At 66.7% G+C, this 110695-nt stretch carries 114 protein-coding genes (2 of these 114 only partly in view); 46 read left to right on the top strand and 68 right to left on the bottom strand.

Annotation, left to right across the window (positions count from 1 at the left end; translation table 11 throughout):
* The 4 genes in view from nuoN to ACSFA8_RS21325 are tightly spaced (at most 10 nt apart) and all read left to right on the top strand, a layout consistent with a single transcriptional unit that may run on beyond the window.
* Positions 1-600: the 3' end of an NADH-quinone oxidoreductase subunit NuoN gene (gene nuoN, locus ACSFA8_RS21340; protein WP_435481475.1), read on the top strand. 888 nt of this gene lie to the left of the window's left edge; the window shows 600 of its 1488 coding nt (coding positions 889-1488); the start codon falls outside the window, past its left edge; its stop codon occupies positions 598-600.
* Positions 601-606: 6 nt separating this feature from the next.
* Complete coding sequence (locus ACSFA8_RS21335) at positions 607-924, top strand: DUF2818 family protein (RefSeq protein WP_435481474.1); 318 nt, start codon at positions 607-609, stop codon at positions 922-924.
* Complete coding sequence (locus tag ACSFA8_RS21330; protein WP_435481473.1) at positions 917-1507, top strand: NUDIX domain-containing protein; 591 nt, start codon at positions 917-919, stop codon at positions 1505-1507. Before ACSFA8_RS21335 ends, ACSFA8_RS21330 begins: the two co-directional genes overlap by 8 nt.
* Positions 1508-1517: 10 nt before the next feature.
* Complete coding sequence (locus ACSFA8_RS21325; RefSeq protein WP_435481472.1) at positions 1518-1955, top strand: DUF1178 family protein; 438 nt, start codon at positions 1518-1520, stop codon at positions 1953-1955.
* A 39-nt stretch (positions 1956-1994) separates the two neighbouring features.
* On the opposite strand, the gene ACSFA8_RS21320 is transcribed toward ACSFA8_RS21325, so the two are convergent.
* The 3 genes from ACSFA8_RS21320 to ACSFA8_RS21310 all read right to left on the bottom strand — a co-directional run bounded on the left by ACSFA8_RS21320 (position 1995) and on the right by ACSFA8_RS21310 (position 6166).
* The gene (locus tag ACSFA8_RS21320) at positions 1995-2942 is read right to left on the bottom strand and encodes a glycosyltransferase family 2 protein (protein ID WP_435481471.1); all 948 of its coding nucleotides are present in this window, start codon (positions 2940-2942) and stop codon (positions 1995-1997) included.
* Positions 2936-4129, bottom strand: coding sequence for a DegT/DnrJ/EryC1/StrS family aminotransferase (locus ACSFA8_RS21315; protein WP_435481470.1), 1194 nt, complete (start codon positions 4127-4129; stop codon positions 2936-2938). Before ACSFA8_RS21315 ends, ACSFA8_RS21320 begins: the two co-directional genes overlap by 7 nt.
* A 249-nt stretch (positions 4130-4378) precedes the next feature.
* Entirely contained in the window at positions 4379-6166 is a 1788-nt protein-coding gene (locus ACSFA8_RS21310; protein ID WP_435481469.1) for an ABC transporter transmembrane domain-containing protein, read from the bottom strand.
* Positions 6167-6246: 80 nt separating this feature from the next.
* Between ACSFA8_RS21310 and ACSFA8_RS21305 the strand changes: the two genes are divergently transcribed.
* From ACSFA8_RS21305 to ACSFA8_RS21260, 10 genes are all read left to right on the top strand, one after another.
* Positions 6247-6795, top strand: a complete 549-nt coding sequence (locus tag ACSFA8_RS21305; protein WP_435481468.1) for a MarR family winged helix-turn-helix transcriptional regulator — start codon at positions 6247-6249, stop codon at positions 6793-6795.
* Positions 6779-8269, top strand: coding sequence for an efflux transporter outer membrane subunit (locus tag ACSFA8_RS21300; RefSeq protein ID WP_435481512.1), 1491 nt, complete (start codon positions 6779-6781; stop codon positions 8267-8269). The genes ACSFA8_RS21305 and ACSFA8_RS21300 overlap by 17 nt, the downstream gene beginning before the upstream one ends.
* A 35-nt stretch (positions 8270-8304) precedes the next feature.
* Entirely contained in the window at positions 8305-9663 is a 1359-nt protein-coding gene (locus ACSFA8_RS21295; protein WP_435481467.1) for an HlyD family efflux transporter periplasmic adaptor subunit, read from the top strand.
* A gap of 20 nt (positions 9664-9683) precedes the next feature.
* Positions 9684-11246 (top strand): DHA2 family efflux MFS transporter permease subunit, encoded by a 1563-nt coding sequence (locus tag ACSFA8_RS21290; protein ID WP_435481466.1) that lies wholly within the window; start codon positions 9684-9686, stop codon positions 11244-11246.
* A gap of 148 nt (positions 11247-11394) precedes the next feature.
* Entirely contained in the window at positions 11395-12165 is a 771-nt protein-coding gene (locus tag ACSFA8_RS21285) for an ABC transporter ATP-binding protein (RefSeq protein WP_435481465.1), read from the top strand.
* Entirely contained in the window at positions 12165-12875 is a 711-nt protein-coding gene (locus ACSFA8_RS21280; protein WP_435481464.1) for an ABC transporter ATP-binding protein, read from the top strand. Before ACSFA8_RS21285 ends, ACSFA8_RS21280 begins: the two co-directional genes overlap by 1 nt.
* Before the next feature lie 53 nt (positions 12876-12928).
* Positions 12929-14125: an ABC transporter substrate-binding protein gene (locus ACSFA8_RS21275; RefSeq protein WP_435481463.1), complete on the top strand. Its 1197-nt coding sequence runs from the start codon at positions 12929-12931 to the stop codon at positions 14123-14125.
* Between the two features lie 143 nt (positions 14126-14268).
* Positions 14269-15144: a branched-chain amino acid ABC transporter permease gene (locus ACSFA8_RS21270; RefSeq protein WP_435481462.1), complete on the top strand. Its 876-nt coding sequence runs from the start codon at positions 14269-14271 to the stop codon at positions 15142-15144.
* A 109-nt stretch (positions 15145-15253) separates the two neighbouring features.
* The gene (locus ACSFA8_RS21265) at positions 15254-16240 is read left to right on the top strand and encodes a branched-chain amino acid ABC transporter permease (protein ID WP_435481461.1); all 987 of its coding nucleotides are present in this window, start codon (positions 15254-15256) and stop codon (positions 16238-16240) included.
* The gene (locus tag ACSFA8_RS21260; protein ID WP_435481460.1) at positions 16240-17175 is read left to right on the top strand and encodes an SMP-30/gluconolactonase/LRE family protein; all 936 of its coding nucleotides are present in this window, start codon (positions 16240-16242) and stop codon (positions 17173-17175) included. Before ACSFA8_RS21265 ends, ACSFA8_RS21260 begins: the two co-directional genes overlap by 1 nt.
* On the opposite strand, the gene ACSFA8_RS21255 is transcribed toward ACSFA8_RS21260, so the two are convergent.
* Together ACSFA8_RS21255 and ACSFA8_RS21250 are read right to left on the bottom strand one after the other, a co-directional pair.
* Positions 17165-18220, bottom strand: a complete 1056-nt coding sequence (locus ACSFA8_RS21255) for a lipocalin-like domain-containing protein (protein WP_435481459.1) — start codon at positions 18218-18220, stop codon at positions 17165-17167. The two genes, ACSFA8_RS21260 and ACSFA8_RS21255, sit on opposite strands and share 11 nt — an antisense overlap.
* A 238-nt stretch (positions 18221-18458) precedes the next feature.
* Entirely contained in the window at positions 18459-19094 is a 636-nt protein-coding gene (locus tag ACSFA8_RS21250) for a Crp/Fnr family transcriptional regulator (RefSeq protein WP_435481458.1), read from the bottom strand.
* A 170-nt stretch (positions 19095-19264) separates the two neighbouring features.
* Here ACSFA8_RS21250 and ACSFA8_RS21245 point away from each other — a divergent pair, with 170 nt between their 5' ends.
* From ACSFA8_RS21245 to ACSFA8_RS21235, 3 genes are all read left to right on the top strand, one after another.
* Complete coding sequence (locus tag ACSFA8_RS21245) at positions 19265-20914, top strand: phospholipase D-like domain-containing protein (RefSeq protein ID WP_435481457.1); 1650 nt, start codon at positions 19265-19267, stop codon at positions 20912-20914.
* Between the two features lie 66 nt (positions 20915-20980).
* Positions 20981-24139, top strand: a complete 3159-nt coding sequence (locus ACSFA8_RS21240; protein WP_435481456.1) for an adenylate/guanylate cyclase domain-containing protein — start codon at positions 20981-20983, stop codon at positions 24137-24139.
* Between the two features lie 24 nt (positions 24140-24163).
* On the top strand, positions 24164-24814 hold the full coding sequence (locus ACSFA8_RS21235; protein ID WP_435481455.1) for a redoxin domain-containing protein: 651 nt from the start codon (positions 24164-24166) through the stop codon (positions 24812-24814).
* A gap of 72 nt (positions 24815-24886) precedes the next feature.
* Here the strand turns inward: ACSFA8_RS21235 and ACSFA8_RS21230 are convergent, their stop codons facing one another.
* Positions 24887-27457 (bottom strand): FtsX-like permease family protein, encoded by a 2571-nt coding sequence (locus ACSFA8_RS21230; RefSeq protein WP_435481454.1) that lies wholly within the window; start codon positions 27455-27457, stop codon positions 24887-24889.
* A gap of 123 nt (positions 27458-27580) precedes the next feature.
* Positions 27581-28552 carry a helix-turn-helix transcriptional regulator gene (locus tag ACSFA8_RS21225; protein WP_435481453.1) on the bottom strand — a complete coding sequence of 324 codons (972 nt, stop codon included), beginning with the start codon at positions 28550-28552 and terminating at the stop codon, positions 27581-27583.
* A gap of 319 nt (positions 28553-28871) precedes the next feature.
* Here ACSFA8_RS21225 and ACSFA8_RS21220 point away from each other — a divergent pair, with 319 nt between their 5' ends.
* Positions 28872-29837, top strand: coding sequence for a threo-3-hydroxy-L-aspartate ammonia-lyase (locus tag ACSFA8_RS21220; RefSeq protein WP_435481452.1), 966 nt, complete (start codon positions 28872-28874; stop codon positions 29835-29837).
* Positions 29838-29842: 5 nt separating this feature from the next.
* Positions 29843-30466 carry a flavin reductase family protein gene (locus tag ACSFA8_RS21215; protein ID WP_435481511.1) on the top strand — a complete coding sequence of 208 codons (624 nt, stop codon included), beginning with the start codon at positions 29843-29845 and terminating at the stop codon, positions 30464-30466.
* 17 nt (positions 30467-30483) lie between these two features.
* Here ACSFA8_RS21215 and ACSFA8_RS21210 read toward each other — a convergent pair whose 3' ends face one another.
* The 5 genes from ACSFA8_RS21210 to mutL all read right to left on the bottom strand — a co-directional run bounded on the left by ACSFA8_RS21210 (position 30484) and on the right by mutL (position 35666).
* Positions 30484-30921 (bottom strand): hypothetical protein, encoded by a 438-nt coding sequence (locus tag ACSFA8_RS21210; protein ID WP_435481451.1) that lies wholly within the window; start codon positions 30919-30921, stop codon positions 30484-30486.
* A 191-nt stretch (positions 30922-31112) separates the two neighbouring features.
* Entirely contained in the window at positions 31113-31760 is a 648-nt protein-coding gene (locus tag ACSFA8_RS21205; protein ID WP_435481450.1) for an ABC transporter ATP-binding protein, read from the bottom strand.
* On the bottom strand, positions 31757-32692 hold the full coding sequence (gene miaA, locus ACSFA8_RS21200) for a tRNA (adenosine(37)-N6)-dimethylallyltransferase MiaA (RefSeq protein ID WP_435481449.1): 936 nt from the start codon (positions 32690-32692) through the stop codon (positions 31757-31759). The genes ACSFA8_RS21205 and miaA overlap by 4 nt, the downstream gene beginning before the upstream one ends.
* Before the next feature lie 128 nt (positions 32693-32820).
* A complete protein-coding gene (locus tag ACSFA8_RS21195; RefSeq protein ID WP_435481448.1) occupies positions 32821-33735 on the bottom strand; it encodes an alpha/beta hydrolase in 915 nt (304 codons plus the stop codon).
* 116 nt (positions 33736-33851) lie between these two features.
* Positions 33852-35666 carry a DNA mismatch repair endonuclease MutL gene (gene mutL, locus ACSFA8_RS21190; protein ID WP_435481447.1) on the bottom strand — a complete coding sequence of 605 codons (1815 nt, stop codon included), beginning with the start codon at positions 35664-35666 and terminating at the stop codon, positions 33852-33854.
* A 79-nt stretch (positions 35667-35745) separates the two neighbouring features.
* Between mutL and ACSFA8_RS21185 the strand changes: the two genes are divergently transcribed.
* Positions 35746-36405 (top strand): DedA family protein, encoded by a 660-nt coding sequence (locus tag ACSFA8_RS21185; RefSeq protein ID WP_435481446.1) that lies wholly within the window; start codon positions 35746-35748, stop codon positions 36403-36405.
* Between the two features lie 122 nt (positions 36406-36527).
* Positions 36528-36716 carry a hypothetical protein gene (locus ACSFA8_RS21180; protein ID WP_435481445.1) on the top strand — a complete coding sequence of 63 codons (189 nt, stop codon included), beginning with the start codon at positions 36528-36530 and terminating at the stop codon, positions 36714-36716.
* Positions 36717-36798: 82 nt separating this feature from the next.
* Here the strand turns inward: ACSFA8_RS21180 and ACSFA8_RS21175 are convergent, their stop codons facing one another.
* The 3 genes from ACSFA8_RS21175 to tsaE all read right to left on the bottom strand — a co-directional run bounded on the left by ACSFA8_RS21175 (position 36799) and on the right by tsaE (position 39243).
* Positions 36799-37107: a glycine zipper domain-containing protein gene (locus ACSFA8_RS21175; protein WP_435481444.1), complete on the bottom strand. Its 309-nt coding sequence runs from the start codon at positions 37105-37107 to the stop codon at positions 36799-36801.
* Positions 37108-37228: 121 nt separating this feature from the next.
* The gene (locus tag ACSFA8_RS21170) at positions 37229-38746 is read right to left on the bottom strand and encodes an N-acetylmuramoyl-L-alanine amidase (RefSeq protein WP_435481443.1); all 1518 of its coding nucleotides are present in this window, start codon (positions 38744-38746) and stop codon (positions 37229-37231) included.
* Positions 38743-39243 (bottom strand): tRNA (adenosine(37)-N6)-threonylcarbamoyltransferase complex ATPase subunit type 1 TsaE, encoded by a 501-nt coding sequence (tsaE, locus tag ACSFA8_RS21165; RefSeq protein WP_286547166.1) that lies wholly within the window; start codon positions 39241-39243, stop codon positions 38743-38745. Before tsaE ends, ACSFA8_RS21170 begins: the two co-directional genes overlap by 4 nt.
* On the opposite strand from tsaE, the gene queG reads away from it, so the two are divergent.
* Positions 39229-40311, top strand: a complete 1083-nt coding sequence (gene queG, locus ACSFA8_RS21160; RefSeq protein WP_435481442.1) for a tRNA epoxyqueuosine(34) reductase QueG — start codon at positions 39229-39231, stop codon at positions 40309-40311. The genes tsaE and queG overlap by 15 nt on opposite strands.
* A gap of 648 nt (positions 40312-40959) precedes the next feature.
* On the opposite strand, the gene ACSFA8_RS21155 is transcribed toward queG, so the two are convergent.
* A complete protein-coding gene (locus ACSFA8_RS21155; RefSeq protein ID WP_435481441.1) occupies positions 40960-41877 on the bottom strand; it encodes an AEC family transporter in 918 nt (305 codons plus the stop codon).
* Positions 41878-41981: 104 nt separating this feature from the next.
* Between ACSFA8_RS21155 and ACSFA8_RS21150 the strand changes: the two genes are divergently transcribed.
* From ACSFA8_RS21150 to ACSFA8_RS21140, 3 genes are all read left to right on the top strand, one after another.
* Positions 41982-42965, top strand: a complete 984-nt coding sequence (locus ACSFA8_RS21150) for a tripartite tricarboxylate transporter substrate binding protein BugE (RefSeq protein ID WP_435481510.1) — start codon at positions 41982-41984, stop codon at positions 42963-42965.
* Positions 42966-43031: 66 nt separating this feature from the next.
* Positions 43032-43937, top strand: coding sequence for a site-specific tyrosine recombinase XerD (gene xerD / locus ACSFA8_RS21145; RefSeq protein WP_435481440.1), 906 nt, complete (start codon positions 43032-43034; stop codon positions 43935-43937).
* 30 nt (positions 43938-43967) lie between these two features.
* Positions 43968-44432 (top strand): MaoC family dehydratase, encoded by a 465-nt coding sequence (locus ACSFA8_RS21140; RefSeq protein ID WP_435481439.1) that lies wholly within the window; start codon positions 43968-43970, stop codon positions 44430-44432.
* Here ACSFA8_RS21140 and ACSFA8_RS21135 read toward each other — a convergent pair.
* Complete coding sequence (locus ACSFA8_RS21135) at positions 44429-45235, bottom strand: ferritin-like domain-containing protein (RefSeq protein WP_435481438.1); 807 nt, start codon at positions 45233-45235, stop codon at positions 44429-44431. The genes ACSFA8_RS21140 and ACSFA8_RS21135 overlap by 4 nt on opposite strands.
* A 40-nt stretch (positions 45236-45275) precedes the next feature.
* Between ACSFA8_RS21135 and ACSFA8_RS21130 the strand changes: the two genes are divergently transcribed.
* Together ACSFA8_RS21130 and hslO are read left to right on the top strand one after the other, a co-directional pair.
* Positions 45276-45800: a gamma carbonic anhydrase family protein gene (locus ACSFA8_RS21130; protein WP_435481437.1), complete on the top strand. Its 525-nt coding sequence runs from the start codon at positions 45276-45278 to the stop codon at positions 45798-45800.
* 28 nt (positions 45801-45828) lie between these two features.
* Complete coding sequence (gene hslO, locus ACSFA8_RS21125; RefSeq protein ID WP_435481436.1) at positions 45829-46818, top strand: Hsp33 family molecular chaperone HslO; 990 nt, start codon at positions 45829-45831, stop codon at positions 46816-46818.
* A 15-nt stretch (positions 46819-46833) separates the two neighbouring features.
* On the opposite strand, the gene ACSFA8_RS21120 is transcribed toward hslO, so the two are convergent.
* From ACSFA8_RS21120 to ACSFA8_RS21090, 7 genes are read right to left on the bottom strand one after another with little or no spacing between them, the layout of a single operon-like run.
* Positions 46834-47505 carry an AAA family ATPase gene (locus tag ACSFA8_RS21120; protein ID WP_435481435.1) on the bottom strand — a complete coding sequence of 224 codons (672 nt, stop codon included), beginning with the start codon at positions 47503-47505 and terminating at the stop codon, positions 46834-46836.
* Positions 47502-48119: a nicotinamide riboside transporter PnuC gene (gene pnuC / locus ACSFA8_RS21115; RefSeq protein ID WP_435481434.1), complete on the bottom strand. Its 618-nt coding sequence runs from the start codon at positions 48117-48119 to the stop codon at positions 47502-47504. The genes ACSFA8_RS21120 and pnuC overlap by 4 nt, the downstream gene beginning before the upstream one ends.
* Positions 48120-48131: 12 nt before the next feature.
* Positions 48132-48410, bottom strand: coding sequence for a cell division protein FtsB (ftsB, locus tag ACSFA8_RS21110; RefSeq protein ID WP_435481433.1), 279 nt, complete (start codon positions 48408-48410; stop codon positions 48132-48134).
* Between the two features lie 11 nt (positions 48411-48421).
* Positions 48422-49705: a phosphopyruvate hydratase gene (eno, locus tag ACSFA8_RS21105; protein ID WP_435481432.1), complete on the bottom strand. Its 1284-nt coding sequence runs from the start codon at positions 49703-49705 to the stop codon at positions 48422-48424.
* Positions 49706-49735: 30 nt separating this feature from the next.
* Positions 49736-50026 (bottom strand): DUF1330 domain-containing protein, encoded by a 291-nt coding sequence (locus ACSFA8_RS21100; protein WP_435481431.1) that lies wholly within the window; start codon positions 50024-50026, stop codon positions 49736-49738.
* Positions 50023-50880, bottom strand: coding sequence for a 3-deoxy-8-phosphooctulonate synthase (gene kdsA / locus ACSFA8_RS21095; RefSeq protein ID WP_435481430.1), 858 nt, complete (start codon positions 50878-50880; stop codon positions 50023-50025). The genes ACSFA8_RS21100 and kdsA overlap by 4 nt, the downstream gene beginning before the upstream one ends.
* Positions 50877-52556, bottom strand: coding sequence for a CTP synthase (locus tag ACSFA8_RS21090; RefSeq protein WP_435481429.1), 1680 nt, complete (start codon positions 52554-52556; stop codon positions 50877-50879). The genes kdsA and ACSFA8_RS21090 overlap by 4 nt, the downstream gene beginning before the upstream one ends.
* A 71-nt stretch (positions 52557-52627) precedes the next feature.
* On the opposite strand from ACSFA8_RS21090, the gene coaBC reads away from it, so the two are divergent.
* The 4 genes from coaBC to ACSFA8_RS21070 all read left to right on the top strand — a co-directional run bounded on the left by coaBC (position 52628) and on the right by ACSFA8_RS21070 (position 55372).
* Entirely contained in the window at positions 52628-53854 is a 1227-nt protein-coding gene (gene coaBC / locus ACSFA8_RS21085) for a bifunctional phosphopantothenoylcysteine decarboxylase/phosphopantothenate--cysteine ligase CoaBC (protein WP_435481428.1), read from the top strand.
* The gene (locus ACSFA8_RS21080) at positions 53851-54288 is read left to right on the top strand and encodes a hypothetical protein (protein WP_435481427.1); all 438 of its coding nucleotides are present in this window, start codon (positions 53851-53853) and stop codon (positions 54286-54288) included. Before coaBC ends, ACSFA8_RS21080 begins: the two co-directional genes overlap by 4 nt.
* A complete protein-coding gene (dut, locus tag ACSFA8_RS21075; protein WP_435481426.1) occupies positions 54285-54731 on the top strand; it encodes a dUTP diphosphatase in 447 nt (148 codons plus the stop codon). The genes ACSFA8_RS21080 and dut overlap by 4 nt, the downstream gene beginning before the upstream one ends.
* Before the next feature lie 131 nt (positions 54732-54862).
* Positions 54863-55372 carry a glycine zipper 2TM domain-containing protein gene (locus ACSFA8_RS21070; RefSeq protein WP_435481425.1) on the top strand — a complete coding sequence of 170 codons (510 nt, stop codon included), beginning with the start codon at positions 54863-54865 and terminating at the stop codon, positions 55370-55372.
* A 28-nt stretch (positions 55373-55400) separates the two neighbouring features.
* Here the strand turns inward: ACSFA8_RS21070 and ACSFA8_RS21065 are convergent, their stop codons facing one another.
* The gene (locus tag ACSFA8_RS21065) at positions 55401-55925 is read right to left on the bottom strand and encodes an FKBP-type peptidyl-prolyl cis-trans isomerase (protein WP_435481424.1); all 525 of its coding nucleotides are present in this window, start codon (positions 55923-55925) and stop codon (positions 55401-55403) included.
* Positions 55926-55939: 14 nt separating this feature from the next.
* On the opposite strand from ACSFA8_RS21065, the gene ACSFA8_RS21060 reads away from it, so the two are divergent.
* The 3 genes from ACSFA8_RS21060 to ACSFA8_RS21050 all read left to right on the top strand — a co-directional run bounded on the left by ACSFA8_RS21060 (position 55940) and on the right by ACSFA8_RS21050 (position 57960).
* Positions 55940-57085, top strand: a complete 1146-nt coding sequence (locus ACSFA8_RS21060) for a JmjC domain-containing protein (protein ID WP_435481423.1) — start codon at positions 55940-55942, stop codon at positions 57083-57085.
* Entirely contained in the window at positions 57072-57581 is a 510-nt protein-coding gene (locus ACSFA8_RS21055) for a hypothetical protein (protein ID WP_435481422.1), read from the top strand. Before ACSFA8_RS21060 ends, ACSFA8_RS21055 begins: the two co-directional genes overlap by 14 nt.
* 124 nt (positions 57582-57705) lie before the next feature.
* Entirely contained in the window at positions 57706-57960 is a 255-nt protein-coding gene (locus tag ACSFA8_RS21050) for a hypothetical protein (protein ID WP_435481421.1), read from the top strand.
* A gap of 62 nt (positions 57961-58022) precedes the next feature.
* On the opposite strand, the gene ACSFA8_RS21045 is transcribed toward ACSFA8_RS21050, so the two are convergent.
* From ACSFA8_RS21045 to ACSFA8_RS21020, 6 genes are all read right to left on the bottom strand, one after another.
* Positions 58023-58799 (bottom strand): MBL fold metallo-hydrolase, encoded by a 777-nt coding sequence (locus tag ACSFA8_RS21045; RefSeq protein WP_435481420.1) that lies wholly within the window; start codon positions 58797-58799, stop codon positions 58023-58025.
* An 11-nt stretch (positions 58800-58810) separates the two neighbouring features.
* Positions 58811-59899: an outer membrane protein assembly factor BamC gene (gene bamC / locus ACSFA8_RS21040; RefSeq protein WP_435481419.1), complete on the bottom strand. Its 1089-nt coding sequence runs from the start codon at positions 59897-59899 to the stop codon at positions 58811-58813.
* Between the two features lie 115 nt (positions 59900-60014).
* Positions 60015-60905 (bottom strand): 4-hydroxy-tetrahydrodipicolinate synthase, encoded by an 891-nt coding sequence (gene dapA / locus ACSFA8_RS21035; RefSeq protein WP_286620957.1) that lies wholly within the window; start codon positions 60903-60905, stop codon positions 60015-60017.
* A gap of 33 nt (positions 60906-60938) precedes the next feature.
* Positions 60939-61490, bottom strand: a complete 552-nt coding sequence (locus tag ACSFA8_RS21030) for a class I SAM-dependent methyltransferase (RefSeq protein WP_435481509.1) — start codon at positions 61488-61490, stop codon at positions 60939-60941.
* 5 nt (positions 61491-61495) lie between these two features.
* Positions 61496-61636 (bottom strand): hypothetical protein, encoded by a 141-nt coding sequence (locus ACSFA8_RS21025; protein ID WP_435481418.1) that lies wholly within the window; start codon positions 61634-61636, stop codon positions 61496-61498.
* Positions 61633-62853, bottom strand: a complete 1221-nt coding sequence (locus ACSFA8_RS21020) for an MFS transporter (protein ID WP_435481417.1) — start codon at positions 62851-62853, stop codon at positions 61633-61635. The genes ACSFA8_RS21025 and ACSFA8_RS21020 overlap by 4 nt, the downstream gene beginning before the upstream one ends.
* 178 nt (positions 62854-63031) lie before the next feature.
* Between ACSFA8_RS21020 and ACSFA8_RS21015 the strand changes: the two genes are divergently transcribed.
* The 4 genes from ACSFA8_RS21015 to ACSFA8_RS21000 all read left to right on the top strand — a co-directional run bounded on the left by ACSFA8_RS21015 (position 63032) and on the right by ACSFA8_RS21000 (position 68529).
* Positions 63032-65038 (top strand): DNA topoisomerase IV subunit B, encoded by a 2007-nt coding sequence (locus tag ACSFA8_RS21015; protein ID WP_435481416.1) that lies wholly within the window; start codon positions 63032-63034, stop codon positions 65036-65038.
* A 96-nt stretch (positions 65039-65134) separates the two neighbouring features.
* The gene (locus tag ACSFA8_RS21010; protein ID WP_435481508.1) at positions 65135-65923 is read left to right on the top strand and encodes a lytic transglycosylase domain-containing protein; all 789 of its coding nucleotides are present in this window, start codon (positions 65135-65137) and stop codon (positions 65921-65923) included.
* 36 nt (positions 65924-65959) lie between these two features.
* A complete protein-coding gene (parC, locus tag ACSFA8_RS21005) occupies positions 65960-68350 on the top strand; it encodes a DNA topoisomerase IV subunit A (RefSeq protein WP_435481415.1) in 2391 nt (796 codons plus the stop codon).
* Positions 68350-68529 (top strand): hypothetical protein, encoded by a 180-nt coding sequence (locus ACSFA8_RS21000; protein ID WP_435481414.1) that lies wholly within the window; start codon positions 68350-68352, stop codon positions 68527-68529. The genes parC and ACSFA8_RS21000 overlap by 1 nt, the downstream gene beginning before the upstream one ends.
* 1 nt (position 68530) lies before the next feature.
* Here ACSFA8_RS21000 and ACSFA8_RS20995 read toward each other — a convergent pair whose 3' ends face one another.
* The 5 genes from ACSFA8_RS20995 to ACSFA8_RS20975 are packed head-to-tail and all read right to left on the bottom strand — an operon-like array spanning position 68531 to position 72735.
* Complete coding sequence (locus ACSFA8_RS20995; RefSeq protein ID WP_435481413.1) at positions 68531-69622, bottom strand: MBL fold metallo-hydrolase; 1092 nt, start codon at positions 69620-69622, stop codon at positions 68531-68533.
* 59 nt (positions 69623-69681) lie between these two features.
* Positions 69682-70377: a glycosyltransferase family 2 protein gene (locus ACSFA8_RS20990; protein ID WP_435481507.1), complete on the bottom strand. Its 696-nt coding sequence runs from the start codon at positions 70375-70377 to the stop codon at positions 69682-69684.
* Positions 70374-70976, bottom strand: coding sequence for a class I SAM-dependent methyltransferase (locus ACSFA8_RS20985; RefSeq protein ID WP_435481412.1), 603 nt, complete (start codon positions 70974-70976; stop codon positions 70374-70376). Before ACSFA8_RS20985 ends, ACSFA8_RS20990 begins: the two co-directional genes overlap by 4 nt.
* Positions 70973-71728, bottom strand: coding sequence for a PIG-L deacetylase family protein (locus ACSFA8_RS20980; RefSeq protein ID WP_435481411.1), 756 nt, complete (start codon positions 71726-71728; stop codon positions 70973-70975). The genes ACSFA8_RS20985 and ACSFA8_RS20980 overlap by 4 nt, the downstream gene beginning before the upstream one ends.
* Positions 71728-72735 (bottom strand): acyl-CoA dehydrogenase, encoded by a 1008-nt coding sequence (locus tag ACSFA8_RS20975; protein ID WP_435481410.1) that lies wholly within the window; start codon positions 72733-72735, stop codon positions 71728-71730. Before ACSFA8_RS20975 ends, ACSFA8_RS20980 begins: the two co-directional genes overlap by 1 nt.
* Before the next feature lie 209 nt (positions 72736-72944).
* Here ACSFA8_RS20975 and ACSFA8_RS20970 point away from each other — a divergent pair, with 209 nt between their 5' ends.
* Positions 72945-74534: an esterase/lipase family protein gene (locus ACSFA8_RS20970; protein ID WP_435481409.1), complete on the top strand. Its 1590-nt coding sequence runs from the start codon at positions 72945-72947 to the stop codon at positions 74532-74534.
* Between the two features lie 116 nt (positions 74535-74650).
* Positions 74651-78190, top strand: a complete 3540-nt coding sequence (locus ACSFA8_RS20965) for a patatin-like phospholipase family protein (RefSeq protein ID WP_435481408.1) — start codon at positions 74651-74653, stop codon at positions 78188-78190.
* 35 nt (positions 78191-78225) lie between these two features.
* Here ACSFA8_RS20965 and ACSFA8_RS20960 read toward each other — a convergent pair whose 3' ends face one another.
* The 7 genes from ACSFA8_RS20960 to ACSFA8_RS20930 all read right to left on the bottom strand — a co-directional run bounded on the left by ACSFA8_RS20960 (position 78226) and on the right by ACSFA8_RS20930 (position 85721).
* Positions 78226-79407 carry an O-antigen ligase family protein gene (locus ACSFA8_RS20960; RefSeq protein WP_435481407.1) on the bottom strand — a complete coding sequence of 394 codons (1182 nt, stop codon included), beginning with the start codon at positions 79405-79407 and terminating at the stop codon, positions 78226-78228.
* On the bottom strand, positions 79400-80296 hold the full coding sequence (locus tag ACSFA8_RS20955; RefSeq protein ID WP_435481406.1) for a ChbG/HpnK family deacetylase: 897 nt from the start codon (positions 80294-80296) through the stop codon (positions 79400-79402). The genes ACSFA8_RS20960 and ACSFA8_RS20955 overlap by 8 nt, the downstream gene beginning before the upstream one ends.
* Positions 80239-81813, bottom strand: coding sequence for an ArnT family glycosyltransferase (locus ACSFA8_RS20950; RefSeq protein ID WP_435481405.1), 1575 nt, complete (start codon positions 81811-81813; stop codon positions 80239-80241). Before ACSFA8_RS20950 ends, ACSFA8_RS20955 begins: the two co-directional genes overlap by 58 nt.
* Positions 81810-82772 carry a glycosyltransferase family 2 protein gene (locus ACSFA8_RS20945; protein WP_435481506.1) on the bottom strand — a complete coding sequence of 321 codons (963 nt, stop codon included), beginning with the start codon at positions 82770-82772 and terminating at the stop codon, positions 81810-81812. Before ACSFA8_RS20945 ends, ACSFA8_RS20950 begins: the two co-directional genes overlap by 4 nt.
* A 77-nt stretch (positions 82773-82849) precedes the next feature.
* Positions 82850-83428, bottom strand: a complete 579-nt coding sequence (locus tag ACSFA8_RS20940; protein WP_435481404.1) for a phosphatase PAP2 family protein — start codon at positions 83426-83428, stop codon at positions 82850-82852.
* Between the two features lie 140 nt (positions 83429-83568).
* Entirely contained in the window at positions 83569-84018 is a 450-nt protein-coding gene (locus ACSFA8_RS20935; protein ID WP_435481403.1) for a hypothetical protein, read from the bottom strand.
* 53 nt (positions 84019-84071) lie between these two features.
* The gene (locus ACSFA8_RS20930) at positions 84072-85721 is read right to left on the bottom strand and encodes a hypothetical protein (protein WP_435481402.1); all 1650 of its coding nucleotides are present in this window, start codon (positions 85719-85721) and stop codon (positions 84072-84074) included.
* Between the two features lie 161 nt (positions 85722-85882).
* Between ACSFA8_RS20930 and ACSFA8_RS20925 the strand changes: the two genes are divergently transcribed.
* A complete protein-coding gene (locus ACSFA8_RS20925; RefSeq protein WP_435481401.1) occupies positions 85883-86626 on the top strand; it encodes a sugar phosphate isomerase/epimerase family protein in 744 nt (247 codons plus the stop codon).
* The gene (locus ACSFA8_RS20920; protein ID WP_435481505.1) at positions 86626-87579 is read left to right on the top strand and encodes a sugar kinase; all 954 of its coding nucleotides are present in this window, start codon (positions 86626-86628) and stop codon (positions 87577-87579) included. The genes ACSFA8_RS20925 and ACSFA8_RS20920 overlap by 1 nt, the downstream gene beginning before the upstream one ends.
* A 10-nt stretch (positions 87580-87589) precedes the next feature.
* Here the strand turns inward: ACSFA8_RS20920 and ACSFA8_RS20915 are convergent, their stop codons facing one another.
* The 5 genes from ACSFA8_RS20915 to ACSFA8_RS20895 all read right to left on the bottom strand — a co-directional run bounded on the left by ACSFA8_RS20915 (position 87590) and on the right by ACSFA8_RS20895 (position 97304).
* Positions 87590-89314 (bottom strand): GMC family oxidoreductase, encoded by a 1725-nt coding sequence (locus ACSFA8_RS20915; RefSeq protein WP_435481400.1) that lies wholly within the window; start codon positions 89312-89314, stop codon positions 87590-87592.
* A 108-nt stretch (positions 89315-89422) separates the two neighbouring features.
* Positions 89423-89881 (bottom strand): RidA family protein, encoded by a 459-nt coding sequence (locus ACSFA8_RS20910; RefSeq protein ID WP_435481399.1) that lies wholly within the window; start codon positions 89879-89881, stop codon positions 89423-89425.
* Positions 89882-89899: 18 nt separating this feature from the next.
* The gene (locus ACSFA8_RS20905; RefSeq protein ID WP_435481398.1) at positions 89900-90895 is read right to left on the bottom strand and encodes a transglutaminase family protein; all 996 of its coding nucleotides are present in this window, start codon (positions 90893-90895) and stop codon (positions 89900-89902) included.
* Positions 90896-90924: 29 nt separating this feature from the next.
* Positions 90925-93633, bottom strand: a complete 2709-nt coding sequence (locus tag ACSFA8_RS20900) for a circularly permuted type 2 ATP-grasp protein (RefSeq protein WP_435481397.1) — start codon at positions 93631-93633, stop codon at positions 90925-90927.
* A gap of 140 nt (positions 93634-93773) precedes the next feature.
* Entirely contained in the window at positions 93774-97304 is a 3531-nt protein-coding gene (locus tag ACSFA8_RS20895) for a transglutaminase family protein (protein ID WP_435481396.1), read from the bottom strand.
* Positions 97305-97483: 179 nt separating this feature from the next.
* Between ACSFA8_RS20895 and ACSFA8_RS20890 the strand changes: the two genes are divergently transcribed.
* Entirely contained in the window at positions 97484-99670 is a 2187-nt protein-coding gene (locus tag ACSFA8_RS20890; RefSeq protein ID WP_435481504.1) for a DNA internalization-related competence protein ComEC/Rec2, read from the top strand.
* Between the two features lie 3 nt (positions 99671-99673).
* Here the strand turns inward: ACSFA8_RS20890 and ACSFA8_RS20885 are convergent, their stop codons facing one another.
* The 20 genes from ACSFA8_RS20885 to ACSFA8_RS20790 all read right to left on the bottom strand — a co-directional run bounded on the left by ACSFA8_RS20885 (position 99674) and on the right by ACSFA8_RS20790 (position 109982).
* Positions 99674-99883, bottom strand: coding sequence for a hypothetical protein (locus tag ACSFA8_RS20885; RefSeq protein ID WP_435481395.1), 210 nt, complete (start codon positions 99881-99883; stop codon positions 99674-99676).
* Positions 99861-100283 (bottom strand): hypothetical protein, encoded by a 423-nt coding sequence (locus ACSFA8_RS20880; RefSeq protein ID WP_435481394.1) that lies wholly within the window; start codon positions 100281-100283, stop codon positions 99861-99863. Before ACSFA8_RS20880 ends, ACSFA8_RS20885 begins: the two co-directional genes overlap by 23 nt.
* Positions 100280-100525 carry a hypothetical protein gene (locus ACSFA8_RS20875; protein WP_435481393.1) on the bottom strand — a complete coding sequence of 82 codons (246 nt, stop codon included), beginning with the start codon at positions 100523-100525 and terminating at the stop codon, positions 100280-100282. Before ACSFA8_RS20875 ends, ACSFA8_RS20880 begins: the two co-directional genes overlap by 4 nt.
* Positions 100522-101517, bottom strand: coding sequence for a DNA cytosine methyltransferase (locus tag ACSFA8_RS20870; RefSeq protein WP_435481392.1), 996 nt, complete (start codon positions 101515-101517; stop codon positions 100522-100524). Before ACSFA8_RS20870 ends, ACSFA8_RS20875 begins: the two co-directional genes overlap by 4 nt.
* Positions 101514-102902, bottom strand: coding sequence for a hypothetical protein (locus ACSFA8_RS20865; protein ID WP_435481391.1), 1389 nt, complete (start codon positions 102900-102902; stop codon positions 101514-101516). Before ACSFA8_RS20865 ends, ACSFA8_RS20870 begins: the two co-directional genes overlap by 4 nt.
* On the bottom strand, positions 102899-103264 hold the full coding sequence (locus ACSFA8_RS20860) for a hypothetical protein (RefSeq protein ID WP_435481390.1): 366 nt from the start codon (positions 103262-103264) through the stop codon (positions 102899-102901). Before ACSFA8_RS20860 ends, ACSFA8_RS20865 begins: the two co-directional genes overlap by 4 nt.
* 540 nt (positions 103265-103804) lie before the next feature.
* Positions 103805-104401 (bottom strand): phiTE_015 family protein, encoded by a 597-nt coding sequence (locus ACSFA8_RS20855; protein ID WP_435481389.1) that lies wholly within the window; start codon positions 104399-104401, stop codon positions 103805-103807.
* Between the two features lies 1 nt (position 104402).
* Complete coding sequence (locus ACSFA8_RS20850; RefSeq protein WP_435481388.1) at positions 104403-104681, bottom strand: hypothetical protein; 279 nt, start codon at positions 104679-104681, stop codon at positions 104403-104405.
* On the bottom strand, positions 104678-105034 hold the full coding sequence (locus ACSFA8_RS20845; protein WP_435481387.1) for a hypothetical protein: 357 nt from the start codon (positions 105032-105034) through the stop codon (positions 104678-104680). The genes ACSFA8_RS20850 and ACSFA8_RS20845 overlap by 4 nt, the downstream gene beginning before the upstream one ends.
* Positions 105034-105696 carry a hypothetical protein gene (locus ACSFA8_RS20840; protein WP_435481386.1) on the bottom strand — a complete coding sequence of 221 codons (663 nt, stop codon included), beginning with the start codon at positions 105694-105696 and terminating at the stop codon, positions 105034-105036. The genes ACSFA8_RS20845 and ACSFA8_RS20840 overlap by 1 nt, the downstream gene beginning before the upstream one ends.
* Positions 105693-106484 carry an ERF family protein gene (locus ACSFA8_RS20835; RefSeq protein ID WP_435481385.1) on the bottom strand — a complete coding sequence of 264 codons (792 nt, stop codon included), beginning with the start codon at positions 106482-106484 and terminating at the stop codon, positions 105693-105695. The genes ACSFA8_RS20840 and ACSFA8_RS20835 overlap by 4 nt, the downstream gene beginning before the upstream one ends.
* On the bottom strand, positions 106481-106792 hold the full coding sequence (locus tag ACSFA8_RS20830; RefSeq protein WP_435481384.1) for a hypothetical protein: 312 nt from the start codon (positions 106790-106792) through the stop codon (positions 106481-106483). Before ACSFA8_RS20830 ends, ACSFA8_RS20835 begins: the two co-directional genes overlap by 4 nt.
* 3 nt (positions 106793-106795) lie before the next feature.
* Positions 106796-107017, bottom strand: coding sequence for a hypothetical protein (locus ACSFA8_RS20825; RefSeq protein WP_435481383.1), 222 nt, complete (start codon positions 107015-107017; stop codon positions 106796-106798).
* A complete protein-coding gene (locus ACSFA8_RS20820) occupies positions 107014-107853 on the bottom strand; it encodes a hypothetical protein (RefSeq protein ID WP_435481382.1) in 840 nt (279 codons plus the stop codon). The genes ACSFA8_RS20825 and ACSFA8_RS20820 overlap by 4 nt, the downstream gene beginning before the upstream one ends.
* Entirely contained in the window at positions 107850-107996 is a 147-nt protein-coding gene (locus ACSFA8_RS20815) for a hypothetical protein (RefSeq protein WP_435481381.1), read from the bottom strand. The genes ACSFA8_RS20820 and ACSFA8_RS20815 overlap by 4 nt, the downstream gene beginning before the upstream one ends.
* On the bottom strand, positions 107993-108220 hold the full coding sequence (locus tag ACSFA8_RS20810) for a hypothetical protein (protein ID WP_435481380.1): 228 nt from the start codon (positions 108218-108220) through the stop codon (positions 107993-107995). The genes ACSFA8_RS20815 and ACSFA8_RS20810 overlap by 4 nt, the downstream gene beginning before the upstream one ends.
* A gap of 346 nt (positions 108221-108566) precedes the next feature.
* Positions 108567-108782 (bottom strand): hypothetical protein, encoded by a 216-nt coding sequence (locus ACSFA8_RS20805; RefSeq protein ID WP_435481379.1) that lies wholly within the window; start codon positions 108780-108782, stop codon positions 108567-108569.
* Positions 108783-108944: 162 nt separating this feature from the next.
* On the bottom strand, positions 108945-109295 hold the full coding sequence (locus ACSFA8_RS20800; RefSeq protein ID WP_435481378.1) for a hypothetical protein: 351 nt from the start codon (positions 109293-109295) through the stop codon (positions 108945-108947).
* A 7-nt stretch (positions 109296-109302) separates the two neighbouring features.
* Positions 109303-109554 carry a hypothetical protein gene (locus ACSFA8_RS20795; protein WP_435481377.1) on the bottom strand — a complete coding sequence of 84 codons (252 nt, stop codon included), beginning with the start codon at positions 109552-109554 and terminating at the stop codon, positions 109303-109305.
* A 2-nt stretch (positions 109555-109556) separates the two neighbouring features.
* Positions 109557-109982 carry a helix-turn-helix domain-containing protein gene (locus ACSFA8_RS20790; RefSeq protein ID WP_435481376.1) on the bottom strand — a complete coding sequence of 142 codons (426 nt, stop codon included), beginning with the start codon at positions 109980-109982 and terminating at the stop codon, positions 109557-109559.
* 83 nt (positions 109983-110065) lie between these two features.
* On the opposite strand from ACSFA8_RS20790, the gene ACSFA8_RS20785 reads away from it, so the two are divergent.
* From ACSFA8_RS20785 to ACSFA8_RS20775, 3 genes are all read left to right on the top strand, one after another.
* Positions 110066-110272, top strand: a complete 207-nt coding sequence (locus ACSFA8_RS20785; RefSeq protein WP_435481375.1) for a hypothetical protein — start codon at positions 110066-110068, stop codon at positions 110270-110272.
* A gap of 3 nt (positions 110273-110275) precedes the next feature.
* Positions 110276-110464, top strand: a complete 189-nt coding sequence (locus ACSFA8_RS20780) for a hypothetical protein (RefSeq protein ID WP_435481374.1) — start codon at positions 110276-110278, stop codon at positions 110462-110464.
* Positions 110465-110558: 94 nt separating this feature from the next.
* Positions 110559-110695: the 5' end (the start) of a phage regulatory CII family protein gene (locus ACSFA8_RS20775; protein WP_435481373.1), read on the top strand. The gene runs 217 nt beyond the window's last position; 137 of the gene's 354 nt are visible here — the first part of the coding sequence; its start codon is at positions 110559-110561; the stop codon falls past the right edge of the window.

The following is a 110695-nucleotide window of genomic DNA, read 5'->3' as shown; positions in this document are numbered from 1 at the left end:
AATCTCAAGCGCATGCTGGCCTATTCGACCATCTCGCAGATGGGCTTCATGCTGCTCGGCCTGGTTGCCGGCGTGGTCAACGGCAACACCTACAACGCCCAGTTCGCCTACAGCGCCTCGATGTTCTACATCGTGAGCTATGTGCTGACCACGCTCGCAAGCTTCGGCATCATCCTGCTGCTGGCGCGCGAGGGCTTCGAAAGCGAGGAGATCGTCGATCTCGCCGGCCTCAACCAGCGCAGCCCGCTCTATGCCGGCGTGATGGCGATCGCGATGTTTTCGCTGGCCGGGCTGCCGCCGCTGGTCGGGTTCTACGCCAAGCTGGCAGTGCTCCAGGCGCTCATTGCTTCCGGCCAGGCGCTCTACATCGGTATTGCAGTTTTCGCGGTAATGATGTCGCTGGTCGGCGCGTTCTACTACCTGCGCGTGGTGAAGGTCATGTACTTCGACGCACCGGTCACCGCCACAACGGTTTCGGCACCCCGGGACGTGCGCACCGTGCTCAGCCTCAATGGCGCGATGATCCTGATCCTCGGCATCGTGCCGGGCGGCCTCATGACGCTCTGCGCCGATGCGATCGTGGCCACGCTGGCCAATTGATCCGACGTGTCGCAAACCGCGTCAGTCTGGTTCGTGCTGCTGGTTGCGCTGATCGCGGCCAACCTGCCGTTCGTCAACGAACGCCTGCTCGCCCTGGTGCCGCTGCGCTCGCGCAGCAAGCCGCTTGCCATGCGCCTGGCGGAACTGGTGTTTCTGTATTTCGTGGCGGGCGGGGTAGGGTTGCTGTTCGAGCGGCGCGTCGGGCAGATCGCCCCGCAGGGCTGGGAGTTCTATGCGGTGACAGGAGCGCTGTTCCTGGTGCTCGCGTTCCCCGGTTTCACCTGGCGCTACTTGCTCAAACACCGGAGAGCCAGCCATGCCTGAATCACACCTGAGGGAAGAGGCCACGGCCAGCGAGTTGCTGGTCAAGGGCAACTTCCTGCATGCCAGGCGCGACACCGTTCGCCTGCCCGACGGCCACAGCGCCACGCGCGAATACGTCGTTCATCCGGGCGCGGTCGTGGTGGTGCCGCTGCTCGACGATGGGCGCGTCGTGCTCGAGCGGCAGTTCCGCTACCCGGTCGGTCACGTCATGACGGAATTTCCGGCGGGCAAGCTCGATGCCGGGGAAGACCCGTTGCTTTGCGGCCAGCGCGAACTGCTCGAAGAAACCGGCTACCGTGCGCGCGAGTGGGCCCACGCCGGCGCGATGCACCTTGCGGTGGCCTATTCGACCGAGATCATTCATGTTTACTTTGCGCGTGGCCTGGAGCTCGGCACGCGTCAGCTCGACCACGGCGAGTTTCTCGACGTCTTCACGGCAACGCCCGACGACTTGCTCGACTGGTGCCGCAACGGCACCGTCACCGATGCCAAGACCCTGACCTGCACGCTCTGGCTTCAGAACGTCCTGTCGGGCGCGTGGACACTCGACTGGCGCCCTGCCGCCCCCATAGACGCGGCCTGATAATCGGCGCATGAAGGTTCTCAACCTCCAATGCGCGCACGGCCACGGCTTTGAAGGCTGGTTTGCGTCCAACGATGCGTTCGAAACGCAGTTGGCCGGCGGTCTCGTCGCGTGCCCGGTCTGCAGCGACACCCGCGTCACCAAGCTGCTGAGCGCACCGCGCCTCAATCTTGGCAATGCCAGGCCGCCCGAGGCGGCGCCGCCCCAGCCGCCGGCGGGCACGTCGCTGGAGGCGCGATGGCTGCGTGCGGTGCGCGAGGTGATGGCTCAGACCGAAGATGTCGGCGACCGTTTTGCCGACGAGGCGCGCCGGATTCACTACGGCGAAGCGGCCGAGCGCGGCATCCGTGGCCAGGCGACGCGCGAGCAGGCCGAGGCGCTGGTCGATGAGGGTATCGCGGTGATGCCGCTGCCAGTGCCAGCCGCCCTCAAGGAAACGCTGCAGTAGCCAGGCGGATGCCGGCTGGCGGATTGGCGCCACGGTTCGTCAGTGGAAGCGCAGCGCCCATGCCCAGAAAATCCGGGGTGCCAGAAGCACCCCGATGGTCGCAAGGCCCCGCGCGGAGAAACGCTGCCGCCAGGTCCAGTTCGGCGATAGAAAGCACCGCCACGCATGGAGCCGCTCGCCGTCTCGTGCATAGCGAAGTGTCGCGACAGTCGCCATGCCCGAGAACCGTTGCCGCTTTTGTGCCACCGCATCCGCGGGCACCACGAGTTGCTCGGCAAGTTCGTAGAACCTGTGCACATCCATGCCGCGTCCGGCGGTCGTGACGGATCCTGGCTGCACGCGATAGGCCGAAACATATTCCCCCACGAAGCGCCCCCACGCCCCGCTGTTGGCGAGGCGCACCGAAAGCCCCCAATCGCCGACATTGCCGTCGCGTGGCCCCTGCATGTACCGGACATAGGTTTCCTTGGTAATCAGGAACGAATTGGGCGGCACCGATTCCGTCAGACACCATTGCCACAGGGGCTGGGCCCGCGCAGGGCCATCCTTGCCGTATTTCAAGTCATTTTCGGAGGTGCGCTTTGCATCGACCTGTCCCGTTTCGTCCATGATCAGGTTGCCCCCGAACCACAGCTTTACGCGCGAGTCGGTCTCGCCGGCACAGGCGCTCGCCAACAGGTGCAGCCCGTTCGGGCAGAGTTGATCGTCGTTGTGCAGAAACAGCAGGTGGTCGCACCTGGCCCGCGCGCCCAGAAACCACTGGTTGGGATAGGTGCCCTTCGACGGCTCGCTCGGCAGGTACTCGATCAGATCCGCCAGGCCACTGGCTCCGATGACAGCCCGATTGCGATCCCAGTATTCGCGGGGGCTGTCGTCGCCGATGACGATCTCGCCGATCAGTGTGCGATCTTGCATTGCGACGCTGGCCAGCGCCTCGGCAAGTTGCTCCGGCCGCGCATAGGCCGGGATGAGGATCGAGATCAGCACGCGGTCGACGGAATCAGTTCCGGTTGCTTTGCCAGCACCCTTCGCACTGCGTCGATGACGTCGCCCACATCCCGGTCGCTCAACTTGGCCGATATCGGCAGAGAAACGGTTCGCCGTCCGACGCGTCGCGCGTGGGGCGTGTCGTCGGGGTGCCAGCCGTAGGCTTGCTGGTAGTACGGGTGCTCGTTGAGCGCCAGGTAGTGCACCCCGACGCCGATGCCCTGCGCCGTCATGGCATCGAGAAAGTCGTCGCGCGAGATGCCGCAGGCGCACTCGTCGACTTGCACGGTGAACAGGTGATAGGCATGGCGCGTGTCGGGCGCAGGCGCAGGGGGCAGCACGAGCGGGAGATCCGCAAACTCGGCGGTGTAGCGCGCCCAGATCGCCTCGCGCCGTCGCCAGTAAACCTCGACGCGCTCCAACTGCTTCAGGCCGATCGCAGCCTGCAGATCCATCATGTTGTACTTGAACCCGGCCGCGACCACGTAGTAGTGCTTGTAGCCCTCATCGCCGAAGCGCTTCCAGGCGTCCTTGCTCATGCCGTGAAGCCCCAACACCTTGATGCGGGCCGCGTCTTCTTCCTTGCGTGCGAACACCATGCCACCTTCACCGGTAACGATGTTCTTGGTCACGTAGAAGGAGAAGCAGCCAAAGTCCCCCATGGTGCCGGCGTTGTGGCCGTGGTACTCGGTTTCAATCGCATGCGCACAATCCTCGATCACCTTGAGGTCGTGTTGTTGCGCGATCGCCAGCAGTTCATTCATTTCGCAGGGCCGCCCGCCAAAATGTACCGGGATGATCGCCCGGGTGCGATCCGAGAGCTTGGCCCGCACCTGCGCCGGATCGATGTTCAATGTATCCGGGTCGATGTCCGCCAATACTGGCCTCGCCCCGACGTGGATGATGGCGTTGGCCGTGGCGCAGAAGGTCAGTGGCGTGGTGATCACTTCGTCGCCGGGGCCGACGCCGGCAGCCAGCAAAGACAGATGGATGGCTGCGGAACACGAATTCAGCGCCACCGCGTGCTGCGCGCCGCGGTAGGCCGCAAAGTCTCGCTCGAACCGGGCCACCCGCGGGCCGGTGCCGAGCCAGCCTGATCGCATGACCGCCTCGACCTCGTCGATCACGTCTTCCTCGATCATTGGCGAGCCAAAGACAAGAAAGTCGGCTTTGCTTCGCACTGGCATCGTCACTCCTCTGCTGGTTGAAGCTTCAGCTTCCCCAATGCGCATCGAGAATGCGGCCATCCAATGACGGCCGGCGTCGGTGAACCACGAAAACACTGACCAGAATCTGACTTCGCTCGAAAGGGAAGCCGATATTAGATCGACTCGCTACCTTTGGATACGAGGGTTTGCATTTGCATCCATGGTGTGTGCATTTGTCAATTTGTAATACCAGGGACGCGGTTTAGACCGAAGGTCCTTGCAAGAGAGTCAAGCCGCGAACTGCAGCGCGGCCAGGCGGGCATACACGCCGCCCTGCGCGACCAGCGTCGCGTGCGTGCCTTGTTCGACGATGCCGCCATGGTCGAGCACGATGATCCGGTCGGCCTTTTGAACCGTGGCGAGGCGGTGCGCAATCACGAGCGTCGTGCGGCCTTCCATCGCCGACTCGAGCGCTGCCTGCACCATGCGCTCGCTCTCGGCGTCGAGTGCGCTGGTGGCTTCGTCGAGCAGCAGCAGCGGGGGGTTCTTGAGCATGGCCCGTGCGATCGCAATGCGCTGGCGTTGACCGCCGGACAAACGCACGCCGCGCTCGCCCAGAAAGGTGCCGTAGCCCTCGGGCAATGCCTTCAGGAAGTCGTCCGCAAAGGCCGCGTGCGCCGCTTCGTGCACCTCGGCATCGGTCGCCTCCGGCCGGCCGTAGCGGATGTTCTCGAGTGCACTGGTCGAAAAGATCACCGCATCCTGTGGCACCAGCCCGATGCGATCGCGCAATTGCTCGAGCGACAGGCTGGCCAATGGGGTGCCGTCCAGCAGGATGCGGCCCGACTGGGGGTCGTAGTAGCGCAGCAGCAACTGGAACACCGTGCTCTTGCCGGCGCCGCTGGAGCCGACCAGTGCCACCGTCTCGCCAGGCGCGACCTGCAGGCTGAAATCGCGCAGTGCGGGAGTCAGTGGCCGTGACGGATAGTGGAAGGTGATCGCTTCAAGGCGGATGGCGCTTCCGGCAGGCGGTACGGACGCTGCCGTCGGATTGGAGGGCGAAACAATGGCCGACTGCGCGTGCAGCAGTTCCATCAGCCGCTCGGTGGCGCCGGCCGCCCGCAGCAGATCGCCATAGACCTCGCCGAGCACGGCGGCGGCACTCGCGAGAATGATCACGTACACCACGGTCTGGCCGAGGTGACCCGCCGTGATGTCGCCCCGCAGCACCGCCTGCGTGCCCTGATACAGGCCCCAGAGCAGGGCGGCCGAAGTCGCGATGATGATGAAAGCCACGAGCACCGAGCGGGCCTTGGTTCGCCGCACTGCGGTCTGGAATGCCTGCTGCGTCGATGCATCGAAGCGCGCCGATTCACGCGCTTCGGCGGTGTAGCTTTGCACCACCGGAATCGCGTTGAGCACCTCGGCAGCGATGGCACTCGAGTCGGCCACGCGATCCTGGCTGGCGCGCGAGAGTTTGCGCACGCGGCGCCCGAACCACATGCTCGGCAGCACCACCAGCACCAGGATCAGCAGCACCTGGGTCATCACGTACGGGTTTGTCCACACCAGCATGGCCAGCGCGCCGACGCCCATCACCGCGTTGCGAAGCCCCATGCTGAGTGAAGAGCCGACCACCGTTTGCACCAGCGTGGTGTCGGCCGTCAGGCGCGACAGCACCTCGCCGGTCTGGGTGGTTTCGAAGAAGGCCGGGCTCTGCCGCAAGACGTGTGCATAGACCGCATTGCGCAGGTTGGCGGTGACGCGTTCGCCGAGCCAGCTGACTGTGTAGAAGCGCGCCGCTGAAAAAAGCCCCAGCGCCACCGCCACGCCGAACAGCGCGAGGAAATGCTCCCGCAATGCCATGGTCTGCGCGCCCTTGTCGGACGACACGAGCCCGCCGTCGATCAGGCTGCGCAACGCCAGTGGAAAGAGCAGGGTGGTGATCGCGGCCAGCACCAGGAACAGTGCGGCCAGCGCGATCTGGAGACGGTAGGGGCGCAGAAAGGGGCTCAGCCCCGAAAGCGATTGGGGCGAACCTTTCGCGGGAGAAGAAGACGCAGCGGTATCGGCCATTTGCCGCCCATTCTACTGAACGGTTGCCTTCTACAAAGGCAGCCTTGACAATTACTGCCTCGGCAATTAATATTTCAGGCATGACAGATCGCAATGCACGCCCCCGCAGCCGGCGCAGCGCCGAAGTCGCCGAATCCGTGCCTGACTTCTATCGGGCCGAGAACTACCGTGCCGAAGAGAGCGTCGGTTACATGATGCGGCGCATCCTCACTGCAGTCAGTCAGGCGGTGGAGCTGCAGATGTCCGAACCCGGCAGCCCGACCTACCCGCAGTGGATCCCCCTGCACAAACTGCAGATGGGCACGGCGACTACCGTTGCGGAACTCGCGCGCGAATGTCAGCTCGACACCGGTGCCATGACGCGACTGCTCGATCGTCTCGAAGCCAAAGGTCTTTGCCGCCGCGTGCGTTCACTGGCCGACCGGCGCGTGGTGAACATCGAGCTGACCGACGAAGGGCGGGCGGCCGCCGAACAGGTGCCCCATTTGCTCTGCCGCGTGCAGAACGAACACCTTGCGGGCTTCAGCCGGGAGGAGTGGGAGCAGTTCAAGAGCTACCTGCGCCGCATTCTCGACAACGCGCAGGCCCTGCAGGCCCGTGGAGAAAAAAATGATGCTTCCTCTTCCTGATTTTTCTGGTTTTTCCTTAGTGCGCCGTGGCACTGCCGTGGCAGTGGGCGCTCTCGCGCTGCTGCTGGCCGGTTGCGCCGACATGGGCAACATCGGCTCGCAGGCACAGATGCGCGACGCGGCTTCGCTCGGCCTCGCGGCCGACCCGGCTGCCGCGCCCGCGAGTGCGATCGACAGCCAATGGTGGCTGGCCTTCGGCGACAGCCAGCTCAACGGCCTGATCGACCAGGCGGTGCAGGGCAACCCGAACCTGCAGGTGGCGCAGGCCCGTCTTGCGCGGGCACGGGCCGCGAGTGATATCGCCGCGGCCGCCGACAAGCCGCAACTCAACGGTTCGCTCGATCTCACGCGCCAGAAGTTCAGCGAGAACTACATCTATCCCTCGCCGCTCGGAGGCTCGATTCAGGAGACCGGCACGCTGCAGCTCAACGGCAGCTGGGAGATCGATTTTTTCGGCAAGAACCGCTCGGCGCTCAATGCGGCGCTCGGCACTGCCAACGCGGCCGCCGCCGATGCGGATGCGGCGCGCGTGCTGCTTGCCAGCAACGTGGCGCGCGGCTACCTGCAGTGGGCCCGGCTTGATGACCAGCTCGCCGTGGCCCAGCGCACGCTGGCGCAGCGCGACGAAACCTTGCGCCTGGTTCGCGACCGCGTCTCGGCCGGCCTCGACACGCGGCTCGAGCTGCGCCAGAGCGAGGGCGGCTTGCCGGAAGCGCGGCAACAGATCGAAGCACTGAACGAACAGATCGCCATCGCCCGGCATGCGCTCGACGCGCTGGTCGGCCAGCCGGACGCCAGCACCAGCCTCAAGCCACCGGTGCTCGCGATGCTGCAACCGATCGCGCTGCGATCCGTCCTGCCGGCCGACCTGCTGGGTCGCCGCGCCGACATCGCGGCCGCGCGCTGGCGCGTCGAGGCGGCCACGCAGGACGTGGCCAATGCGCGAACCCAGTTCTATCCGAACATCAACCTGGTGGCCTTCGCCGGCTTCCAGGCGATCGGTTTCGACACCTTGTTGAAGTCGGGCAGCCAGCAGTGGGGCATTGGCCCCGCGATCCGGTTGCCGATCTTCGAAGGCGGCAAGCTGCGCGCCAATCTGCGCGGCAAATCGGCCGATCTCGATGCCGCGATCCAGAGCTACAACGCCAGCGTGCTCGACGCCGTGCGCGACGTGGCCGACCAGGTCGCCTCGGCCCAGTCGATCGGCCGTCAGCAGGCGCAGCAGCGTGAAGCGCAGTCCGCGGCCGAGAGCGCCTGGGATATCGCCCGCCAGCGCTACAGCGCCGGCCTCGGCAACTATCTCAACGTGCTGAGCGCCGAGACCACGGTGCTGGCGCAACGCCGCCAGGCCGTCGACCTCGCCGCACGCGCGCTCGACACCCAGGTAGGGCTCGCGCGCGCACTCGGTGGCGGCTGGCAGCCCACCCCGGGCTCGACGAGCACCGCCGCACTCGCTGCGCCCAGGCCGCATTGATCCCATCGCCCCCTCATTCCGAGAGTGAACAAACCATGACCGATACCGTCAATCCCGGCGCCCCCGCCGCGCAAGCCGAAGTTGTTGAAGCTGCACCGAACGGCAAGCGGCGCAAGGCCTTGACCGCACTCGCGGCCGTCGTGATCGTCGCCGGTGGCGGCTGGGGTCTGTACGAGTGGCTGGTTGCCAGCCACTACGAAGACACTGACAACGCCTACGTGCAGGGCAACGTGATCCAGATCACGCCGCAGATCGGCGGCACCGTGATGGCCATCGGCGCCGACGACACCGACTTCGTCAAGGCCGGCCAACCCCTGGTGCAGCTCGATCCGGCCGATGCCAGGGTCGCGTTCGAACAATCCGAGGCCGCACTCGCGCAGTCGGTGCGCCAGGTGCGCACGCTCTATGCCAACAACGGCTCGCTGGCGGCTCAGGTCACGCTGAAGCAGGCCGACATCGTGCGCGCCCAGAGTGACATCGCCCGCGCCCAAGACGACCTGAAGCGCCGCCAGGCGCTCACCGGCAACGGCGCCGTGTCGAAAGAAGAACTGAGCCATTCTGAAACCGCACTGTCCAATGCCCGCAGCCAGCTGGCCGCGGCACAGGCCGGCGTGGCGGCCGCGCGCGAGCAATTGGTGAGCAACCAGTCGTTGACCGAGGGCACCAGCATTGCCGAGCACCCGAGCGTGCAGGCCGCCGCCGCCAAGGTGCGCGAGGCTTATCTCGCGACCCAGCGCGTCGCGATGCCCGCGCCGGTGGACGGCTACGTGGCCAAGCGCACCGTCCAGCTCGGCCAGCGCGTCACGGCCGGCACGCCGATGATGTCGATCGTGCCGCTCAACCAGCTCTGGGTCGATGCCAACTTCAAGGAAGTGCAGCTGCGCAACATCCGCATCGGGCAACCGGTCAAACTCACCGCCGACCTGTACGGCAAGAAGGTGGAGTACGACGGCAAGGTCGCCGGCCTCGGTATCGGCACCGGCGCCGCTTTCGCGTTGCTGCCTGCACAGAACGCCACCGGCAACTGGATCAAGGTGGTGCAGCGCGTGCCGGTGCGCATCGCGCTGGATGCCGAGCAGCTCAAGGCCAGTCCGTTGCGCGTCGGTCTGTCGATGGACGCCGAAATCGACGTCAAGAACAAGGACGGCAAGATGCTCGCCGACGCACCGCGCGCGAGCGCGCTCACGCAGACCGCGGTCTACAGCTCGCTCGACCACGGCGCCGACGCCGTGGTGAACGGCATCATCGCTGCCAACCTAAGCGGCGCTACCCCCACGGCCAAGCGACCGGCCAGCCCCACGGCACCGGCCGCCGCCCCCGGCGCGGCAGCCACGCCCCCGCTGGCGAATGGATCGCCTTCGGCTGCTGTGGCCATGTCCGCCCACCGCAGCTGACCTGAGGCCGCAGCCTTTCCATGGCCACTGCCGCTCCCGCCCACATCGTCCACGCGCCACTCGAAGGCGCGGCGCGCGTGTGGGGCACCGTCGCGCTCTCGGCGGCGACTTTCATGAACGTGCTCGACACGTCGATCGCGAATGTGTCGCTGCCCGCGATCTCCGGTGACCTCGGCGTCAGTTCGACGCAGGGCACCTGGGTCATCACGAGTTTTGCGGTTGCGAACGCGATCGCCGTGCCGCTCACCGGCTTCATGACGCAACGCTTCGGGCAGGTGCGCCTGTTCATGGCGAGCGTGATCCTGTTCATGATCACTTCGCTGCTGTGCGGCCTCGCGCCGAACATGACGACGCTGATCCTGTTCCGCGCGCTGCAGGGCTTCGTGGCCGGGCCCATGATCCCGCTGTCGCAGACGCTGCTGCTGTCGAGCTATCCACGCGCCAAGGCCGGGCTCGCCATGGCCATGTGGTCGATGACCACGCTGGTCGCGCCCGTCATGGGGCCGCTGCTGGGCGGCTGGATCACCGACAACATCTCGTGGCCATGGATTTTCTACATCAACATCCCTGTCGGCATCGTCGCCGCCGCGATCACCTGGGCGCTCTACCGCAGGCGCGACAGCGCAAAGCACAAGGTGCCGATCGATTCCATCGGCCTCGCGCTGCTGGTGCTCTGGGTCGGCTCGCTGCAGCTCATGCTCGACAAGGGCAAGGAACTCGACTGGTTCCACTCGGCGCAGATTCTCGCGCTGGCCGTGGTGGCGGTGGTTGCCTTCGCGTTCTTCCTGATCTGGGAGCTCACCGAGAAACACCCGGTGGTGGATCTTTCTCTGTTCAAGCGCCGCAACTTCTGGTCGGGCGCATTCGCGACCGCCGTGGCCTATGGCCTGTTCTTTGGCAACGTGGTGATCCTGCCGCTGTGGCTGCAGCAATGGATGGGCTACACCGCGACACAGGCCGGCATGATCATGGCGCCGGTCGGGCTGCTGGCGATCTTCTTCTCGCCGATCGTCGGCCTCACGGTGGGCAAGATCGACCCGCGCCGCTACGCGACGTTCTCGTTCCTGGTGTTCGCGCTTGTGCTGTGGATGCGCTCCAATTTCAACACCCAGGCCGACTTCTGGACGATCATGATCCCGACCGTGATCCAGGGCGTGGCGATGGCATTCTTCTTCATCCCGCTGGTGACGATCACGCTGTCGGGCCTCACGCCCGACCGCATCCCGGCGGCCTCGGGCCTGTCGAATTTCCTGCGCATCACCGCAGGTGCCATGGGTACCTCGATCGCCACCACGCTCTGGGAGAACCGCGCGGCGCTGCACCATGCGCAGTTGGTCGAGTCGGTCAACACGGGCAGCGCGGCGGCCAACAGTGCCATCGCCGGACTCGGCAGCAGCGGGCTCAGTGCCGAACAGGTGCTGGGGCAACTCAATCGGCTGGTCGACCAGCAGGCCTTCATGCTGGCCTCCAACGATCTGTTCTATGGCTCGGCGCTGCTGTTCATCCTGTTGATACCGCTGGTCTGGCTGGCGCGGCCCGCGAAAGGTGGCGCAGGCGGCGATGCTGCAGCCGGCGCGCACTGAACGCGCCAAGGTTGCACTGCAGCATAGGCATTTGCCCCAGTAGGAAGGGCATCAGGGCGCGCCTAACATCCGTCCGCGCCCAATCAGGGCGCGCACAGACCAACTGCATGACCGACACTTCCTGCCAGAACCCCGGCGACCGCGCGAGATGAGCGACATCATTCTCGAAACACGCCAGCTCACCAAGGAATTCAAGGGCTTCACTGCGGTCAGCAAGGTCGATCTGGCGGTTCAGCGCGGTTCGATCCATGCGCTGATCGGCCCCAACGGTGCAGGCAAGACCACCTGCTTCAACCTGCTCACCAAGTTTCTCGAGCCGACCTCCGGCACGATCCTGTTCAACGGGCAGGACATCACCAGCGAGCGCCCGGCCCAGATCGCGCGGCGCGGCATCATCCGCTCGTTCCAGATCTCGGCCGTTTTTCCGCATCTCACGCTGCTCGAGAACGTGCGGCTCGGATTGCAGCGCGCACTCGGGACCTCGTACCACTTCTGGAAGAGCGAAAAGTCGCTCAAACCGCTCGATGCGCGTGCGCGCGAACTGCTGGCCGAAGTCGGCCTTGAAGACCTCGCCGACGAGCAGACCGTGAACCTGCCCTACGGCCGCAAGCGTGCGCTCGAGATCGCCACCACACTCGCGATGGCGCCCGAGCTGATGCTGCTCGACGAGCCCACGCAGGGCATGGGCCATGAAGACGTGCACCGTGTGGCCGAACTCATCAAGCGCGTTTCGGTTGGCCGCACCATCCTGATGGTGGAGCACAACATGAGCGTGGTGTCGACCATCGCCGACACCATCACGGTGCTGCAACGCGGCGCGGTGCTGGCCGAGGGGCCGTACGAGCAGGTGTCGAACAACCCGCTGGTGATGGAGGCCTACATGGGCACCACCGACGGGCAACTTCAAGGGGCACATTGATGGCCGTCCCCGCGCTCGAAATCAAAGACTTGCACGCCTGGTACGGCGAGTCGCACGTGCTGCATGGCGTCGACATGGTCGTGCAGCCCGGCGAAGTCGTCACGCTGCTGGGCCGAAACGGGGCAGGGCGCACCACTACGATGCGTGCCGTGCTCGGCCTCACCGGCAGCCGCAAGGGCAGCATCAAGGTGCACGGCACCGAAACCATCGGCATGGCGACGCACCGCATCGCGCACCTCGGCATCGGCTACTGCCCCGAAGAGCGCGGCATTTTTGCGAGCTTGTCGGCCGAAGAAAACCTGATGCTGCCGCCGGCACTCAAGGGCCCCGACAAGGGCATGTCGGTCGACGAGATCTACGCCATGTTTCCCAACCTGGCCGAGCGCCGCAACAGCCAGGGCACCCGGCTGTCGGGCGGCGAGCAGCAGATGCTCGCGGTCGCGCGCATCCTGCGCACCGGCGCCAGGCTGCTGCTGCTCGACGAGATCTCCGAAGGCCTTGCGCCCGTGATCGTGCAGGCGCTGGCCCGCATGATCCACACCTTGCGCAGCAAGGGCTACACCATCGTGATGGTCGAGCAGAACTTCCGCTTCGCAGCGCCGCTGGCCGACCGCTTCTACGTGATGGAGCACGGCCGCATGGTCGAGGCCTTCGCCGCGAAAGACCTGGAAGCCAAGATGCCCGTGCTCAGCGAACTGCTCGGCGTCTAGCGCCGCGCACCCCGTTTTCCCCGTTGAATCGTCAACCCACCCCAGGAGACATCATGCAAACACAACTCAAAGCCATCGCCCTCATGCTCGCGGCCGCAGGCCTTGCCAGCCACGCGGCGCAGGCGCAAGAAAAGGTCGTCATCGGGTACATCAGCGACCTCTCGGGCCTCTACGGCGACCTGGAAGGCAAGGGCGGCCAGACCGCCATCCAGATGGCGATCGACGACATGGGCGGCAAGGTGCTCGGCCAGCCGGTCGAGATCCTGAGCGTCGACCATCAGAACAAGCCCGACATCGCCGCTTCGAAGGCGCGCGAGTGGATCGACACCGCAGGCGCCACGATGATTTTTGCCGGCACCAACTCGGGCGTGGCGCTGGCCACGGCCAAGGTGGCGCAGGAAAAGAAGCGCGTGTTCTTCACCAACGGCGCGGCCACCTCGGCGCTGACCAACGCGCAGTGCAGCCCCTACACCGTGCACTACGCCTACGACACCGTCGCGCTGGCCAAGAGCACCGGCGGCGCGGTGGTCGACACCGGCGGCAAGACCTGGTTCTTCCTGACGGCCGACTACGCCTTCGGCCACGCGCTCGAAGCCGACACCGCCAAGGTGGTAAAGGCCAAGGGCGGCACCGTGGTGGGCGGCGTCAAGGCGCCGCTCAATGCGTCGGACTTCTCGTCCTTCCTGCTGCAGGCGCAGAACTCCAAGGCGCAGGTGCTGGGCCTGGCCAATGCCGGCGGCGACTTCATCAACTCGATGAAGGCCTCCAAGGAATTCGGCATCGACAAGACCATGAAGATCGCCGGCCTGCTGGTGTTCCTGACCGACGTGAAGAGCCTGGGCCTGCAAGCCACCCAGGGCCTGCTGCACACCACCAGCTGGTATTGGGACACCGACGACGAATCGCGCAAGTGGGCCGCCCGCTACGAGGCCAAGACCAAGAACAAGCCGACCGACATCCAGGCCGCCGACTACTCGGCAACCATGGCCTACCTGAAGGCGGTCGAGGCCGTGAAGTCGACCGACGCCGACAAGGTGATGGCGCAACTCAAGAAAACGCCGATCAACGACTTCTATGCCAAGGGCGTGATCCGTGCCGATGGCCGCATGGTGCACGACATGCTGCTGGCCGAAGTGAAGAAGCCGTCGGAATCCAAAGGCCCGTGGGATCTGCTGAAGATCATCAAGAAGGTGCCGGGCGATCAGGTCTACACCTCCAAAGAAGAGAGCACCTGCGCTCTCTGGAAGTAACTGTTGCTCGCCCCCCAGTCTTTGCGCACTGCGTGTCGCTTCGCCAACCCCCCTGACCGGGGGGCGGGCCGGCCGCTTCGGGCGGCCGTGCGCGGCGGCCCCTGCGCGAAGTCATTGCCGCTTTTCTGAACCTCGTTTCCACGATGAACATTTCAATGCCTGCCCTGTTGAGCCAGCTCCTGCTGGGGCTGGTCAACGGGTCGTTCTACGCGATCCTGAGCCTCGGGCTGGCGGTGATCTTCGGCTTGCTCAACGTCATCAACTTCGCGCACGGCGCGCTGTTCATGATGGGGGCGATCCTGTCGTGGATGGCGATGAACTACTTCAACGTCAACTACTGGGTGATGCTGGCGGTGGCGCCGCTGATCGTGGGCGTGTTCGGCGTCCTGATCGAGCGGCTGCTGCTGCGCTGGATCTACAAGCTCGACCATCTCTATGGCCTGTTGCTCACGCTCGGCCTGACGCTGTTGATCGAGGGCGGCTTCCGTTCCGTCTATGGTGTCTCGGGCCTGGCCTACAGCGCGCCCGAAGCACTCAGCGGCGGCACCAATCTGGGTTTCATGTTCCTGCCGAACTACCGCGCCTGGGTGGTGGTGGCCTCGCTGGTCGTCTGCTTCGCCACCTGGTATGCGATCGAGAAAACGCGTTTGGGTGCCTATCTGCGCGCCGGCACCGAGAACCCGCGGCTGGTCGAGGCCTTCGGCATCAACGTGCCGCTGATGGTGACGCTGACCTACGGCTTCGGCGTTGCGCTGGCCGCGTTCGCCGGTGTGCTCGCCGCGCCGGTGATCCAGATTTCGCCGCTGATGGGGCAGAACCTCATCATCATCGTCTTCGCGGTGGTCGTGATCGGCGGCATGGGCTCGATCATGGGCGCCATCCTGACCGGCCTCGGCCTCGGCGTGATCGAGGGTCTGACCAAGGTGTTCTATCCCGAGGCTTCGTCCACTGTGGTCTTCGCAATCATGGTGGTGGTGCTCCTCCTCCGCCCCGCCGGTCTGTTCGGCAGCGAAAAATGATGCTCGCCCCCAGTCTTCGCGCACTTCGTGTCGCTACGCCAACCCCCTGCCGGGGGCGGATCGGCCGCTTCGGGCGGCCGTGCGCGGCGGTCCTCTGGAATTGAAGTCAATGAAGAAAATATCGCTGGTCGTTTATGGGGCGTTGCTGCTGGCGCTGGTCGCCGCGCCGTTCATGGGTTTTTATCCCGTGTTCGTGATGAAGGTGATGTGCTTCGCGCTGTTCGCCTGTGCCTTCAACTTGCTGCTGGGCTACACCGGCATGCTGTCGTTCGGCCATGCCGCCTTTCTGGGCGGCTCGGCTTACGTAACCGGCCATGTCATCAAGATCTGGGGCCTGACGCCTGAAATCGGCCTGCTCGCCGGCACGCTGTTCGGCGCGGCGCTGGGGCTGGTGTTCGGCTGGCTCGCGATCCGCCGCCAGGGCATCTACTTTTCGATGATCACGCTGGCGCTCGCGCAGATGATGTATTTCGTCGCGCTGCAGGCGCCGTTCACGGGCGGTGAAGACGGCCTGCAGAGCGTGCCGCGCGGCAAACTGTTCGGCCTGATCGACCTGCGCAATGACCTCACCATGTACTACGTGGCGCTGGTGGTCGTGGTCGCGGCCTTCCTGCTGATCGCACGCACTGTGCATTCGCCGTTCGGGCAGGTGCTCAAGGGCATCAAGGAGAACGAGCCGCGTGCGATCTCGCTGGGCTACGACGTCAACCGCTTCAAGCTGCTGGCCTTCGTGATCTCGGCCGCGCTGTCGGGCCTGGCCGGCTCGCTCAAGACACTGGTGCTCGGCTTTGCGTCGCTGTCAGACGTGCACTGGACCGCGTCGGGCCAGGTCATCCTGATGACGCTGGTCGGCGGCCTGGGTACGCTCTCGGGGCCGCTGGTCGGTTCGGCCATGGTCGTGCTTCTCGAGAACAAGATCGGCGACCTCGGCAACTTCCTGGCGCGCGTCACGTCGATCGACTGGTTCAACACGCTGGGCGAGTCGGTCACCATGGTCACGGGGCTGATCTTCGTGATCTGCGTGCTGGCATTCCGCAAGGGCATCATGGGCGAAATCATCGCCTTCATCGACCGACGGCGCGGTAAGGAAGCCTGATGTGGCAGCCCGCATCGCGCTACCCTGATCCGGCCTTCGAGGTGCTCGATCCGCGCTTTGCGCCGTACCTCATGTTCAATGCCGCGGTCGAGCGGCTGGCCACCGGCTTTCGCTGGGCCGAGGGGCCGGTCTGGTTCGGGGACCAGCGCGGCCTGCTGTGGAGCGACATTCCCAACGACCGCGTGTTGCGCTGGGATGAGGCCAGCGGCGCGGTCAGCACGTTCCGCCAGTCCTCCAACTTCGCCAACGGCCACACGCGCGACCGCCAGGGCCGGTTGCTGAGCTGCGAGCACGGCACGCGGCGCGTGACGCGCACCGAGTATGACGGCCGCATCACGGTGATCTGCGACGGCTTCGACGGCAAGCGCCTCAATTCGCCGAACGACATCGTGGTGAAGTCCGACGACTCGATCTGGTTCACCGACCCGCCGTTCGGCATCCTCGGCCATTACGAAGGCTTCGCGGCCGAGCAGGAGCTGCCGACCAACATCTACCGCGTCGACGGCAGGACGGGCAAGGCGACCGTCGCCAGCAGTGCGGTGAACCGGCCCAACGGGCTGTGCTTCTCGCCCGACGAACGCCGTCTCTATGTGGTCGAGTCGGGTGCGGAGCCGCGCCGCATCCGCGTGTTCGATCTGGCCGACGATGGCGAACGGCTCGTCAACGACCGCGTGTTCTTCGAGGCGGTCGACGGCGGCCAGCCCGATGGATTTCGCTGCGACATGGACGGCAATCTCTGGGCCGGCTGGGGCACCGGCGAGGGCCACGACGGCGTGAGCGTGTTCGCGCCCGACGCCACGCCGATCGGCCGCATCGCCTTGCCCGAGCGCTGCGCCAACCTGTGCTTCGGCGGCCGCGCGCGCAACCGGCTGTTCATGGCGGCGAGCCAGTCGCTCTACGCGCTGTACGTGAACACGCAGGGCGCTACAGCCTGAGCGGCTGCGCGTAGCCCGTCATCTCGAGATAGCCGCGGCCGACCGGCTTGCCGCTGGCATCGAGCAGTTCGCTCAAGCCCTCCCAGTAGATCGCGCCGGTCGAGCCGCGGCTGTCGAGTTCCTGGTCGTCGAGCAACGCCTTCACCGTGAAGCGGCCGGCCGGCGTCTGCAGCCGCCATTCGACCGGGTAGGCGGCCTGGCTGGTGGGACTCTTCCACACACGCCCCGGCTCGAACACGACTTCGCCCGGCGCGAACGCGCGAAGCGTGCCATCGGCCGTGCGGAACGAGCCGCCGCCCCAGAGCGCGCCGCCGCTCTTGCGGCGCAGGTGAAAGGCGGTGAGCGCGCTGCCGTCGGCGAGGTTCATGCCGATCCAGTCCCAGCCGACCGCTTCGGGGTGCAGCAACGCGTCGCTCCATTCATGGTCGAGCCAGGCGGTGCCGCGCACCTCGAAGGCCTGGCCGCGCAGCGTGAGCCGGCCGCTGGCGGCAAGCTGCGGCTCGCTGTAGTAGTAGCTGGCCTGCGCTTCGTCCGGCCCCTTGCGCGAGAGGCCGGCGCTGCCCTGCAGCAGCACCGGCTGCGTCGGCGCAAAGTGCAGGTCGAGCGTGAACTCGCCGGCCGGTATGCGCGCGTGGTAGCCGTCGGCCCGGCGGTCGAGCGACCAGTCGCGCAGCAGCACACGGGTGTCGGTTTCAGAGGCCTCGGCGACGCCCATGCCGGCGCGCGCAATGCGCTGGTCATGCAGCAGCTTGCCGCCAGCCAGGTCGGTCACGGCGGCGTGCGCAAAGACGAGCTGCTTCGCCGCAAAGGCCGAGCGCATGCCCTGTGTCTCGTCGACGCGCGAGCGGAAGAATGTCACCTGGAAGCCGAAGCTGCGCGTGCCCGTGGCCGCATGGCCGGTGATGTACCACCACTCGGTGCGCAGTTCGGGGTGGCTGCCGAAGTCGCGCGGGAATGCGAGCGTGCGCGGCGGCAACGCCCAGGCCGCGGGGGCCGCCAGCGCGGCCAACAAGACATATCGGCGTGAGAGGCCGGGGGGCGTCATTGCAGCAGCGCATCGATGCGCCGCTGCGCATCGCCGATGTCGCTGAAGGCCGTGCGCACCCAGTCGGCGTCGTGGGTCTGCGGATCAAAGAATGGGTTTCGCATCAGCGTGGTGATCCTCGATTGAAGAGAGGTGCTTCAAGAAATCGAATCCGGAAAGCTCTTGCCAGGCGGCGATTATTCTCTTTCGAGCGTGCGGAGATGACAGCGGGTCGCCCGCCCGCCGCGGCCACGCCGGCCTACCAGGCCGCCGGCAGCTTGCGCAGGATCACCAGCCGGCCATCCCGCTGCCCGATGTAGTCGCCGGCGCTCAGCTCCTTCATCACCCGGTTGACCATTTCGCGCGAGGAGCCGACGCGGTCGGCGATGTCTTGTTGCGTCAGCTTGTGGCGCAGCACGCGCTCGGGGCCCTCCGGCTCGGACAGCTCCATCAGCACGCGCACCATGCGGCCATAGACGTCCTGCAGCGCCAGGCTGCGCACCTGTTCGGTCAGGCGCCGCACGGTGCGGATCAGCTTGTGGGTCAGGTGCATGGCGAAGTCGGGATGATCCGACAGGAACTGGCGCAACTCCGAACCCTGGATCACGCGGCAGGTGCAGGCCTGCAGCACCTTGATGGAGGCCGAGCGCGGCGCGCCGTCGATCGAGAGCTCGCCGAAATACTCGCCCGGCCCGTGTTCGGCGAGCACCAGCTCCCGGCCCTCGTCCGAGCTGGCATAGATCTTCACCCGGCCGCGGAGAAGGATGTAGAGCGAGTCGGTGTTGTCGCCCTCGTTGATCAGGATCGCGTTGGAGGGAAACGCGCGCGTCAGGCCGCGTGGCGCGATGGCGTCGAGCAGGTGCTGGGGCAGGCGGTCTTCGGCGTCGGCATTCATGAGGCCCTCCGTTGCGACGAACGATTATCGGCCGCGCCCGCGCCGGTGTGACGCAGTTCACATCGGCGCTGCGCACTGCTTCATCGAGAAAAAAGAGGGCTCTGTCTAGATTTGAGTCATGGCCTGCGCGAGTCGATTTCGCCGGCCCCCCAAGCCAGATGGAGCCCGCCATGACCGCCTCTTTCACCCGCAGCCCTCTGCTGATCGCCCACTGCCTCGGCCTGCGGCTGATCGCGCTGGGCCAGGCCCGGGTCGATCTGCGGCTGGCGGCGGCGGCCTTCGTGCTTGTCCTGGCCGGGATGCTGGTGGGCTGCGCCAGCCTGCCGGACGCCGGGCAGCGGCCTGTCTCGCAAGCCCGCACCGACGTGGCCGACACCCGCCTGGCGGCCGTGGCCGCCGCCTCCATGCCCGCCGATGGCGAACAACAGTCCGGCTTGCGCCTGCTTCCGGCCGGCGACCAGGCCTTCGAGGCCCGCATCGCCCTGGCCCGCGCCGCCCAGAAGAGCATCGATGCGCAGTACTACCAGATCGCCGATGACGCATCCGGCCGCCAGTTCCTGCGCGAGCTGGCCGCGGCCGCCGCGCGCGGCGTGCGCGTGCGCCTGCTGGTGGACGACCTGCATGCCGCCGGCGAGGACGCGCTGCTGGCCGGCCTGGCCGCCCGCCCCAACGTCGAGCTGCGCATGTTCAACCCGCTGCCGGTGCGCGATGGCGGCGTTGCCGCGCGTGTGCTGTTCTCGGCGCACCAGTTCTCGCGCATCAACCGGCGCATGCACAACAAGCTGTTGGTGGCCGACAACGCGATCGCCGTCACCGGTGGCCGCAACATCGCCAACGAATACTTCGACCGCAGCGGCCCCGCCAACTTCATCGACATGGACATGCTGGTGGCCGGCCCCGCGGTGCAGGCCCTGTCGGCCGTGTTCGACGGCTACTGGAACAGCGAGCAGGCCTACCCGATCCAGCGCCTGGTCGACCCTTCGCTCACGCCCGAGGCGGCCCGCCATCAGTTCGACGCTGCCGTGCAGCAGGCCGACGCCGCCGAGCTGCCGGTGGCGACGCGCGACCCGCTCGGCCAGAGCAGCGTCGGCACCCAGCTGGCGAGCGGCCGCCTCGCGCTGCACATGGCCGGCGTTCGCGTGATTGCCGACGCACCCGCCAAGGCGAACGGTGGTGATGCCTCCCTGACCGACGGCGCCGTGATGAACGGTAAGCTCGAGTTGCTGCAATCCGCCCGCTCCGAAGTGCTGCTGGCCTCGCCCTATTTCGTGCCCGGCCGCCGGACGATGGCCGTCTTGAAGCAGGCCACCGACGGCCGGGTGCGCGTCTCGGTCATGACCAACTCGCTCGCCACCACCGACGAGCCGCTGGTGCACGTCGGCTATGCCCGCTATCGCACCGCCCTGCTGGACATGGGCGTTTCGCTGTACGAGCTGATGCTCGGCGCCGAGGACACGCGTGCCGCCGCCGGCGAACTGCGCGGTTCGCTCGGCCGCCTGCATGCCAAGGTGGCGGTGGTGGACGCGCGCTGGCTCTACATCGGCTCCATGAACATGGATCGCCGCTCGGCCCACTGCAACACCGAGATGGGCCTGATCGTCGACAGCCCCGAGCTCGCCGGCCAGGTGGCCAGCCTGCTGCGCGGCGAGCGCCAGCCCCGCAGCTACGAAGTCCGCAGCAACGGCGGCGGCCAGAGTCTGCGGTGGATCGCCCAGGGCGGTGCCGAGCCGGTCGTGTTCGCGCAGGAGCCGAACCTGAGCTGGACCACCCAGCTGCGCCTGTCGGTGGTCTCCGTCTTCGTCAACGAGGAACTGCTCTGAATCCGCGCCGGGGGCAGGCCGCGCCCCCTGCCACGCGCCGGGGCCCCGCAGTACCATGGCCTGGCCATGGCCTGCTCCGCCTGCGGATTCGATGTCGACCGCACATTCGCCTTCTGCCCGAGGTGCGGCACCCGGCTGGCCGCAGCCCCGCCTCTCGCCCCCGAGCCCGAGCCCGAGCCTGAACCCGAACCCGAATCGGATCGCCGCATGGTCACCGTGCTGTTCGCCGACCTGTCGGGCTTCACCGCGCTGGCCGAAACGGTGGACGCCGAGGAGTTGCGCGCGCTGCAGACCGAGCTCTTCGCGCTGATGGCCGACACGATCCGGCGCTTCGACGGCTTCGTCGAGAAATTCGTCGGCGACGCGGTGATGGCCGTGTTCGGCGCGCCCGTGGCGCACGAGGAGGACCCGGAGCGCGCGCTGAACGCGGCGCTGCTGCTGCACCGCCAGGCCGGCGCGCTGAGCGGGCGCTGGGCGGCGCGCCTCGGCCGGCCGCTGGCCCTGCACATCGGCGTGCACACCGGGCCGGTGGTGGCGGGCCAGCTCGGATCGAAGGATGACGGCGCCTACGCCGTCACCGGCGACACGGTGAACGCTGCCGCGCGTTTGCAGGGCGCGGCCGACGCCGGCCAGACCCTGGTCAGCCGCGCGACCTGGCTGCTGACCCAGCATGCCTTCGGTTTCGAGCCGGTGGGCGAACTGGCGCTCAAGGGCATGGCGCAGCCGATGGCGGCATGGCGCCTCGGGGAAGCGCTGCCGGCCCCTCGGCCGACGCGCGGCCTGCAGGCGCACGGGCTGGCCAGCACGCTGATCGGGCGCGGCGCCGAGCTGCAACTGCTGCACGAGCGCTTCGACCAGGTGCGTGCCGGCCACAGCAACCTGCTGCGCATCGTGGCCGAGGCGGGCACCGGCAAGACCCGGCTGCTGTCGGAGTTCCTCGCGCAGCTCGCGGCCCAGGGCCGGCTGGAGGGCGTCGCCGTGCGCCGCGCCGCCTGTTCCTCGCTCGGCGAGCGCGCCTACGGCGTGCCGGCAGCGCTGCTGCGCGACGCCTACGGCCTGAGTGCGCAGGACGCGCCCGGCGTGGCGCGGCAGAAAGTCGCAGCGGGTCTGGCCGCCCTGGGTGCGCAGGCGGCCGAGACGCAGCAGCTCTCGGCCTTCCTCGGCTACGTGCTGGGCCTCGAGGGCGAGGATGTGCACACCCGCTACCTGGACCCGGAGCAGCTCAAGCAGCAGATCTTTGCCGCCGTGTATGCGGTGGTGGAACGCCGGCTACAGCAGGGCGCGGTGATGATGATCGTCGAGGACCTGCACTGGACCGATGCTGCCTCCCTCGAGCTGTTGCACTTCCTGCTGGAGCGGCTGCGCGAGCGGCCCTTCATGCTGCTGGTGACGCAGCGCCCGGCACCCGCGCTCGAAGCCTGGGCCGAGGCCGCGGCTGCGCAGACCGTGCTGCGGCTCGAGCCCCTGTCCGCGCGCTGCAGCGAGGCCATGCTTGATGCGCTGTTCGGCAGCTCCCAACGCGCGCTGCCCGCGGCGCTGCGCCAGCGCATCGTCGAACATGCCGGCGGCAACCCGCTCTTCCTCGAGGAGATGGCACGCGCGCTGATCGCCGACGGCCTGCTGTCGCGTCAGGCGGAGGGCTGGACCTTCAGCCCGCGTGCGACGGCAGTGCAGGTGCCCTCGACCATCCACGGGCTGCTGCTGGGCCGCATCGACCGGCTGCCCGCCCCGGCGCGCCGGGCCCTGCGCGAGGCCGCGGTGATCGGGCCCTGCTTCGCCGAGGCGCTGTTGCGTACCGTCGCGAGCGCTGCCCCGGCGCTGTCGGAAGCGCTGGACGGACTGGTCGATGCCGGCCTGCTCGCCGTCGTGCCGGCATCGGACGGCCGCCAGTTCCGCTTTCGCCACGGCCTGTTCCAGGAGGTGGCCTACCAGAGCCTGCTGCTGCGCCGGCGCACCGAGCTGCACACCCGCATCGGCCAGGCGCTGGAGGCGCAGTGCGGAGGCGCGCCCCGGCAGCTGGAGGCGCTGCAGGCCCTGGCCCACCACTTCCGCCTGGGCGCGGACAAGGCGCGCGGCGCGCACTACCTGGTCGCCGCCGGTGACTGGGCGCGCGGCGCCTACGCCAATGCCGACGCCATCCGCGACTATCAGCTTGCGCTGGACACCCTGGAGGCCTGCGACGGCACGCAGGACCAGCGCCTGGATGTGCGCGAGCGCCTGGGCGACGTGCTCGCGCCCGCCGGCCGGATCGCCGAGGCCACCCGGCACCTGGGCGCCGCGCGTGAAGGCCGGTCGCACAGCGGCGACCGCGTGGCCGAGGCCCGCCTGCTGCGCAAGCTCTCGGCCCTGCGCTGGGAGTCCGGCGAACGCGCCGAGGCCCAGCAATGCCTCGCGACGGGCCTCGCGCTCATGGACGTCGCCGCCCCGCATATCGAGCGCGCCTGGCTCTACCAGAAGATGGGCGAGCTGCACTTCCGCAACGCCGACAACCACGGCGCGCTGGACTGGACCCGGCGCGCGCTCGCCCACCTGGAGGCGCTCGAAGCGCAGCAGCCTGCCGACGAGGAGGAGCGCCGCAACCTGCGTGCCGCGGTCGCGCTCTCGCTCAACATCCAGGGCGTCGCCCTGGCCCGGCTGGACCGGCTCGACGAGGCCGTCGACCGGCTTGAGCGGAGCGTCGCAGTAGCTCGCGCGGTGGATCTGCCCCAGGCCGAATGCCGAGCCCTGTCGAACCTGGGCGTGCTCTACAGTTCCAGCGACCCTCAGCGCGCCATCGAGGCCTGCGAGCGCGGCCTGCAGACGGCCAGGCGCATCGGCGACCTCGGCCTGGAGTCGCGCCTGTCGGCGAACCTGGCGGTGGCGTACTGCACCCTCACCAACCGCTGCGACGAGCGCGGCGTGGACGCGGCCAACACCGCCATCCGCATCGACCGCAGCACCGGCCAGCTGGACCACCTGGCCGTCTCACTGGTGGTGCTGGCCCAGATCTACCAGTGCCACGGCGAATCGGCGCGTGCGCTGCGCCATTACCAGGAGGCGCTGGCCCTGGCCGAGACGAGCGCCGAGCCTCAGTTACTTTTTCCCTGCTATGAAGGGCTTGCAACCTTGTACCTCGACGTTGATGATGGCGTGCAAGCCGAGCGCTACATGGCGCTGGCCCAGGACACCTGCGAGCGGGCGGGCCTCGATCCCGACGCGCTGGTTGTGCTTCCGTTCCTATGCTGAACTGCAGGAAGGAGTCGCTCCATCATGGCCATCACAACGCAACCCGTGGCGCCCGGCGAGCTGGCGCCGGGCTTTGCCCTGCCGGCGATCGCCGGCAGCGGCCTCATCTCGCTCGACGACTACCGTGGACGCAGCCCGCTCTTCCTGTCGCTGCTGCTGGGCCTGTGGTGCCCCTTCTGCCGCAGGCAGCTGGTGCAGCTCGGCGCCTTCGAGGGCCGGCTCAAGGCCATGGGCGTCGAGAGCCTGGCGGTGGTGGCCACTGCGCCGGAGAACGCGCGCCTCTATTTCAAGTTCAGGCCCACGCGCCTGCACCTGGCCGCTGACCCCGCGCTCTCAACCCATCGTGCCTATGGCATCCCGAAGCCGGAGGTCACGCCGGCCTTGCTGGAAGCGATGGAGACGGTGCGCATCAACCCCACCGGCGAGCTGCCCGAGCCGCTGCCGATCGCGCAGGCGGGCAAGGTGCTGCAGGAGCGGGACGGCTACGCGTTTACACCCGCCGACCAGGGCGACGTCGAGCGGCAATGGCCGCAGCTGAAGGGGCTGTTCATGATCGACCGCACGGGCATCGTGCGATGGGCGTACGTGGAGTGCGCGGCCGAGGGATTGGCGGGGATTGGGAAGTTTCCGTCTGAAGAGGAAATCCTGGGAGCCGGCGAAGCCTGTGCAGCATGAGCACCCAGCGCGCCAAACTGCCCAGCTCGCTGATGGCGAAGAACCCGAACGCCTACTGAGCGAGAGCAGCGCTCACCAATCTTCCTTGACCGCCATCACGGCATCGCGCCCGGCGGCCGCGCGCCCCGCCAGCCAGGCCGTGATGGTCCCGGCCGCAACCACTGCGGCGCACAGCGCGAGCAGGCGCCCCCAGGGCACCAGCATGTCCATCGTCCAGTGAAAGCTCTGCGGGTTGACCACCTTCACCAGCACCACCGATACGGCGAGTCCGAGTGCCAGCCCGGCGAAGGCACCGATCACCGTCCACGCCGCGCCTTCGCCGGCCACCACCGCCAGCACCTGGCGCCGCGTGAAGCCCAGGTGCGCGAGCAGGCCGAACTCCTTGCGCCGCGCCAGCACCTGCGCGCTGAAGCTCGCGGCCACGCCGAACAGGCCGATCGCGATGGCCACGGCCTGCAGCCAGTAGGTGACGGCAAAGCTGCGGTCGAAGATGCGCAACGAGGTGGCGCGCAACTGGCCGACCGATGCGAACTCGACAGCGCCGCCGGCCGGCTGCTGCTGCGCGATCAGCGCGCGGATGGCCTGCTGCACCTGTGCTTCGGTTGCGCCGGCTGCGAGCCAGAGCGACACGTCGTTGACGCTGCGGTCGCCGGTCAGCCGTTCGAAATCGCGCGCGTCGAGCACGATGGAGCCGAACTGCCGCACGTAGTCGCGCCAGACGCCGGCAACAAAAAAGACGGTGGGCTGCGTCATGCCCGCCGCTGGGGTGCCGAACGCTTTGGAGAGGGGCGCGAACACCGTGCCCGGCCTTGCGCCGTACAGGTCGACCATCGCCTCGCTCACGTAGATGCCGATCTGCCCTGCAGGCACCGGCAGCGCATCGCCCATCAACGGCAGCGACTGCGACGCTTCCCCATCGAAGCTGCGCGCCAGCAGCATCACCGGCGGCTGTGTCGACATTAGCGACACCGGCCGTGCGCGCACCGTGCCGACGCGCGCCACGCCGGGCACCTGCGCGATGGCCTGCACCAGGGCGGGTGCGAAGGCCCCGGTGTCGCTGGGCCCGCTGGATGCGCCGACGTTGGCCGCGCGCAGGTAGAGGTCGGCCGGTAGCACGACGTCGAGCCAGCGCGTCACCGAGTCGCGAAAACTCGCGACCATCACGGTGAGCGCCACCGCCAGGCTCAGGCTCGCCACCACCCCGCTCACGGCCACGGCGGCAGTGCCGCGCATGCGCCGCGCGCGCTCCACGGCCAGGAGCGGCAGCAGGCGCCGCGCCACCCTCGGTGCCAGCCGGTCGTAGACAAGCGCGATCAAACCCGGCAGCCCGGTGATGCCACCCACCAGCAGCAGTCCCACCGAAAGGTAGGCCGCGATCGGCATGCCGAAAACGGCCGGAGCAGCAGCCAGCAGGGTGCCGAAAGCGATCAACAGGATCGCGATCCAGTGCCGTCCCGATGCGGCCGGTGCAGCGCCCAGCCCCTTAAGCGTCTGGGCCTCGGGCAAGGCCTGCGCCGCGCGCGCCGGATACCAGCCACCGACCATCGCAGCGAGCATGCCGAGCGTGCCGTAGACCACTGCGGCCGTGGTGCTCCATTGCAGCGACGGCGCCGCACCGGCGAAGTAGCCGCCTCCCAGATCCCCGCCCAGCACGCGCAGCGCAAACGCGGCCAGTGCAGTGCCGAGTGCGATCCCCGCGAGGCTGCCGACCAGGCCGAGCACCAGCGACTCCACCAGTACCAGCCGCAGCCGCTGCTTCGGCGTGAGCCCCAACACGCCGAGCAACGCGAACTGTTGTGCGCGCTTGGTCACGCTGAGCGCCAGCACCGAGAACACGAGGAATGCGCCGGTGAACAGCGCCACCAGTGCCAGCACGGTGAGATTGACGCGGTAGGCGCGCGACAGGTTGCTCACGCGCTGTGCCGCATCGCCGGGCTCGGCGATCTGAACCGCTGCCGGCCAGCCGGGCGACTGCTGCAGCGACTGCACGAACGCGCCGCGATCGGTGCCGGCGGTGAGCCGCAGGTCAATGCGCGTGAGCCGACCGCCGCGCTGGAACAGATCCTGCGCGGCGCCGATGTCCATCACCGCCAGAGCGGCGCCGCCGGCCGCCACGCTGCCGGCGATCTGCACGCGGTGTTGCGTCGCGCCGTCCTTGAGTTCGATCGTGGCCACATCGCCCAGCGCGGTGCGCGCAGCGGCATTGAGGAACACCCGGCCCGGCGCGAACAGCGCGAAGCGCGGCGCGCCCGCCGCCGGCCGCGGCATCAGTGCCGGCGCAATCGCCGGCAGCGCGAGGGCGTCGACGCCGATCACGCGGATCGGCAGCGGCGCCGCCAGGGCCGGCGCCAACGCGAGCGTGTTGATTTCGACCACGGGGCTGGCGAGCGCCACGCGCGGATCACGTACCACGCGCGCGAACAGCGCCTCGTCGAAGCTGCCCTGCGAGGCGCGCAGTTCAAGATCAGGCTGGCCGTTGACCGAGCGCACCGCGCTTGAGAACTCGTCGAGCGCAGAGGCGTTGATCAGGTGCACCGAAAAAGCCAGCGCCACGCCCAGCATCACCGCCACCACGGCCGCCGCATTGCGCCATGGGTGATGGCGCAGCTCCTGCCAGGAGAAGGTGGAGAGCAGGGCGCGCATGGCCCGATTGTGCCGGGCGCCTCAGGCTGCTGCAGCCGCCATGCGCGCCAGGTGCGCACGCACCTGCGGCTGCGCCGCGAGGCCGATCGCGCGCTGGTGCGACAGGATCGACAGCAGTCGCGCTCAGTCTGCCAGCCGCAGCTCTTCGATCAGCCCCGCGATATTGCTGACGGCGAGCTTCTCGTAGATCGCCCGGATGTGGTTGCGCACGGTGGCCGGCGAGCGGTCGAGGATCCGCGCGATCTCCTTGTAGGTGTCGCCCTTTGAGACAAGTTGCGCGATGGTGTGTTCGCGCGGTGTGAGCCCGTCGGCGCGGCAGCGGGGCCGTGACTTGAGAAACAGCAGACCTTGTTCGATGCGGTGCGTCACGACCACGGAGCCGCCGCGAAAGCATTCGTGTCCGTGCAGAAGGTGCTGCAGCAGCGTGGGCGGCAGCGTGCCGCCCGACCAGTCGTCCCATTCGACTTGCAGCATCGCCTCGAAGTCCGGGTCGGCGTGGTAAATCACGCCGCGCGGGTCGGCAATGGCGCTGCCGCGTGGGGGCGCTCCGGCATCCGCGGGGTTCAGCAGCTCCAGGTGCACCTTCCGGTTGATGGCCAGCGCCTCCATGACGTGCGGGGCCAACTGTTCGAGCCGCGCGATTTCTTCGGCGGTGTAGATGGCGTTTCGGTCGGCCCGATAGAGCAGGATCCAGTGCGCGAACTTCGTGCGCGGGTCGTTGACGACGGTGGCGAGCATATTCTCGATCTCGAAGCGCCGCATGACATCGCGAATCTCGCGTTGCCCAGGCGCGGGAAACCACGTCTCGAGATGGTTGAAGCCACGCGTCGCCTTCGGCTGGGCAAACAGCGGAGCCACGGCGGTGTCCTGGTGCTTCACCGGCTCATAGGCCACCAGCATCTCGGGCGACTTGTTGTGCAGGTGCACCGTGTGGATGTCGACGCCGTCGGCCGTGCCCGTCGCGGTTCCCCACAGGGAGGAGTCGAAAGGCAGCACCGGCTTGACGAGGTCGAGTGCTGCATCCTGAAACTTGGAAATCGGCAGATCCTGTGCCATGCGATAGAGCCGCAAGAGCAGGTGGCTGAACTCGGTCAAGGCTGGATTGTTCATTCTGTGCGGTTGATCACGAGTTGGTTCGGGTTGCGCGCCACAGATGGTGCATATGCACTATGTGTGCCGCCGGAAGGGCGTTCGAAACTCGGCTCTGAAACATTTTGTAGTCATTGTCCATGAGCCGCCGAACCATCACTTGCCACTCTTTCATGGGAGCACTGCTCCACTACGCCCTTGTCTTGGCAGCGGTTGCAGCCGCCGCGCACTGGATATTCGTGATGGAAGGCGCGGCGCCATGAGGCTGTAGGGCCGGGGCGCGCCGGGCGATAAAGTGGAGGGCGTCCCACTCGCTCCACCCGACATGCTCCAGCTCCCAACCTACGACGATGTTGTCGCCGCCGCCGTGCGGCTCGAAGGCCATGCCCATCGCACACCTGTTCTGCGTTCGGCCACGGCCGATGCGCGGCAGGGTGCTCAGTTCTTCTTCAAGTGCGAGAACTTCCAGCGCATGGGCGCCTTCAAGTTCCGTGGCGCGTTCAACGCGTTGTCGAAGTTCGATGCCGGCCAGCGCAAGGCCGGCGCCATCGCCTTCTCGTCGGGCAACCACGCGCAGGCTGTGGCGCTGTCGGCGCGGCTGCTCGGCATGCCGGCCCTGATCGTGATGCCGCTCGACGCGCCCGCGGCCAAGCTCGCAGCCACGCGCGGCTACGGTGCCGAAGTGGTGATGTACGACCGCTTCTCCGAAGACCGCGAGGCGCTCACACAGCGGCTTGCCGGCGAGCGCGGCATGACGCTGATTCCGCCCTACGACCATCCGGACGTGATTGCTGGGCAGGGCACGGCAGCAAAGGAACTGATCGAGGAGGCCGGCCCGCTCGACGCGCTCTATGTGTGCCTGGGCGGCGGCGGCCTCACGAGCGGCAGTGCACTGGCCGCGCGGGCGCTGGTGCCGCACTGCGCGGTGTACGGCGTTGAGCCCGAAGCCGGCAACGATGGCCAGCAGTCATTGCGAAAGGGCGAGATCGTGCACATCGAGACCCCGAAAACCATCGCCGACGGTGCCCAGACGCAGCACCTCGGCCACTACACCTTCGGCATCATCCGGCGCGACATCACCGACATCCTGACAGTCAGCGATGCACAGCTGGTCGATGCGATGCGCTTCTTCGCCGAGCGCATGAAGATGGTGGTCGAGCCGACCGGCTGCCTGGCGTTTGCCGCGGCCCGTGCGGCAGGCGATGCGATCCGGGGAGCCCGCGTCGGCGTCATCGTGAGCGGCGGCAACGTCGACCTGGCTCGCTACGCGGCGCTGCTGGGCGAGGCATGAACGAGATGCTGCAAGCCGACATGCATTTCTACGAACCGCGGCTGGGCCATGGCCTGCCGCACGACCCGTTCAACGCCATCGTCGGCCCGCGTCCGATCGGCTGGATCTCGTCGCGCAGCGCCGATGGCGGCGTGAACCTCGCGCCCTACAGCTTCTTCAACGGCTTCAACTACACGCCGCCGATCGTCGGTTTCGCGAGCATCGGCTACAAGGACACGGTGCGCAACGTGCAGCAGACGCGCGAATTCGTGTGGAACCTCGCCACCCGCCCGCTGGCCGAGCAGATGAACGCGAGTTGTGCGGCGGTGCCGCCCGAGGTCAACGAGTTCGAATTGTCCGGTTTGACCCAGGCACCCTCGCGGCTGGTCGCGCCGCCGCGCGTGGCCGAAAGCCCGGTGGCGTTCGAATGCCGGCTCACGCAGTCGTTTCAATTGCAGAGCGCCGATGGCACGCCGGTCGACACGTGGATGGTGCTCGGCGAAGTGGTGGCGGTGCACATCGACCGCGCATTGCTGAAAGACGGCGTTTATGACACCGCTGCCGCGCGGCCGATCCTGCGCGGCGGCGGGCCGGCGGATTATTTCGAGATCGGGCCGGAACAGCGGTTCCGGATGTGGCGCCCACGCTGAGTGGGGCCGGGCACCAATCAGTGCGCCTGTGCGACCGGCCGGGCCGCTGTTGCCGTGGCTGCTGCCGCAGCGGGCAGCTCGCCGCCGACCTGCGGCATGCGCAGGTAGTCGGCCAAGTGCAGTTCGTCGGGCACGGTGTCGACGATCTGTTCCATGTAGGCGGGGTAGTTGGCGGTGCGCTGGTGCAACGCGCTGGTGGCACGGCCGAGGTGGTGGCGAATCAGTTCGCAGCGCGCGCGCAGCATCTTGATCACGCGCTGTTCGGCTTCCAGCAGTGCCAGCCGCGCCATGAACCAGTTTTTGAATTCCGGCGCGGTCGGCCACGATTGCGGCGGCTGCAGCGCCCAGAAATCCTTGCTGCGGCGCGGCAGCATTTCGTAGGCAGCCTTGTCCGCCAGATACGCCTGTTCAAGGGCGTCTGTTACTTCGCGGTATTCCTCACGCAAGCTGGGCATATAGATTTCCTGCTGTCTAGGCCCAAGTATGAATGTCACAAGGCGTTTCCGCGCGACTATGGGATAACTTTTGAAAATATTTCTTGACTTTTTCGGACGACCGTAATTCGTTCGACTTACTTTTGCGTCCCGCCCATGGCTGGGGCGTCTGCTGCGGGTCATGGCGACCGGCATCGGTGCCAAAAAAATGGTCAGGGCGCGATGCCTTCGGCACTCAAATGCAGCACCCGGTCGGCCCTGGCTGCGGCCGCCTCGGAATGCGTCACCAGCACCAGCGATGTGTTGTGCTCGCGCACCTGCGCGGCCAGCACATCCATCACGCGTGCGGCAGTGGTCGGGTCGAGGTTGCCGGTGGGTTCATCGGCCAGCAGCAGGCCGGGTCGATGCACCAGCGCCCGCGCGATCGCCACGCGCTGCAACTGGCCGCCTGACAATTGTTGGGGCAGCCGCCCGCCGAGCCCCTCGAGGCCCACGATGGCCAGCATGCGCTGCACGCGCGCCTCGTCGTGCTGGCCCAGCAGCATCAAGGGCAGCGCCACGTTCTGCGCCACGTCGAGGTGCGGCAGCACATGGAAGGCCTGGAACACGAAGCCCACATGGCGCCGGCGCCAGAGCGCGCGAGCCTCGTCGTCCAGCGTGCCGAGGTCGATGCCGTCGTGCCGCACCGTGCCGACATCCCAACTGTCGAGGCCGGCCATGCAGTTGAGCAGCGTCGATTTGCCGACTCCCGACTCGCCGACGATCGCGACGAACTCGCCCGCCGCGACTTCGAGCGACACGTGTTCGAACACGGCGGCCTCGCCGTAGTGCTTGCCAAGGTTGCGAAGTTGAAGACTCATTCGATGCCCAGCGCGGCCTGCACGAGTTGCGCGACCGCATCGGGTGCGTCGGCCGCGATCACGCGGCGAGCCGGCATGCTGCGCAGCCAGGTGATCTGGCGCTTGGCCAGCTGGCGCGTGGCCGCAATGCCGCGCTCGCGCAGTTCGGCCATCGAACCATGGCCCTCCAGAAACTCCAGTGCCTGGCGGTAGCCGACGCAGCGCCTCGAGGGCATGTCGGGTTGCAGGTCGCCACGCGCCCGCAGCGCGCGCACCTCGTCGAGGAAACCGGCTGCGAGCATCGCGTCGAAGCGTTGCGCGATGCGCGAGTGCAACCACGCGCGATCCGTGGGCTCGAGGGAAAGAATGGCTGCACCGCCTGCCGAACGGGCGTCGGTTGCAATCGATCTTGCCGCGTGAAAGTGCGAGATCGGCTGGCCGCTCGCATGCCACACCTCGAGCGCACGCTGGATGCGCTGGCTGTCATTGGGCGCGAGCCGGGCCGCGGTCACGGGGTCGACCTCGGCCAGCCTGGCGTGCATTGCCGGCCAGCCGTGCGCGGCGCCTTCGGCATCGAGCCGCGCGCGCACGGTGGGGTCGGCCGCGGGCATCGGGTCGATGCCGTCGATCAACGCCTTGAAGTACAGCATGGTGCCGCCCACCAGCAGCGGTAGCCGGCCGCGCGCGCGGATCTCGCCGATCAGCCGCGTCGCATCGGTCACGAAGGCGGCGGCGTTGTAGCTCTCGCGCGGGTCCCGGATGTCGATCAGGTGGTGCGGCACTTCGGACAGCTCGGCCGCGCTCGGCTTGGCAGTGCCGATGTCCATGCCGCGATAGACCAACGCCGAATCGACGCTGACGATTTCGACCGGACGCACGCGTGCCAGGGCCAGTGCAGCCGCCGTCTTGCCGCAGGCGGTCGGGCCTGCAATGCCGAGCCAGGAGGCGTTCACGGCTGGGCGCAGACGTCGCCGAAGCGTGCGCGGCGCAGGGAGGGGGCGGCCGGTGCGGCAGTGGAGAGCATCCACGCGAGCGTAACAAAGGCGGCGCGTAGGCGGGCAGCGCCCGTCGGCGCCAGGGTTCAGCCCGCGGGGAGGCGTGTGCGCAAGAGGCGCTGGCGGGCCGTAAGGGTTGGCGGGTCGAGGGCCGGTGGCTTCAGGCGGAAGAACTGCTCCAGTGCGGCCTTGTACTGCAGCTCGCCCACCGTGTTGGTGCTGTGGTGCGAGCCACCCTTCACCAGCACGAACAGCTTGGGCACGGTGGCCGCGTCGTAGAGCTTGCGGCCGAGCTCGGGCCGGATCAGGTTGTCGAGCGCACCATGCACCACCAGCAGCGGCGCGCCGATGTCCTTGACCTTGTTCAGCGACTCGAAGCGCTGTGTGATGAACGGGCCGAACGGCAACCAGCCCCATTTGAAACTGCTGACCACGTCGGAGATGGAGGTGAAAGTGCCTTCGACGATGGTGCCGCTTTCGTCCTTCACATGGGCTGCGAGGTCGATGCCGATGGCGCCGCCGAGCGAATGTCCGAAGATGTAACGGCGTTGCTCGGGGTGCCGCGCGGCGAGCCATTTCCAGGCCGCCCGGGCGTCTTCGCGGGCCGATTCCTCGGACGGCAGTTCCTTGGTGCTCTTGCCGAAACCGCGGTAATCGACCGCCAGCACCGAGAAACCGAGCTCGTGCATGCGCCGGATGCGGGGGGCCGAGCCGGCCACGTTGTAGCGTGCGCCGTGCAGGTAGAGCAGCACGGGGGTGTCGGCCGATTCCGGGGCGCCGCCGAGCCAGAGGCCGTGCAGGCGGGCCCGTTCGCCGGTCAGGGAGGACTTGAAGTCGATCCAGACGTCTTCCATCCCGGCCGTCTGGTCGGCGCTGTTGCCCCAGCTCATGTCGCTCGGCTGGAAAATCCACTCGCGCTGACGCTCATCGAGGGTGGAGCAACCTCCCGCGAGCAAAGCGAGGGCAGCGGTGGCCGAAGCGAACAGGGACCAACGTTTCATGGGTGCCAGAAAGAGAGCAGGCTGGCTCGGAAGTTCCTGCGGCCAGCCAGCAAAAGCCGCAAACGAAGCCATGCAACGCCCGTGCCTGACCTTTCGCTGACAAGGGTTTCCCGGTGTTACCGGCCGCGCAGGAACAAGGTGTCGAGGTCGCGGATCGACACTTGCCGCCAGGTCGGACGGCCGTGGTTGCACTGGTCGGAGCGCTCGGTGGCCTCCATCTGGCGCAACAGGGCATTCATTTCGTCGAGCGTGAGCCGGCGATTGGCGCGCACGGCGCCGTGGCAGGCCATGGTCGACAGCAGTTCGTTCTGGGCGCGCTGCACCACTGTGCTGGCGTCGTGCTGGGCCAGTTCGGCCAGCACGCTGCGCGCCAGCTCGACCGGGTCGTTGTCCGCCAGCGTGCCGGGCACCGCGCGCACCGCCAAGGTGCGCGGCGAAAACGGCGTGATTTCCAGCCCCAATGTGGACAGCACTGCGGCGCATGCCTCCGCCGTGGCCACTTCCTGTGGCGTGGCAGCGAAGGTGGCCGGAATCAGCAAGGGCTGGCTGGTGATGGCCGCGCCGTCGAGCTGGGTCTTGAGCCGTTCGTAGACGATGCGCTCGTGCGCCGCATGCATGTCGACGATCACCAGCCCCTGGTTGTTCTCGGCCAGCACGTAGATGCCCTGCAGCTGGGCGATGGCGCGGCCAAGCGGCCAGGCGTCGTCATGGGTGGGCAATGGCGCAGGCGCCGCTGGCTGAAGCGCCACCGGCGCAGCCCCGTCGACACGGCGTTCCGGCCACATCGCGGCCGCATCGCCCAGGCCGCGCTCCGATGCGAAATGGATGGCGGGCTGTGCCCACGGCATGGGCAATGCAGTCGTATCCGGCTTGACGAAGGGCGTGGCAGCAGGGGTGACCGCGTCGCCGGCGCGCGGCGCGGCCAGCGCGTTCTCGATTGCATGGCGCACGGCCTGGTGTATCTCGCGTCCATCGCGAAAGCGGACTTCGATCTTGGTCGGGTGCACGTTGACGTCCACCCGCGCCGGGTCGATTTCCAGGTACAGCGCGTAAACCGGCTGGCGGTGCCCGTGCAGCACGTCTTCGTAGGCGCTGCGCACTGCATGAGCCAGCACCTTGTCGCGCACGAAGCGGCCATTGACGTAGAAAAACTGCTGGTCGGCGCGCGACCGGGCGGCATCGGGAATGCCGGCGCGCCCGAGCACGCGCACAGCGCCGCCCTGGTGTTCGATCGCCACGCTCTGCGCCACGAACTCGTCGCCCAGCACGTCGGCCAGCCGCTGCAGCCGCACGTCGGCGCCAGCGGCGGCACGCCACTGCTCGACCAGTCTGCCTTCGTGCCAGATCGCAAAGCCCACGTCGGGCCGCGCGAGCGCATGGCGGCGCACCGCTTCGACGCAGTGCGCGAGTTCGGTCGCATCGGTTTTCAGGAACTTGCGGCGCGCTGGCGTCGCGTAGAACAGCTCGCGCACTTCGAGCGTGCTGCCGACGGCGCGCGCCACCGGGCGCAGTTCGCCGGTGCGGCCGTCGAGCGCCCAGGCCGCCTCGGCACCGGCTGCGCGCGAAAGCAGCGACAGGTCGGCAATCGCATTGATGGCGGCCAGGGCCTCGCCGCGAAAGCCCATCGTGCCGACCGTCTCGAGTTCGCCGAGGCTCGCGATCTTGCTGGTGGCATGGCGGCGCAGGGCCACCGTGAGCTCGTCGCGCGGAATGCCCTGGCCGTCGTCTTCCACCGAAATCAGCCGCACGCCACCGGCCGAGAGCCGCACCGTGATCTCGCGCGCGCCGGCATCGAGCGCGTTGTCGAGCAGTTCGCGCACCACCGAGGCCGGCCGCTCGACCACTTCGCCGGCCGCGATCTGGCTGATCAGGTCGTCGGGCAGTTCGCGGATCGGGCGGCGCGCGGAGGCGAGGGGCAGGGGGGCGTTCACGGCGCGATTTTAGGAGCGGCCGGGCAGCGGGCACGCCGCCGGGCGATCGGCGTCGTGCGGGCAAGGATAATCGGCGCCCATGGAACTCATCAGCTTTCTCTTCGACTTCATCCTGCATGTCGACAAACACCTCGAAGCCTTCGTGACCGCCTATGGCCCCTGGGTGTATGCGCTGCTGTTCCTTATCGTGTTCGTCGAAACCGGTGTGGTGGTGATGCCATTCCTGCCGGGCGACTCGCTGCTCTTCATCGTCGGTGCTTTGTGCGGCGTGGGACTGATGAGTTTTCCGATTGCGTGCGCGGTGCTGATCGCCGCGGCGATTCTCGGGGACCAGTGCAACTTCAGCATCGGCCGCTACATCGGGCCCAAGGTGTTCCAGTGGGAGAACTCGCGCTTCTTCAACCGCAAGGCATTCGACCAGGCTCACGCGTTCTACGAGCGGTACGGCGGCGTCACGGTGATTCTTGCGCGCTTCATGCCGTTCATTCGCACCTTTGCGCCGTTCGTGGCGGGCGTGGCCGACATGAGCCGGCCCAGGTTCACTGCATACAACGTGATCGGCGCACTGATCTGGGTGCTGGGCATCGCGACCGCCGGCTATTTCTTCGGCAATCTGCCTTTTGTACGTGAGCACCTGGACAAGATCATCTGGGCGCTGATCATCGTGCCGGGGCTGATCGCGCTGTTCGGCGCCTGGCGCGCGGGGCGGGCCGAGCGCAGCGCGGGAGCGTCATCCTGAATCCCGAATCGTGCATCCGTGTGCGCTGATCGCACTTGAATCGGTGACTTACTGCCGCGGACGCGACTTCCTATGCCGTGCGGCCAGTTGCGCGCCGGCTTCCATTGCGTAGCATTAACACCATGCAATCACCCCATACCGACAGCGCCGAATACGCCGATCTGCTTGAGCACGTCGGCTCTGCCATTCGCCTACCCCAGCCGGTGCCGGAAGACGACCATCCGGCCAACCACGGGTGGTCGACGCGCGCTATGGCGATGACGCAAACCTTTCTGGTCATGGCTGCTGCGGCGGCGCGGCCCTCTGCCTGAGCTGCAAGCGTTCTCTTCCATAGAAAAAGGCGTGTCAATGACACGCCTTTTTTTTGTAGGAGCCGGAACGGCTCCCGAAAGCTCAATAACGCGGGCCGTTGTTCGGGTAGTAACCGTTGTTCGGGTAGTAACCGCTGTTCGGGTAGTAGCCGCGGCGACTGTTTTCATAGTTGCGTTGGTCGGCGCTCCGACCGACTTCGTTGCCGATCAGCCCGCCGATGGCAGCGCCACCCACCGTCGCTGCGGTGTTGCCGCCAATGGCATTGCCGACCAGTGCACCGCCCACCGCGCCGGCGCCGATACCGAGTTGTTGATTCGGGCCAGCTGCGCAGCCTGCCAGCGCAATGACCGATGTAGCGGCGGCTGTCGTGATCCAGAGACGTGTCTTCATGGGATCCACCTTTCGTTTTGAATGGATGTAACCATGATGCGAAGGCGGTGGCGCGCGCTTGTAGGCATTTGCCGCGGGTCGCTGCGCGACACGGCGCGGGCCGTTTGCGGGCTGGTGGGGCCTACAGCTGTCGGCTGCGTGCCAGCGGCGGATTCTGCGCAAAGTAGCGATGAATGCCGCGCATCAGCGCATCGGCGAGATTGTCCTGGTAGCTGGTGCTGCGCAGGTTGGCTTCTTCCTCAGGATTGCTGATGAATGCGGTTTCGACCAGCACGCTCGGAATGTCGGGCGCCTTCAGCACTGCGAAGCCGGCCTGCTCGACCTGGGCCTTATGGAGCCGTCCGACGCTGCGAATCTCGCCGAGCATCGCGCTGCCGAGCTTCAGGCTGTCATTGATCTGCGCCGTGGTGCTCATGTCGAGCAGCGCACGCTGGACCTGCACCTCGTGGCTGCCCACATTGATGCCGCCGACCTTGTCGGCTTCGTTTTCCTTGTTGGCCAGCCAGCGTGCGGCGCTGCTCGAGGCGCCGCCCTGGCTCAGAGCAAACACGCTGGCACCACGCGCGGCCGGCGTGGTGAACGCGTCGGCATGAATGCTCACGAACAGGTCGGCCTGCACGCGGCGCGCCTTCTGCACGCGCACGCCCAGCGGCACGAAGAAGTCGGCGTCGCGCGTGAGAAAGGCACGCATCGGGCTGCCGCCGATGCTGCTTGCGTTGATGCGATCGCGCAGCTTGTACGCCACCTGCAGCACGATGTCTTTTTCGCGCGTGCCGGCGGGGCCGATGGCGCCCGGGTCTTCACCGCCGTGGCCGGGGTCGAGCGCCACGATGATGAGGCGGTCGGTGCGGCTGGCGGTGGCCACGCTCGGGGCCGCGGGCGTGGCCGGCGGTGCCTGCGGCCGCATCGGCGTGTTGCCCACGACAGGGGGTAGCGCCGGTGGCGCGATCAGCGTCGGCGATGGGTTGTTGCGGCCCGGCGCTGCGCTGGGCGGGGGGAGTGCGGGGCCGGGCCGTATCGACTGCTGCGCCATCAAATCGCCGAGCGGATCGACCGCGGACGGCGCCGCACGTGTTGCGTTCTGGGCCTCGCCGGGGCGCGACAGCTCGCGCGGTGCAATGCCGGCGACCCCGGTGTCGGCATTGCCTTTCGCGGTGGAGGCGGGTGCATCGCGCAGGCGCTCGGCGATGAGCGCTTCCATCGGATCGACCGCCTGCTGCGGATACAGGTCGAGCACCAGCCGGTGCCGATAAGCCGCAACCGGCGCCAGCGAGAACACTTGCGGCACCACGGCCTGCTTCAGGTCGAACACGATGCGAACCACGTTCGGCGCGTTCTGACCGACGCGCAGGCCATTGATGTATGGGTCGCCGGGCTTGATCTTACCGACCAGCTCGCGCAGCGCGGGGTTGAGTTCGATGCCTTCGATGTCGACCGCGAGCCGGGGCGGACTGCCGACAACAAGCTGCTGCGATTGCAGGCGCCCATCGGATTCGATCGTGACGCGCGTGTAGTCGGCCGCCGGCCAGACGCGCACCGCCACGATGGTGGCGCCACGCGCGATTTCCTGGACGCCGAGAAGCAGTACCAGGCTGCCGGCTTTCAGCAGCCGGCGGCGTGCGGGGTGCTCGAGCCTCATGCGTCGAGCGCGGCCAGCATGAGGCGGCCGCGCGCTGTGTTCGCACGAAGATGAACGGTGCGGGACTGATCGGTCATTGCTTCAATTTTAATAGCAAGGTCGGCAAGTGGAGTGCGGCCCGCAGCGTTATCTGGCCATTCGGCCAGCTTGAGGCCCGGGCCCGCGAAAATGTCACGGAAGCCTGCATCTTCCCATTCCTGCGGATCGCTGAACCGGTAGAAGTCGAAGTGGAAGATCGCCAGGCCGTCGGGCGTCTCATGCGGCTCGACCACGGCGTAGGTCGGGCTTTTGATGCGCCCCGCGATGCCGAGCGCGCGCAGCAGGTGGCGCACGAATGTAGTCTTGCCCGCACCCAGGTCGCCATGCAGTTCGACAAACGCATCGCGCAGCGCGGGCACTTGCGCGAGCGCCCCGGCAAAGGCCGCGGTGTCTTGTTCGCTGTGCCAGACACGAGGCAGGTCTTGCGTTTCTACAATCGGCAGGTGATCGGCAGCCATCCACTCGTCATTCGTATTCAGGCACTGGCCCGGGAACTCGGATTCTCCCAAATCGGCGTGACGGGCATCGATCTGTCGAGCGCCGAGCCGGGCTTGATGGCGTGGCTCGCCCAGGGTTTCCACGGCGAGATGCACTACATGGCCGCGCACGGCGCACGCCGCGCGCGTCCGGCTGAACTGGTGCCGGGCACGGTGAGCGTGATCACCGCGCGCATGAACTACCTGCCGCGCGACACGCCGGACGATTGGCAGGCGGTCGAGTTCGACCGGCTCGCCCGGCCGGGCGAAGCCATCGTGTCGCTCTATGCGCGAGGCAGGGACTATCACAAGGTGCTGCGCTCGCGGCTGCAGAAGCTGGCCGACCGCATCGCCGTGGAAGTGGGGCCGTTCGGCCATCGCGTGTTCACCGATTCGGCCCCGGTGCTCGAGGCGGAACTGGCCTCGCGCAGCGGACAGGGCTGGCGCGGCAAGCACACGCTGGTGCTCGACCGCGATGCGGGCTCGATGTTTTTTCTGGGCGAGATCTATGTCGACATGGCGCTGCCCGCGAGCGAGCCGGTGACGCCGCATTGCGGCAGTTGCAGCGCCTGCATCGACGTGTGCCCGACGCAGGCGATCCTGAGCCCGCACCGGCTCGACGCGCGGCGCTGTATTTCGTACCTGACGATCGAGCATGCGGGGCCGATTCCGGTCGAGTTGCGCGCGCTGATCGGCAATCGCATCTATGGTTGCGACGATTGCCAATTGATCTGCCCCTGGAACAAGTTCGCGCAACGCAGCGCCTTGCCCGATTTCGATCCGCGCGAAGGCCTGACGGGCCGGCATCTGACGGAACTGTTCGCGTGGAGCGAAGAAGAGTTCCTGCGGCTCACGGAAGGCAGTCCGATCCGGCGCATCGGGCATGAGCGGTGGCTGCGGAACGTGGCGGTCGGGCTGGGCAATGCGCTGCGCACGGCGCCGGATGACGTCGGGCTTCTTGCCGCTCTGGATGGGCGACGTTCACATGCCAGTCCATTGGTTCGGGAGCACGTGGAATGGGCGCTGGCACAGGCTTCGCTGCCGGGTTGACAGCTGCTTGCGTCTGACCGTGGGGGCTCTCATGTTCCTGCCCTGTGGTGGGAGCGCCCGGTGAGCGGTACGGGCTGGCCGACCCTGCTGCGCCGGCCGCTTCGCGGCTGCCCTGCGGTGCTCGCGTTTTGCGGGGTCTCGCAGAACTCGCCTGCGGCTCAAACAGCTGCGAGCCCTGATCCGCAAAACGCTGCGCTCCTCGGCGGCGCAGAAGGGATCGGCCAGCCCGTACCGCACACCGGGCTTGGGGGTGGTTCGACGGTCTGGCCTTCTGGATGCAACCCCCAAATGTCCACGTCGGTGGGTGGTATGCGCTGGGGCGGCCGTTGAGGCACCGCCGAGCAGCACAGCGGCAGGCGGATCAGGGCCGCGTGCTGTTTGAGCGAAGCGAGTTCACGCGGACCCCGCCTGACGCGAGCAGCGCAGGGCAGCCCGAAGGGCCGGTGACGTCGGCCGGCCCAGCGCATACCGCCCGCCGACGCAAACGCGAGCATCAGCCGACGCACCCCCGAGCATCAGCCGACGCACCCCCGAGCATCAGCCGACGCACCCCCGAGCATCAGCCGACGCACCCCCGAGCATCAGCCGACGCGCCCCGAACATCAGCTGTCGCGCCCCAGACCATCAGCTATCGCGCATCACAGGGATCTACCTCAACACCCCCAGCGCAAACGGCAAGCTCAGCATCCCAAGCAACGTCGACAAGGTCACCAGCCCCGCCACGAACGGCCCGTTGTAGCCCATGCGCGCGGCCAGCACGTAGGCGCTCGACGCGGTCGGCACCGCCGAGAAGGCCATCAACACAGTCGCCTGCGTGGGCTCCAGCCGCAGCAAACGCACCAGGCCGAATGCCACCAAGGGCAGGATCAGATGCCGGATGGTCAGCACCGCCACAGCGAGCACCTTGCCGCGCGCCAGCGACGCAAACTGCATACCGGCGCCGGCTGCCATGAGGCCAAGCGCGAGCGATGCGGCGCCGATGCGCGTCAGGCTGGGTTCGAGCCAGGGCGGCACGGTGAAGCCGAGCACGTTGGCGAGCAGCCCCGAGGCGGTGGCGATGATGAGCGGGTTGCGCACGAGCTGGCGCACGAAGCCGGACTGCGCATGGCGCGCCATCGGCCAGACGGCGGCGACGTTCAGCAGCGGCACGCAAACACCGATCAGCACGGCGATCAGCAGCAGGCCCTGCGCACCGGCAAGCCGGTCGGCCAGCGCCAGGCATATGAACGAGTTGAAGCGAAACGCAACCTGCGCGCTGGCTGCATGGTCGCTGCGGTCGATGTGCGTGCGCAGCCACGGCAGGTGCGGCAACGCATAGGCCAGCGCAATGCCGCAGAGGCTCATCCCCACGCCGGCGCTGAGCATGCCCGACGTGGCGCCGAAGTCGAGCGGGCTGCGCACGATCGAGTGGAACAGCAGCACCGGAAACAAGAAATAGTAGACCAGGCTTTCGACCTGATCCCACACGCGGCGGTCGAGCGCCGAGTAGCGGCAGAGCAGCCAGCCGCAGGCAATCAGGGAAAAATCGGGGAAGAGCAGTTGCGCATAGTTCACCGCTTCGAGCATAAACCGGGCCTTTCCGTGGGTATTCCAGAGCACGGCGGCGGGGCTCGACCCGCTAGCATGCGGGCTTTTGTTTCTTGACTTACTAAACAAGGAGTTGGCTGATGATGCAACGTCGTCGATGGAGTGCGGTCGCAGGTGCCGCCGCGTTGGTCGCACTGACCGGGGTCGCTGGCTCGAGCTGGGCACAGGGCTATCCCAACAAGCCGATCGAGCTGAGCGTCCCGTTCGCGGCGGGCGGCACGACCGACATCGTGGCGCGCGTGATCGCCGATCCGCTCGGCAAGGTGTTGGGCCAGAGCGTGGTGGTGCTCAACAAGGCGGGTGGCGGCGGCACGGTCGGCGCGGCCGAAACGGCACGCGCCACCCCCGACGGCTACAAGCTCGGCGTCGCGACGGTGTCGACCACGGCGGCCAATCCGGCCATCAACCCGAAGACACCGTACGACCCGCTGACCGACTTCACGCCGATCATCAACATTGCGGCGACGCCCAACGTGATTGCGGTGCACCCGAGCTTTCCGGCCAAGAATTACGCGGAGTTCGTCGCCGAGATCAAGAAGAACCCCGGCAAGTATTCGTTCGCATCGTCCGGCACCGGCGGCATCGGCCACCTGCAGATGGAGCTGTACAAGAGCCTGACCAACACCTTCATCACGCACATCCCGTATCGCGGCGCCGGTCCGGCGCTGGTTGACACGGTGGCCGGCCAGGTGCCCATGATCTTCGACAACTTGCCGTCTGCGTTGCCGTACATCAAGAACGGCCGGTTGGTCGCGATTGTCGTGTCCGCGCCGGCGCGCCTGAAGGATCTGCCGGATGTGCCGACATTCAAGGAATTGGGCCTCGAACCCGTCAACCGGCTGGCCTACTACGGCATCGTCGGCCCCAAGGGCCTGCCCAAGGACGTGGTCACCACTATCAGCAACGGCGTCAAGAAGGCGCTCGAAGATCCGGCTGTCAAGAAGCGGATCGAAGACACCGGCTCGATCATCATCGCCAACACGCCCGAACAGTTTGCCGCGCAGATCAAGGCCGAGTTCGCGGTCTACAAGGATGTGGTTGCCAAGCAGAAGCTCAAGCTGGATTGAGCCCGCCCTTGCGCTCCGAAAAGCCGCCGCAAGGCGGCTTTTCTTTTTTGGGTATGGTTGGGCCCAATGACCGCCGCCCCCATTTCTGGATCCACCGCGATCGACGAGTTCGTCGATGCGCTCTGGCTCGAGCACGGGTTGTCGAACAACACGCTGGCGGCCTACCGGCGCGACCTCGAGCTGTTCGAGCGATGGCTCGTCGCGCGCGGCATCGCGCTCGACGCCGCGCAGGAGCACGACTTGCACGCCTACATGGGCGCGCGGGTAGCCGACAAGGGCAAGGCCACGTCGGCGAACCGCAGGCTCACGGTGTTCAAACGCTACTTTCGCTGGGCCGTGCGCGAGCGCCGCATCGCAGGCGACCCCACCTTGCGGCTGAGCCCCGCGCGGCAGGCCATGCGGGTGCCCAAGACACTGTCCGAACAGCAGGTGGAAGACCTGCTCGCCGCGCCCGAGGTCGACACGCCGCTCGGCCTGCGCGACCGCGCGATGCTCGAGCTGATGTACGCCAGCGGGTTGCGCGTGAGCGAGCTGGTCACGCTCAAGGTGTTCGACATGAGCCTGAATGACGGCGTGCTGCGCATCCTCGGCAAGGGCAACAAGGAACGCCTGGTGCCGTTCGGCGGCGAGGCGCGGCGCTGGATCGAGCGCTACCTGAAAGACGCGCGGCCCGAGATCCTCGACGCACAGCAAACGCCCGACCTGTTCGTGACTGCGCGCGGCGCCGGCATGACGCGCGTGATGTTCTGGATCATCGTGAAGAAGCATGCGCTGCGCGCCGGCATCCATGTGCCTCTGTCGCCGCACACCCTGCGGCACGCGTTCGCGACCCATCTGCTGAACCACGGCGCCGACCTGCGCGCGGTGCAGTTGCTGCTCGGCCACGCCGACATCTCCACCACGACGATCTACACCCATGTGGCGCGGGAGCGCCTCAAGCAGTTGCATGCACAGCACCACCCGCGCGGCTGAACGAACATCCAAGCCGACCAAGGAGCATCCATGACACACCCCGCGAGTGAAAAACGCGCCTTGTACCTCGAAGACCTGAACGTTGGCGACCGCTTCATGAGCGAGGGCCACGAGCTCGATGCCGAGCAGATCAAGGCCTTTGCAGTGTTGTTCGACCCGCAGCCCTTTCACACCGACGAAGAGGCAGCCAAGGCCACCTTTTTCGGCGGCCTCGCCGCGAGCGGCTGGCACACGGCCGCGATCACGATGCGGCTAATGGTGAACAGCGGCCTTCCGCTGGCCGACGGCATCATCGGTTCCGGCGGCCAGATCAGCTGGCCGCAGCCGACCCGGCCCGGCGATGTGCTGCGCGTCGAAAGCGAGGTGGTCGAGATCACACCGTCGCGCTCCAAGCCCGATCGCGGCACGGTGCAGATGCGCTGCGAAACGCGCAACCAGCGCGGCGAGGTGCTGCAGCACTTCCTGCCGAAACTGGTGGTGATGCGGCGGCCTTAGCCGGGCTGCGACAACGCGGCCAATTCCTCGTCGGTGAAGCCGGCGCGTGCGCGCGCCTCGAGATTGAACGGCGCGCGCGGCCGCGGCGCTTCGTGCCTTCTGAACAGCGTACGGTAGTGCGCGATCGGGTCGAGCCCGTCCCGCGTGCAGAGCCAGCGGTACCAGCGGTTGCCGATGGCCACGTGGCCGACTTCGTCGCGCAGGATGATGTCCAGGATCGCGCTGGCCGCCGCGGCATCGGGCGTGCCGATGCGCGCCAGCTTGGCCTGGATCTGCGGCGTGGCGTCGAGCCCGCGGGCCTCCAGCGTGCGCGGCACCAGCGCCATGCGGGCGACCACGTCGTGCTTCGTCTTCTCGCACATCGTCCACAGACCGTCGTGGGCCGGGAAGTCGCCGTACTGCCAGCCCATGCCGCGCAGGTGCGCGTGCAGCAGCGTGAAGTGCTGCGCCTCTTCGTCGGCCACGCGCCACCAGTCGCGGTAATAGGCCTCGGGCATGCCGCCGAAGCGCCAGACCGCATCGAGCGCGAGGTTGATCGCGTTGAACTCGATGTGGCAGATCGAATGGATCAGGGCCGCACGGCCTTCGTCGGTGAAGGGCGAGCGTTGCGGCACGGCGGTGGCGGCCACGCGCATCGGGCGCTCCGGGCGGCCCGGCACGCCGGCGTCTTCTGCAGCCCGATCCAGCTCGTCCGATGCTATGGAAGCCATAGCTGCCTCGGCAGCGGCGGCGCGCGTTGCCGCCACTTTCTGCCCGGGATCCGTGATGCGCAGCGCGGCCAGCGCGCTCAATCGGTGATGCATCCCTACAATTCTAGTTTTGACCCCGCTGGAGACTGCGACGATGGCGATTTATGAACTCGACGGCGTGGCGCCGCAACTCGGCAAGGACGCCTGGGTCGCCGACAGCGCCGAGGTGATGGGCAACGTGATCCTTGGCGAGAACGCGAGCGTGTGGTTCGGCGCGGTGCTGCGTGGCGACACCGAAACGCTGACCATCGGGCGCAATTCGAATGTGCAGGACTTGTCGGTGCTGCATGCCGACATCGGTTGCCCCCTGACCATCGGCGAAAACGTCACCATCGGCCACCAGGTCATGCTGCACGGCTGCACGGTCGGCGACAACTCGCTGATCGGCATTCAGTCGGTGGTCTTGAACAACGCGAAGATAGGCCGCAACTGCATCGTTGGCGCTGGCAGCGTGGTGACCGAGGGCAAGGAGTTTCCCGACAACTCGCTCATCGTTGGTTCGCCCGCCAAGGTGGTGCGCACGCTCGACGATGCGGCTGCCGCCAGGCTCCGGCAGAGCGCCGAGCACTATGTGGACAACGGCCGCCGCTTTGCGAAGGGTCTCCGGAAAATCGCCTGAACGGGCGACAGATCATCAAAGGAATGTTTTGAGCGAGTTGCACAAGTTTCTGTTCGACGGCCTGCCGGTGCGCGGGATGATCGTGCGCCTGACCCAGCCGTGGACGGAAATCCTGGCCCGGCGCGCGGCCAACACAGCCACCGGCGCCTATCCGCCGCCGGTGGTCGAGTTGCTCGGCGAGATGACTGCGGCGGCCGCGCTGATGCAGGCCAACATCAAGTACAACGGCGCGCTGATCCTGCAGGTGTTCGGCGACGGGCCGGTCAAGGTGGCGGTGGCGGAAGTGCAGGCCGACCTGAGCCTGCGCGCCACGGCCAAGGTGGTGGGCGAGGTTGCCGCCGACGCGGGGCTGCCTGACATGGTCAACGTGCACAACAAGGGCCGTTGCGCCATCACGCTCGACCCCAAGGACAAGGTGCCGGGCCAGCAGCCCTACCAGGGCGTGGTGCCGTTGTTCGGCGACCAGTTCGAGAAGCTCGGCAAGCTCAGCGACGTGCTCGAGCACTACATGCTGCAAAGCGAGCAGCTCGACACCACGCTGGTGCTCGCCGCCGACGACACGGTGGCGGCCGGCCTGCTGATCCAGCGCCTGCCGGTGAAGGGCGAGGCCAATCTTTCGGGCAGCAATGCGGCCGAAGCCAATGAAGATGAAATCGGCCGCAACGAGGACTACAACCGCATCTCGATCCTTGCATCGAGCCTGACGCGCGACGAGTTGCTGACGCTCGACATCGACACCATCCTGCACCGCCTGTTCTGGGAAGAGAAGGTGCTGCGCTTCGAGCCGCAAGCCGGCGCACACGGCCCGCATTTCGCCTGCACCTGCAGCCGGGAACGCGTGGCCGGCATGATCCGCGGCCTCGGCGAGGAAGAAGCCGAGGAGATCCTGGCGGAGCGCGGCGACATCGAGGTGGGTTGCGATTTCTGCGGCAAGCAGTACCGCTTCGATGCGGTCGATGCCGCGCAGATCTTCAAGGCACCCGGGGATCGACCGCCCGGGACGACCATCGTTCAGTAGGCCCTGTACGCGGCGCTAGGGCCGTCGCGCCAGCAGATCGCTGAAAAGCCTGTGCTCGCACGCCGGATCGGAGCACTTGTCGCAGGGCCAGCGCCAGCCGGCGCCTGCGCCAGACCGGGCCGCGGCACCCGCTGCGTCTTCCGACGATGCGATTGAATTGATGGCATTCCACGCGTTGGCGAGCCGTTCGTCGCCGCTTCCATGTACCACGGCGTAGCCGAGACCGGCGCCGGCCAGCGCGGCTCGCACGCGCGCATCGACCGGCTCGCGCACATGCGGGCCGTCGCGTTGCAGGCCGTCGGCCACCCACGGCAGGTCGAGCGCGGTCAGCAGGGTCAGCGCGTAGCCGCGCTGGGCCGCAAGTGCATTGGCATAGCGCGAGTGGTCGTCGAACAGCAGGTCGCTGTAGACCGCGGTCATCAGTGACGTGGTGTCGGCCACCACCACGCCCTGCGCCGCCGCGTCGGCAATGCGCCGGGTCTGCTCGTCGGCGATGGCCGCCTGCTCGTCCGGGCGCGGCGTGCGGCCTTCGCGCTCGCACCACTCGCGCAGGTACTCGGCGACCAGCGTGGTCTTCACGCCGCGCTGTTGCAGGCGCGCGGCGAGCGCGCGCGCGAGCTCGGTCTTGCCGGTACTCTCGGCGCCGAGCAGCGCGATTACGCAGCCGGACTGGAGGGCGGGCGTCATGCAGCGACCGGGCGCAGCCGCCCCCGCCACGCCAAGTAGCCCGCCACGCTGAGTGCCGCAAATACCGCATACAGGCCGACTGTGAGCCACAAGCCCTTGTGGACGAAGAGCCCGATGCTGACCGTGTTGACCGCAAGCCACACGATCCAGTTCTCGATGAACTTGCGGCCCAGCAGGAACTGGCCGACCAGGCTGAGGCCGGTTGCGAAACCGTCCCACCAGGGCACATCCGAATCGGTGAAGCGCATCAGAAAGAAGGCCACCGCCGGCCATGCCAGGGCGCAGGCGAGCAGCGTGAAGGCAATGCCGCGCGGAGAGAGACGCGCAACATGCAGGGCACTGCCGTCGGCCCGGTGGCCGCGCAGCCATTGCGCCCAGCCCCAGAGCGCCATCACCGCAAAAAAGATCTGCAGACTGGCGTCGCCATAGATGCCGGCCTGCGCGAACACGCCGAAGTAGAGCAGCGAGCTCACGATGGCCAGCGGCCAGCCCCAGTGGATCTCGCGCATGTTGCAGCCGACCATGAGGAGCGCGAGCACGGCCGCCACCACTTCAAGCCAGGTGGTCGGTGCACCCCACAGCACGAAGGCCGGGGCCGAGAAGAACGCCGGCATCGAAAGCCGTGGTCAGCGCGTGATCTGAACGAACACTTCGTTCGGCTTGACCATGCCGAGCTCCTGGCGCGCGCGCTCTTCGACCATCTCGAGGCCTTCCTGCAGATCGCGCACCTCAGCGCCCAGCCGGTCGTTGTTGACGGCCGCCTTGACGTTGGCCTCTTTCTGGGTCGCGAGCTTGTCTTCGAGCTTTGCCACGTCGCGCACGCTGCCCCGGCCGGTCCACAGCTGCCACTGAAGAACGAACAGCAGCAGTGCCAGCACGATGGGGACAACGACGCGGGAGCGCATGGGCGAGGGGGTCAGCGAAGGTTGTAGAACGCGGCGCGGCCGGGATAGCTGGCGATGTCACCGAGGTCTTCCTCGATGCGCAGCAGCTGGTTGTACTTGGCGATGCGGTCCGAGCGGGACAGCGAGCCGGTCTTGATCTGGCCGGCATTGGTGCCCACCGCGATGTCGGCGATGGTGCTGTCCTCGGTCTCGCCCGAGCGGTGCGAAATGACGGCGGTGTAGCCCGCGCGCTTGGCCATCTCGATCGCGGCGAAGGTTTCGGTCAGGGTGCCGATCTGGTTGATCTTGATCAGGATCGAGTTGGCGATGCCCTTGTCGATGCCCTCCTGCAGGATCTTCGTGTTGGTGACGAACAGGTCGTCGCCCACCAGTTGCACGCGCTTGCCGAGGCGCTCGGTCAGGTGCTTCCAGCCGTCCCAGTCGCCTTCGTGCATGCCGTCCTCGATGCTGATGATCGGGTATTTGTCGACCCAGGTCGCGAGCATGTCCGTCCAGTTCTCGGCCGAGAGGGTGAGGTTCTCGCCGCCCAGCACATAGTGGCCGTCCTTGTAGAACTCGCTGGCGGCGCAGTCGAGGCCGAGCGCGATCTGCTCGCCCGCCACGTAGCCGGCCTTGTCGATCGCTTCGAGGATCAGCTGGATCGCTGCCTCGTGGCTCTCGACGCTGGGGGCGAAGCCGCCTTCGTCGCCGACCGCCGTGCTGATGCCGCGGTCGTGCAGGATCTTCTTCAATGCATGGAAGGTCTCGGCACCGTAGCGCACCGCTTCGCGGAAGCTCTTGGCGCCCACCGGGATGATCATGAACTCCTGGATGTCCAGGCTGTTGTTGGCATGTGCGCCGCCGTTGATGACGTTCATCATCGGCACCGGCAGTTGCATGCCGCCCATGCCGCCAAAGTAGCGGTACAGCGGCAGGCCGGATTCTTCGGCCGCTGCACGCGCCACTGCCATCGACACCGCCAGTGTGGCGTTGGCGCCCAGGCGGGCTTTGTTGTCGGTGCCGTCGAGGTCGCACAGCGTGCGGTCGAGGAAAGCCTGCTCGCTGGCATCGAGTCCGAGCACCGATTCGGAGATTTCGGTGTTGATGTTCTCGACGGCCTTCAGCACGCCCTTGCCGAGGTAGCGGCCCTTGTCGCCGTCGCGCAGCTCGATCGCTTCGCGCGAGCCGGTCGATGCGCCCGAGGGCACGGCCGCACGGCCCATGGTGCCGGACTCCAGCAGAACGTCGCATTCGACGGTGGGATTGCCGCGGCTGTCGAGAATTTCGCGGCCGACGATGTCAACGATTGCACTCATTGTTTTTTCTTTCTCAGAACAAAATTCTTGTCAAACGCCTTCGACGGCGATCATGCGCATGATGGCAGCGCCGGCACGTGCCTCGCGTGCCTTCAGGTACTCGGGCGTGTCGTAGAAGGCCTTGGCTTTTTCGAAGCTCGGGAATTTGAGCATGACCACGCGCGTGGGTGCCCAGTCGCCTTCGAGAACCTCGACCTGGCCGCCGCGGATGCACACCTCTGCACCATGCGCCTGCATCGCCACGGTCGACCACTTCTTGTATTCCTCGTACTGCGCCGGGTTCGTGACCTCGACGTGCGCGATGACGTAGCCACTGCTCATGCCTGAAACCTGTCTTCCAGATAGCCGTTTTTCTTGGTGACTGCGTCGAGCGCAACCAGCGTCTCGAGCAGGGCTTTCATGTGTTTGAGCGGCACGGCATTGGGGCCGTCGCTCATCGCCTTGGCCGGGTCGGGGTGCGTCTCCATGAAGACGCCGGCCACACCGACTGCGATGGCCGCGCGTGCCAGCACCGGCACCATCTCGCGCTGCCCGCCCGAGCTCGTGCCCTGGCCGCCCGGCAACTGCACCGAATGCGTGGCGTCGAACACCACCGGCGCACCGGTCTCGCGCATGATCGAGAGCGAACGCATGTCCGACACCAGGTTGTTGTAGCCGAAGCTGGCGCCGCGTTCGCAGGCCAGGAAGCTGTCTTCGGGCAAACCCTTTTCCTTTGCCGCGGCACGCGCCTTGTCGATCACGTTCTTCATGTCGTGCGGCGCAAGGAACTGGCCCTTCTTGATGTTGACCGGCTTGCCCGACTGCGCCACCGCGCGGATGAAGTCGGTCTGGCGGCACAGGAAGGCGGGCGTCTGCAGCACGTCGACCACCTTGGCGGCTTCGGTGATGTCGTCTTCGGTGTGCACGTCGGTCAGCACCGGAACGCCGAGTTCGCGCTTCACCTTGGCCAGGATCTCCAGCCCCTTCTCGCGGCCAGGGCCGCGGAAGGTGGTGCCCGACGAGCGGTTGGCCTTGTCGAAGCTGCTCTTGAAGATGAACGGAATGCCGAGGCTCGCTGTGATTTCCTTCAGCGTGCCGGCCGTGTCCATCTGCAACTGCTCGGACTCGATCACGCAAGGGCCGGCGATCAGGAAAAATGGCCTATCCAGGCCGATGTCGAAACCGCAAAGCTTCATGCCACCACCTTCATGACCGGCTTGGCGCCTTCGCCCTGCGCCTGGTGTTCTAGTGCGGCCTTGATGAACGCGTTGAACAGCGGGTGGCCGCCCCAGGGCGTCGATTTGAACTCGGGGTGAAACTGCACGCCGATGAACCACGGGTGCACTTCCTGCGGCAGTTCGACGATTTCGGTCAGATGCTCGCGCTGCGTGAGCGCCGAAATCACCAGGCCGGCACGGCGCAGGTCGTCGAGGTAGTTGACGTTGGCTTCGTAGCGATGGCGATGGCGCTCGGTCACCACGTCGCCGTAGATGCTGTGCGCGAGCGTGCCAGGCGCGACGTCGGAGCTTTGCGCACCCAGGCGCATGGTGCCGCCAAGGTCGGACTTTTCGGTACGGGTCTTGACCGTGCCGTCGTTGTCTTTCCACTCGGTGATCAACGCAATCACGGGGCATGCGGTGTCGGGCTCGAACTCGGTGCTGTTGGCATTCTTGAGGCCGGCCACGTTGCGCGCGTACTCGATGGTCGCGACCTGCATGCCGAGGCAGATGCCAAGGTAGGGCACCTTGGTCTCGCGCGCGAATTTCGCGGCCGAGATCTTGCCCTCGACGCCACGCTGGCCGAAACCGCCGGGCACCAGGATCGCGTCGTACTTGGCCAGACGCGACACATCCTGCGGGGTGATGGTTTCCGAATCGATGTAGTCGATCTTGACGCGCGAGTGGTTCTTCATGCCGGCGTGGCGCAGCGCCTCGTTCAGCGACTTGTAGCTGTCCGACAGGTCGACGTACTTGCCGACCATTGCGATGTTGACCTCGTTCTGCGGATGCTCGACCTCGTACACCAGGTCGTCCCAGCGCTTGAGCTTGGCCGGCGGCGTGTTGATGCGCAGCTTGTCGCAGATCAGGCCGTCGAGGCCTTGCTCGTGCAGCATGCGCGGCACCTTGTAGATGGTGTCGACGTCCCACATCGAGATCACGCCCCATTCGGGCACGTTCGAGAACAGCGAGATCTTGGCGCGCTCGTCATCCGGGATCGGGCGGTCGGCGCGGCAGACCAGCGCATCGGCCTGAATGCCGATGGCGCGCAGCTCCTTGGCGGTGTGCTGCGTCGGCTTGGTCTTGAGTTCACCGGCCGCGGCGATCCACGGCACGTACGACAGGTGCACGAAGGCCGAGTTGTTCGGGCCCATGCGCAGGCTCATCTGGCGCACCGCTTCGAGGAAGGGCAGCGACTCGATGTCGCCGACGGTGCCGCCGATCTCGACGATCGCGACGTCGACCTCGTGCGCGGTGCCGATGCCGGCGCCACGTTTCACGTACTCCTGGATCTCGTTGGTGATGTGCGGGATCACCTGCACCGTCTTGCCGAGGTAGTCGCCGCGGCGTTCCTTCTCGAGCACCGACTTGTAGATCTGGCCGGTCGTGAAGTTGTTGGCACGGCGCATGCGCGTGTTGATGAAGCGCTCGTAGTGGCCGAGGTCGAGATCGGTCTCGGCACCGTCGTCGGTGACGAACACTTCGCCGTGCTGGAACGGCGACATCGTGCCGGGATCGACATTTATGTACGGATCGAGCTTGATGAGGGTGACTTTGAGGCCGCGCGATTCGAGAATGGCGGCGAGCGAGGCGGAGGCGATTCCCTTGCCCAGGGAAGACACCACACCACCAGTGACGAAGACGAATTTGGTCATGCCAGTTCCAGACGTTCAAGTCCGGGCAGTGGGAAATGCTGATTATAGGTGCGGCCACTTAAACTGCCGGCATGCAAGACCTCTCAGGCAAACACATCGTCCTCGGACTCACCGGCGGCATCGCGTGCTACAAGTCGGCCGAACTGTGCCGGCTGCTGACCAAGGCCGGTGCCACGGTGCAGGTGGTGATGACCGAGGCGGCGGAGCAGTTCATCACGCCGGTCACGATGCAGGCGCTGTCGGGCCGCCCGGTCTACGGCTCGCAGTGGGACGCGCGCGAACCCAACAACATGCCGCACATCAACCTGAGCCGCGAGGCCGATGCGATCGTGCTGGCGCCCTGCAGCGCCGACTTCATCGCGCGGCTGGTGCAGGGGCGATCCGACGAGCTTCTGAGCCTGCTGTGCCTGGCGCGGCCGACGGAACGCGTGCCCCTGCTGATTGCCCCCGCGATGAACCGCGAGATGTGGTCGCACCCGGCGACGCAGCGCAACCTTGCACAGGTGCAGGCCGACGGCGCGATCGCGCTGGGCGTGGGCACCGGCGACCAGGCTTGCGGCGAAACCGGCGACGGCCGCATGCTCGAACCGGCTCAGTTGCTGGAAGACATCGTGGCCCATTTCCAGCCCAAGCTGCTGGCCGGGCACCATGTGCTGGTGACGGCCGGGCCGACCTTCGAGGCGCTCGATCCGATCCGCGGCATCACCAACCATTCGTCCGGCAAGATGGGCTTTGCGATCGCGCGCGCGGCGCGCGAAGCGGGCGCCGAGGTCACCCTGATCGCCGGCCCCGTCAGCCAGCCGACCCCGCGCGGGGTCGGCCGCATCAACGTGCTTTCGGCCCAGGAGATGCTTGAAAGCGCCGTCGATCAGGCGCAGGGTGCGACGGTTTTTGTCGCAACGGCCGCGGTAGCCGACTGGCGCCCGGCCTCCCACAGCGAACAGAAGATCAAGAAAGACGGCAGCGGCCAGCCGCCGGTGCTGCACTTCGTGGAGAACCCCGACATCCTGGCCACGCTGGCCAAAAGCCCGCGCGCACAGAGCGGCGCGCTGTTCTGTGTGGGCTTTGCCGCCGAGAGCGAGAACCTGGTGGCCCATGCCAGCGCCAAGCGCGAGCGCAAGGGCATTCCGCTGCTGGTGGGCAACATCGGCCCGCTGACTTTCGGGCAAGACCACAACAGCCTGTTGCTGGTCGATGCGAACGGCGTGCGCGAGCTGCCGCGTGCCACCAAGCTGGCGCTCGCGCGCCAGCTGGTGGCCGAAATCGCCGCGCGTTTGCCAACCCGGAGTCCGCCATGAACACGCAAGGAAATACGCCGCCGGACGGTGATTTCGCCAGGCTGGTCGAGCAGCTCGCAGCCGAGGCCACGCGCCCGAAGCGCGCGCCGACCTCGAATGAACACGGGCTCGATGTCGGCATGACGCCGTCGTCGGCGCCACAGAGCGGCGTGATGCATTCCGCCGCGCCGGTCGCGGTTCCCGGCAGCGTGCCGCCGCCCGACGCCGCAGCGGTGACCCGAAAAGTCTTGCTCGGCATCGCCATCGGCTGGGTCTTTCTGCTGCTGGTGTTGATGGCCAGCGGCGCACCTGCCGTGGTGCTGTTTGCCGTGTTCGTGGGCGGCATTGCGCTGGCCCGGAATCTCTGGCGCAAGGCGCTGCCGCCCGGCGTCGGCAGCATGCGCGAATGGCTCGAACAACTCGCCCGACAACAACAGGAAAGACCTCGCAAGTGAAAGTGGATGTACGAATTCTCGACGCGCGCATGGCGGATCAGCTTCCGGCCTATGCGACGCCCGGCAGCGCAGGCCTCGATCTGCGTGCCTGCCTCGACGCGCCGATCACGCTCGAGCCCAACGCCTGGCAACTGGTCGGCACAGGCATCGCGATCCACCTGGCCGACCCCGGCTATGCGGCGCTGATCCTGCCGCGCTCGGGGCTGGGCCACAAGCACGGCATCGTGCTGGGCAACCTCGTGGGCCTGATCGACAGCGATTACCAGGGCGAACTCAAGATCAGCGCCTGGAACCGCAGCGACACGCCTTTCGTGCTGCAGCCGATGGAGCGGCTCGCGCAGTTGGTGATCGTTCCGGTGGTGCAGGCGCAGTTCAACGTGGTGAACGAATTCGCCGCGTCGGAGCGGGGCGAGGGCGGCTACGGCTCCACGGGCAAACACTAGCCACGGCCAAAACACCAGCACTGCGTAAAGCGCGGAACCCGGCGCGCCGCGATGGCTCGAACCGGTGCAGGTCATCTGATCGAGCGCTGGCGCGTTGGATACACCTGCACAGCTTCGAGGAACACTCCATCATGAAAAAAATTCCGCGTTTCATCCCTCTTGCCGCGTCGCTGCTGGCGCTGGCCACCTTGACGGCCTGCGTAGCGCCGGCGCCGATCTATCACACCAGCCGCTATCCGTACCAGCCGGCGCAGGCCGCGCCGTATCCGTATGCTGCGCAGCCGGGCGCCTATGCCGAGTTCGGCCATATCGCCAACATTGAGGTGCTGCGCTCGCAAAGCCAGGGCTATGGCACCAGTGGCGGCGGCGCTGTGGCGGGCGGAGTGATCGGCGGCGTGGTGGGCAACCAGTTCGGCCGTGGCGGCGGCCGCGGCGCTGCCACCGCGCTCGGGGTCGTTGGTGGCGCCTTGCTGGGCAATGCGATCGAGGCGCAGAACAATGCACCGCGCGTCTATGAGAGCTATCGCGTCTCGGTGCAAACCGACAACGGCGCCTACCGCGTCTTCGATGTTCCGCATCCCGGCGACTTGCGCATCGGCGAGCGGGTGCGCATCGACAACGGGCAGATCTCCCGCTACTGACCCGCCGGCCCGGCCTGCGCCCAGTGCCTCAGTGCAGCAGGTCGTTGCCGGGAGCCATCGACGGCACCTTGAAGAATCCGGTGCCGGCGGTGCCCCGGCCGATTTCGTCTTCGGTCGCCTCGCGCACCGAGCGCACAGTCAGTTCGAGACGGATCGCGATCCCGGCCAGTGGATGGTTGCCGTCAAGCACCAGATGCTCCGGATACACCTCGGTCACCGTGTAGATCGCGTCCTTGGGCATCTGCTCGCTCACGCCGTGCGGCAGGGCGGCGCCGTCGAAGGTCATACCTTCGGCGGTGCCTTCAGGAAAGAGTGATCTTGGCTCGAGAAACAGCAGCTGGTCGTTGAAATCGCCGAAGCCCTGCTCAGGCTCGAGTTGCAACTGCACCTTGGCGCCGGGCTCGTGGCCCTGCAGCGCCGCTTCGATGGGGTCGAACAGGTCGTCGCCGCCCACCAGAAATTCCACCGGGTCGTCGAGCACATCCAGTACTTCGCCGAGCGTATCTTTCAGCGTCCAGGTCAGGCCGACCACGCATTGTTCAGAGATTTCCATTGCAGAATTCTCCCATGGAGACCACACAACCCCTGAGCCTGCTTGGCGGCCTCAGCGCTGCGCAGTTCATGCGGCGCTACTGGCAGAAGAAACCGCTGGTGGTGCGGCAGGCCGTGCCCGCCATGGCGGCGCCGATCACCCGCAGCGCATTGTTTGAACTGGCGGCGCGCGACGATGTCGAATCGCGCCTGATACGGCATGCTGCCAAGGGCTGGACGCTGCGCCATGGGCCGCTGCCGCGGCGTGCGCTGCCACCGGTGGCGCAGCCCGGATGGACGCTGCTAGTGCAAGGCGTCGACACGCACGACGACAAGGTGCACGCGCTGTTGCAGCAGTTTCGTTTCGTGCCAGACGCGCGGCTGGACGACCTCATGATCAGCTATGCGAGCGACGGCGGTGGCGTCGGCGCCCATTTCGACAGCTATGACGTGTTCCTGCTGCAGGCATCGGGTCGGCGCCGCTGGTCGATCGGCCGGCAGCGGGATTTGACCCTGCAGCAAGACGTGCCACTCAAGATCCTCGAACACTTCGTGCCTGAACAAAGCTTTGTGCTCGAGGCCGGCGACATGCTGTACCTGCCGCCGCGCTATGCCCACGACGGCGTGGCGGTCGGGGGTGACTGCATGACCTGTTCGATCGGGCTGCGTGCGCCGGCGGCCGATGCGCTGGCCGCCGACCTGCTGGTGCGCATCGCCGAAGCGCAGGCCGACGAGCTGGGGGAATCCTCCGGTATCGCTGCGCCGCCGCGCTACCGCGATCCGGCCCAGCCCGCGGTCGAAACGCCGGCCGCCATGCCCGCCGCGCTGCAGGCCTTCGCGCGCGAGGCCGTGCTTGCCGGCCTGCGCGACCTCGATGCCATCGACCGCGCGCTCGGTGAATCGATGACCGAGCCCAAGTCCAATGTGTGGTTCGAGAACGGTGGGGCGGGCGACGTCACCCGTGGCGTTGCGCTCGACCGGCGCAGCCGCATGCTCTACGACGCGCGGCATCTCTACATCAACGGGGAGAGCTTTCGCGCCGGCGGCCGCGATGCCACCTTGATGCGTCGCCTGGCAGATCAGCGCGGGCTGGCCGCACGCGAACTGGTGCGCGCCAGCGACGACGCGCTGGCGCTGCTCGAAGACTGGTGCGAAGCGGGGTGGCTGCATGCTGCCGCCTGAAGAAGGCGCGTCCGCGCCGCTGCCGGAAGGGCCATTCGACGGCCGGCAGGCTTTTCATGCCCATCTGAAGACCGCGATGGCCGAAGCGGCGCAGCAGAACTGGCGTGAGATCGTGTTCAGCGACCCCGACTTTGCCGACTGGCCGCTCGGTGAGCGCGCCGCCATCGAAGCACTGCAGGCCTGGGCCGCATCAGGTCGCCAGCTCGTGCTTCTGGCACAGCATTTCAAGGTGTTCGAGCGCGAGCATGCACGCTTCGTGAGTTGGCGCCAGAGCTGGAGCCACATCATCGATGCGCGGGCTTGCCATGGCCCGGGCCTGCCGCCGGTGCCGAGCGCGATCTGGACGCCGACCTGGTGCCTGCGCCGCATCGACCGCGACCATGACCGCGGCATTTGCAGCGCCGAACCGGAGCGTCGACGTGGATTGCGCGAAGCCATCGACGAATGCCTGCACCATGGCCGGCCTGCCTTTCCGGCTTCGACGCTGGGGCTTTAGTACGCACGGAAAACATGGGGTTACAGCCGCTGTCAGCCAATGCCGCGAATCACGGGTGGGAAGGGCTCCCAGTCAGCATCGAGGGCTAGAATTTTTTGCTCTCGCAATCACCAAAGGAGCCTCCATGAAAAAGTCCGTCCTGCTTGCCTCGTTGATCGCCGTTGCTGCACTGAGTGCCTGCGGCAAAAAGGAAGAGGCTGCACCGGCCATCGTGACGCCGCCGCCCGTGGTCGTGACCCCGCCTGCTGCGGCGCCCGCCGCCCCGGCTACCACCGCCACCCCGCCGGCTGCAACGCCCGCGCCGGGCTCGGCCGCCGCCCTCGAAGAAGCCAACAAGGCCACGCAGGCTGCCAAGGACGCTGCCGCCGCGCCAAAGTGACGCGAAGCCCGCGCACCTGGACCTGACAAGGAAGCCGCCAGTTGGCGGCTTTTTTCATGGTGTCAGAGATCGAGCCATGGCGAGCCGTCTGCCGCGCTGGCGGTCAGGATCTCGTCCTCCTGGGCGCCCAGTGCTTCGGCCAGCACGCGCCGCACGATGTCGGGCCGGTTGTTCTGCTCGCTCAGATGTGCTGCCACCACGTGGCGCAGTCCGCCATGGCGCACGGCGCGCGCGATGTCCGCAGCAGCCGTGTTCGAGAGGTGCCCGTAGTTGCCGCCGACGCGCTGTTTGAGGAAGGCGGGGTAGGCCGACTGCGCGAGCAGATCGCCATCGTGATTGCATTCGAGCAGCAGGGCGTCGAGCCCGGCCAGCCGCGCCAGCACGTAGGGCGTTGCGTGGCCCAGATCGGTCAGCACGCCGAGCCGGCGTGCACCGTCGGTACAGACCAGCTGCAAGGGCTCGCGTGCATCGTGCGGCACCGTGAAAGGCTGCAGCGCCAGGTCGCCGACCGCGATCTCGGCGCCATCGCGTGCAAGGTTCAAGCGTCCCTCGAAGTCGCGCCCGCCGGTCGCGAGCCAGGTGCCTTCGCTCATCCACACGGGAATGCGGTCGCGCCGCGATAACGCATGGGCGCAGCCGATGTGATCGCCATGCTCGTGCGTGATGAACACCGCATCGATCTGGCGCGCCACCAGCCCGGCGCGGCCAAGCCGCGCATCGAGGTGTTTGAGCCCGAAGCCGCAGTCGATCAGCAGGCGGGTGGTGCGGCCGCCGCTGGTCGCCTCGACCAGCGTGGCGTTGCCGGTGCTGCCGCTACCGAGGCTTCGAAAGCGAAGCATCGGCGAACCGGCTACTTGAGGTCGTCTGCAATGACCTGGACGATGCGCTGGGCGTTCGCCGAGGTCTCGGGTGCGCCGGCTTCGTTCTGCACCGACACCGTGCTGGCTTCGCCCTGGCTCTTGACCTGGATGCGGAACTTGAGCGGTGCGTCGGCCTTGCCGGCCTGGCCGAAGGTGATCAGCTTGGCGAAGAAGCCGGGCTCTTTCTTGTCGGGGTTCGGCGGGATGTAGCGCACGAAGTAGGTGCCAGCGGCGCGGTCGCGGTCTTCCACCGTGAAGCCGGTGCGGTCCAGCGCCAGGCCGACCCGGCGCCAGGCGCGCTCGAAGCCTTCGCTCATCTGCACCACCGGCTGACCGGCCACGTTGCCGATGCGCGAGGTTTGCACCACCGGGCCGGCGGCCATCAGGGCCTTCGACTGCTCTTGCGAAACGCCGAGCTTGACCATCAGGCGGCGCAGGAATTCGGCTTCGAGTTCGGGGTCGCTCTTGCGCGGCTGCCAGATCGTCTGATCCTTGCGCGACGTGCTGTAGACCTCTTCCATGCCGCGATGGCTGATGAAGATCTCGGTGCCGCCGCTGGCCGTGCGTTCCATGCGCGTGCGGAAGCGATCCAGTTCGCCGGTCGAGTAGACCGTGTCCACCAGCTTGCCGAGCGTGCTGCGGATGATGTCCTGCGGCAGCTTGGCGCGGTTCTCGGCCCAGTCGGTTTCCATGATGCCGAGGTTGCGCTGGTCGGTGGTCAGCAGGAATCCGCTTTCCTGCCAGAAGTCGCGCACCGGTTCCCAGAGCTTGTCGGCCGGACGGTTGACCACGATCCAGCGTTCTGCGCCCGAGCGTTCCATGCGGACATCGCCGACGGACGACACTGCCGTGGGTTGGCCGGGTGCGTTGGCAACCCCGGCCTGGTACGAATTGGCCGACACCGGCGCGCCGGGCAGCGCGTAGCGGTTTTCACGCGAGAGCTGGGTCAGATCCGGTGGCACTTCGAGCGTCGGGGCTTTGCCGGCGCTCTTGTAGTCGATCTTGTCGGGCTCCAGTGCAGAGCAGGCGGCGAGGCTGGCCACGAGGCCGAGCAGGGCAAGTCGCGAAATGGTTTTCAACGTCGTCTTCCTTGTGGAATGTCTGAATTTCAATGAACGCGTGCGGCGTCCGCCACGTCAGAGTCGAAGGCCGGCAAAAGGTTGCCGGCTTCGGCGGTCGGCAGGATTTCGATGGTCAATCCTTGAGCAGGCCGGTGGCGCGCAGGGCCGCCTCGACCGCCGGTCGGCTGCCCTCGGCGAGTTCGGTCAACGGCAGCCGCAGGGTGCCACCGCACAGCGCCAGCCGTGCCATCGCCCACTTGAGCGGGATGGGGTTGGGCTCGACGAACAGGTTGCGGTGCAGCGGCATCAGCTCGAACTGGATGCGCATCGCGGTCTTGACGTCGCCGGCAATCGCGGCCATGCAGAGCTCGTGCATCTTGCGCGGCGCCACGTTGGCCGTGACGCTGATGTTGCCCTGGCCGCCGCACAGCATGAGTGCCACAGCGGTCGGGTCGTCGCCCGAATACACGGCGAAGCTTTTCGGCAGGTCGCGGATGAGCCACTGGGCGCGCTCGATGTTGCCGGTCGCCTCCTTGATGCCGATGATGCCCGGCACCTGCGCCAGGCGCAGCACGGTGTCGTGCGCCATATCGGCCACGGTGCGGCCGGGCACGTTGTAAAGCACGGTGGGCAGGTCGCCGACGGCTTCGGCGATCGCCTTGAAGTGCTGGTACTGGCCTTCCTGGGTCGGCTTGTTGTAGTAGGGCACGACCTGCAATTGCGAGTCGGCGCCCACGCCCCGCGCGAATTTGGCAAGCTCGATCGCCTCTTTGGTCGAGTTGGCGCCGCAGCCGGCCATCACCGGCACGCGGCCTTTGGCCTGCTCGACCGAGACACGGATGATTTCGCAGTGCTCCTCGACGTCGACCGTCGGAGATTCTCCGGTCGTGCCGACGACGCCAAGGCAGTCGGTGCCTTCGTCGATATGCCAGTCGATCAGCCGGCGCAGGGCGGGGTAGTCGACACTGCCGTCTTCGTGCATCGGCGTGACGAGCGCGACGATGCTGCCAGTCAGTTGATCCAAGGGGGTCTCTTTATGGGACGAAAAGCAGACATTCTAATGACTGGCCGACGGCACCCCGAGCAGGTGGCGCGGCGAGGCGCCGGCCAGCCGTACCGCAGCGATGCGCTGGACGAAGCGCTCGGGATCCGGAAGAAAGCCGTCCTCGTAGGCGACGACGCGCAGCCCGGCGCTGGCGCTCAGCAGTTCACCCGGCTGCAGCAGGAAGTCGGGACGCGATGGTTTGCCCACCGTTTCGTTGCCGGCGGCGAAGGTTTCGTACAACAACACGCCACCCGGCGCCACGGCCGCCACGATGTCGGGCAGCCGCGCGCGCCAGAGGTAATGGGTGACGACCACCGCATCGAACTGCCGGCCGGCAAATGGCCACGGGCCGGCCTCGATGTCGGCCTGCAGCACCTGGCCGAAGTGCGAAGCGGCGGCCACCGCTTCCGGCGCCCGGTCGACCCCCGTGACGGCGTGCCCGCGCTCGGCAAACCAGCGCATGTGGCGCCCGGCGCCGCAGGCCACATCGAGCACCGTGCCGCCGGGCGGCACCAGGTGCGACCAGCGCTCCACCCAGGCGGACGGCGCGCCCGAACCGTGCAGCTCGCTCAAAAGCAGGCCCAGATCTGGTCGACCATCCGCACCAGAAAAGCGGGCCGCGTATAAAGCGCAAAGACGCCGCCCAGCGCCGCGGCAGCCGCCAGCCAGGCGCCGGCGTGCAGGAGGCGGTGGCGGGTCTGCAACGTCATGCCGTGGCCGGTTGCGGTGCGCCGCGCACGATCTCGCCTTCCTTCACCGGCAGGTTGATCAGCGCCGCGAACACGCCCAACGCGATCGCGATGTACCAGACGATGTCGTAGCTGCCCGTGGTGTCGTACAGGTAGCCGCCGAGCCACACGCCCAGGAACGAGCCGACCTGATGGCTCAGAAACACGAAACCGCTGAGCATCGACAGATGCGCCACGCCGAAGATGCCGGCCACGATCGCATTGGTCGCGGGCACGGTGGACAGCCAAAGGAAGCCCATTGCCGCCGAGAAGACATACACGCTGAGCGGCGAGATAGGCACCAGCAGGAACAGCACGATCGACACGGCCCGTGCGAAGTAGATCGCCGCGAGGATCTTGCGCTTGGCCAGCGTCTGTCCCAGCAACCCGACCGTGTAGGTGCCGAACACGTTGAACAGCCCGATCAGCGCCAGCGCATAGCCCGCCACGTCGGCCGACAGGCTGCGGTCGCGCAGGTAGGTCGGCATGTGGATGCCGATGAACGCCAGCTGGAAGCCGCAGACGAAGTACCCCGCCATCAGCAGGCCGAAGCTCGGATAGCGGAAGGCCTCGCCAACCGCCTGCAGCACCGACTGGTCGCGGTGCCCGGCCAGCGCTGCTGTCCTCGGTTCGCGCAGGCCGAAGGCCAGCGGGATGATCACCAGCACCAGCACCGCCAGCACGGCGAGCGCCGTCTGCCAGCCCAGGTGGCCGATCAGCCACCCCTCGATGGGTGCCATCAGGAACTGCCCGAACGAGCCGGCCGCTGCCGCCACGCCCATGGCCCACGAGCGCCGCTCGGCCGGAATCTGCCGCCCTATCACGCCGTAGATCACCGCATAGGTCGAGCCTGCCTGCGCCGCGCCGATCAGCACGCCCGCACTCAGCGTGAAGAGCAGCGGCGTCGGCGAATGCGCCATGCCGAACAGCCCCAGCGCGTAGAACACCGCGCCGCCGATCAACACCCGGAATGCGCCGAACTTGTCGGCCAGCATGCCCGCGAACACGCCGAAGATGCCCCATGAAAGATTCTGGATGGCCAGCGCGAACGAGAAGGTTTGCCGGCTCCAGTCCTGCGCCTGCGTGATCGGCTGCAGCCAGAGCCCGAAGCCGTGGCGGATGCCCATCGAGAGGGTGACGATCATGGCGCCGCACAGCAGCACCTGGGCGATCGGGAGGGGGCGGGCGGGGGCGGTCATGCGGGCAATGTAGCTGGAAGCGCCGCAGCGCGCCGACGGCTGCGCGACAGTCATTGGTGATGAATCTGCGCGCTATTGATGCCCGGAGCACATCAATGCCCGTCTAAGGCCTTCTGGCAGGGTCGAATCTGTATGCCCATACAGGTTTTCGATGGGGCGACGCATACAATCCGCCCCCATGGCAACCCCCAGCAAGACAACTCCGCAAGCGTATTCCGAAGGCTCGATCCGCGTCCTCAAGGGCCTTGAGCCCGTCAAGCAGCGCCCGGGCATGTACACCCGCACGGACAACCCGCTGCACATCATCCAGGAAGTGCTCGACAACGCGGCCGACGAGGCGCTCGCGGGCTACGGCAAGAAGATCAAGGTGACGCTGCACACCGACGGCTCGGTCAGCATCGAAGACGACGGCCGCGGCATTCCGTTCGGCCTGCACCCCGAAGAAAAGGCGCCGGTGGTCGAACTGGTGTTCACCCGGCTGCATGCGGGCGGCAAGTTCGACAAGGGTTCGGGCGGCGCCTACAGCTTTTCGGGCGGCCTGCACGGCGTGGGCGTGTCGGTGACCAATGCGCTGTCGAAGCGGCTCGAAGTGATCTCGTACCGCGAGGGCTCGGTGGCGCAACTCGCGTTTTCGGCCGGCGACGTGATCGAGCCGCTGCAGATCCGGCCCCAGGAAAGCGGCGGCAGCGCCAACGCCGAAGGCGCCCGCGACCGCAAGCAGGGCACCACGGTGCGCGCCTGGCCCGATGCCAAGTACTTCGAATCGCCGACGCTGCCGATCAACGAGCTGACCCACTTGCTGCGCAGCAAGGCGGTGCTGATGCCGGGCGTGACCGTCACTCTCGTGTTCGAGAAGACCATGGAGACACAGCAGTGGCTCTACAAGGGCGGCCTGCGCGACTACCTGATGCAGACGCTCAACGGCGAGCCGGTGATCCCGCTGTTCGAAGGCGCCGGCCATGCCGACAAGAACGCCGACAACTTTGCCGAAGGCGAGGGCGCCGAATGGTGCGTGGCCTTCACCGAAGACGGCCAGCCGGTGCGCGAGAGCTACGTCAACCTGATTCCAACCAGCGCCGGCGGCACGCACGAAAGCGGCCTGCGCGACGGTCTCTTCACGGCCGTGAAGGGCTTCATCGAATTGCACTCGCTGCTGCCCAAGGGCGTGAAGCTGCTGCCCGAAGACGTGTTTGCCCGCGCTTCCTATGTGCTGAGCGCCAAGGTGCTCGATCCGCAGTTCCAGGGCCAGATCAAGGAACGCCTGAATTCGCGCGACGCGGTGCGGCTGGTGTCGAGCTTCGTGCGCCCCGCGCTCGAGCTGTGGCTCAACCAGCACGTCGACTACGGCAAGAAGCTCGCCGAGCTGGCCATCAAGGCGGCCCAGACGCGCCAGAAGGCCGGCCAGAAGGTCGAGAAGCGCAAGGGCTCTGGCGTGGCCGTGCTGCCGGGCAAACTGACCGATTGCGAGAGCAAGGACATCAGCCACAACGAGGTGTTTCTGGTCGAGGGCGACTCGGCTGGCGGTAGCGCCAAGATGGGCCGCGACAAGGAGTCGCAGGCGATCCTGCCGCTGCGCGGCAAGGTGCTCAACACCTGGGAGGTCGAGCGCGACCGGCTGTTTGCCAACACCGAAATCCACGACATTTCGGTCGCCGTAGGCGTCGACCCGCACGGCCCGAACGACAAGCCCGACATGAGCGGCCTGCGCTATGGCAAGGTCTGCATCCTCTCCGATGCCGACGTGGACGGCTCGCACATCCAGGTGCTGCTGCTCACGCTGTTCTTCCGGCACTTTCCGAAACTCATAGAAGCCGGCCACGTTTATGTCGCAAAGCCGCCATTGTTTCGCGTCGACGCGCCCGCGCGCGGCAAGAAGCCGGCCTCCAAGGTCTATGCGCTGGACGAGGGCGAACTGGTCGCCACGCTCGACAAATTGCGCAAGGACGGCGTGCGCGAAGGCGCCTGGAGCATCAGCCGCTTCAAGGGCCTGGGCGAAATGAGTGCGGAACAACTCTGGGAAACGACGCTCAATCCCGACACGCGCCGCCTGCTCAAGGTGCAGCTCGGCCGGCTCGACTTCACGCAGACCCAGGGAGAGATCACCAAGCTCATGGGTAAAGGCGAAGCGGCCGCAAGACGTGATCTGATGGAGCTCCGTGGCGACGATGTCGAAATCGACGTTTGAGCCCGCCATCAGGCGACCCTCGATCTTGTGAATCTTTCAGGCCTTTTCCGTCCGCTGTTCCTGGGCTTGCTGCTATTGATTTCGCAGCAAGGCGCGATGGCGGCCGACATCTACGGCTATGTCGACGAAAAGGGCGTGGCGCATTTCGCGGCTGAAAAACTCGACGAGCGCTACCAGCTCTTTTTTCGGGGTGGCCAGAACTTCGACACGGCCGAGGGCGTGGCGCCGACGGGCCGCGGGCTCGGTGCCGGCACCGGCAAGCTTCCGCCTGCATCGCAAACGCTGCTCGCGCTGTTCGAGAAGTCACCCAACTACAAGAGCGCCAAGAGCGCCCTGCAGGACGCCTCGAAGCGCCATGCGATCGACTACGAACTGCTGCAGGCCCTGATCGCCACCGAGTCGGGTTTCGATGCCCAGGCCGTGTCGCCCAAGGGCGCGATCGGCCTCATGCAACTGATGCCCGCGACCGCGCAGCGCTACGGTGTGCAGGCCGACAAACGGCGCTCGCTGGAGAGCAAGCTCTACGACCCGCGCATCAACATCGCCGCCGGCTCCCGCTATCTGGGCGACCTGATCGCGATGTTTCCCGGCGAAATCGAACTCGCATTGGCCGCATACAACGCGGGCGAGGGCGCGGTGCAACGTGCCGGCAACAAGATTCCGAACTACCGCGAGACGCAGAACTACGTGAAGACGGTGCTTCAGCTCTATGCCCACCTCAAGCCCGGCGCGCGCATTGCCGTGGGCCGCAGCGGCGGCAAGCTGCCGGGGCGCATCCGGATGGAGCTCGCGGTGCCGCAGGGCGGCGCGCTGGGCCGTGGCAATCTGCCGCCGCCCGACGGTGCGCCGCGCATGCCAAGCCTGCCGAGCCTGCCGGCCGAGTGATCCCGATTTTTTGAAGAACCGACGACAGACAGACCCATGGACGATACCTCCCGACCGATGCTCGACCTTCCGCCGCCCGACGACGGCACCGGCATCACGCTGGCCGACTACGCCCAGCAGGCTTACCTCGAATACGCGCTCAGCGTGGTCAAGGGCCGTGCGCTGCCAGACGTGTCGGATGGCCAGAAACCGGTGCAGCGCCGCATCCTCTATTCGATGTCGCGCATGGGCCTGGGCTTCGGCGGCGCCAACGGCACGGTCGGTGCCAAGCCGGTCAAGAGCGCACGCGTGGTCGGCGACGTGCTGGGCCGCTTCCACCCGCACAGCGACCAGGCCGCCTACGACGCGCTGGTGCGCATGGCACAGGATTTTTCGCAGCGCTATCCGCTGGTCGACGGCCAGGGCAACTTCGGCAGCCGCGACGGCGACGGCGCTGCGGCCATGCGCTACACCGAGGCGCGGCTGGCCCGCATCACCAGCCTGCTGCTCGACGAGATCGACGAAGGCACGGTCGACTTCATTCCCAACTACGACGGCTCGACCATCGAGCCGCGCCTGTTGCCGGCACGCCTGCCTTTCACGCTGCTCAACGGCGCGAGCGGCATCGCGGTCGGCCTGGCCACCGAGATCCCGAGCCACAACCTGCGCGAGATCGCCGACGCTTGCGTCGCGCTCATCAAGAGCAATGGCAAGCTGAGTGAAGAAGAACTCTTTGCCATGGTGCCTGGCCCCGACTATCCGGGCGGCGCGCAGATCATCAGCGCGGCCTCCGACATCGCCGAGGCATACCGCACCGGCCGCGGCTCGCTCAAGGTGCGCGCACGCTGGAAGATCGAAGACCTCGCGCGCGGGCAATGGCAGCTCGTGGTCAACGAACTGCCGCCCGGTGTCAGCACGCAGAAGGTGCTCGAGGAAATCGAGGAGCTCACGAACCCGAAGGTGCGTGCAGGCAAGAAGGCGCTCTCGGCCGAGCAGACCCAGCTCAAGGCCGCCATCCTCTCGATGCTCGACGTGGTGCGCGACGAGTCCAGCAAGGACGCGGCTGTGCGCCTGGTGTTCGAGCCGAAGACCTCGCGCATCAGCCAGGAGGACTTCATCACCACCTTGCTGGCGCAGACCTCGCTCGAGACCTCGTCGCCGATCAACCTCACGATGGTCGGCATCGACGGCAAGCCCACGCAGAAGTCGCTGCGCCAGATGCTCAACGAGTGGATCGCGTTCCGCGAGATCACCGTCGAAAAGCGCTCGCGTCACCGGCTCGACAAGGTGCTGGACCGCATCCACATCCTCGAAGGGCGGCAGCTGGTGCTGCTCAACATCGACGAGGTGATCGCGATCATCCGCGCGGCGGACGACCCGAAGGCCGCGTTGATCGCACGCTTCAACCTGAGCGATCGCCAGGCCGAAGACATTCTTGAAATCCGCTTGCGCCAGCTCGCGCGGCTCGAAGCGATCAAGATCGAGCAGGAGCTCAAAGGCCTGCGCGAAGACCAGAAGAAGCTCGAAGACATTCTCGGCAGCCCGGCCACATTGCGCCGCCTGTTGGTAAAGGAAATCGAGTCAGACGCCAAGACCTTCGAAGACCCGCGCCGCACGCTGATCCAGGCCGAGAAGCGCGCCGTGGCCGAGGTCAAGGTGGTGGACGAGCCGGTCACCGTGATCGTGTCGCAGAAGGGCTGGGTGCGTGCGCAGAAGGGCTGGGCCAGCGAGCGTGCCGCCGGTGCGCCCGCGCCGGAATACAGCTTCAAGTCCGGCGATGCGCTGTACGGCGCTTTCGAATGCCGCACGGTCGACACGCTGCTGGTGTTCGGCACTGCCAAGGACAAGGGCGTGCGCGTCTACACCGTGGCGGTGGCCTCGCTGCCGGGTGGCCGCGGCGATGGCCAGCCGGTGACCACGCTGATCGACCTCGACAGCGGCACGCACGTGGCGCACTACTTCGCTGGGCCGCTCGGCGCGAACCTGTTGCTGTCCAACACCGGCGGCTACGGCTTCATCGCCGCAGTCGAGAACATGATCTCGCGCCAGCGCGGGGGCAAGGCGTTCATCGACGTGGGCGAAGGCGAGCAGTTGTGCCGGCCGTCGCTGGTCAGCGGCGCGGGCGGCGCCGAGCCGCTGCCGGCCGCGACGCACGTGGCCTGCGCCTCGACCGGCGGCCGCATCCTGACCTTCGACATCAGCGAACTGAAAAGCCTGCCGAAGGGCGGTCGCGGCTTGACGCTGATCGACCTTGAAGCCAAGGACACGCTCGCGGGCGCGGCGGCCTACACGCGCAGCGTGAAGATCGAAGGCATCGGCCGCGGCGGCAAGGAGCGCGAAGAAGCGCTGGAGATCCGCACGCTGAACAACGCACGCGCCGCCCGCGCGCGCAAGGGCAAGGCGGCCGACCTCGGCTTCAAGCCGGCCAGCATCGTGCGGGTGCAGTGATGGAAGTCGGAACCCTCGCCATCGTGATCGCCGTGGTCAGCGGCCTGGCCAGCTTCTTGGTCGGCCGCTGGCTGTCGCGTGGCCGGCGCGAGAAAAAGGCCGCGCGCGAACGTGCGATGGCCGAAGCCGTGCAGAGCCGCCAGGTTCGGCGTGCACGCGAGCGGCGCCAGCAACGCTGAGTCATTTGAGTCCTGCCCACCAGCGCACGTTCTTGCGCGACGCACCCACTGTCAGGACTTCGCCGATCACCGGCGTGGCCAGCTCGATCTGCTGCGCTGCCGACAGATCCGCGATGCGGTCCAGGGGGTCGTGCCAGGTGTGGAAGGCCAGGTCGAAGGTGCTGTTGTGCACCGAATACAGCACCTTGCCGCGCAAGTCCCGGAAGGCCTGCACGGTCTGCTCGGGCGTCATGTGCACCGCGGGCCAGTAGGCGTCGTAGGCGCCGTTCTCCATCAGCGCCAGGTCGAAGCTGCCGAAGCGCTCGCCGATCTGCTTGAAGCCGCCGAAGTAGCCCGAGTCGCCGCTGTAGAAGATGCGCTGCGTACCGCTCTGGATCACCCACGAGGCCCAGAGCGTGCGGTCGCGGTCGTTCAGCGTGCGTCCGGAGAAATGCTGCGACGGCGCGGCGGTGAGCTGCACGCCGTCGTGCGCGCCGGCTTGCCACCAGTCGAATTCCTCGATGCGCTCGGGCGGCACGCCCATCTCGAGCAGCCGGGCTTTCACGCCCAGAGGCACGAAGTAGCGCTGCACCCGCTTCGCCAGGTACTCGATGGTCGGCACGTCCAGGTGGTCGTAGTGGTCGTGCGAAAGGATCAGGCCCTCGATCGGCGGCAGCTGTTCCAGCCTGAGCGGCGGCTTGTGAAAGCGCCGAGGCCCGACGAAGCTGAAGGGCGAGACGCGCTCGCCGAACACCGGATCGATCAGCCAGAACTTGCCGCGCAGCTTGAGCAGGTGCGACGAGTGGCCCAGGCGCACCACATGGTTGGCCTGGGGGTCGAGCGCCTCGAGCTGCGCGGTGGTCAGCGGCTGCACCGGGATCGGATCGACCGGGACCGTGTCGACCTTGCCGGCAAAGAGAAAGCGCGACCAGATCTTCCAGCTGCCGGCCGAGGGCAGGACCTCCGGGTTGGGCAGGTTCTGGAAGGTGCAGCCTTTGAACTGCGGCGACGCCGCGTAGCGTGCCTCGCAGCCGCTGGTGTTGCTGCAGCCTGCAACGAGCAGGCCGGCCGTGACGATGAGGAGAAGGCGTGCGGCGAGTGGGGCAAGGAGCATGGAAGTGGCGGATGGGCTCAGGTCGCAGCAGCTTACCCAAAAGCGCCTCTTCGATGGTTTCAGGCTGCCAGCGGTTGTTCCGTGGCAGCCAGGCCGGCCGCGATCGCGGCCAGCAGTGCGTCGCCAAAGCCGCCACGCGCCCGTGCGTCCTTGCGTGCGCTGGTCGCCACGCGTGGCGCTGCGCTCCACGCGATGCGCGCACCGGCCTGCTCCAGCGCGGCCACCAGCGCAACGTCTTCGCTGCAGGCCAGCGGCGCGAAGCCGCCGACACGGCGGTACGCCTCGGCCGACACGCCGAGGTTGGCGCCATGGATGTGACGGTGCCCGTCCGCGTCGGTGTAGGTGCGCGCGAAGTGCGTGCGAATCAACGCGTCGTGTTCGGCGTGCGGTGACCAGTCATCGATGCTGACGGAGCCGCACACCGCATCGGCGCCGAGCGCGAGCTGGTGCACCAGCCATTGCGGCGAGACGATGGTGTCGGCATCGGTGAAGGCCAGCCAACGCGCGCCCTCGTCCAGCAGCCATTGGGCGCCGGCCGCGCGCGCGCGGCCGACGTTGCGCGCAGACACTTCGAGCGTGCATACGTCGTGCTGCCTCGCAACGTTGGCGGTGGCGTCGCTGCAGCTGTCGAGCACCACCACCGTGCGCACCGGCTCGCCGCCGAGATCTGCATGCGTCGCAGCCAGCCGCACCGCGCCGAGCGTGGCGCCGATGTACGCGGCCTCGTTGTGGGCCGGAATGACGATGCCGATCACCGGACGCCCTCGCGCTGCGCGACCGAGTGCGGGGCGCGGCACCAGACCTGCAGCAGGAAGTCGGCTTCGTCGTGGAGGACGAGCCGGGCCAGGCCGAGCCCGGCCAGTGCGGCATGCACCTGCGCGGTCGGCAAGGCGCGTTCCGCGAAGTCGGGTCGCCAGTCGCAGGCGACCAGCGTGCCGTCGGCGGCGAGCGACGCATCGCATTCTTCGGCAAGTTGCTGCATCGCCTGTGCATCCAGAAAGTAGCCGACCTCGCTGAGCACGATCAGGTCGAACGGCGCAGCGTCGCGCGGCCAGTCGACCGGCAACTGCTGCTGCACGATCTGCACATTGAGCAGGCCGGCGGTACGACGGCGGGCCACCGCCAGGGCATGTTCGGAAAAATCGCTCGCCAGCACGGTGTCGCAGCGCTGCGCGAGTTCCGCTGTGAGTTCGGCCGCGCCGCAGCCCGGCTCGTAGGCCCGCGAATAGCGCGCGCGCGGCAGCGCGGCCATCAGCACGGCGCGCTTGCGCTGTTCGTACCAGCGGGTGCGCAGCGCGTACGGGTCTTCGTCCGCGCCGTACATGCCTTCGAAGTAGCCCTTCTTGTCGCTCATGCGAACAGCACCTCGAACGGCCGCACCGCGCGCGCGACCGTGCTGTTGCGCAGGATCGGTCCGGCGCCGGTGGAAGGGTCGAACGCCAACTGGCTCGTGAAGGCCTGAACTGCCTGACGCTTGCAACGCACCGCATCGGCGCCGAGCGCGACGCGCCGCGCGCGCCGCCAGGGCATGCGGGCGTCGCCGGGCCGGGCCCAATGCCAGGCCCATACCGGCACCTCGACCAGCCGGGCACCGACGCGCGCCGCCCCGAAGGCGCAGGCGTGGCCGCACGCCTCGTGGTCGGGGTGGCCGTCCATGCGCCAGGTGGTGAAGACCACATCGCTCGGGCGCAGCAACGGCAACAGGCGATCGGCCAGCAGGCTGCGCAGCGCTTGCAGCCCGCCATCGGGCAGGTCGAGCCGCACGGGTGCTTGGGGTACGCCGAGCCGTTGCAGCGCACGCCGGCTTTCGATCGGGCGGATGCGTGCCAACTGGTCGGCCGGCCATTCGCTGGAGCCGGGATGGCTGGCGCTGCCATCGGTCACGGCAACGATGCAGATCTCGCGGTGGAGCGCGGCGAGTTGCGCGAGCAACCCGCCGACGGAAAGCACTTCGTCGTCCGGGTGCGGCGCGACGACCACGGCCCGCGCGCCATCGGGCACGAGTGCTGCTGCCGTCAGCGACGCCATGCTCGCCAAACCCGGCCAGGCCAGCCAATCCGTTTCGGGGGTGCCTTCGCCGCTGTCGATCAGGCGGTCGTTGTCCATCACAGCCGCCATGACAGGGCCTGCGTGGTGTTGGTCAGGCACTGACCAAGGGCGGCGAGATCGCGCTCCGCATGGCTCTGGCGCATGAACACCGGGAGGTCGGCCATCGCATGCGCGAAGCGTTCGTTGCGGCACAGCGGGCCGGCGCCGAGCGCACGGCCGGCATGGCGCAGCACCGATTCGGCTGCCGCCTCGATCGCCAGGCGCGTGCGCAGCGTCAGTGCCTGCACGTTGGCACCGGGTTGCGCGTCGATGGCTGCAGCCGCCTCGCGCAACAGCGCGGCTGCACCTGCCATGGCCACGTCGATCGCGCCCAGATGGCCGAGACGGTGCGGGTCGCTCGCGCCGCGCGAAAGGTCGCGTGTCATGGTCGCGATCCCCAGCGCGCCGCCGAACCAGCAGGCCGCAATGCCGGCACCGCCTTGCCAGAAGCCCGGGCGCCGCGTGTAGTCGCCGGGCGCGCCGACCTGCAGGCCGCGTGCGTTGTCGAACTGCACGTCGACGCTTTCGCTCGCCGCCATGCCGACCGCCTTCCAGCCGTTGTGGGTGACCCGCACGCCGGGCTGGCCGAGCGCCACCGTCGCCAGGCACGGTTCGCCCTCCAGGTTCCAGCCACTGACCACCGCATGGGTCACGCTCGGCGCCCCCGAGCACCAGGCCTTGGTGCCGTCGATGCGCAGTTCAGGCCCGTCGCCCAGTGGCGCAAACGCCAGCCGCGCGTCAGGCGGTTCGGCGCACCAGGTGCCCCAGCGGGTGCCGGGTGCAGGCGTTGGGCCGTCGAGTTCGGCCAGGATCGCGATCGCGTCGGTGTGGCCTTCGAACAGCTTGACCAGCGGCAGGTCGTGTGCCGCCACGGCAGCGAGTCGTTGCCAGCGGGCGAGGGTGCGGCCCGATCCGGGCAGCGGCAGCTGATCGAGGCCGGCGGCAACCAAGTGCGCCAGCGTGAGGCTGCGGCCGTGTTGTTGTTGCAGCCGGACGAGCGGATCGTCGGTGGTGGGGGCAAGCATGTCGTTGTCTCTTGTCTCTTCGTGGGCGGCGAACTGACGCTAGTTGGCGCCTCGTCGGCCAACCGTCGGTGCAGAGCGTCGTGCGCTGTAGGAGCGCGGCCGACTGGCCGGGCGTCCTAAGCCTTGCGCGCTATGGCGGCCTTGGGGCATGGCCGGCACAGTCGGGCTCGGCCGCGAGGCGCGCGGCACCGTCGAAGGAGACAGACACCATGAGCGACAGGCGCTACCCCATCATCTATGTGCGCGGCTATGCGATGACCGAGTCGGAGCGCGACGAAACGGCGGCCGATCCGTTCTGCGGCTTCAATGTCGGCTCCACCGTCTACCGCGCCACGGTTGACAAAAAGGCGCCCGCGCAGAAGTTCGTGTTCGAGTCGCCGGTGGTGCGGCTCCTGGCCGACTACCAGTACCGCAGCGTCTACCAGAACGGGCTCGACATCCTCGACGAAGACTGGAAGCCCTCGCCCGACGAAACCGGCAGGGACGTGGAGGGCATTGCCGCAGCCTCGGTGATCATCTACCGCTACTACGACGCCGGCTCCGGGCTGCTCGGCGACGGCAGCGCACGCGACGTCAAGTTCTATGCGCAGGGGCTAAGCCAGCTGATCCTGCGCGTGAAGGAACTGGTCGCCACGCGCGAAGGCCCGCCGGGGCCCGAAGGCTTTCGCTGCTATCTGGTCGCCCATTCGATGGGCGGGCTCGTGGTGCGTGCCTTCTTGCAGAACCCGGCGCTTGGCGACGCCGCAGCGCGCGCCTGTGTCGACAAGGTGTTCACCTATGCCACGCCCCACAACGGCATCGAGGTGGGCGGCATCAACGTGCCTGGCTGGCTCACGGTGAACGAGATGAACACCTTTAACCGCGACAAGATGGCCGAGTTTCTGGCCACGCCGGCGGTCGACGGCCGCATGGACTATCTGCCCCCCAACGCGTTTCCACCAGAGCGGTTTTTCTGCATGGTCGGCTCCAACCGCGGTGACTACGAGGTGGCCAAGGGGCTGTCGCGCATGTTCGCGGGCCACGGCAGCGACGGGCTGGTCCGCATCGAGAATGCATCGCTCTGGTCGCGCGACAAGGCCGGCCAGGCGCGCCCGGTGGCCACCGCCTACACCTACCGTTCGCACTCTGGCTACTTCGGCATCGTGAACTCGGAAGAGGCCTACCAGAACCTGGTGCGCTTCCTGTTCGGCGACGTTCGGGTTGACCTGTGGTTCGACGTCGACGGCGTCAGCCTGCCGCCCGACATTCCGAAGGATGCCGATGTCGACGCGCTCTATCAGGTCGAACTGCTGGCCGCGCCGCGCGGCAAGCGCTGGTACCTCAGCCGGCGCATCGCCGAAGAAGATTCGCCTGCCTGCCGCACCCACAAGGAACTGACCAACCCAGCGACGCCGGAAAAGCGCTCGATCTATCTGTCGACCGTGTTCCTCGCCAACAAGGCGCGCGTGAAGCAGGATCGCCCGACCCTGGCCTACGCGATGACACTCGGCGTGCGCGTGCCCGACTACCAGGTCAACAAGAAGTTCTGGGTCGATGGCCACTACGAAGGCAGCTCGCTGTTCCGCGACACCCTGGTGATCGAGATCGCGCCGCCGACGGCCGCCGACCCGGCGAAAAAGTGGCAGGTGCAGTACGGCTGGCAAACCGACACCGCCGGCCGCGCCACCCTGCCGATCAGCTACCAGGAAGTGATCGACGGCAAGCTGCAGTTTGTGGTGCCGCTGTCGACCCTGGGCGCCGCGCCGGCCGCACCCGGCATTTCGGGCAAGGTGCGGCTGGAGGTGAGTGCGTGGCGTTGACGGGTGAGCCTGACCCGCAAGAGGGCCTGTCACCCCTACCTGTGCCATAGACCATCCGCCAAATTGCCACCCTCTGTCGACCGTGAAATATTTCACACTCGACACCGAGGAGCCGGATGGACGAGACGCTTCGAGAGCTGGTCAGGACGCGCCGCGAGGCGCTGCATGGGGTCGACGACGGACATCGCCCCTGGGGCCTGGCGCTGTCGGGGGGCGGCATCCGCAGCGCGACCTTCTGCCTGGGGCTGCTCAAGTCGCTGGCGGCGCGGCGGCAGTTGCTCAAGTTCGACATCGTTTCGACCGTCTCGGGCGGCGGCTACACCGGCGCCACGCTCGGCCGCCTGTGCAGCGACGCGAAGTCGGCCGACGAGGTGCGCGACATCGAGCGCGCGATGGGCGACGTCGACCGCGCACGCTTCGGCTGGTGGCTGCGCGGCAACGGGCGCTACCTGATTCCTGGCGGCCTGCGCGACACGCTGTTCGCGGCCGCGCTCTACCTGCGCAACCTGCTGGGCACGCACATCGAGATCGCGATCGCCGCCAGCCTGATCGGCCTGGCTCTGGCCGCAACCAACCTGCTGATGTGGGACGCGGTGTTTCGCGCGGTGGATCTCAACAACATTCAGCCGACCACGGCGCAGGCCACCATCAGCCTGCTGGTGCAGGGGGCGACGCAGTTGCCCACGCTGTGGTTTGCGGCCGTGGGGCCGTTCGTTGCGTCGATGGTGCTGGCCTGTGCCTACTGGTCGGTGCGCGACAAGCCGTCAAGCGCCTTCCTGTGGGGGCAGATCGGCATGTGGTGCGTGCTGATCATCGGCGCCTGCCAGCTCGGCCCGATGCTGGTCGAACTGGCCAGCGGCCCGCGCTGGCTGACGCCGTTGTTCGTCGGCTTCGCGCTGTGCTGGGTGGTGGCGCTGCTCTGGGTGCTTTGGCGCAGTCGCCGTCGCACCGCGGCGCAGCAGCGCAACGAACTGACCGAGGCGCTGGCGTCGGTGCTCAACACCACGCTGCTGATCGGGCTGCTCGGCCTGCTCGATCGCAGTGCCTGGTGGCTGGCCGCGGAGAACCAGGGGCAGCGCGCCTCTTACGGCGCGGTGCTTCTGGTCGCGGCAGCCGGCTTGCGCGCCGTGCTGCCCATGCTGTTGTCGCAGAAGCAGCAGGCGCCCGGCATCGGCAAGAACCTGATGCTCACGCTCGCCAGCCTGCTCGGGCTGGCGCTGGCCTTCTGCCTGGCGGCCTGGTGGATCGGGGTGATGTATGCGGCGGTGCTGCTGCCGGTGTTTCAGCCCCAGGGGCTCGAGTTCTGGCGCGGCTGGGCCTGGTTCGGCGCCATCGGCACGGTCATCGGCGCCTATGCGGTGCTCACCGGATCCAACTTCGCGTTTCTCAACATCTCGTCGCTGCATATGTTCTACAAGGCCCGCATCGTGCGCGGCTACCTCGGCGCGGCCAATGCGCGGCGGCTCGGCGCGAGCCCGACCGACGAGGTCTCGGGACTGCAGCCGCCGCAGGTGCCGGTGGGCGAGGTCGACGCGCACGACGACATCCCGCAACTGCGCTATGCGCCGCACCTGCATGGCGGGCCGGTGCACCTGGCCAACGTGTGCATCAACCAGACGCACGACACCCGGCAGAAGCTGTTCAACCGGGATCGCAAGAGCCAGCCGCTGACCATCGGCCCGCTGGGCTGGATGCAGGCCGGCGGCGCCGATTGGGCGCAGGCGCATGGCGACGGTGCCATGACGCTGGGGGCGTGGACGGCGATTTCAGGCGCCGCATTTGCACCTGGGCTGGGCCGGCTCACCAAGCGCGGCATTGCGGCGCTCACGGTGTTCGCGGGGCTGCGCCTGGGCTACTGGTGGAACAGCGCCGATGCCGGCATCCTGCAGCGCGGCGCAGCCGTGCGCGGCAGCAAGCTGTTGATGAAAACGCGCTTCATGCTGCTGGAATGCTTCGGCGCGTTTCCGGGCAGCAGCTCGGCCAACTGGTACCTGAGCGACGGCGGCCATTTCGAGAACACCGGTGCCTACGCGCTGCTGCGGCAACAGGCCGCGCTGATCGTGATTGCGGATTGCGGCGCCGATCCCGACTACCGCTTCTGCGACCTCGAGAACCTGATCCGCCGCGCCCGCATCGACCTGAACGCCGAGATCACCTTCATGAAGCCGCGACCCGGCGCCGACTGGCAGCCGCTCGAAGCCTTCGGCTCGCTCAACGATCTGGCCTCGCCCAGCAGCCAGGCTTGCCTGGCCCTCGCGCAGGTGCGCTATGCGAGCGGCGCCACCGGGCAGCTGGTGCTGGTCAAGCCCAATGTGTCGGCCTCGCTGCCGGTGGACCTGGTGAACTTCAAGGCCGCGAACCCGCTGTTTCCGCAGCAGCCGACCACCGACCAGTTTTTCGATGAAGCCCAGTGGGAAAGCTACTTCCGGCTCGGCGCCGAAATCGGCACGCGGCTCGAGGGCGAACTGCTCGACAAGGTGGCGCTCGGCGCGCCGGGGCTGTTCGTGCCGGACGACGGGCAGATCCATGCCGTGGCGTCGCCGCCGGCCGGCGCGGCCAACGGCAATGGCAGTGGCAGCACGGCCACCGCCGTGGTCGCCACGGTGAGCCGGCTGCAGGCACGCGTGATCCGGGCCGGCGCGGTCACCGCGACGGTCGGGCTCGGCACCGCCGCCACCTTCGGTGTCGCCGCCTGGCAGGGCATCGACACGTGGCGGGTGCAGCGGGCCGAGGCCGAACGCTCGGAGAACGCGGCTTTCAAGGATCTCTCGCAACTGTGGGCGCGTCTTCGCGTCGGCACCGCCGCGAGCGTGGGCAGCGACGCACCGGCCTTGCTGGCGGCCGAGCTGTTGCGCACCGGCGACCTGTTGTGCCGCGAAGGCCGCGATAACTTCATGGCCAAGTTCAGGCTCTCGGTGCGCATCGTCGACGATGCCAAGGCGGCCTGCGCCAAAGATGCGGAAGACCAGCGCGCGCCGGCCTGCAGGCAACTGCTCGACGCGGGCAACGGCATCGACTGCCTGCAGCCCGTGGTCGCGCCGCCCTGCGTGCCGCGCTACTGGGCGCGCGACTACACGGGCCAGACGGCCTCCAAGGAAAACTGCAGCGGCACCTTGCCGGTGCCGTCGCCAGTCGTGGTGTGGCTGCGCGACCTCATCGCACGGCCGGATGCCCCTGCATCGGTGGTGACTGTCGCGCCACCGCCGGCCCCTGGCAGCGCCGCAGGCACCGATGCAGGGGCGAATCCGCCCTATGGGCTCGGGCTGCCCAACAACGTCAACCAGAGCACCGCCCCCGCAACGGACGGGGTGTGCACCGGCAGGGTGGTCTACATCCAGACCTACGGGCGCGGGCTGCGCGACAAGGTGCGCAACTGGCGGGAGCCGTGGCGCGCATTGGGGGCATCGGTGCCGCCGACCGAGGATGTGCTCAGCACCTCGCGCCGGGCCGGCCGCTCGCCGCCCACGGGCTACTACGAGCCGACCGTGCTGATCGGCGAAGAGACCGCGCGCGCGTGCGCCAACGCGTTGGTACGCTCGGCCGCGTCGCCGACCGGGCAGCCCTGGGTGATCAAGCGCCTGCCCAAATCGATCCAGGGCGCGCCCGATGCGATCGAAGTGTGGCTGCCGCGCACCGGCGACGTGTTCGTGCCGTGATCGTTGAGGTCTGGCTGCCGCGGTTGGAGGAAGGGTTACTGAACCCGGCGAAGGTACAGAAAGACGATCCACGGCAGGCTGAGTCCGATCGCGGCATCGCGCATGGCCGAGTTGACGCAGGTCGCCGTCAAAAGAATCACCATCGCGGCCAGCGCCATTCGGCCTGTGTGATCGCGCCGCTGCCATGCCGTCCGCAGGCCGGCCATGAAGATCGCCACGAGCGTTAGCATGCCGGGCACGCCGGCCTGCGCCCCCATCCAGAGGAAATCGTTGTGGGGCATGTTGTAGTCGGCCAGCAGTTCCGGCGCACGCTGCTTCCATTCATGCGTCCAGCCACCGATGCCCCAGCCGGACCAGGGCCTGTCGAGCATCATTCGCGTGGTCTCCCGGTACATGTAGAAGCGAACCACCCAACTTCCTTCCGACACCGTTCCCTCGCGCGCAGCTTCGAGCTCGGTCACGCCGAGCCTGAATTTCCGCTCGACGGAGGGTGCCTGCGACAGCAGCGCAGCGGAGATCACTGCGGTCGCGCACAGCGCGACTGTCAGCGTTCGCCAACGCCCCCGCCATTTGTGCAGGCAGGCGGCACATACCGCCGCGAGCAGCGCCAGCAGCGAAGTGCGGGAGGGCAGCGCCAGTGTGACGATCACGGCCGTGCCGACGGTGAGAGTTGCTGCCAACAGCGGCCGGTACCCGTCACGACGCCATGACCCGCTCCAGTCGAGTGCCCATACTGCGGATGAGGCGCCCAGGGTCGCGAACAGCAGCGCATCGTTGATGGACTTGTTGCCCTTCATGACCGCCACGTTGTGCCAGAGCAGGAAGTCCGGCAGTCCTGCAACGTGCGTCAACACCATCGCGACGATCGCCAGCAACGCGCCTGCCAGGTACCCGTGAAGACCGAAAGCGGCCTCCTCCACAGACAGCATCGTCGCCACGGCGAGCGTGATGGCGATGCGCATGCCATGCCAGAGATTGGAGGTCGTCTCGGGATAGTGCGGCCCGCATGCCAGCACGACTATCGTCCAGCCGGCGAAGACTGCGATGGGCCAGGCCAGCGGGTTGGCCTTGAACCGGTCGAAGCGTTCTCGATAGCCGCCAGCGCCTGCCAGCCCGAGCAAGACGATGGCCAGACCCAGATAGTTGGCGCCGACCGGCATGAAGACGACAAGGCCCCAAAACAGAACGGCGAACCTGACCGCAGCGCCGCTAACCATGGCCTGCCTGGTCCCCGGCGAGCAGTCGCGACAGCGGGGTCAGGGTCACTGCGCCCGAACGCGTCCGCAACGGGTATCTGATGGTGCGAAGAACGGCGTATTCCTGTCGCCGTGCCTTGCTGATCGGATCCTCCGACGCGGCGCCAAGGGAAGGGTGGCACATCAGGACATCACCGGTTCTGCATTCTTCGAGCCAGACGCCCATTCGGTTTCGATAGCCTTCTGCATTGCCCTTGAAGTCATAGACGCCCAGAAGGCGGTTGCTCATGGAAATTCCACGTCGGGCTGCCGCGTCACGGGTCGCATGTCCGCCCAATGCAAAGATCAGATTCGCTTTCAGGCGGCCCATGCCGCGCATCGCACCCGGCACGGTGCAGCGAACCCAGGGAGACCCGTTTGAGAATCTGTGGGCGATCTCGTCGAGCAGGACATCGCGCACGACCGGGAGCTGATGGACGTGCCGGTGTCCGTCGACGAACGCAGGGGGCCGCCCGAGTGCATCTTCGAAGCGGTTGAGCTGATCGCCAATCTCCGAGCGCAGGACTTCTGCCTCGGCAAAACCCATGTAGCTGCGGGCCATGAGGCTCAACAAGCCGGGTTCAGCGCCGCGTTCAAAGCCAGGGCGGGTGAGATCCAGGTGAAGTCCGATATCAATCTTTTCTGCGTCCATGCCGCGCAACCCGGGAACGCCGGCGCGCCAGGCGCTGCGACGCACCATGCAACTGGTCGCCGAAATCTTGCCGTGCTCGGCCAGATCGAACACCGCCGCATTCACACCGGCATCCAGGCCGAAGTCATCCGCGCAAATGCAGAGATGACGAGACGCGGCGCTCAGGATGACTCCCCGGTCGGCGCTGCAGTGATCCTTGCCGTCGGCAGGCTCAGGCAATGCGGGTCGCCCTGCGCACTGCCGGCGAATCGCCAGACTGCGGCCTGGTCATTGAACGTGACGAGTTGCGCCCGCACCAGCCACGGATTGGCGAGCTGCGCGTTGGAAGGACCGATCAGCCATGTGGCGCGGGGCCGGCACAACACCCCTGGCAGTGCAGCGGTGTCGACCAGCCGTTCGGCCCCGTGCCCGGGTTCGAACTGCGCCGCGTCGTACAGCTCCTTGCGCCAGTTGTCGTGCGCCTCGACCAGTGCGGGCGTCCAGTCGCCGGACACCATCACGGGCTTGTTCAGGCCCCAGTAGAAAGGGATCTCGTAGTAGTAGGCGTCGAGCATCAGCACCTGGTCGTCCGCACCTACCACCTGCCCTTGCGGAAGTTTCAGCCGGGCGCCGGGCGGGCTGGCGACCTTCGCGGTCACCACGACACACGCGACGCACAGCAAGGCTGAGCCGACGGTCGTCCAGCGGCGGCGCGTGATCGCGGTCGCAGCCGATGCCCCTCGAGCAATCAGGTAGGCCAGCGGTGGCAGCGCCGGCAGTACGTAGCCAATGAGTTTGGAGCGCGGCAAGGAGAAGAACACCACGATGCCCGCGCACCAGAGCAGCATGAGCCAGTCGACGTCGGACAGCGCGGGTCGTCCTTCCTGGCCGCGCCATCGCGCGGCAAGGAGCCAGCCGAACCATGGCAAGGTCAGGCCTGCGATCACCGGCAGATAGAACCAGAACGCATGCTGGTTGTTGAACGACCCGGAGGCAGCGAAGCGCCTGAAATGCTGCGTCACGACGAAGTAGTCGAAAAAGCCCGGATACCGGCTCTGCATGACGACGAACCACGGCCCCGCCACTGCGAGCAGGATGGCCCAGCCGGGCGGCCAGGCCATCAGGCGCAGCGCCCGTCGGTGGTGCGTCGTGGCGCACCATGCGACGTAGATCATTCCGGGCAGCACGAGGCCGATCAGTCCTTTTGCAAGCACCCCCAGCGCGGCGAACAGAAATGCGCCGGCCAGCGGCGCACGCCAGGCCATTTGCGACTCCCGGGCCAAGGCGGCCGAGGCGGCCGACAGCAAGGTTGCGGAGATGCAGCCTGCGACGAGCATGTCGAGGTTGGCGAACTGGGCGCCGAGGTAGAAGAAGGGCGTGGTGACGAGCACGGCGACCGACAGACCCGCCTGCGCCAATGTCGACCATCGGCGCAGGAACATGAAGAGCGCGGCCGCCGCCAGCGCCGCGCCGATGAGCGACGGCATTCTTGCGGCCCATTCGGAGCCACCCAGCAGCGCCATCGTGCCAGCGCTGATCCAGTAGAAAAGTGGCGGCTTGTGGAAGAAGGGCAGGCCATCCAGGCGGGGCACCACCCAGTCACCGGAGCGCAACATCGCGGCCGCAACCCCGACGTAGCGCCCTTCGTCGGGTGCCATGAGTGGCCTGAACCACGCCGTGGCGGCGAGCCATGCGAACACCCCGGCCACCAACCACACGGACTGCATGTCGACGGCGCGGGTGCGAAGGCTCTTCATGGGCGCTCCGCGTGGAGGCCCGTGCCCCGCTCGTCACTGATCACATACAAAGGCCGCCCCTTGACCTCTTCGAAGATGCGGGCGACGTATTCGCCGACGATGCCGGTCGAGATCATCTGTATGCCGATGAAGAACATCAGGCTGACCACGATGGTCGTCCAGCCCGAAACCGCATTGCCCACCAAAAGGTGATCCGCGACAAGAAACGTGCCGTAGGCGAATGCAGGCACCGCCAGCAGCAGCCCCACAACGCTCACCATGCGAAGCGGCCAGGTCGTGAACGATGTGAGTCCGTCGACGGCGAGATTGAAGAGTCGTATCGCGTTGAAGCGGCTGACACCGCTTGCGCGAGGGCTCGGGGTGTAGGGCAGCGCGACAGCCTTGAAACCAACCCAGGCGTAGAGACCCTTCATGAAGCGGCTTCGCTCGGGCAGGCTCAGGAGCGCGTCCACGACCTTGCGATCCATCAGGCGGAAGTCCCCGGCGTTCCTGGGCAGTGCGAATCGATCCGATGCGTTGACGAGCTTGTAGAACAGGCCCGCGCCGAAGCGCTTGAGTGTGCCTTCGTCACTGCGCTCGCGACGAACCGCATAGACGACCTCGGCGCCCTCGTTCCATTGCGCCACCATGGAATGGATCATGGAGGGAGAGTGCTGCAGGTCACCGTCGAGCAGTACTACCGCATCGCCGCGCGCGGCCGTCAATCCTGCCGTGAGCGCGGCCTCCTTGCCGAAATTGCGAGACAGCGAAATGCATCGAAAGCCCGACAACTGGCACCATTCGGCGGCGACGGCGACCGTGTCGTCCGTGCTGCCGTCGTCCACGACGATGATCTCCCAGCTCAGGTGTGTCGCCGAGAGAATCTCTTCGAGCCTGGGCAGCAGCTCGCGCAGATTGACTGCCTCGTTGAAGCACGGGATCACGCAGGAAATGCTGTGGGCGGCAATGGCAGGGGCCATCCTGTGCGGCGCCGCAACGGGGGCTCTGCGCGCGGATCCGGTCTCAAAGCTGCGTCGTGCCGCCGGAGAACGATGGTTCATGGTGCCCTCCACGTCCGATCGGCCCGCGCCCGGGTATCGGGTTCACCCTGCGGGATGTAGCGGCCGATGAGACCTTGCAGCAACGCGAAGACGACTGTGACCGCACAGGCCAGCAGCACGCCGGCCGCAATGTCTTCGGGAAAATGGACGCCCACGTAGACGCGTGCCCAGCCGGTGGCGGCAGCGAGCGCGATCATCGCGACACTCCAGTCGCGCAACCCCGACCGCAGCATGAAAGTCAGCGCGACCACCGACATGACAGCCGCATGCGCGCTTGGTAGCGCTGCACTGTCCGCATGGCTGATGTAGGCAGGGCTCAGGCCGAGCGCAAATGGTCTCGGTAAATGGAGCCCACCGGCGATCGCATGCGCCAGGATGGATGTTGCTGCTGCCGCGACGAGTACAGCCATCAGATAGGTGCGCTGGGACGGCCGCTGCCAGCCGAGCCAGCCCATCGTCGCCGCGGAGGCCCAGGCACCTCCTATGGCAATGCCGCGCGCCAGCGTGAGCAACCAGGGCGTTGGCGTGTATCCGGCGGCAATCCAGTGAAAGAGTTGGAGGTTCAGATCACGCATGCAGCCTCCTGCGACGCACGACTGCCCGAGGCACTCGCGGAGTGCCTTGAAATTTGATTCACGATAAAACCTTTCGACCAAGAACGAGGATCCGCGCAGCGGGGCGCAGCAGGACGATCAACGCCGGCTGGCGTTGATCGTCAGGTCGTCAGGGGAGGGGCTGTTTTGGGCGGCAGACGCCGCCAGGGCGCAGTCGGCGGTGGCGCGCCGCTCCGTGTGGGGACGCGCCCCTGTAGGTGGCGCTCGACCGGTTCGACAAGTCGCACCAGTGCGATCGTCAAAGGCAGCAGCAGGAACACCAATGCCATCAGGCCATCAAGGCCGTGCTCGAGCGCGTTGGGCAAATCGACGCTGGCCGCGCTTTGCGCAAAGAGCGTGGTCTCGCGGTCATCCGGATGATCGGCGCGGCCGTCCGCTTCAAATTGCGTGGTATCGCTGACGACCCGTATGCGGACGGCCGGCTCGTCTTCCCAGCCGTCGCAGCGGAAATGAACAGCAAGAAAAGGCTGGCACAAAGTCAGCAGCACGCCGCAGAGGCACCACCATACGCAGTGTGTTGAAACCAGTTTGCGCAGGCGCGACGACAGCATGGCCGGGACGATACGGCCGGCGGGTGACTGCAGCCTGACTCTCGTGCTGCGCCTCAGTCCGATCCCCGCTTCCACACCCGCACCAGCGCCGCCAGCTTGCCACGCAGCGTGAGCCTGTCGTTCGAAAGCGCGTCGATGAAGTCCGACAGGCGCTGCGACTTCACCATCGTGTAGATCGTGAGCCAGGTGGTGGCAATGAGCACGACGCCGAACCACAGCAGCTTGATCGGCAGCGGCGACTCGGCCTCGGCCAACAGGTTCATGCCGAGGAAGCCGGTGGTGACGGTGCCGATCAGCCCGAACAGCGTGACCACGGTGAGCCGCACCACGGTGTTGGCCTGGCGGCGCAGGCTGTCGGCATCCAGGTAGGTGTTCATGTCGGCGATGCGCACGCGCACCTCGTCGTAGAGCGGGTCGAGCCCGAGGTGCGTGGCGCACAGGTGCGACAGCGCGCGCACCTGGGCCTGCTCCGAGATCTCATGGAACCAGTAGCGGTGCGTGAAGCGCAGGAAACGCTCGAAGTTGCCGCGGATCGAGCGCTTGAAGCGCTTGACGCTCGGCGTGCTGTGGATGTTCATCTGCTTGAGCGCCTCGACCAGCTGGTCGGAGAACATCAGCAGCGAGGCCTTCTGGAAGTGCGCGATCAGGAACAGCAGGAAGTGCTGGTGGCGGAACTGGGCCAGCACGCCGCGATCCCTGCAGCAGAAAAATTCGGAATGCGCATCCCCCACCACCACCAGCGCATGGCCGTTGCAGATGTAGCGCGTGTAGGGCGCCGCGCCGGAATCGACCCAGAAGCGGTCGTAGCAGTACTTCTGCTCGAAATCGGCCAGGTGCCGCTCGGCATAGGGCAGGGTGGCATCGCTTTCGCCCGCGCCGGTGACCAGCCCCAGGCGGATGAAATCATTGCGGCTGAGCTGCTTCGGATCGTCGAGCGACAGGTACGCCATGGTCGGCATGCGGTAGTACTCGATCTGCCGGTAGCGCAGCGCGCCGGGCTCGTCGGAATGGTCGCTCACCAGCGGCTGCATCACATAGGCCCAATGCGCCGAGATGCGCGGCGCGCGGTGCTCGGCCACGTGCGACAGGAAGGCCTCGCGCTGCTGCGCGTCCGAGCGCGACAGCACGCTGCCGTCGGCCGCGAGCCATTCGACGCTGCTCATGCAGTGCAGCGCCGCACCATTCGCATCCCAGCCGGCCGGGTAGGCGCGGCCGAAGCGGTAGAGCAGCTCTGCTGCCTGCGCCAGGCTCAGGTTGTCGGCGCCGACTTCGACGTTGAGCATCACGACGTCGATATCGAAGAAGAAGTAGAGGTCGGTGTGCACCACTTGCAGCGTGACCGGCGCATCGCCGGGCCGTGCCACCAGGCGCACCGCCGCGATGTCGTTGCGGCGGAACACGCGCATCGGCGAGTCGCCGTCGTTGCCCGTGGTGCCGCGCGCGCGGCCCTCGCCATAGAGGAAGCGCTGCACGTAGGGCAGAAAGCTCACGAACTCGTTGTAGTGGCGTTCGTGGAAGCGGTTCGCATCGCCGGTGTATTCGTCGACTACTTCGTGCCACGGCGACTTGTCGCCCATGTCGCGCAGCACCTGCCAGGGGCCGTGCTGGCGTGCGTGTGCCGCCTCGGTCGGCATCAGCCGCAGGGGCCAGAGCAGGGCCTGGCGGAAATGCTGAACGGCGGGGGGCGTGGCGACGTGTGACATGGCCCCAGTGTAGACAGGGAGATCGATCAGGGGAATCCATGATCGGATTCTGAAAGGTCAGCGAGGGGCTCGGCTTCGACCATCCGAAGCATGAGAAACTGCGCCCGGTTTTTCCCGGTCAGATCCTGCGTTCCAACGACGCACATTGAGCGTTTTTTTCCATGAGCGATGTGCTGATTTCCCTTTCTTCGTTCGGCGCCGCCGAAGTCGGCCGCCATGGCCAGCTCTTTTTCGCGCAGCTCGCGCGTGCGGCCGGGGCCGACTCGGTCGAGGTGCGCGGCGAACTGCTGCGCGACCCGGCCAGCGAGTTACCGACGCTGGCCGGGCTCGCCAGCGTCTACTCCAGCCCGGAGGGGCTCTGGGCCGAGGGCGGTTGGCTTGACAGCGCGGCCTTGAACCGTGGCATCGCGGCCGCCACCACGCTCGGCGCGCGCCGCCTCAAGATGTCGCTTGGCGACTTTCGCGCCTCGTCGCAAGGTTCGCTCTGGGGCCTGAAGGTGCAACTGGCCGAAACGCGCATCGAACTCGTGATCGAGAACGACCAGACCGCGGCGGCCGGCAGCGTGCCGGCGCTGCAGCATTTTTTCGAGGTGGCCGATCGCGCCGGTGTCGAGCTCGGCATGACCTTCGACATGGGCAACTGGCATTGGCTTGGCGAATGCCCGCTCCAGGCGGCACAGGCTTTTGGTTCGCGCGTGCGCTACGTGCATGCCAAGGGCGTGCAGCGGCTGCCCGCCAAATGGGTTGCGGTGCCGCTCGCCGATTCCGTGGCGCCCTGGCGTTCGATCCTGCGTGCGCTGCCGGCCGAAGTGCCGGTCGCGATCGAGTACCCGCTCCCCGGGGACGACCTGCTGGCGGTCACCCGCAACGAAGTGGCGCAGTTGCGCGCCCTGAGGGCCGCATGATGGGTGCGCCCACCGCTTTCGACGTGGCGCTGTTCGGCGAGGCCATGCTGCTGCTGGTGGCCGATCGGCCGGGCCCGCTCGAAGAGGCCACTGGCTTCCACAAGCGTACGGCCGGTGCCGAGACGAATGTGGCGATCGGCCTTTCGCGGCTCGGCCTCAAGGTCGGCTGGGCCAGCCGGCTCGGAACCGACTCGATGGGGCGTTCGCTGATCGCCAGCATGAAGGCCGAGGGCATCGATTGCTCGCACGTGATCTCAGATCCGGCACAACGCACCGGCTTCATGCTCAAGGGCCGCGTGACCGACGGCAGCGACCCGCCGGTCGAGTACCACCGCAAGGGCTCGGCCGCGAGCCAGATGGGACCGGCCGATGTCGACGAAGCCTGGTTGTGCTCGGCACGCCACCTGCATGCCACCGGCGTGTTCGCGGCGATCTCCGACACCAGCTTGCAGACCGCGCTCAAGTGCATGGACGTGATGCGCGCGGCCGGGCGCACGATTTCGTTCGACCCCAATCTGCGGCCCACGCTCTGGTCGTCGACCGACACGATGCGCCACTGGCTCAATGAACTCGCGGGGCGCGCCGACTGGGTGTTGCCCGGCATTGAAGAGGGTCTGCTGCTCACCGGCGAAAGCACGCCCGAAGGCATTGCGCGTTTCTACCGTGGGCGCGGCGCAAAGCTGGTGGTGGTGAAGCTCGGCGCGGCCGGTGCGTACTACGACAGCGACACGGCCGGAACCGGCCGTGTCGAAGGTTTTCCGGTGGAGCAGGTGATCGACACGGTAGGCGCCGGCGATGGCTTCGCGGCCGGTGTGGTGAGCGCCTTGCTCGAAGGCCGCAGCGTGCCAGACGCCGTGCGCCGCGGCGCCTGGATCGGTGCGCGCGCGGTGCAGGTGCTCGGCGATACCGAAGGGCTGCCGACGCGGGCGCAGCTTGAACAGGCGAAGCTGTGAGCCGCCGCGGCTAGCTGCCCGATCGGGCGACTTCGGGGATTCGATCCGGCACGGCGCCAACTGCTGCTGCCGGAACAACCGGTGGCACGCGGTTCGTCGCAGGCGCTTGCTGTGAAGCGCCTGCGCCGGCGGCCGCGCGGATCCAGTCTGCTGCGCGCTCCGCGATCATGATCGTCGGCGCGTTGGTGTTGCCACCGATCAGCGTGGGCATCACCGAGGCGTCCACCACGCGCAGACCCTCGATGCCATGCACGCGCAATTGCGGATCGACTACGGCCATCGCGTCGGTGCCCATCCTGCAGGTGCCGACCGGGTGGTAGATCGTGTCGGCACGCGAGCGGATGTGCCGGATCAGGTCTTCGTCGCTTTCCACACCCTCGGTGTAGAGCTCGCGCCGCCGGTATCTGGCCAGGGCCGGTGCGCGCATGATCTCGCGCGCACGGCGAACGCCCTTCAGCAGCAATGCCACGTCGTCGGGGTGCGACAGAAAGCGCGGATCGATGCGTGGCGCCGAAGCGGCGTTCGAGTCGTTGAGGCCAACCTCGCCGCGACCCTTGGGCCGCAACACGCACACGTGGCACGAGAAGCCGTAGCCCGGATGCACCTTGCGCGCGTGGTCGTCGACGATCGAGATCACGAAGTGCAACTGCAGATCGGGCCGTGCGAGGCCGGGGGACGACTTGATGAAGCCGCCGCCCTCGGCGAACGGCGTCGCGATCATGCCGCGGCCGGTCTTGCGCCACTCGGCAATGGCCTTGACCAGATTCACCGTGCCGACCAGGCCAATGCCGAACAGGTCTGTTTCCCGGGATTTGTACGAGAGGACGAAGTCGGTGTGATCCTGCAGGTTCTGTCCCACGCCGGGCAGCACATGCTGCACCGCGATGCCGTGGCGCACCAGCTCGCCGGGGTCGCCGATGCCGGACAGCATCAGCAGTTGCGGCGAATTGAAAGCGCCGCCGCACAAGGCCACTTCGCGCCGTGCGCCGATGCGTTCGACCACGCCCGCACGCATCACCTCGACACCGACGGCGCGGCGGCCTTCGAGCAGCACGCGCTGTGCCTGCGTGCCGGTCATGACATGCAGGTTGGGTCGCTGGTTCATCACGGGGTGCAGGTAGGCCGCGGCGGCGGAGCAGCGCTCGCCGTTCTTCGGCCCGCCGTGGAACTGCGTGACCTGGTAGAGGCCGATGCCTTCCTGTTCGGGCCCGTTGAAATCATCGTTGCGCGACAGGCCGCATTCGATGCCGGCCTGGATGAAGGCCTCGGTGATCGGCCGCGGCGATTGCTGCTCGGCCACTTGCAGCGGGCCACTGCCGCCGTGCAGCGCGCTTTCGCCACGCTGGTTGGCTTCGGCACGCCTGAAGCCGGGCAGCACGTCGTCGAACGACCAGCCCTCGCAGCCGAGACGGCCCCAGTCGTCGTAGTCGGTGCGATGGCCGCGCACATAGAGCATCGCGTTGATCGCGCTGGAGCCGCCAAGGCAGCGGCCGCGCGGCTGGTAACCGCGCCGGCCGTTCAGGCCGGGCTGCGGCACCGTCTGGAATGCGAAGTTGTTGATCTTCGGGCGGCCCGGCAGCATGAGCACCACGGCGGCCGGCGCCCGAACCAGACTGCCACGGCCATCGCCGCCGGCCTCGATCAGGCAGACTTCGACGGAGGGGTCTTCACTGAGGCGCGACGCCAGAGTGGCGCCGCCCGAACCACCGCCCACGATGACGTAGTCGAAGTCCATTTCCTTGTCTCCTCACCGGCGTAACCGGTGGGACGACTGTAGGAACAGCAGCGCCGCACGGCGCAGAGTGTTTTCCCGCGCACGCGAAGGCGCGAAAGCCCGGCCGCCTCAGGCGATTTCTGCGATCAGCTCGATCTCGACGCAGGCGCCCATCGGAATCTGTGCCACGCCGAACGCGCTGCGCGCGTGCGCGCCTTTTTCGCTGCCGAACACCTCGGCCATGAGTTCGCTCGCACCATTGGTCACGAGGTGTTGCTCGGTGAAGGTGCCGACCGAGTTCACCAGGCTCATGAGCTTGACGATGCGCTTGACCTTGTTGAGATCGCCGACAGCCGCATGCAGCGTACCGAGCAGGTCGATCGCGACCGCGCGCGCAGCCGCCTTGCCGTCTTCGGTCGTCAGCGCGGCGCCGAGCTGGCCGACCCATGGCTTGCCATCTTTTTTTGCGATATGGCCGGAGAGGAACACCAGCTTGCCGGTCTGCACGAACGGCACGTAGGCGGCGGCGGGAACGGAAACGGGCGGCAGGGTGATGCCGAGTTGGGACAGCTTGTCGTAGACGCTCATGGGAAAGATGCTCCGGAATCAGGAAGAAGTCGGGAATTGTGACTGCGACTGTGACTGTGACTGCGACTTCGATTGGGATGGCGACGGGCCTTGCGCCGCGATCCGGGCGGCTTCCTCGCGCAGTTCTTCCAGCGGCCGCACCGTCACGCCGACCTTGAGCGTGTGGCGTGCGCCTCCGTGCAGTACGCCGCGCATCGGCGACACGTCGGAGTAGTCGCGGCCGATCGCCAGCGCCACGTAGTCCTCGCCGGGCTGGCGACCATTGGTCGGGTCGAAGTCGGCCCAGTCGCCGGGCCCGTCGAGCCCGGGCAGGTAGACCGACACCCAGGCATGCGAGGCATCGGCGCCGACCAGGCGCGGCCGGCCCGGTGGCGGCTGCGTCAACAGGTAGCCGCTCACGTAGCGTGCGGGCAAGCCCATGGTGCGGAAGCAGGCGATCATGATGTGGGCGAAGTCCTGGCACACGCCGCGCCGCTGCGCCAGCGCGTCGACGGCAGGCGTGTTGACCTCGGTGCTGTCGGCGTCGTACTGGAATTCGCGGTAGATGCGCAGGCACAAGTCCATCGCCACGTCGAACAGGGGCTCGCCGGTTGCGAAGCTGGGGCGCGCATAGGCCGCGAAGTCGTCGTGCCGCGGCACGTAGGGCGAGGGATAGACGAACTCCGAGGCGGCGTCGTAGCGCGAGCCCTTGCGGTAGCGGAAGCGTTCTCGCACCTGCTCCCACGGCAGTGCGCGTTCCGCATTCGGCCCAAGCCGGGGCTGGGAGGTCTCGACCACGCTCTCGGCCGTGACCACGAGCTCGTCGTGCGTCGTGTCGAGCGCAAAGAAGGCACGCGCATTGCCGTAGACATCGGGCGACTCGCTGCGCTGCACCGGCTCGGGCGTGATGACCAGCTGGTGGCTCACCAGCCGCTGCGATGCGGTCACCAGCGGTTTCAGGTGCGCAAGGTGCTGTGCCGTCTCGACCGGCGGCACGTAGTCGTAGCGGGTTTCATGGGTGACGTGGAGAAGCATGAGGAGACTTTACTCGCCCCCCGCAACAGTCAGGCGCCCACCGACCGCAGCGATTCCGACGTCAGGGTGAAGTAGCGCGTGCCGATGGCATCGGACACGTGGTAGGCGGCGGTCTCGCAGCTTTCGAACAGGTGCACGAGTGCCGGGTAGTCGGCCTTGGCGCCGGCATCGCAGAGTTTCTCGAGCGTCCAGCTGGCCGGATCCGGCAGTTCGTACGAGAGCGCGGTGAGCTTGCCCGGTGCGCTGCCGGCCAGCCGCGCGATGCGGCCGCGCAGCGTCTGCGTGACCCAGGCCAGCGAACGCGGGTTGTCGCCGTCGAGCACCAGCAGGTCGACCATGGTCGCGACATCGCGGCGTTGCTGGTAGCGCGCATGAAAGGTGATGGTGCTGTCGAACAGCGCGATCATGGCCTCGAAGCCGCTGACTTCATGCACCGCACCGTCTTCGAAACCGGCGGCCAGCGCGCTCGACAGAAAAGCCAGCCGCTCGATGTGCCGGCCGATCGACAGCAGGCGCCAGGCATCGTCCCGCGTCATGCGGTCGGTCTGGGCGCCGGTCATGGCCGCCAGTGCGGCGCTGGCGGCTTCGAGCGAGCGCAGTGCGGCGCCGGTGGCATAGCTGCCTTCGCTGACCTCACCGGCCTGCTCGGCGGCGCGCCGCAGGAACTCGGCTTCGGCGCGCACGATCTGGCTCCAGTGGTCTTGCGACAGGCGTTCGCGCACCGCGGCAGCGGTCTCGCGGATACAGCGCAGGCTGAAGCCCACGCTGCCGCCCTTGTCGGCGTCGCCCAGCTCGGCGATCAGTGCGCGCTCGAAAACACGGCGCGACTTCGGCGCACTCGGAACCTCTTGCGGCACCAGGGCATTGCGCAGCGCCAACCGGTGCAGCCAGGCCAGCAGCGGACGGGAAGACTGGTCTTCGCCGCTCAGCAGATCGAGCGTGAGGCGCGAAAGCCGCACGGCGTTTTCGGCGCGCTCGGTGTAGCGGCCCAGCCAGAACATGTTTTCGGCCGCGCGGCTGGTCACCGGTGCGCGGTGCCTTGCCAGCGAAGCCGGCGTCGCGTGGGGCTGCAGCAGCGTGGTGCGGTCGACCTCGCCGCGCGTCTGCACCCACACGTCGGCACTGCTGCCGCCGCGCTGCATCGAGGCGATCTGCGCGTTGGTGCCGGTCAGCCGCGCCAGCCCGCCTGGCAACACCCGCCACGACTGCGCGCCGTCGCTCACCGCGAACACGCGCAGCATCATGGCGCGCGGCGCGATATGGCCGGCGCCGAAGTCCTGGGCCCAAGTCGGCATCTGCGACAGCGGCAGGTAGCTCTGTACCGTGTGGGCATCGCCCTGGCGCACGATGCGCCCGGCCCATTCGTCGAGCTCGCGCCGCCCCAGCTGGCTGCCGAGCACCGCTTCGAAGCTGGTGTGCGAAGCGGAGCCGGGGTAGGTGGGCTTGATGGCGCAGTCGCCCAGCTGCGGCAGCACGGCTTCCAGGGCGGCGCGCTCGCCGCACCACCAGGTCGGCAGTGCCGGCAGGCGCAGCTTTTCGCCGATCAGTCGGCGCGCCAGCGCGGGCAGGAAGCCGAGCAGCGCCGGCGATTCGAGAAAGGCCGAGCCCGGCATGTTCGCCACCAGCAGGTTGCCGGCGCGGATGGCCTGCAGCAGGCCCGGCACGCCGAGCGTGGAGTCGGGGCGCAGCTCGAGCGGGTCGAGGTACTGGTCGTCGAGCCGCTTGATGAGGCCGTGCACCGGGCGCAGGCCCTGCAGCGTCTTGAGGTAGAGCCGCTGGTCGCGCACCGTGAGGTCGTTGCCCTCGACCAGCGTGATGCCGAGGTACCGCGCCAGGTAGGCGTGCTCGAAATAGGTTTCGTTGTACGGGCCGGGCGTCAGCAGGGCGATGTGCGGCGGCGCCCCGGCCGGGCACATCGCCTGCAGCCCGTCCATCATCGCGTTGTAGGTGGCGGCCAGGCGCTGCACACGCAGCGCCTCGAACGCTTGCGGAAACTGGCGCGAGATGGCGAGCCGGTTCTCCAGCAGGTAGCCCAGGCCCGATGGTGCCTGGGTGCGCTGCGATACCACCCACCAGTTGCCGTCGGGACCGCGTGCGAGGTCGAAGGCCGTGATGTGCAGCCAGGTGTCGCCGGGAGGCTTCACGCCATGCAGGGCGCGCAGGTAGCCCGGATGGCCGCGCACCAGCGCGGCCGGCAGCAAGCCTTCGGCCAGCAGCTGCTGCGGGCCGTAGACGTCGGCCATCACGCGGTCGAGCACGCGCACGCGTTGCAGCACGCCGGCCTCGATCTGGGCCCAGCTCTCGGGCGAGACGATCAGCGGAAACAGATCGATCGACCAGGGCCGCTGCGGACCGTCGCCATCGGCATAAACGTTGTAGGTGACGCCGTTGTCGCGGATCTGGCGCGCCAGGCTGACAGCGCGGCGAGGCAGATCGTCGAAGCCGCCGGAGCCGATCTCCTCGAAGAAATGCGTCCAGGGCGGCGCCAGTGGCGATTTGGCGGCGGGCTCCGTCGGGTCGACCGGGGCTGCTGCGGGCGGTCGCGGTTCGCCGGCTGTGTCGTACAACGGGGCGCCGGGCGGCGCGGGCGCGCCGGGGCGGGGTGCCGCGAGCGGCGTTGCCACGCCGCGCAACTCGTCGAAATGGCCCGCCTGGGCGGGCGGCGCAAGCGCGGACGCCAAAGCCGCAGGGGCTTCGAGCGAGCTATTGCCGAAAAGGGATTCGTTCAAGGGTTCCACAGCCCGCCGATTGTCACATCGTCGTCACGGTGCCGTGGCTGGCGCGATGCGATAAATGGCGGGTATGGCAATCTTTTTGCCCTCGGTGTGACTGAGTCGCCACGCAGCGAGGCGAAGTGAAGAGCCGTTGGGCTCACACTTCAGCGACGCAGATCCAGCGTGAACGGAAACTCGCGGCTGCCCGGCAGTTCGATCGTCGCGGGCGGTGTCTTGAGCAGGCCGGGCGTGTGACCCATGCGCGCAAAGCGCGAATGGCGACGGCTTTCGGCCTCGTAGGCGTTGACCGGGAAGGTGTCGTAGTTGCGACCACCCGGATGCGCCACGAAGTACTGGCAGCCACCGAGCGAACGCTTCATCCAGGTATCGACGATGTCGAAGGTCAGCGGCGCGTGGGCACCGATGCTCGGATGCAGCGCCGAGGGCGGGTTCCAGGCCTTGTAGCGCACGCCGGCCACGAACTCGCCCACCACGCCCGTGGGCTGCAGCGGCAGTACCTTGCCGTTGACGGTGACCACGTAGCGGCTCTCGTTGAGGCCGGTCACGCGCACCTCGATGCGCTCCAGCGACGAGTCCACGTAGCGCACCGTGCCGCCGGCCGCGCCTTCCTCGCCCATCACGTGCCACGGCTCGAGCGCGTTGCGCAGCGAGAGTTCGACCCCCATCGCCTGCACCTGGCCGAGCAGCGGGAAGCGGAACTCGAAATGCGGCGCGAACCAGTCCGGGTCGAACGCGAAGCCAGCTTGCCGCATTTCGCTGATGACGTCGTCGAAGTCCATCTTCACGAACGTCGGCAGCAGGAAGCGGTCGTGCAGCTCGGTGCCCCAGCGCGTGACGGGTGCCTTGTAGGGCTCGTCCCAGAAGCGGGCCACCAGCGCGCGGATCAGCAGTTGCTGCGCAATGCTCATGCGCGCATGGGGCGGCATCTCGAATGCGCGCAGTTCCAGCAGGCCGAGACGGCCGGTGCTGGAATCGGGCGAGAAGAGCTTGTCGATGCAGAACTCGCTGCGGTGCGTGTTGCCCGAGACGTCGATCAGGATGTTGCGCAGTGTGCGGTCGACCAGCCAGGCCGGCATGTTCTGACCATAGATTTCGCGGTTGCGCGCGATTTCCTTGAGCGCAATTTCCAGTTCGTAGACCTGGTCGTTGCGTGCTTCGTCCACGCGCGGTGCCTGGCTGGTCGGGCCAATGAACATGCCCGAGAACAGGTACGACAGCGAGGGATGGTTGTGCCAGTAGAGCAGCAGGCTGGCCAGCAGTTCGGGCCGGCGCAGGAACGGGCTGTCGACCGGCGTGGCGCCGCCCATCACGAAGTGGTTGCCGCCGCCAGTGCCGGTGTGGCGGCCATCGGTCATGAACTTCTCGGCCGACAGGCGCGTCTCGAACGCAGCGTTGTAGAGGAACTCGGTGTGGTCGACCAATTCCTTCCAGTTGTTGGCCGGATGGATGTTGACTTCGATCACGCCCGGATCGGGCGTCACGGCCAGCATCTTCAGACGTGGGTCGCGCGGCGGCGGGTAGCCTTCCATCACGATCTTCACGCCGAGCTGCGCGGCGGTGGCTTCCACCGCAGCGACCAGGTCGAGGTAGTCCTCGAGGCGCTTGAGCGGTGGCATGAACACATAGAGCACACCCGAGGCACTGCCGAGCTTTTCGGCGGCCGGGCCGTTGGCCCGGCGCGGGTCGCGCACCTCGACGCAGAGCGCGGTGCGGGTAACCCAATGCGCCGACTCGCCGCGCAGCGGCTGGCGCGTGGCGGGGTGCTTGTTGGTGTCGACCGCGGCGGGGCCGCCCGCGCCCTGCATGCGCAACTGGCTGGCCAGCACCGGCGGCGTGCCGAAGGCGTAGGGCACTTCGCCGAGGTCGCCGGTCGCGCCGTTGGCGCCACCCGTGCCATCGCCGAATCCGCTGGCGGCCGGTGCCGTCGCCATGCCGGTGTAGCGGGCCCGATAGACGGCTGCGCTCGGCAGCACGTCGCGCGGCGCGCTCGGGTCGCGGTCGATGAGGTAGGGGTAGTCGCTCTTGTTGGCCCAGGGCTGCGAATCGAGCGGCAGGCGATAGCCCATCGGCGAATCGCCCGGAATAAGGAACAGGCGGTCGTCGCGCAGGAACCAGGGGCCGGTTTTCCAGCCTGGGCCTTCGAGGGCGGGCGCATCGCCCTCGGCGCTGGCCGGCTCGATCGGCAGCATGTAGCCGATCACCGCATCGAGCTTCTGCGTGAAAACGCGGCGCAAGCGCACGCGTTCGAGCTCGTCATCGAGATTGGATTCGAACGGGTCGACGTTGACCGGCAGGCGGCGTTCGCGCCAGAGGTAGTAGTAGATGTCTTCGTAGCCGGGCTGGATGTAGCGCTCGGTCAGGCCGAGCTTGTGGGCCAGCACGGTGGTGAAGCGGCGTGCGTCTTCGCTCGTGTAGTGCGTGGGATGGCGCTCGTCGGCGAACAGTTCGGGGTCGTGCCACAGCCTTTGCCCGTCGGCGCGCCAGAAGATCGAGAGCGCCCAACGCGGCAATTGCTCACCGGGATACCACTTGCCCTGACCGAAATGCAGGAAGCCGCCATCGCCGTATTCGGCGCGCAGCTTCTGCACGAGTTCGGTGGCGTAGCCGCGCTTCGTGGGGCCGAGCGCATCGGTGTTCCATTCGGCCGCATCGCGGTCGCTGGTGGCCACATAGGTCGGCTCGCCGCCCATCGTGAGGCGCACGTCGCCGGCCTTGAGGCGCTTGTCGACCGCTTCGCCGAGGGCCAGCACTTCGGCCCACTGCTCTTCGGTGTAGGGCTTGGTGACGCGCGGCGATTCGTAGATGCGCGACACCTTCATTTCGTGGGCGAACTCGACCTCGGCGTCGTCCACCACGCCTTCAATCGGCGCGGCGCTCGAGGGTGTCGGCGTGCAGGCGAGCGGGATGTGGCCTTCGCCGGCCAGCAGGCCCGAGGTGGCGTCGAGGCCGACCCATCCGGCGCCCGGCAGGAACACTTCGCACCAGGCATGGAGGTCGGTGAAGTCGACCGTGGTGCCGCTCGGGCCGTCGAGGGCCTTCACGTCGGGTGTGAGCTGGATCAGGTAGCCCGAGACGAAGCGCGCCGCCAGGCCGCAATGGCGCAGCAACTGCACCAGCAACCAGCCCGAGTCGCGGCAGGAGCCGCTACCGTTGGTGAGCGTCTCTTCCGGCGTCTGCACGCCCGGCTCCATGCGGATCAGGTAGTTGACGTCCTTTTGCACCTGCTGGTTGATGCCCACCAGAAAGTCGATGGTGCGCTGCGCCTTGCGATCCACCTTGTCGATGTAGGCCTGCAACAGCGGGGTCGGCGTCTCGGTGACGAGGTAGGGCGCCAATTCATCGGCCTGCGATTCGGTGTACTCGAAGGGGAAGTTCTCGGCCTGAGGTTCGAGGAAAAAGTCGAAGGGGTTGTAGACCGCCATCTCGACCACGAGGTCGACCGTAACCTTGAATTCGGTGGCTTTTTCAGGGAATACCAGCCGCGCCTGGTAGTTGGCGAACGGATCCTGCATCCAGTTGACGAAATGGCCCGCGGGCTCGACCTGCAGCGAATACGAGATGACGTTGCTGCGGCAATGCGGCGCAGGGCGCAGGCGGACGACTTGCGGGCCCAGCTGCACGGGGCGGTCGTACTTGTAGTGGGTAACGTGATGGAGCGCGGCGTGAATGGACATGTTTTGGAGGTGTCGTGAAAGGGCGCGGTGACACACGCATACTAGCCCACCAGCAAAGCAATTAACGCGCCACGCAGCGCGTCAACAGGGAGGATGGGCATCGTGCGAGGGAGACTCCGATCGTGAGCGCCGGCAATGACACCAGCATTGCCGCGCGCCGGGCCTGGGCCTTCGTGGCGATGGCCGGCTCGGTGCTTGGCGCCGGCTTGCAACTGCAGCAGCCGGCGCTCTGGCCGGTCGCTGTGTATGCCTGCGCAGGGGCTGTGTCGCTATCGGGCCTGTGGCTGCTTGGGCAGCACCGCCAGCGAGTCGGCCGCGCGAACTGGCCCTTGGCGCTGATGCTGGGCGCGCTGATGGGCTTCGCGCTGGCGGGTGCGCGTGCCGCGGTCTATGCGGAGGGTGCGCTCGACCCGGCGCTGGAAGGGCGCGACTTGCAGGTGCTCGGCGTGGTCGCCCAGATGCCGCAACGCGGTGAAGGTGCGCTGCGCTTCCGGCTCGAGGTCGAGTCGGCCCGCTGGGCCGGGCAGGCGCAGGGTGCCGAACCCCGCGAACTGCGGCGCTGGCCAGCCACGATTTCACTGGGCTGGTACGCGGAAAACACCGGGCTCTGGGGTCGCCCGGCGCCGTCCGCGACGCAACTCGACAAGCCGCCTGAAACGCCGCGCCCGCCGGCCGCCCTGCACGCCGGAGAGCGCTGGCGCATGACCGTGCGGCTCAAGGCGCCGCATGGCAATTTCAATCCACACGGCTTCGACCAGGAGCTGTGGATGTGGGAGCAGGGTGTGCAGGCCACCGGCTATGTGCGCACTGGTGCGCGCGATGTGGCGCCCGAGCGCATGGGCGGCACCTGGCAACACCCGGTCGAGCGGGCCCGCGAAGCGGTGCGGGACGCGGTGTTCGCGCGCGTCGCCGACCGTCGCCTTGCGGGCGTGATCGCCGCGCTGGTGACGGGCGACCAGAGCGCGATCGATCGGGCCGATTGGGACATCTTCCGGGCCACTGGCGTGGCGCATCTGATGAGCATCTCGGGGCTCCACATCACCATGTTCGCCTGGCTTGCGGCGGCGTTCGTGGGCGTGCTCTGGCGACGCAGTGCACGTTGCATGTTGTGGTGGCCGGCACCGCATGCGGCGCTGGTGGGCGGGGTGCTGCTGGCCACGCTCTACGCGGTCTTCAGCGGCTGGGGCGTGCCGTCGCAGCGCACCGTGTGCATGCTGGCCACGGTCGCCCTGCTTCGGTTGACGGGGCGGCGCTGGCCCCTGCCCAACCTCTGGCTGGCCGCCTGCGCGGTGGTGGTGGCACTCGACCCCTGGGCGCTGATGCAGGCCGGCTTCTGGCTCAGCTTCGTCGCGGTCGGCGTGCTGTTTGCGACGGATTCAGGCGCGTCCCGCGAGGGCAGGACAGGTGCCACAGCCCGATTGCTTCATATGTTTCGGGAGCAATGGGTGGTCACGCTGGCACTGGCGCCGCTGGGTCTTTTGCTGTTCCAGCAGGTCTCGCTGGTCGGGCTCGCGGCCAACGCAGTTGCGATTCCGTGGGTGACGCTGGTAGTGACGCCGCTGGCCATGCTCGGCGTGCTGGTGCCGTCGCTGTGGCATGCGGCGGCCTGGGCCGTGCAGGCGCTGGCGCTGCTGCTGCAATGGCTTGCGGGCTGGCCTTTCGCCACCGTATCGAGCGGTGCGCCGCCAGGCTGGCTGGCCCTGTGCGGTGTCGCCGGTGGGGTGTTGCTGGCGATGCGTCTGCCGCCTTCGGTGCGCGCGCTTGGGTTGCCGCTGTTGTTGCCGGTGCTGCTGTGGCAGCCCGCGCGGCCGCCTGCCGGCGAGTTCGGGTTGCTGGCAGCCGATATCGGGCAGGGCAACGCGGTGCTGGTGCGCACCGCGGGCCACAGCCTGCTCTACGACAGCGGCCCGCAGTACAGCCTTGAAAGCGACGCCGGCCACCGCGTCCTCGTTCCGTTGCTGCGGGCGCTCGACGAGCGGCTCGATACGCTGGTGCTGAGCCACCGCGACGCCGACCACACCGGCGGCGCCCCAGCGGTGCTGGCCATGCAGCCGCAGGCCCGGTTGCGCAGCTCGATCGAGCCCTCCCATCCGTTGCAGGCGCTGCGGCCTTCGCAGCGCTGCGAGGCCGGCCAGCAGTGGGAATGGGATGGCGTGCATTTCGAGTTCCTGCATCCCGTGGCGGCCGACTACGAAAAGGCCGGAAAACCGAATGCGGTCTCGTGCGTGCTTCGCATTTCCAACGGCCATGCGGTCGCGCTCCTGGCCGGCGACATCGAACGCGACCAGGAAAGTGCGCTGCTCCGGCGCGAGACCTCGCTCGCCGCGCACCTGTTGCTCGTGCCACACCACGGCAGCAGTCTCTAGTATTCATGCGGCTTGCAGCCTGATGTGCGGGATTCGTGCGGGTTTTCTGGAAATGAATGCGCGGACTTCGCTGCGCAGCCAGAGCCGATTCCGCGGGGTGCTGGTCGGCGCTTCCTCGGGAAAGCCGGGGATCTTGACCAACACATCCCGTGCGTGCCGCATCGAGCAATGGTGCATCGCGGCAATGTCTTCAATGGTGAGCAAGTCGTTCACGTTGAACCTCCTTGAGCCATGCGCCGTAGTGCGGCAGCATGTCGATTTCGTTGATATGGCCGTGCTTGTTGACCGTCATCACGCCGAAGTGGATCTCGAAAGCCAAGAAATCGATCGCCAATTTCCCGTACCGCTGCAGCTTCGCGTCGCTCATCAGGTTGTGAACTTCGACCTCAAAGAAGATCACTTCTCGCAACTCAGGTTCCAGCGCAACCGCATCTGGCTCCAACTCAAGATCCGAGATGAAAGCGGCAAACTCCTCCGCGTCGCCATCGGAGTCTTCCGTAGGCGGGATGGAAAGTGCGATTTGCTTGCGCCACCCCTTCCGCAAGAGGTGCGGGTAGGTGGCGATCAGCGCATCCAGGACGTGCGCCTGCTTCGTTGTCGTCGTCTTGCTCATGGCAGTGCATCCCCCTCCAGCGGTGCGCTGTCAGGGTCGGCAGGGATGTTTTCCACGATGGGCTTGCTGCAATAGCAGCAGTACTTGAAGCCGTTTGCTTTGGGGCCATCGTCGTTGAACGTGAAGCCGTTCTTGCAATCAGTCCACCAGTTGCTCTCCCAGTCGTAAGTCCACACGCAAACCTCGCGCTCTGTCGGAAGGCTGCGGAAGTCGGCGCACTGGGCGTCGGTGAGAGGGGTCATGGGGTTGCCTCCATGTATGCGGCGATCACAGCTTTGGCCGCTTCCGCGTTGATCGCGTTACCGTAGGCGCGCAGGCGTCCCACGCGGGCGGTAGCCCCATGAGCCAGCGGGAATGTGCCGGGTTCAACTGGCCGCCACTTGTCGTCTCGGCATGCAATCCAGTCGCAGTCGGCCCAGAAACCAGAAGTACCTGCTGACCGAGGCTCAAGCCGAACCCATTCCCGTTGCCCGTCCGTTCCTTGCATTCCTGCCGGCGCTGCAACATCCGCCCCAAATCCTTCGCCTCGAAGCCCGATGCACTCGGAGTCGCCCAAGATGCAAGATCCACCGTCTGCCGACTGCTGTCCGTATTGCCGGCTGCGTTGTTCCCATTTTGCGCCGGCGTGCCAGCCATTGGTGTCGGCCAGCTTGCCAGCCATGCCACGCGACCCAATAGGGCGTTGAGCGGCACGTTGTCGCACTGCTGCCCGTCCTTCCAGTCTCGCGTTGTTGGAGTGGGCCACGAACCAGAGCCTCTGTCGGATGTGCGGGGCACCGACGCCCGCAGCGCAAAGATCGGTCGCCCCGCTGGCGTAGCCCGATGCCTCCAAGTCAGATTGAACAAGGTCGAGCCAGCCAAGTCCGTCAAGGCTTGCAACCTGTTCGCCCAAGATGACGCCAGGCGCGCACTCTTTGATGAGGTGGTGCCAAGCCGGCCAGAGGTGCCGCTCGTCATCAAACCCAGCTCCTTTGCCTGCCGCGGAGAAAGGTTGGCACGGACAGGAGCCAGTCCAAACAGGTCGGTCGTCGCTCCATCCGGCAGACCGAAGGGCGTAGCTCCAGACGCCAATCCCGGCGAAGAAGTGACACTGCGCGAAACCTCGGAGGTCGCTGGGGAAAACATCTTCGATACTCCGTTCGTCAACGATGCCCGGTGCGATATGGCCGGCGTCAATCAGGTTCCGCAGCCACTGGGCCGCGTATGGGTCGATTTCGTTGTAGTAGGCAGTCACAGCCTGCCCCCATTGCGCAGAGCCGCCCGAGCCGCTGCGATTGCATCCGTTGCGGAGTCGAAGCGGCAGCGCGCCAGATACTCGTCGTCTCGGCCGCTCGGCATTGGCTCCCATTCCCATAGACCATTCCGGTTCAGGCAGTCGCCATTCAAGCGAACCGCCCACAATGCCGGCCCGTCGATCTGCCGTGCGCGCTGGATCAGTATTTCATCGGCGAACCGCTTTTCGCTGACCAACAGGGAGTAGCCAGAAATCACCGCATCGCTCACATCCCCGGCAGGCGCACCGCCCAGAGCCGCAGCAGCCTCGCGCAGCATGGGCGCATCGGTCAGGTCTACGCGCCAGCCTCTGGCATGCAGGTGCTCTACCAGTTGCGGGTCGGTCAGGGCTGCGGGGGTCGGCTCATGTGCCTGCATGGGGGCGGTGGCGGGAGTGGCACGGACGATGAGCACTTCGAAGCAGTCCTTGCACTCGTCGGCATCCAGTGGGAAAAGCTCCCAATCGCCTTCGCCGTCGATGTTCGCGTGGTACTTCATGCGATGCAGCACCTCCGCTCCTATGCCCCCGGCCTCTTGCTCCGGGAGGCGCCAGTGGCTGCAAAGCAAAAGTGCGTCGGTGCCACCGCGAAACTGGTTGCGTCGGACAAACTTTTCTCCATTCCACCACCCATTCGATTGCCAAGCCACCCACGAATGGCCGTCAAGTTTGCAAAGGCATCGCATCTCGTAGGTGGCGCCATCGCGCGGAGGTTCGCCGGGCGTCCACTCCCGGGGTGCCTCTACTGGCTGCGGGGCGGCGAGCATTGTCTCCAGCAAGGTGACAGCCGCCTCATGTGCAGCGCGGTAGTCTTTAACCTGCCCGGAGCGATGAACGTCGATCACAGTTCTCGCGCATTTCATCCATCCCTGCACTGGCGCTGCGCTGGCCTCTGACGGCTGCGGGGTGGTGAGTCGGCGGAAGTTCTCGGCCTTCTGTTCGGCGGTCAGAGCGTACACATCCGCATAGGCAACGCGATGCCATCCCTGCGCAGCCAGAATGAACGTGGACAGCTTCACGCCCTTGCGGAACGTGGCGTGTCCGACAACCACGTCATGCGGCAGGACGGCCTCTGGAGCGCCTTGCTGGGGAGTCGGAGCACTGAGCGAATCGGCCAAGTCTGCAAGGTGGTTCGTTGCCTCGCCTTCTTCGTCCGAATAGCTGCCCGTGGCCCGTAGCGTCTCGATGACATTTCGCAGAGTGCTCAGGCCGACGAGGGAGCGGACGGGGCGCGGGATGCCACAGTATCGGCAGATCATTTCCTTTGTCACGGGATGCTGCCGCCATTCGTGGTCGTGCGGTGCCGCCTCCAGCGCGCCGGCCAGCGGTTGCAGATCAGGATTTGTCATGGGGTGCTCCGGTGGCTTTGGCGATGGAACAAGCCAGCGAGGACGCGCTCAACTGCTTTATGCAGCTTTTCTTCCAGCTCTATTGCTGTCTGTTGGTTCATCCGATCAACGGAGGCTGGCAACTCAACGCTCACCGACACAACTTGCGGCGGGTTCAGGATGCTGATTGAATAGAGCGCGCCTGGCGTTTTGCATTTGGCTTGATCGGCTCTTACCTTGTCTTCCAGCTTCTTGTCACGCTGCTTTTGAAGAACAGTGCGATGGTTCGCTCTACGTTGCTGGTTCAGCAAGTCTTGGCGAGCCATGTTTTCTTTTTCGAGCGCTGCTGAACGTTCTTTTGCTGAACGTGGTCTGACGCTCATTCCCGCCCCCGAATCAATCCGGCCGCGACCAGCCAGAAGACAACGGCGATGCCCATCCACTGCAAGGCTTCGTACATGTAGGTTGCTGAGGTTTTCATTTCGCGTCCTTCAGAGTGGTAGACATGGCTGAGCAGTACTCGCATCCGACGCCAGTGCCATAGTTAAAGCAGGGCGGCTCGCACTTCCTTTTGGCAGGTGCGGATGCGCTCGCGGCGGTTGGGGTGGAGAGATAGACGGGTCGCCAGTTCGCCTTGTGAGCGTCCATCCAACTTGTCTTGGACGCGCTCTTTGCTGCCATTGGGAATAGGTTGCCCCATTCGTCGATCCAACCGCATTGCGCTGGCTGCGCTTGTTCGGTGGCCTTGTGTTCAGCCTGCGATCCACAAGCTGCGTTGTGGCTCGTATTCGGCGTTTCGTGAGCCGCAGCGGGCGCGTACTGGTAGATCGTTCGTTCAAGATCGGTCGTGCCCCAGCCATGATCTCCGCCTCGCATCAGTACCTCTGTCTTGCAAGGCGCTTTGCAAGTTGGGCATGGCGTGCTCACGACTGTTCCCCAACACCCGGCGCTCGGGGTGGAGAGGCTGCGACTGCTCGCTCGTAACTTTCGTCAGTCACGTAAGAAAGCGTCCCATAACCATCCAAGCTGTAGCCGATCAGTTGCGCCACTTGCATGCGCTCATCGGCTGTGAAGTCGCCCGTCGCAATTTCGTTCAATCCATAGCCGTGCTTTCGGCTGTGCTCAAGAATCGCCCACACGATGCGGTTTTCTTTGAAGCGAAGTACTCCGTCCGAATCAACGACAAGCGGCTGCATCGGATCGCTCGCCTGCTCTGCACGGGGCTCGCTCGCCGGAGTGGATGCGAGGGCTTCGCGAATGGCAGCTTTCATTGCCGTCATTCCTTCGCCGAACGGCAGCTTATTCACCCAGTCATCGCTCGCCTGCTCTGCGCGGCTGGGCTCTGGAGCGCGGGCAGCAAGGGCGGCTTGCCATGCTTCCCAAAGGTCATCGACATCATCGTAGACATAGGGGCCGTTCGCAGAACGCGCGAGGTGCCCGCGATGGCCGTTGTCGCGCGCCCATGCCTCGAAGCGGTCGCGCTCGCTCAGCCCTGGGCCTTGCGTATTGGGTGCGGTCATTTCAATCTCCTTGCGCGGGAGGGTAAGCGCGCATGCATGCATCCCAGCCTGATGCCCAGCCCAAGTTGTAGGGCGTGTCATCAGATGAAGGCGTGGAGAAGTCCACCCATTCCGCAATCGCATCCAGCACGATCTCGCGCAACTCGCTTTGCGTCACCAACATCGCTTCCGGCCAGTCTTCAGGGCTGTTGCGATCAGGCAGTTCTGCGACGTTTTTGCAGATGCTGTCGGCAACATCGGACGATGTCAGGATGTTCGCCTCCTTGGTGGGTGCGGTCATTTCGGCTCCTGAGAGATAGCTGCGATAGCCTTGTCGAAGCGCCCGATCATGTTGAGCACGCGAGGAACGTGAAACTTGACCAGTGCGTCGTCGTCATCGTCGTTCCAACTTGCAGCGGCCACAGGCAACTCGCAGCGGGCCTCGACCAGCAGCGGAAGCAGTTCTTTCCTCGCCTCTGCTCGGCCAGCGGCGAATGCAGCCGCCTGAATCTCGCGGACAGCCTCGGGCGTGTAGCAGTCGGTGTCGTCAAGTTCTGGCTTGTTGACTGAGTAGCGGCCGAGCATCCCATCCCATCGAAGCCTGAACGAAGGCTCGGGCAACGCGGGCATGCCGCTTGGGAGAGTGTTGATCATTACGCGGGCTCCGTTTCGAGCATGACGTGCGTGCGATCGAACTCCGCGATCACTTGGGCGAAGTACTCGCGCGCATGCATGACCTTCTGGAACATGGCGGCTTCTTTGGCTTCGTCGCGCTGCACCGTCCAGGTGGTGAGCCGCATGTGCTCCGGGATGTGCTCGACCATGTGCATTGCCAGCGGCTCAAAGCCGACGAGCCTCTCGGGGGTGTCTACAAGGCAGTAGTTCACCTCCCATTCGTCGGCGTCCCACAGGGCCATGTAGCCGCGCATCTGCCACTCGTAGAGCTTGTCCTCACAGTCCACGGTCGCGATGGGGAAGGTGGCAACCGACCACGACGACTTCACGTCATGGCCCCGGAGGGCGGCAGGGTCGAACAGGTCGCACTCGCCCGTGATGAAGTCGTTCGATCGGCGCTCGACGTTCTTAACCAGCGCCAGGCCGCGCACGCGGTTCAGCAGATCGATGGAGTCCTGCTCGACCAGAATGCCTTTCTCCATTTGCTTGCTGGAAACCTCGAAGTCCACTCCGAAGATTTCCTGCGCGGCCAGTTCGCGGATGTAGGTCTTGGCGCCCACGGACAGCGGGCCTTCCTTCTGCGTCTTGGGCTCGGTCATCAGCTTGCCGATGGATGAACAGCGGAATTTGATGTCCTTCATGCTGCCTGCTCCAGTTGAGCGGCGCGGTCTTTCACCTGTTTCGCGAACAGGGCATAGCCGTCTCGGTCTTTGACAGCCTGGAACGCGGCCGTGCCATCCCGACGAACCTCTTGCAGCTCCTTGGCGGTCTGCGCTGCGGCCGTTTTCTTGGCCCAAACATCCCGACGCTCCGGCACAAAGTCACCCCCGCCACCGCCGTCATCGTCGCCATCGGATGCGGCCATGCCGAGAATCGCGAGCAACGTGTAGCGCTCAAGATAGCTGTTCGTGCTCGCGCGTGCCTGAATCTTGTTGCGGCCCGGGCCGGCATCTGGTTCGCCACCCATCGAGATCGATTCACTATGCCCGCCAACGTGGCGCAGCGTGCAAGTCACCTCCATCCATTGGGGTTCGTCCTTCGTGATCTTCCACGACGCGCTCAGGCCATGCATCGACAGCGCCGGGGTGACGGCGCCGACCACATCAAACAGGTTCGCGTGCTTCTTGCCCTTGAGCGGGCCATCGGCGATCAGCGTTCCCTTGACGATGCGGACAGCTTCGGCCTTGAATGCCGCAAAGGCTTGGTTGAAGTCTTTCTCTTTCTGCTTGTCATCGAAACGCTCTTGCAGATCCATCATCTTTTCCAACATGGCCAGATCGCCGCCGCCTTGCAGGAAGGCAATGGCATTTCCCATCGGGCCGGCCGGTGCTGGCGCCAGTTCGCGCGAGCCTTGCAATGCCGGGGTGTTGTGCACGACAGGCGAAGCGTCCAGCATGTCGATGGTCATTTCTTCGGTAGCGGTGTTCATAGATCCTCGTGCTTTTCAATAAGTGCAAGTTCTTCGATGTGCTCGATTTGCTCTCTGGTCAGGATTCCGTAGATATCCACGTCGCGGACGTAGGCGGCAACGAGGGTGATCGTTTCGTCGCAGCCCGGGTAGGGCGCATCGCCGTAGTGCACGGCCGGTTCTTCGGGCTGGTAGTCCAAATGGCAGACGATCGTTTCGTCGCAATCGGTGTCCCATCCAAAGACGTAAACGCCCGTTGGAGCGCGCGGTGCGCTGAGTGGCATCGGCCTCGCGGACTCCCGGTAGAAGCGGTTGTTAGTGGGGTCCATTGCTCAAACTCCAAAGTAGTGCCGAACGGCGGTGACGATTGCCGGCGCGTTGTAGGCCAGCAGAATGAAGGCAAGAGACAAGACCAGAGGCCAGCCGAACCGCGCATGAGGGCCGGGCTGCTCGTCTTGGTGCAGCACCTGGCGCAGAGATACGCGGTCGCTGTCCGACTTGGACAAGCCCATGTAGTCGCTGTCCGGCGACAGATCGAGGCGGGTTGCTCTCACGGCGCCACCTCGCACATCTGGCGAACGAGGTTCTGCGCGCTGACTTGCAGCCACTCCGTAGTGGGCTTTAGCGCGTCCCCGGCAGCGGCCCCGGCAGCGTCCCCGGCAGCGGCCCCGGCAGCGGCCCTGGCAGCGGCCCCGGCAGCGTCCCAGGCAGCGTCCCAGGCAGCGTCCCAGGCAGCGGCCCTGGCAGCGTCCCAGGCAGCGGCCCTGGCAGCGGCCCTGGCAGCGGCCCCGGCAGCGTCCCAGGCAGCGGCCCCGGCAGCGTCCCAGGCAGCGTCCCAGGCAGCGGCCCTGGCAGCGGCCCTGGCAGCGGCCCCGGCAGCGTCCCAGGCAGCGTCCCAGGCAGCGTCCCAGGCAGCGGCCCTGGCAGCGGCCGCATCCTTGTTTGCCAATCGGACTTTCACGCCCGCAGCGGTTGCGCCGGCCATGTCCACGATGGCATCCAGTTCGCGCAGCTCCTTGGCTCGCTCATGCAGCGCAGGAACCATGTCCAACCACTTCGGCGTGTGCACGCGAATCAGCCAGTCCAGCGCCATGTACGAGCGCTTTTCTTCGACCTCGGGCGTCGAGCGCGTGCCGACAATCAGCGGGATCAGCGGCTTGAGCAGTCGGTCGCGATCTTCATCGCTCGGCAGCGAGTCGTTCCACGAGACGCAGAACGAGGTGATGACCGGGCAAGCGCATTCAGGATGGTCACTCCACGGCTCGCCAGCCACATAGGCAACGGCCTCCATGACACATGCATTAAGCGCGGCATTCTTCTTGTGCTTGCCGTTCTTGAGGCTCTTTGCCTCGATGGCTGCGAGACGTTCTGGGATGATGGTTGCGCTCATTGTTTTTCCTTGGTGTTGTCCGTCATGCGGAGGTTGTCGTAGTAGTAATCCCGGTCATCGTGAGCGAGTCCAAAGCCACTGACCACCAGCACCACAGCAAGAGCGATCAACCAGCGGAACGGGAGGTGGAAGAGGTTTGTCATGACAGATCCTTCGGTGCCGTGAAGCTGTCCCGGTAGATCTCAGCCTTCCGGTCGCGATCCACTGCATCCCGATCCAGTTGGCCGTTCGCCTTCATCAGCGAGTAGGTGCGGTCACGGGCCATCAACTCGGCTTCGCTCGGCATCAGCGCTTCGGCTTGATCGGCGTAGAGGAACGGCGCGTTCCGGTCGATGGAAGCCTGATGCCGCACGATGCGACGGCGCATGGCCTCGAGCCTGCGAGGAAAGTTCGCGAGGCGCTGGGCTTGGGCGGGGGGCGCTGGGCTTGGGCGGGGGGCGCTGGGCTTGGGCGGGGGGCGCTGGGCTTGGGCGGGGGGCGCTTCTCATGCGATCCTCCGAATCAATGCGATGTACGAGAGGAAAGCGCGGAACTGCAGAAGCTCGGCTTCGTAGGCAGCGAGTGCCTTGTCATGGGCGCTCATGCGGCACCTCGCTCGCGCAGCTGCGTCAGATCGGAAGCCATACACAGTCGGCGCATGCCATGCCGGCAGTGGAGGCGCCAGGAGCAAAAGAACCCCGGTGCGCGCTGGATGGGCGCTTTCTTCGCGGTTCTCACGACAGGCTCCAGTCTTCCGAAGGAGCAGCACGCAACTGAACGACCTTCTCGCCACGCGAGTGAGGCACTTCGTTCTGCGCTCCAACCGTCGCCATCAGCCAGTCGCTGGCCGTGGCTTCCTTGACTTCAACTGCAGCTTCGAAGGCTTCGCGCTCGGCTTGTGCTTCGTGCGGTGCCTGTGAGGGCTGGCGGGTCGTGCGGTTCAGATTCATCTCTTGACTCCTGCCGGGTGTTTGTTCGGCTTGGGTCAATTATCCATGAACGGATAGCTACGTCAACCATAAATGGATAGGGCAACACAAAATATTTGTAGTGAAAACCCTTAGCCCATAAAAAAGCCCGCTCGAGGCGGGCCAGGTTGACCGAAGGTGTTGTTAGAACTTGGCTGCTGGCGGTGGTGCAGCTTTCTCGCAACTTCCTCTGTACGGGAGCACTACCTGGCCTTCGTAGAGGCTTGAGACGTTGATCTCACCGGTGTTCCGATCGATGGCGGTGATCTTGGTGAACGCGCCGATCTGTTGGCTGCTCGAATACCGGTCATTGGACATAGTGAGGGGGCGCGCCACGCCGTTGACGCGCATATAGTTCGCAACGGGGTCGACAACGATCCAAGTCTCTGACTGTGTGCCGTCCTTGAGAAACGTAAGGGTGCATTTCAGGTTGACCTGCTGTGCGAGTACTTGGCCGGTGCACAACATGGTGAGTGCAAGTAGTAGCGTTCTCATATGTCCTCTAGCGAGTTTCAAGTTGATCACGCGCGTGCACTATGCCAGCGAGTTGATCGGCAAGGAAGGAGACCATTCCCCGGGAATGCGTGGGGTTTCGGTAGCACCATCCGGCCACGTTGGTGATGTAGCGCGCTTTCTTCAGTGTGCACACAAACGAGATTCCAGTGATCTCGCCTTCCTGCGCAAGTGCCAACAAAGTCGCAAGAGCCTCTACCGTATCGTGGCTGATCGTGTCCGGGATGAGCTTGTATTCCATGGCTACTTACTCTCCCGCTTCTTTCCCGCGGCAGGCTTGCCCGGGTGGAAGGGCGGCAGCGTGCCGAACCCCGAATCGCTGGCCGTGCTCGTGGCGACCTCTTTGGCGATGCTCTCCCGGAGCCGCGTGTAAAGCTCCGCTTCTTTCGCTGAGATCGACTGGAGTATCTGCGGGTTGGTCGAATCGAGGTTTGGCACCATCAGTTGCCACGGCTGCAACTCGAAGGCCCGGGCCAGCATGCCCAGCGTGTCGAGCGTGGCGGCAGTCTCGCCGTTGATGATCCGGGAAATGGTGGCAACCCCGATCCCCGAGCGAACGCTCAACTTCGGATTGCTGTCCAGGTTTGGGCGCTTTTCCATCAGACGACGGAGGTTGTCCCCGACGATGGCTCGAAGCGCCGTGTCTGCGACTTTTTCGGGTTTGTCCATGCATGGATATTCTCCTAAGGGTAAATCCGTAGACGGATAAAAAATCCTCACAGTGCTATCCGTTTATGGATTATGATCCGCAAATGGATAAGCAAACTACTGCCATTGAGGCCCTCCGCTCGAAGCTTCAGGAGCTTCCTCGAAAGGAAGTTCTTGCCATCGCCGACGCCGCGAAGGTCGCGCGCTCGACTGTCGAGAAGTTCCGGCTCAATCACATCACCGAGCCCAAGGCCAGCAAGGTCGAACGACTGCGCAAGGCGCTCGCTGCTTCTGAAGCCAAGGCGACCTGATTCGTGTTCGCCAATCACTTGATCGAACCCGCGTTGCTGATCGTGATCGGCATCTGCGGAGCAGTTCTCAGTTGGATCTTCGACGACGTGACGCTCACCTTCATCTTCGCCTTTGCTGCTGTCGCTGGTGTCTACGAGTACCGCGCCACCGTGCTGCATCAGCAGGATTTGAAGAAGTTCGAGCGCCAGTGAGTGGATGTTTTTCATGCGTCCACTCTATTTTTTTGCCTGATTTTCCTTAAGGAAAGTACCGCACCAAATGAATCCGGTAGCCGCCAATAGCCAAATGACGCTGGACTTTCGTCCCGGTCTGGCAGAGCGATATGACACCGCGCTTGAGTGCGTGAAGTCCTGCATCTACAGCAACGAGAAGCCGCTGAAGACCATCGCCGCAAACATGGACATCAGCCCGTCCGACCTCTC

Source organism: Variovorax nitratireducens (assembly GCF_051216545.1).
GTDB lineage: Bacteria > Pseudomonadota > Gammaproteobacteria > Burkholderiales > Burkholderiaceae_C > Variovorax.
The sequence above is the reverse complement of the archived record's forward strand: the minus strand, read 5'-3'. Positions and strand labels throughout refer to the sequence as shown.

Bases quoted from the DNA above. Each gene is read 5' to 3' on its own strand.
- ACSFA8_RS20840 (WP_435481386.1), bottom strand. From the start codon at position 105,696: ATGAAGGACATCAAATTCCGCTGTTCATCCATCGGCAAGCTGATGACC.
- ACSFA8_RS21220 (WP_435481452.1), top strand. From the start codon at position 28,872: ATGCTCCAGCTCCCAACCTACGACGATGTTGTCGCCGCCGCCGTGCGG.
- ACSFA8_RS20915 (WP_435481400.1), bottom strand. From the start codon at position 89,314: ATGGACTTCGACTACGTCATCGTGGGCGGTGGTTCGGGCGGCGCCACT.
- ACSFA8_RS21315 (WP_435481470.1), bottom strand. From the start codon at position 4,129: ATGCCAGTGCGAAGCAAAGCCGACTTTCTTGTCTTTGGCTCGCCAATG.
- ACSFA8_RS21155 (WP_435481441.1), bottom strand. From the start codon at position 41,877: ATGCTCGAAGCGGTGAACTATGCGCAACTGCTCTTCCCCGATTTTTCC.
- ACSFA8_RS20935 (WP_435481403.1), bottom strand. From the start codon at position 84,018: ATGCTGTCGTCGCGCCTGCGCAAACTGGTTTCAACACACTGCGTATGG.
- ACSFA8_RS21090 (WP_435481429.1), bottom strand. From the start codon at position 52,556: ATGACCAAATTCGTCTTCGTCACTGGTGGTGTGGTGTCTTCCCTGGGC.
- ACSFA8_RS21070 (WP_435481425.1), top strand. From the start codon at position 54,863: ATGAAAAAAATTCCGCGTTTCATCCCTCTTGCCGCGTCGCTGCTGGCG.
- ACSFA8_RS20860 (WP_435481390.1), bottom strand. From the start codon at position 103,264: ATGAGCGTCAGACCACGTTCAGCAAAAGAACGTTCAGCAGCGCTCGAA.
- ACSFA8_RS21025 (WP_435481418.1), bottom strand. From the start codon at position 61,636: ATGACGTTGCAGACCCGCCACCGCCTCCTGCACGCCGGCGCCTGGCTG.
- coaBC (WP_435481428.1), top strand. From the start codon at position 52,628: ATGCAAGACCTCTCAGGCAAACACATCGTCCTCGGACTCACCGGCGGC.
- ACSFA8_RS21065 (WP_435481424.1), bottom strand. From the start codon at position 55,925: ATGGAAATCTCTGAACAATGCGTGGTCGGCCTGACCTGGACGCTGAAA.
- ACSFA8_RS21230 (WP_435481454.1), bottom strand. From the start codon at position 27,457: ATGCGCGCCCTGCTCTCCACCTTCTCCTGGCAGGAGCTGCGCCATCAC.
- ACSFA8_RS21210 (WP_435481451.1), bottom strand. From the start codon at position 30,921: ATGCCCAGCTTGCGTGAGGAATACCGCGAAGTAACAGACGCCCTTGAA.
- ACSFA8_RS21000 (WP_435481414.1), top strand. From the start codon at position 68,350: ATGGAAGTCGGAACCCTCGCCATCGTGATCGCCGTGGTCAGCGGCCTG.
- ACSFA8_RS21015 (WP_435481416.1), top strand. From the start codon at position 63,032: ATGGCAACCCCCAGCAAGACAACTCCGCAAGCGTATTCCGAAGGCTCG.
- ACSFA8_RS20785 (WP_435481375.1), top strand. From the start codon at position 110,066: ATGGATAAGCAAACTACTGCCATTGAGGCCCTCCGCTCGAAGCTTCAG.
- ACSFA8_RS21195 (WP_435481448.1), bottom strand. From the start codon at position 33,735: ATGAAACGTTGGTCCCTGTTCGCTTCGGCCACCGCTGCCCTCGCTTTG.
- ACSFA8_RS21175 (WP_435481444.1), bottom strand. From the start codon at position 37,107: ATGAAGACACGTCTCTGGATCACGACAGCCGCCGCTACATCGGTCATT.
- ACSFA8_RS21255 (WP_435481459.1), bottom strand. From the start codon at position 18,220: ATGACGCCCCCCGGCCTCTCACGCCGATATGTCTTGTTGGCCGCGCTG.
- ACSFA8_RS21290 (WP_435481466.1), top strand. From the start codon at position 9,684: ATGGCCACTGCCGCTCCCGCCCACATCGTCCACGCGCCACTCGAAGGC.
- ACSFA8_RS21245 (WP_435481457.1), top strand. From the start codon at position 19,265: ATGACCGCCTCTTTCACCCGCAGCCCTCTGCTGATCGCCCACTGCCTC.
- ACSFA8_RS21285 (WP_435481465.1), top strand. From the start codon at position 11,395: ATGAGCGACATCATTCTCGAAACACGCCAGCTCACCAAGGAATTCAAG.
- ACSFA8_RS20970 (WP_435481409.1), top strand. From the start codon at position 72,945: ATGAGCGACAGGCGCTACCCCATCATCTATGTGCGCGGCTATGCGATG.
- ACSFA8_RS21275 (WP_435481463.1), top strand. From the start codon at position 12,929: ATGCAAACACAACTCAAAGCCATCGCCCTCATGCTCGCGGCCGCAGGC.
- ACSFA8_RS21305 (WP_435481468.1), top strand. From the start codon at position 6,247: ATGACAGATCGCAATGCACGCCCCCGCAGCCGGCGCAGCGCCGAAGTC.
- kdsA (WP_435481430.1), bottom strand. From the start codon at position 50,880: ATGAAGCTTTGCGGTTTCGACATCGGCCTGGATAGGCCATTTTTCCTG.
- ACSFA8_RS20985 (WP_435481412.1), bottom strand. From the start codon at position 70,976: ATGAGCGACAAGAAGGGCTACTTCGAAGGCATGTACGGCGCGGACGAA.
- eno (WP_435481432.1), bottom strand. From the start codon at position 49,705: ATGAGTGCAATCGTTGACATCGTCGGCCGCGAAATTCTCGACAGCCGC.
- ACSFA8_RS21140 (WP_435481439.1), top strand. From the start codon at position 43,968: ATGACACACCCCGCGAGTGAAAAACGCGCCTTGTACCTCGAAGACCTG.
- ACSFA8_RS20880 (WP_435481394.1), bottom strand. From the start codon at position 100,283: ATGAGCAAGACGACGACAACGAAGCAGGCGCACGTCCTGGATGCGCTG.
- ACSFA8_RS20805 (WP_435481379.1), bottom strand. From the start codon at position 108,782: ATGAATCTGAACCGCACGACCCGCCAGCCCTCACAGGCACCGCACGAA.
- ACSFA8_RS20820 (WP_435481382.1), bottom strand. From the start codon at position 107,853: ATGAGCGCAACCATCATCCCAGAACGTCTCGCAGCCATCGAGGCAAAG.
- ACSFA8_RS21310 (WP_435481469.1), bottom strand. From the start codon at position 6,166: ATGGCCGATACCGCTGCGTCTTCTTCTCCCGCGAAAGGTTCGCCCCAA.
- ACSFA8_RS21325 (WP_435481472.1), top strand. From the start codon at position 1,518: ATGAAGGTTCTCAACCTCCAATGCGCGCACGGCCACGGCTTTGAAGGC.
- ACSFA8_RS20940 (WP_435481404.1), bottom strand. From the start codon at position 83,428: ATGCGTGATCTGAACCTCCAACTCTTTCACTGGATTGCCGCCGGATAC.
- ACSFA8_RS21280 (WP_435481464.1), top strand. From the start codon at position 12,165: ATGGCCGTCCCCGCGCTCGAAATCAAAGACTTGCACGCCTGGTACGGC.
- ACSFA8_RS21180 (WP_435481445.1), top strand. From the start codon at position 36,528: ATGCAATCACCCCATACCGACAGCGCCGAATACGCCGATCTGCTTGAG.
- ACSFA8_RS20875 (WP_435481393.1), bottom strand. From the start codon at position 100,525: ATGACCCCTCTCACCGACGCCCAGTGCGCCGACTTCCGCAGCCTTCCG.
- ACSFA8_RS20800 (WP_435481378.1), bottom strand. From the start codon at position 109,295: ATGAGAACGCTACTACTTGCACTCACCATGTTGTGCACCGGCCAAGTA.
- ACSFA8_RS20960 (WP_435481407.1), bottom strand. From the start codon at position 79,407: ATGGTTAGCGGCGCTGCGGTCAGGTTCGCCGTTCTGTTTTGGGGCCTT.
- ACSFA8_RS20845 (WP_435481387.1), bottom strand. From the start codon at position 105,034: ATGATCAACACTCTCCCAAGCGGCATGCCCGCGTTGCCCGAGCCTTCG.
- ACSFA8_RS21045 (WP_435481420.1), bottom strand. From the start codon at position 58,799: ATGCTTCGCTTTCGAAGCCTCGGTAGCGGCAGCACCGGCAACGCCACG.
- tsaE (WP_286547166.1), bottom strand. From the start codon at position 39,243: ATGGCTGCCGATCACCTGCCGATTGTAGAAACGCAAGACCTGCCTCGT.
- ACSFA8_RS21135 (WP_435481438.1), bottom strand. From the start codon at position 45,235: ATGCATCACCGATTGAGCGCGCTGGCCGCGCTGCGCATCACGGATCCC.
- ACSFA8_RS20810 (WP_435481380.1), bottom strand. From the start codon at position 108,220: ATGCGCCGTCGCATCGTGCGGCATCAGGCTTCCATCGACCGGAACGCG.
- ACSFA8_RS21020 (WP_435481417.1), bottom strand. From the start codon at position 62,853: ATGACCGCCCCCGCCCGCCCCCTCCCGATCGCCCAGGTGCTGCTGTGC.
- ACSFA8_RS21170 (WP_435481443.1), bottom strand. From the start codon at position 38,746: ATGAGGCTCGAGCACCCCGCACGCCGCCGGCTGCTGAAAGCCGGCAGC.
- ACSFA8_RS20890 (WP_435481504.1), top strand. From the start codon at position 97,484: ATGGCCGGCTCGGTGCTTGGCGCCGGCTTGCAACTGCAGCAGCCGGCG.
- ACSFA8_RS20790 (WP_435481376.1), bottom strand. From the start codon at position 109,982: ATGGACAAACCCGAAAAAGTCGCAGACACGGCGCTTCGAGCCATCGTC.
- ACSFA8_RS20965 (WP_435481408.1), top strand. From the start codon at position 74,651: ATGGACGAGACGCTTCGAGAGCTGGTCAGGACGCGCCGCGAGGCGCTG.
- ACSFA8_RS21250 (WP_435481458.1), bottom strand. From the start codon at position 19,094: ATGAATGCCGACGCCGAAGACCGCCTGCCCCAGCACCTGCTCGACGCC.
- pnuC (WP_435481434.1), bottom strand. From the start codon at position 48,119: ATGCCGGCGTTCTTCTCGGCCCCGGCCTTCGTGCTGTGGGGTGCACCG.
- ACSFA8_RS20950 (WP_435481405.1), bottom strand. From the start codon at position 81,813: ATGAAGAGCCTTCGCACCCGCGCCGTCGACATGCAGTCCGTGTGGTTG.
- ACSFA8_RS21265 (WP_435481461.1), top strand. From the start codon at position 15,254: ATGAAGAAAATATCGCTGGTCGTTTATGGGGCGTTGCTGCTGGCGCTG.
- ACSFA8_RS21100 (WP_435481431.1), bottom strand. From the start codon at position 50,026: ATGAGCAGTGGCTACGTCATCGCGCACGTCGAGGTCACGAACCCGGCG.
- ACSFA8_RS21060 (WP_435481423.1), top strand. From the start codon at position 55,940: ATGGAGACCACACAACCCCTGAGCCTGCTTGGCGGCCTCAGCGCTGCG.
- ACSFA8_RS20925 (WP_435481401.1), top strand. From the start codon at position 85,883: ATGAGCGATGTGCTGATTTCCCTTTCTTCGTTCGGCGCCGCCGAAGTC.
- ACSFA8_RS20975 (WP_435481410.1), bottom strand. From the start codon at position 72,735: ATGCTTGCCCCCACCACCGACGATCCGCTCGTCCGGCTGCAACAACAA.
- ACSFA8_RS21080 (WP_435481427.1), top strand. From the start codon at position 53,851: ATGAACACGCAAGGAAATACGCCGCCGGACGGTGATTTCGCCAGGCTG.
- ACSFA8_RS20835 (WP_435481385.1), bottom strand. From the start codon at position 106,484: ATGAACACCGCTACCGAAGAAATGACCATCGACATGCTGGACGCTTCG.
- ACSFA8_RS21235 (WP_435481455.1), top strand. From the start codon at position 24,164: ATGGCCATCACAACGCAACCCGTGGCGCCCGGCGAGCTGGCGCCGGGC.
- ACSFA8_RS21270 (WP_435481462.1), top strand. From the start codon at position 14,269: ATGAACATTTCAATGCCTGCCCTGTTGAGCCAGCTCCTGCTGGGGCTG.
- ACSFA8_RS20855 (WP_435481389.1), bottom strand. From the start codon at position 104,401: ATGACCGCACCCAATACGCAAGGCCCAGGGCTGAGCGAGCGCGACCGC.
- ftsB (WP_435481433.1), bottom strand. From the start codon at position 48,410: ATGCGCTCCCGCGTCGTTGTCCCCATCGTGCTGGCACTGCTGCTGTTC.
- ACSFA8_RS20895 (WP_435481396.1), bottom strand. From the start codon at position 97,304: ATGTCCATTCACGCCGCGCTCCATCACGTTACCCACTACAAGTACGAC.
- ACSFA8_RS21130 (WP_435481437.1), top strand. From the start codon at position 45,276: ATGGCGATTTATGAACTCGACGGCGTGGCGCCGCAACTCGGCAAGGAC.
- ACSFA8_RS21185 (WP_435481446.1), top strand. From the start codon at position 35,746: ATGGAACTCATCAGCTTTCTCTTCGACTTCATCCTGCATGTCGACAAA.
- xerD (WP_435481440.1), top strand. From the start codon at position 43,032: ATGACCGCCGCCCCCATTTCTGGATCCACCGCGATCGACGAGTTCGTC.
- ACSFA8_RS21055 (WP_435481422.1), top strand. From the start codon at position 57,072: ATGCTGCCGCCTGAAGAAGGCGCGTCCGCGCCGCTGCCGGAAGGGCCA.
- ACSFA8_RS20905 (WP_435481398.1), bottom strand. From the start codon at position 90,895: ATGCTTCTCCACGTCACCCATGAAACCCGCTACGACTACGTGCCGCCG.
- ACSFA8_RS20920 (WP_435481505.1), top strand. From the start codon at position 86,626: ATGGGTGCGCCCACCGCTTTCGACGTGGCGCTGTTCGGCGAGGCCATG.
- ACSFA8_RS21240 (WP_435481456.1), top strand. From the start codon at position 20,981: ATGGCCTGCTCCGCCTGCGGATTCGATGTCGACCGCACATTCGCCTTC.
- ACSFA8_RS20830 (WP_435481384.1), bottom strand. From the start codon at position 106,792: ATGGACCCCACTAACAACCGCTTCTACCGGGAGTCCGCGAGGCCGATG.
- ACSFA8_RS21150 (WP_435481510.1), top strand. From the start codon at position 41,982: ATGCAACGTCGTCGATGGAGTGCGGTCGCAGGTGCCGCCGCGTTGGTC.
- ACSFA8_RS20980 (WP_435481411.1), bottom strand. From the start codon at position 71,728: ATGGACAACGACCGCCTGATCGACAGCGGCGAAGGCACCCCCGAAACG.
- ACSFA8_RS20865 (WP_435481391.1), bottom strand. From the start codon at position 102,902: ATGACAAATCCTGATCTGCAACCGCTGGCCGGCGCGCTGGAGGCGGCA.
- ACSFA8_RS21215 (WP_435481511.1), top strand. From the start codon at position 29,843: ATGCTGCAAGCCGACATGCATTTCTACGAACCGCGGCTGGGCCATGGC.
- ACSFA8_RS20850 (WP_435481388.1), bottom strand. From the start codon at position 104,681: ATGACCGCACCCACCAAGGAGGCGAACATCCTGACATCGTCCGATGTT.
- ACSFA8_RS20910 (WP_435481399.1), bottom strand. From the start codon at position 89,881: ATGAGCGTCTACGACAAGCTGTCCCAACTCGGCATCACCCTGCCGCCC.
- ACSFA8_RS21295 (WP_435481467.1), top strand. From the start codon at position 8,305: ATGACCGATACCGTCAATCCCGGCGCCCCCGCCGCGCAAGCCGAAGTT.
- ACSFA8_RS20815 (WP_435481381.1), bottom strand. From the start codon at position 107,996: ATGACAAACCTCTTCCACCTCCCGTTCCGCTGGTTGATCGCTCTTGCT.
- ACSFA8_RS21205 (WP_435481450.1), bottom strand. From the start codon at position 31,760: ATGAGTCTTCAACTTCGCAACCTTGGCAAGCACTACGGCGAGGCCGCC.
- ACSFA8_RS21260 (WP_435481460.1), top strand. From the start codon at position 16,240: ATGTGGCAGCCCGCATCGCGCTACCCTGATCCGGCCTTCGAGGTGCTC.
- parC (WP_435481415.1), top strand. From the start codon at position 65,960: ATGGACGATACCTCCCGACCGATGCTCGACCTTCCGCCGCCCGACGAC.
- ACSFA8_RS21050 (WP_435481421.1), top strand. From the start codon at position 57,706: ATGAAAAAGTCCGTCCTGCTTGCCTCGTTGATCGCCGTTGCTGCACTG.
- ACSFA8_RS20995 (WP_435481413.1), bottom strand. From the start codon at position 69,622: ATGCTCCTTGCCCCACTCGCCGCACGCCTTCTCCTCATCGTCACGGCC.
- ACSFA8_RS20795 (WP_435481377.1), bottom strand. From the start codon at position 109,554: ATGGAATACAAGCTCATCCCGGACACGATCAGCCACGATACGGTAGAG.
- ACSFA8_RS21120 (WP_435481435.1), bottom strand. From the start codon at position 47,505: ATGACGCCCGCCCTCCAGTCCGGCTGCGTAATCGCGCTGCTCGGCGCC.
- ACSFA8_RS21300 (WP_435481512.1), top strand. From the start codon at position 6,779: ATGCTTCCTCTTCCTGATTTTTCTGGTTTTTCCTTAGTGCGCCGTGGC.
- ACSFA8_RS20945 (WP_435481506.1), bottom strand. From the start codon at position 82,772: ATGGCCCCTGCCATTGCCGCCCACAGCATTTCCTGCGTGATCCCGTGC.
- ACSFA8_RS21330 (WP_435481473.1), top strand. From the start codon at position 917: ATGCCTGAATCACACCTGAGGGAAGAGGCCACGGCCAGCGAGTTGCTG.
- ACSFA8_RS21010 (WP_435481508.1), top strand. From the start codon at position 65,135: ATGGCGGCCGACATCTACGGCTATGTCGACGAAAAGGGCGTGGCGCAT.
- ACSFA8_RS20930 (WP_435481402.1), bottom strand. From the start codon at position 85,721: ATGTCACACGTCGCCACGCCCCCCGCCGTTCAGCATTTCCGCCAGGCC.